General features: G+C 67.0%; 110 protein-coding genes, 1 tRNA gene and 1 pseudogene (1 of these 112 running past the window's edge). 70 read left to right on the top strand and 42 right to left on the bottom strand.

Annotated elements, in window-relative coordinates:
• Window positions 1-967 carry the 3' portion of an AAA family ATPase gene (locus ACF8NF_RS20925; RefSeq protein ID WP_026062349.1) on the top strand. 65 nt of this gene lie to the left of the window's left edge, so only the last 967 of its 1,032 coding nucleotides appear in the window; its start codon lies off the left edge, out of view; it ends in the stop codon at window positions 965-967.
• An 86-nt stretch (window positions 968-1,053) separates the two neighbouring features.
• Here ACF8NF_RS20925 and ACF8NF_RS20920 read toward each other — a convergent pair whose 3' ends face one another.
• Together ACF8NF_RS20920 and ACF8NF_RS20915 are read right to left on the bottom strand one after the other, a co-directional pair.
• Complete coding sequence (locus ACF8NF_RS20920; RefSeq protein WP_392451210.1) at window positions 1,054-3,129, bottom strand: pyridoxamine 5'-phosphate oxidase family protein; 2,076 nt, start codon at window positions 3,127-3,129, stop codon at window positions 1,054-1,056.
• Between the two features lie 46 nt (window positions 3,130-3,175).
• Window positions 3,176-3,787, bottom strand: coding sequence for a glutathione S-transferase family protein (locus tag ACF8NF_RS20915; RefSeq protein WP_338496382.1), 612 nt, complete (start codon window positions 3,785-3,787; stop codon window positions 3,176-3,178).
• 211 nt (window positions 3,788-3,998) lie between these two features.
• Between ACF8NF_RS20915 and ACF8NF_RS20910 the strand changes: the two genes are divergently transcribed.
• Window positions 3,999-4,898 carry a LysR family transcriptional regulator gene (locus ACF8NF_RS20910; protein WP_312839898.1) on the top strand — a complete coding sequence of 300 codons (900 nt, stop codon included), beginning with the start codon at window positions 3,999-4,001 and terminating at the stop codon, window positions 4,896-4,898.
• A gap of 16 nt (window positions 4,899-4,914) precedes the next feature.
• On the opposite strand, the gene ACF8NF_RS20905 is transcribed toward ACF8NF_RS20910, so the two are convergent.
• Window positions 4,915-5,256: a hypothetical protein gene (locus tag ACF8NF_RS20905; protein WP_244386105.1), complete on the bottom strand. Its 342-nt coding sequence runs from the start codon at window positions 5,254-5,256 to the stop codon at window positions 4,915-4,917.
• 32 nt (window positions 5,257-5,288) lie between these two features.
• Here ACF8NF_RS20905 and ACF8NF_RS20900 point away from each other — a divergent pair, with 32 nt between their 5' ends.
• The 3 genes from ACF8NF_RS20900 to ACF8NF_RS20890 all read left to right on the top strand — a co-directional run bounded on the left by ACF8NF_RS20900 (window position 5,289) and on the right by ACF8NF_RS20890 (window position 9,690).
• Entirely contained in the window at window positions 5,289-6,623 is a 1,335-nt protein-coding gene (locus ACF8NF_RS20900; protein WP_392451209.1) for a sigma-70 family RNA polymerase sigma factor, read from the top strand.
• 186 nt (window positions 6,624-6,809) lie between these two features.
• Entirely contained in the window at window positions 6,810-9,143 is a 2,334-nt protein-coding gene (locus ACF8NF_RS20895) for a TonB-dependent siderophore receptor (RefSeq protein ID WP_392451208.1), read from the top strand.
• 43 nt (window positions 9,144-9,186) lie between these two features.
• Window positions 9,187-9,690: an NAD(P)H-dependent oxidoreductase gene (locus ACF8NF_RS20890; protein WP_209800625.1), complete on the top strand. Its 504-nt coding sequence runs from the start codon at window positions 9,187-9,189 to the stop codon at window positions 9,688-9,690.
• 58 nt (window positions 9,691-9,748) lie between these two features.
• On the opposite strand, the gene ACF8NF_RS20885 is transcribed toward ACF8NF_RS20890, so the two are convergent.
• The 4 genes from ACF8NF_RS20885 to ACF8NF_RS20870 form a co-directional block, all read right to left on the bottom strand.
• On the bottom strand, window positions 9,749-11,053 hold the full coding sequence (locus ACF8NF_RS20885; protein ID WP_392451207.1) for a hypothetical protein: 1,305 nt from the start codon (window positions 11,051-11,053) through the stop codon (window positions 9,749-9,751).
• Between the two features lie 44 nt (window positions 11,054-11,097).
• Window positions 11,098-11,565, bottom strand: a complete 468-nt coding sequence (locus tag ACF8NF_RS20880) for a hypothetical protein (RefSeq protein ID WP_154834498.1) — start codon at window positions 11,563-11,565, stop codon at window positions 11,098-11,100.
• A gap of 3 nt (window positions 11,566-11,568) precedes the next feature.
• On the bottom strand, window positions 11,569-12,177 hold the full coding sequence (locus ACF8NF_RS20875) for a peptidoglycan recognition family protein (protein ID WP_013802750.1): 609 nt from the start codon (window positions 12,175-12,177) through the stop codon (window positions 11,569-11,571).
• 211 nt (window positions 12,178-12,388) lie between these two features.
• A complete protein-coding gene (locus tag ACF8NF_RS20870; RefSeq protein WP_392451206.1) occupies window positions 12,389-13,336 on the bottom strand; it encodes a DMT family transporter in 948 nt (315 codons plus the stop codon).
• Window positions 13,337-13,481: 145 nt separating this feature from the next.
• Between ACF8NF_RS20870 and ACF8NF_RS20865 the strand changes: the two genes are divergently transcribed.
• A complete protein-coding gene (locus ACF8NF_RS20865) occupies window positions 13,482-14,423 on the top strand; it encodes a LysR family transcriptional regulator (RefSeq protein WP_392451217.1) in 942 nt (313 codons plus the stop codon).
• Here the strand turns inward: ACF8NF_RS20865 and ACF8NF_RS20860 are convergent.
• From ACF8NF_RS20860 to ACF8NF_RS20850, 3 genes are read right to left on the bottom strand one after another with little or no spacing between them, the layout of a single operon-like run.
• Entirely contained in the window at window positions 14,420-15,985 is a 1,566-nt protein-coding gene (locus tag ACF8NF_RS20860) for a PhnE/PtxC family ABC transporter permease (protein ID WP_392451205.1), read from the bottom strand. The genes ACF8NF_RS20865 and ACF8NF_RS20860 overlap by 4 nt on opposite strands.
• Window positions 15,976-16,800, bottom strand: a complete 825-nt coding sequence (locus ACF8NF_RS20855; protein WP_392451204.1) for a phosphonate ABC transporter ATP-binding protein — start codon at window positions 16,798-16,800, stop codon at window positions 15,976-15,978. Before ACF8NF_RS20855 ends, ACF8NF_RS20860 begins: the two co-directional genes overlap by 10 nt.
• Window positions 16,801-16,819: 19 nt before the next feature.
• Entirely contained in the window at window positions 16,820-17,704 is an 885-nt protein-coding gene (locus ACF8NF_RS20850; protein WP_313281392.1) for a putative selenate ABC transporter substrate-binding protein, read from the bottom strand.
• A gap of 587 nt (window positions 17,705-18,291) precedes the next feature.
• Between ACF8NF_RS20850 and lldP the strand changes: the two genes are divergently transcribed.
• From lldP to dld, 4 genes are all read left to right on the top strand, one after another.
• Complete coding sequence (lldP, locus tag ACF8NF_RS20845) at window positions 18,292-19,974, top strand: L-lactate permease (protein ID WP_070080356.1); 1,683 nt, start codon at window positions 18,292-18,294, stop codon at window positions 19,972-19,974.
• Window positions 19,975-20,159: 185 nt separating this feature from the next.
• Complete coding sequence (gene lldR, locus ACF8NF_RS20840; RefSeq protein ID WP_016446781.1) at window positions 20,160-20,966, top strand: transcriptional regulator LldR; 807 nt, start codon at window positions 20,160-20,162, stop codon at window positions 20,964-20,966.
• A 10-nt stretch (window positions 20,967-20,976) separates the two neighbouring features.
• Window positions 20,977-22,116, top strand: coding sequence for an FMN-dependent L-lactate dehydrogenase LldD (lldD, locus tag ACF8NF_RS20835; RefSeq protein WP_016446782.1), 1,140 nt, complete (start codon window positions 20,977-20,979; stop codon window positions 22,114-22,116).
• Window positions 22,113-23,882, top strand: coding sequence for a D-lactate dehydrogenase (gene dld, locus ACF8NF_RS20830; RefSeq protein ID WP_392413031.1), 1,770 nt, complete (start codon window positions 22,113-22,115; stop codon window positions 23,880-23,882). The genes lldD and dld overlap by 4 nt, the downstream gene beginning before the upstream one ends.
• A gap of 41 nt (window positions 23,883-23,923) precedes the next feature.
• On the opposite strand, the gene ACF8NF_RS20825 is transcribed toward dld, so the two are convergent.
• The 4 genes from ACF8NF_RS20825 to ACF8NF_RS20810 all read right to left on the bottom strand — a co-directional run bounded on the left by ACF8NF_RS20825 (window position 23,924) and on the right by ACF8NF_RS20810 (window position 30,952).
• Complete coding sequence (locus ACF8NF_RS20825) at window positions 23,924-25,432, bottom strand: aldehyde dehydrogenase family protein (protein WP_209801933.1); 1,509 nt, start codon at window positions 25,430-25,432, stop codon at window positions 23,924-23,926.
• Between the two features lie 43 nt (window positions 25,433-25,475).
• Entirely contained in the window at window positions 25,476-26,357 is an 882-nt protein-coding gene (locus ACF8NF_RS20820; RefSeq protein ID WP_392451203.1) for a transporter, read from the bottom strand.
• A gap of 118 nt (window positions 26,358-26,475) precedes the next feature.
• Window positions 26,476-28,599, bottom strand: a complete 2,124-nt coding sequence (locus ACF8NF_RS20815) for a PQQ-dependent dehydrogenase, methanol/ethanol family (protein ID WP_047218256.1) — start codon at window positions 28,597-28,599, stop codon at window positions 26,476-26,478.
• A 142-nt stretch (window positions 28,600-28,741) separates the two neighbouring features.
• On the bottom strand, window positions 28,742-30,952 hold the full coding sequence (locus ACF8NF_RS20810; RefSeq protein ID WP_392451202.1) for a TonB-dependent receptor domain-containing protein: 2,211 nt from the start codon (window positions 30,950-30,952) through the stop codon (window positions 28,742-28,744).
• Window positions 30,953-31,077: 125 nt separating this feature from the next.
• Here ACF8NF_RS20810 and ACF8NF_RS20805 point away from each other — a divergent pair, with 125 nt between their 5' ends.
• Window positions 31,078-32,244: a helix-turn-helix domain-containing protein gene (locus tag ACF8NF_RS20805; protein WP_392451201.1), complete on the top strand. Its 1,167-nt coding sequence runs from the start codon at window positions 31,078-31,080 to the stop codon at window positions 32,242-32,244.
• A 10-nt stretch (window positions 32,245-32,254) separates the two neighbouring features.
• Here the strand turns inward: ACF8NF_RS20805 and ACF8NF_RS20800 are convergent, their stop codons facing one another.
• Entirely contained in the window at window positions 32,255-33,172 is a 918-nt protein-coding gene (locus ACF8NF_RS20800) for a LysR substrate-binding domain-containing protein (RefSeq protein WP_392451200.1), read from the bottom strand.
• 105 nt (window positions 33,173-33,277) lie between these two features.
• Here ACF8NF_RS20800 and eno point away from each other — a divergent pair, with 105 nt between their 5' ends.
• Entirely contained in the window at window positions 33,278-34,612 is a 1,335-nt protein-coding gene (gene eno, locus ACF8NF_RS20795) for a phosphopyruvate hydratase (protein ID WP_392451199.1), read from the top strand.
• Here the strand turns inward: eno and ACF8NF_RS20790 are convergent.
• The gene (locus tag ACF8NF_RS20790; protein ID WP_392451198.1) at window positions 34,558-35,526 is read right to left on the bottom strand and encodes a class I SAM-dependent methyltransferase; all 969 of its coding nucleotides are present in this window, start codon (window positions 35,524-35,526) and stop codon (window positions 34,558-34,560) included. The two genes, eno and ACF8NF_RS20790, sit on opposite strands and share 55 nt — an antisense overlap.
• 156 nt (window positions 35,527-35,682) lie before the next feature.
• Window positions 35,683-35,997: a hypothetical protein gene (locus ACF8NF_RS20785; protein ID WP_016446792.1), complete on the bottom strand. Its 315-nt coding sequence runs from the start codon at window positions 35,995-35,997 to the stop codon at window positions 35,683-35,685.
• Window positions 35,998-36,159: 162 nt separating this feature from the next.
• Between ACF8NF_RS20785 and ACF8NF_RS20780 the strand changes: the two genes are divergently transcribed.
• The 5 genes from ACF8NF_RS20780 to ACF8NF_RS20760 all read left to right on the top strand — a co-directional run bounded on the left by ACF8NF_RS20780 (window position 36,160) and on the right by ACF8NF_RS20760 (window position 40,398).
• Window positions 36,160-36,879 (top strand): methylated-DNA--[protein]-cysteine S-methyltransferase, encoded by a 720-nt coding sequence (locus tag ACF8NF_RS20780; protein ID WP_392451197.1) that lies wholly within the window; start codon window positions 36,160-36,162, stop codon window positions 36,877-36,879.
• 137 nt (window positions 36,880-37,016) lie between these two features.
• A complete protein-coding gene (locus ACF8NF_RS20775) occupies window positions 37,017-37,808 on the top strand; it encodes an SDR family oxidoreductase (protein WP_016452876.1) in 792 nt (263 codons plus the stop codon).
• A 117-nt stretch (window positions 37,809-37,925) separates the two neighbouring features.
• A complete protein-coding gene (locus ACF8NF_RS20770; RefSeq protein WP_016446794.1) occupies window positions 37,926-38,348 on the top strand; it encodes a PaaI family thioesterase in 423 nt (140 codons plus the stop codon).
• Window positions 38,349-38,446: 98 nt separating this feature from the next.
• Window positions 38,447-39,463, top strand: coding sequence for an NADP-dependent oxidoreductase (locus ACF8NF_RS20765; protein WP_207442709.1), 1,017 nt, complete (start codon window positions 38,447-38,449; stop codon window positions 39,461-39,463).
• A gap of 29 nt (window positions 39,464-39,492) precedes the next feature.
• Window positions 39,493-40,398, top strand: coding sequence for an SDR family oxidoreductase (locus ACF8NF_RS20760; RefSeq protein WP_017407325.1), 906 nt, complete (start codon window positions 39,493-39,495; stop codon window positions 40,396-40,398).
• 3 nt (window positions 40,399-40,401) lie between these two features.
• On the opposite strand, the gene ACF8NF_RS20755 is transcribed toward ACF8NF_RS20760, so the two are convergent.
• Window positions 40,402-41,100, bottom strand: a complete 699-nt coding sequence (locus ACF8NF_RS20755; RefSeq protein ID WP_016446796.1) for a DUF1566 domain-containing protein — start codon at window positions 41,098-41,100, stop codon at window positions 40,402-40,404.
• A 183-nt stretch (window positions 41,101-41,283) separates the two neighbouring features.
• On the opposite strand from ACF8NF_RS20755, the gene ACF8NF_RS20750 reads away from it, so the two are divergent.
• From ACF8NF_RS20750 to ACF8NF_RS20725, 6 genes are all read left to right on the top strand, one after another.
• Complete coding sequence (locus ACF8NF_RS20750) at window positions 41,284-42,525, top strand: multidrug effflux MFS transporter (RefSeq protein WP_392451196.1); 1,242 nt, start codon at window positions 41,284-41,286, stop codon at window positions 42,523-42,525.
• Window positions 42,522-43,949 carry an MFS transporter gene (locus tag ACF8NF_RS20745; protein ID WP_392451194.1) on the top strand — a complete coding sequence of 476 codons (1,428 nt, stop codon included), beginning with the start codon at window positions 42,522-42,524 and terminating at the stop codon, window positions 43,947-43,949. Before ACF8NF_RS20750 ends, ACF8NF_RS20745 begins: the two co-directional genes overlap by 4 nt.
• Before the next feature lie 166 nt (window positions 43,950-44,115).
• Complete coding sequence (locus tag ACF8NF_RS20740; RefSeq protein WP_392451193.1) at window positions 44,116-45,495, top strand: efflux RND transporter periplasmic adaptor subunit; 1,380 nt, start codon at window positions 44,116-44,118, stop codon at window positions 45,493-45,495.
• 18 nt (window positions 45,496-45,513) lie between these two features.
• Window positions 45,514-48,702 (top strand): efflux RND transporter permease subunit, encoded by a 3,189-nt coding sequence (locus ACF8NF_RS20735; RefSeq protein ID WP_017407320.1) that lies wholly within the window; start codon window positions 45,514-45,516, stop codon window positions 48,700-48,702.
• 8 nt (window positions 48,703-48,710) lie between these two features.
• Window positions 48,711-50,168 (top strand): efflux transporter outer membrane subunit, encoded by a 1,458-nt coding sequence (locus ACF8NF_RS20730; RefSeq protein ID WP_017407319.1) that lies wholly within the window; start codon window positions 48,711-48,713, stop codon window positions 50,166-50,168.
• A 49-nt stretch (window positions 50,169-50,217) separates the two neighbouring features.
• Complete coding sequence (locus tag ACF8NF_RS20725) at window positions 50,218-50,547, top strand: antibiotic biosynthesis monooxygenase (protein WP_016446802.1); 330 nt, start codon at window positions 50,218-50,220, stop codon at window positions 50,545-50,547.
• On the opposite strand, the gene ACF8NF_RS20720 is transcribed toward ACF8NF_RS20725, so the two are convergent.
• A complete protein-coding gene (locus ACF8NF_RS20720) occupies window positions 50,532-51,614 on the bottom strand; it encodes a DUF72 domain-containing protein (protein WP_392451192.1) in 1,083 nt (360 codons plus the stop codon). The two genes, ACF8NF_RS20725 and ACF8NF_RS20720, sit on opposite strands and share 16 nt — an antisense overlap.
• Window positions 51,615-51,819: 205 nt before the next feature.
• Between ACF8NF_RS20720 and ACF8NF_RS20715 the strand changes: the two genes are divergently transcribed.
• Window positions 51,820-54,171 (top strand): Tex family protein, encoded by a 2,352-nt coding sequence (locus ACF8NF_RS20715; RefSeq protein ID WP_392451191.1) that lies wholly within the window; start codon window positions 51,820-51,822, stop codon window positions 54,169-54,171.
• Between the two features lie 28 nt (window positions 54,172-54,199).
• A complete protein-coding gene (locus ACF8NF_RS20710) occupies window positions 54,200-55,039 on the top strand; it encodes an HDOD domain-containing protein (RefSeq protein ID WP_016446805.1) in 840 nt (279 codons plus the stop codon).
• 15 nt (window positions 55,040-55,054) lie between these two features.
• Here ACF8NF_RS20710 and ACF8NF_RS20705 read toward each other — a convergent pair whose 3' ends face one another.
• The 4 genes from ACF8NF_RS20705 to ACF8NF_RS20690 form a co-directional block, all read right to left on the bottom strand.
• Entirely contained in the window at window positions 55,055-56,284 is a 1,230-nt protein-coding gene (locus tag ACF8NF_RS20705; RefSeq protein ID WP_212646254.1) for an SEL1-like repeat protein, read from the bottom strand.
• A 39-nt stretch (window positions 56,285-56,323) separates the two neighbouring features.
• Complete coding sequence (locus tag ACF8NF_RS20700) at window positions 56,324-57,961, bottom strand: DUF4384 domain-containing protein (protein ID WP_043790348.1); 1,638 nt, start codon at window positions 57,959-57,961, stop codon at window positions 56,324-56,326.
• A gap of 235 nt (window positions 57,962-58,196) precedes the next feature.
• Window positions 58,197-58,520 carry a hypothetical protein gene (locus tag ACF8NF_RS20695; RefSeq protein WP_227472563.1) on the bottom strand — a complete coding sequence of 108 codons (324 nt, stop codon included), beginning with the start codon at window positions 58,518-58,520 and terminating at the stop codon, window positions 58,197-58,199.
• 197 nt (window positions 58,521-58,717) lie between these two features.
• Window positions 58,718-59,215: a hypothetical protein gene (locus tag ACF8NF_RS20690; protein WP_047475133.1), complete on the bottom strand. Its 498-nt coding sequence runs from the start codon at window positions 59,213-59,215 to the stop codon at window positions 58,718-58,720.
• Window positions 59,216-59,889: 674 nt separating this feature from the next.
• Between ACF8NF_RS20690 and ACF8NF_RS20685 the strand changes: the two genes are divergently transcribed.
• From ACF8NF_RS20685 to ACF8NF_RS20675, 3 genes are all read left to right on the top strand, one after another.
• Entirely contained in the window at window positions 59,890-60,669 is a 780-nt protein-coding gene (locus ACF8NF_RS20685; RefSeq protein WP_016446810.1) for a response regulator transcription factor, read from the top strand.
• A 60-nt stretch (window positions 60,670-60,729) separates the two neighbouring features.
• Window positions 60,730-61,599, top strand: a complete 870-nt coding sequence (locus ACF8NF_RS20680; protein ID WP_223275273.1) for a sensor histidine kinase — start codon at window positions 60,730-60,732, stop codon at window positions 61,597-61,599.
• A 150-nt stretch (window positions 61,600-61,749) separates the two neighbouring features.
• Window positions 61,750-64,323 carry an AI-2E family transporter gene (locus tag ACF8NF_RS20675; RefSeq protein WP_392451190.1) on the top strand — a complete coding sequence of 858 codons (2,574 nt, stop codon included), beginning with the start codon at window positions 61,750-61,752 and terminating at the stop codon, window positions 64,321-64,323.
• 25 nt (window positions 64,324-64,348) lie between these two features.
• On the opposite strand, the gene ACF8NF_RS20670 is transcribed toward ACF8NF_RS20675, so the two are convergent.
• Window positions 64,349-65,485: an iron-containing alcohol dehydrogenase gene (locus tag ACF8NF_RS20670; protein WP_392451188.1), complete on the bottom strand. Its 1,137-nt coding sequence runs from the start codon at window positions 65,483-65,485 to the stop codon at window positions 64,349-64,351.
• Window positions 65,486-65,757: 272 nt separating this feature from the next.
• Between ACF8NF_RS20670 and ACF8NF_RS20665 the strand changes: the two genes are divergently transcribed.
• Window positions 65,758-66,762: an alpha/beta hydrolase fold domain-containing protein gene (locus ACF8NF_RS20665; RefSeq protein WP_392451187.1), complete on the top strand. Its 1,005-nt coding sequence runs from the start codon at window positions 65,758-65,760 to the stop codon at window positions 66,760-66,762.
• Between the two features lie 46 nt (window positions 66,763-66,808).
• A complete protein-coding gene (locus ACF8NF_RS20660; RefSeq protein WP_013802704.1) occupies window positions 66,809-67,672 on the top strand; it encodes a YbgC/FadM family acyl-CoA thioesterase in 864 nt (287 codons plus the stop codon).
• A gap of 35 nt (window positions 67,673-67,707) precedes the next feature.
• Here ACF8NF_RS20660 and ACF8NF_RS20655 read toward each other — a convergent pair whose 3' ends face one another.
• Window positions 67,708-68,655: a folate-binding protein YgfZ gene (locus tag ACF8NF_RS20655; RefSeq protein ID WP_046238574.1), complete on the bottom strand. Its 948-nt coding sequence runs from the start codon at window positions 68,653-68,655 to the stop codon at window positions 67,708-67,710.
• Between the two features lie 46 nt (window positions 68,656-68,701).
• Here ACF8NF_RS20655 and mltG point away from each other — a divergent pair, with 46 nt between their 5' ends.
• The 6 genes from mltG (at window position 68,702) to ACF8NF_RS20625 (ending at window position 73,618) form a co-directional block, all read left to right on the top strand.
• Window positions 68,702-69,703 carry an endolytic transglycosylase MltG gene (gene mltG / locus ACF8NF_RS20650; RefSeq protein ID WP_016446816.1) on the top strand — a complete coding sequence of 334 codons (1,002 nt, stop codon included), beginning with the start codon at window positions 68,702-68,704 and terminating at the stop codon, window positions 69,701-69,703.
• A 69-nt stretch (window positions 69,704-69,772) separates the two neighbouring features.
• Entirely contained in the window at window positions 69,773-70,459 is a 687-nt protein-coding gene (tmk, locus tag ACF8NF_RS20645; protein ID WP_016446817.1) for a dTMP kinase, read from the top strand.
• Window positions 70,456-71,505, top strand: coding sequence for a DNA polymerase III subunit delta' (locus ACF8NF_RS20640; protein WP_016446818.1), 1,050 nt, complete (start codon window positions 70,456-70,458; stop codon window positions 71,503-71,505). The genes tmk and ACF8NF_RS20640 overlap by 4 nt, the downstream gene beginning before the upstream one ends.
• Window positions 71,506-71,633: 128 nt before the next feature.
• On the top strand, window positions 71,634-71,993 hold the full coding sequence (locus ACF8NF_RS20635; protein ID WP_016446819.1) for a PilZ domain-containing protein: 360 nt from the start codon (window positions 71,634-71,636) through the stop codon (window positions 71,991-71,993).
• A gap of 96 nt (window positions 71,994-72,089) precedes the next feature.
• Window positions 72,090-72,896, top strand: coding sequence for a TatD family hydrolase (locus tag ACF8NF_RS20630; RefSeq protein WP_016446820.1), 807 nt, complete (start codon window positions 72,090-72,092; stop codon window positions 72,894-72,896).
• Entirely contained in the window at window positions 72,893-73,618 is a 726-nt protein-coding gene (locus ACF8NF_RS20625) for an ankyrin repeat domain-containing protein (protein ID WP_016446821.1), read from the top strand. Before ACF8NF_RS20630 ends, ACF8NF_RS20625 begins: the two co-directional genes overlap by 4 nt.
• A 55-nt stretch (window positions 73,619-73,673) precedes the next feature.
• Here ACF8NF_RS20625 and msbA read toward each other — a convergent pair whose 3' ends face one another.
• Window positions 73,674-75,491 (bottom strand): lipid A export permease/ATP-binding protein MsbA, encoded by a 1,818-nt coding sequence (gene msbA / locus ACF8NF_RS20620; RefSeq protein WP_392451186.1) that lies wholly within the window; start codon window positions 75,489-75,491, stop codon window positions 73,674-73,676.
• 189 nt (window positions 75,492-75,680) lie between these two features.
• Between msbA and tolB the strand changes: the two genes are divergently transcribed.
• From tolB to ACF8NF_RS20595, 5 genes are all read left to right on the top strand, one after another.
• Window positions 75,681-77,000: a Tol-Pal system beta propeller repeat protein TolB gene (gene tolB, locus ACF8NF_RS20615; protein WP_016446823.1), complete on the top strand. Its 1,320-nt coding sequence runs from the start codon at window positions 75,681-75,683 to the stop codon at window positions 76,998-77,000.
• 78 nt (window positions 77,001-77,078) lie between these two features.
• The gene (gene pal / locus ACF8NF_RS20610) at window positions 77,079-77,621 is read left to right on the top strand and encodes a peptidoglycan-associated lipoprotein Pal (RefSeq protein ID WP_016446824.1); all 543 of its coding nucleotides are present in this window, start codon (window positions 77,079-77,081) and stop codon (window positions 77,619-77,621) included.
• Window positions 77,621-78,403 carry a tol-pal system protein YbgF gene (gene ybgF, locus ACF8NF_RS20605; RefSeq protein WP_017405548.1) on the top strand — a complete coding sequence of 261 codons (783 nt, stop codon included), beginning with the start codon at window positions 77,621-77,623 and terminating at the stop codon, window positions 78,401-78,403. The genes pal and ybgF overlap by 1 nt, the downstream gene beginning before the upstream one ends.
• Complete coding sequence (locus ACF8NF_RS20600; protein ID WP_046238572.1) at window positions 78,403-79,230, top strand: ThiF family adenylyltransferase; 828 nt, start codon at window positions 78,403-78,405, stop codon at window positions 79,228-79,230. The genes ybgF and ACF8NF_RS20600 overlap by 1 nt, the downstream gene beginning before the upstream one ends.
• Window positions 79,231-79,298: 68 nt before the next feature.
• Window positions 79,299-79,374, top strand: a tRNA-Lys gene (locus ACF8NF_RS20595).
• Between the two features lie 25 nt (window positions 79,375-79,399).
• Here the strand turns inward: ACF8NF_RS20595 and ACF8NF_RS20590 are convergent.
• From ACF8NF_RS20590 to ACF8NF_RS20530, 13 genes are all read right to left on the bottom strand, one after another.
• The gene (locus ACF8NF_RS20590) at window positions 79,400-80,458 is read right to left on the bottom strand and encodes a site-specific integrase (protein WP_313281427.1); all 1,059 of its coding nucleotides are present in this window, start codon (window positions 80,456-80,458) and stop codon (window positions 79,400-79,402) included.
• Window positions 80,459-80,650: 192 nt separating this feature from the next.
• Entirely contained in the window at window positions 80,651-81,598 is a 948-nt protein-coding gene (locus ACF8NF_RS20585; RefSeq protein WP_392451185.1) for a phage Gp37/Gp68 family protein, read from the bottom strand.
• A 59-nt stretch (window positions 81,599-81,657) separates the two neighbouring features.
• Window positions 81,658-81,897 carry a hypothetical protein gene (locus ACF8NF_RS20580; RefSeq protein WP_392451184.1) on the bottom strand — a complete coding sequence of 80 codons (240 nt, stop codon included), beginning with the start codon at window positions 81,895-81,897 and terminating at the stop codon, window positions 81,658-81,660.
• Window positions 81,894-82,181 (bottom strand): ogr/Delta-like zinc finger family protein, encoded by a 288-nt coding sequence (locus ACF8NF_RS20575; RefSeq protein WP_197943228.1) that lies wholly within the window; start codon window positions 82,179-82,181, stop codon window positions 81,894-81,896. The genes ACF8NF_RS20580 and ACF8NF_RS20575 overlap by 4 nt, the downstream gene beginning before the upstream one ends.
• On the bottom strand, window positions 82,172-82,495 hold the full coding sequence (locus ACF8NF_RS20570; protein ID WP_392451183.1) for a hypothetical protein: 324 nt from the start codon (window positions 82,493-82,495) through the stop codon (window positions 82,172-82,174). Before ACF8NF_RS20570 ends, ACF8NF_RS20575 begins: the two co-directional genes overlap by 10 nt.
• Before the next feature lie 440 nt (window positions 82,496-82,935).
• Window positions 82,936-84,150: an XRE family transcriptional regulator gene (locus tag ACF8NF_RS20565; protein ID WP_392451182.1), complete on the bottom strand. Its 1,215-nt coding sequence runs from the start codon at window positions 84,148-84,150 to the stop codon at window positions 82,936-82,938.
• Window positions 84,134-84,802: a hypothetical protein gene (locus tag ACF8NF_RS20560; protein WP_392451180.1), complete on the bottom strand. Its 669-nt coding sequence runs from the start codon at window positions 84,800-84,802 to the stop codon at window positions 84,134-84,136. The genes ACF8NF_RS20565 and ACF8NF_RS20560 overlap by 17 nt, the downstream gene beginning before the upstream one ends.
• 170 nt (window positions 84,803-84,972) lie before the next feature.
• Window positions 84,973-85,254 carry an H-NS family nucleoid-associated regulatory protein gene (locus ACF8NF_RS20555; protein ID WP_392451179.1) on the bottom strand — a complete coding sequence of 94 codons (282 nt, stop codon included), beginning with the start codon at window positions 85,252-85,254 and terminating at the stop codon, window positions 84,973-84,975.
• Window positions 85,255-85,421: 167 nt separating this feature from the next.
• Complete coding sequence (locus ACF8NF_RS20550) at window positions 85,422-86,540, bottom strand: hypothetical protein (RefSeq protein ID WP_392451178.1); 1,119 nt, start codon at window positions 86,538-86,540, stop codon at window positions 85,422-85,424.
• Entirely contained in the window at window positions 86,537-87,298 is a 762-nt protein-coding gene (locus tag ACF8NF_RS20545; protein ID WP_392451177.1) for an ERF family protein, read from the bottom strand. Before ACF8NF_RS20545 ends, ACF8NF_RS20550 begins: the two co-directional genes overlap by 4 nt.
• Before the next feature lie 85 nt (window positions 87,299-87,383).
• Window positions 87,384-87,542 carry a hypothetical protein gene (locus ACF8NF_RS20540; RefSeq protein WP_016452848.1) on the bottom strand — a complete coding sequence of 53 codons (159 nt, stop codon included), beginning with the start codon at window positions 87,540-87,542 and terminating at the stop codon, window positions 87,384-87,386.
• Window positions 87,539-87,748, bottom strand: coding sequence for a hypothetical protein (locus ACF8NF_RS20535; protein WP_392451176.1), 210 nt, complete (start codon window positions 87,746-87,748; stop codon window positions 87,539-87,541). The genes ACF8NF_RS20540 and ACF8NF_RS20535 overlap by 4 nt, the downstream gene beginning before the upstream one ends.
• Window positions 87,749-87,761: 13 nt before the next feature.
• The gene (locus ACF8NF_RS20530; protein ID WP_392451175.1) at window positions 87,762-88,103 is read right to left on the bottom strand and encodes a hypothetical protein; all 342 of its coding nucleotides are present in this window, start codon (window positions 88,101-88,103) and stop codon (window positions 87,762-87,764) included.
• A gap of 932 nt (window positions 88,104-89,035) precedes the next feature.
• Here ACF8NF_RS20530 and ACF8NF_RS20525 point away from each other — a divergent pair.
• A pseudogene (locus tag ACF8NF_RS20525) lies at window positions 89,036-89,221 on the top strand (helix-turn-helix transcriptional regulator); the annotation flags it as partial.
• Between the two features lie 88 nt (window positions 89,222-89,309).
• Here ACF8NF_RS20525 and ACF8NF_RS20520 read toward each other — a convergent pair.
• Window positions 89,310-89,807, bottom strand: coding sequence for a helix-turn-helix domain-containing protein (locus ACF8NF_RS20520; protein ID WP_392451218.1), 498 nt, complete (start codon window positions 89,805-89,807; stop codon window positions 89,310-89,312).
• Window positions 89,808-89,890: 83 nt separating this feature from the next.
• Here ACF8NF_RS20520 and ACF8NF_RS20515 point away from each other — a divergent pair, with 83 nt between their 5' ends.
• The 11 genes from ACF8NF_RS20515 to ACF8NF_RS20465 all read left to right on the top strand — a co-directional run bounded on the left by ACF8NF_RS20515 (window position 89,891) and on the right by ACF8NF_RS20465 (window position 95,696).
• Window positions 89,891-90,139 carry a helix-turn-helix domain-containing protein gene (locus ACF8NF_RS20515; RefSeq protein WP_392451174.1) on the top strand — a complete coding sequence of 83 codons (249 nt, stop codon included), beginning with the start codon at window positions 89,891-89,893 and terminating at the stop codon, window positions 90,137-90,139.
• A 103-nt stretch (window positions 90,140-90,242) separates the two neighbouring features.
• Window positions 90,243-90,503, top strand: a complete 261-nt coding sequence (locus ACF8NF_RS20510; protein WP_392451173.1) for a hypothetical protein — start codon at window positions 90,243-90,245, stop codon at window positions 90,501-90,503.
• The gene (locus ACF8NF_RS20505) at window positions 90,481-91,413 is read left to right on the top strand and encodes a DUF1376 domain-containing protein (protein WP_392451172.1); all 933 of its coding nucleotides are present in this window, start codon (window positions 90,481-90,483) and stop codon (window positions 91,411-91,413) included. Before ACF8NF_RS20510 ends, ACF8NF_RS20505 begins: the two co-directional genes overlap by 23 nt.
• Before the next feature lie 3 nt (window positions 91,414-91,416).
• Window positions 91,417-91,956 (top strand): hypothetical protein, encoded by a 540-nt coding sequence (locus ACF8NF_RS20500; protein ID WP_392451171.1) that lies wholly within the window; start codon window positions 91,417-91,419, stop codon window positions 91,954-91,956.
• Window positions 91,953-92,156, top strand: coding sequence for a hypothetical protein (locus tag ACF8NF_RS20495; RefSeq protein ID WP_392451170.1), 204 nt, complete (start codon window positions 91,953-91,955; stop codon window positions 92,154-92,156). Before ACF8NF_RS20500 ends, ACF8NF_RS20495 begins: the two co-directional genes overlap by 4 nt.
• Window positions 92,153-92,863 (top strand): hypothetical protein, encoded by a 711-nt coding sequence (locus ACF8NF_RS20490; RefSeq protein ID WP_392451169.1) that lies wholly within the window; start codon window positions 92,153-92,155, stop codon window positions 92,861-92,863. The genes ACF8NF_RS20495 and ACF8NF_RS20490 overlap by 4 nt, the downstream gene beginning before the upstream one ends.
• Complete coding sequence (locus ACF8NF_RS20485) at window positions 92,860-93,306, top strand: hypothetical protein (RefSeq protein WP_392451168.1); 447 nt, start codon at window positions 92,860-92,862, stop codon at window positions 93,304-93,306. Before ACF8NF_RS20490 ends, ACF8NF_RS20485 begins: the two co-directional genes overlap by 4 nt.
• On the top strand, window positions 93,299-93,799 hold the full coding sequence (locus ACF8NF_RS20480) for a recombination protein NinB (protein WP_392451167.1): 501 nt from the start codon (window positions 93,299-93,301) through the stop codon (window positions 93,797-93,799). Before ACF8NF_RS20485 ends, ACF8NF_RS20480 begins: the two co-directional genes overlap by 8 nt.
• Window positions 93,799-94,365 carry a nuclease domain-containing protein gene (locus ACF8NF_RS20475; RefSeq protein ID WP_392451166.1) on the top strand — a complete coding sequence of 189 codons (567 nt, stop codon included), beginning with the start codon at window positions 93,799-93,801 and terminating at the stop codon, window positions 94,363-94,365. The genes ACF8NF_RS20480 and ACF8NF_RS20475 overlap by 1 nt, the downstream gene beginning before the upstream one ends.
• 83 nt (window positions 94,366-94,448) lie before the next feature.
• On the top strand, window positions 94,449-94,754 hold the full coding sequence (locus tag ACF8NF_RS20470) for a hypothetical protein (RefSeq protein ID WP_199135433.1): 306 nt from the start codon (window positions 94,449-94,451) through the stop codon (window positions 94,752-94,754).
• A 597-nt stretch (window positions 94,755-95,351) separates the two neighbouring features.
• Window positions 95,352-95,696: an IPTL-CTERM sorting domain-containing protein gene (locus ACF8NF_RS20465; RefSeq protein ID WP_227472676.1), complete on the top strand. Its 345-nt coding sequence runs from the start codon at window positions 95,352-95,354 to the stop codon at window positions 95,694-95,696.
• A gap of 5 nt (window positions 95,697-95,701) precedes the next feature.
• On the opposite strand, the gene ACF8NF_RS20460 is transcribed toward ACF8NF_RS20465, so the two are convergent.
• Complete coding sequence (locus ACF8NF_RS20460; protein WP_212646226.1) at window positions 95,702-96,043, bottom strand: hypothetical protein; 342 nt, start codon at window positions 96,041-96,043, stop codon at window positions 95,702-95,704.
• 1,092 nt (window positions 96,044-97,135) lie between these two features.
• Between ACF8NF_RS20460 and ACF8NF_RS20455 the strand changes: the two genes are divergently transcribed.
• The 8 genes from ACF8NF_RS20455 (at window position 97,136) to ACF8NF_RS20420 (ending at window position 103,315) form a co-directional block, all read left to right on the top strand.
• Window positions 97,136-97,804: a hypothetical protein gene (locus ACF8NF_RS20455; protein WP_267178334.1), complete on the top strand. Its 669-nt coding sequence runs from the start codon at window positions 97,136-97,138 to the stop codon at window positions 97,802-97,804.
• Window positions 97,801-99,144 (top strand): PBSX family phage terminase large subunit, encoded by a 1,344-nt coding sequence (locus ACF8NF_RS20450; protein ID WP_392451165.1) that lies wholly within the window; start codon window positions 97,801-97,803, stop codon window positions 99,142-99,144. The genes ACF8NF_RS20455 and ACF8NF_RS20450 overlap by 4 nt, the downstream gene beginning before the upstream one ends.
• 84 nt (window positions 99,145-99,228) lie before the next feature.
• Window positions 99,229-99,597: a hypothetical protein gene (locus ACF8NF_RS20445; RefSeq protein WP_241150365.1), complete on the top strand. Its 369-nt coding sequence runs from the start codon at window positions 99,229-99,231 to the stop codon at window positions 99,595-99,597.
• Window positions 99,584-101,479, top strand: coding sequence for a hypothetical protein (locus ACF8NF_RS20440; RefSeq protein ID WP_392451164.1), 1,896 nt, complete (start codon window positions 99,584-99,586; stop codon window positions 101,477-101,479). Before ACF8NF_RS20445 ends, ACF8NF_RS20440 begins: the two co-directional genes overlap by 14 nt.
• Window positions 101,480-101,503: 24 nt before the next feature.
• The gene (locus ACF8NF_RS20435) at window positions 101,504-101,944 is read left to right on the top strand and encodes a hypothetical protein (RefSeq protein ID WP_392451163.1); all 441 of its coding nucleotides are present in this window, start codon (window positions 101,504-101,506) and stop codon (window positions 101,942-101,944) included.
• Window positions 101,941-102,267, top strand: coding sequence for a hypothetical protein (locus tag ACF8NF_RS20430; protein ID WP_051940719.1), 327 nt, complete (start codon window positions 101,941-101,943; stop codon window positions 102,265-102,267). The genes ACF8NF_RS20435 and ACF8NF_RS20430 overlap by 4 nt, the downstream gene beginning before the upstream one ends.
• On the top strand, window positions 102,264-102,842 hold the full coding sequence (locus ACF8NF_RS20425; protein WP_392451162.1) for a glycoside hydrolase family protein: 579 nt from the start codon (window positions 102,264-102,266) through the stop codon (window positions 102,840-102,842). The genes ACF8NF_RS20430 and ACF8NF_RS20425 overlap by 4 nt, the downstream gene beginning before the upstream one ends.
• Window positions 102,839-103,315 carry a hypothetical protein gene (locus tag ACF8NF_RS20420; protein ID WP_392451161.1) on the top strand — a complete coding sequence of 159 codons (477 nt, stop codon included), beginning with the start codon at window positions 102,839-102,841 and terminating at the stop codon, window positions 103,313-103,315. Before ACF8NF_RS20425 ends, ACF8NF_RS20420 begins: the two co-directional genes overlap by 4 nt.
• 48 nt (window positions 103,316-103,363) lie before the next feature.
• Here the strand turns inward: ACF8NF_RS20420 and ACF8NF_RS20415 are convergent, their stop codons facing one another.
• Window positions 103,364-104,071 (bottom strand): hypothetical protein, encoded by a 708-nt coding sequence (locus tag ACF8NF_RS20415; RefSeq protein WP_392451160.1) that lies wholly within the window; start codon window positions 104,069-104,071, stop codon window positions 103,364-103,366.
• Between the two features lie 183 nt (window positions 104,072-104,254).
• Here ACF8NF_RS20415 and ACF8NF_RS20410 point away from each other — a divergent pair, with 183 nt between their 5' ends.
• The 9 genes from ACF8NF_RS20410 to ACF8NF_RS20370 form a co-directional block, all read left to right on the top strand.
• Window positions 104,255-105,232: a hypothetical protein gene (locus ACF8NF_RS20410; RefSeq protein WP_392451159.1), complete on the top strand. Its 978-nt coding sequence runs from the start codon at window positions 104,255-104,257 to the stop codon at window positions 105,230-105,232.
• An 8-nt stretch (window positions 105,233-105,240) separates the two neighbouring features.
• Complete coding sequence (locus tag ACF8NF_RS20405) at window positions 105,241-105,447, top strand: hypothetical protein (RefSeq protein WP_392451158.1); 207 nt, start codon at window positions 105,241-105,243, stop codon at window positions 105,445-105,447.
• A gap of 58 nt (window positions 105,448-105,505) precedes the next feature.
• Complete coding sequence (locus ACF8NF_RS20400) at window positions 105,506-106,621, top strand: N4-gp56 family major capsid protein (protein WP_209803153.1); 1,116 nt, start codon at window positions 105,506-105,508, stop codon at window positions 106,619-106,621.
• Window positions 106,622-106,650: 29 nt separating this feature from the next.
• Entirely contained in the window at window positions 106,651-107,100 is a 450-nt protein-coding gene (locus ACF8NF_RS20395) for a hypothetical protein (RefSeq protein ID WP_126313070.1), read from the top strand.
• Window positions 107,101-107,180: 80 nt separating this feature from the next.
• The gene (locus tag ACF8NF_RS20390) at window positions 107,181-107,564 is read left to right on the top strand and encodes a hypothetical protein (protein ID WP_392451156.1); all 384 of its coding nucleotides are present in this window, start codon (window positions 107,181-107,183) and stop codon (window positions 107,562-107,564) included.
• 28 nt (window positions 107,565-107,592) lie between these two features.
• Entirely contained in the window at window positions 107,593-108,189 is a 597-nt protein-coding gene (locus ACF8NF_RS20385) for a hypothetical protein (RefSeq protein ID WP_392451155.1), read from the top strand.
• Window positions 108,180-108,812, top strand: a complete 633-nt coding sequence (locus tag ACF8NF_RS20380) for a DUF6682 family protein (protein ID WP_392451154.1) — start codon at window positions 108,180-108,182, stop codon at window positions 108,810-108,812. The genes ACF8NF_RS20385 and ACF8NF_RS20380 overlap by 10 nt, the downstream gene beginning before the upstream one ends.
• Window positions 108,813-108,903: 91 nt before the next feature.
• The gene (locus ACF8NF_RS20375; protein ID WP_272206426.1) at window positions 108,904-109,320 is read left to right on the top strand and encodes a hypothetical protein; all 417 of its coding nucleotides are present in this window, start codon (window positions 108,904-108,906) and stop codon (window positions 109,318-109,320) included.
• A 3-nt stretch (window positions 109,321-109,323) separates the two neighbouring features.
• Window positions 109,324-110,165 (top strand): hypothetical protein (locus ACF8NF_RS20370; protein WP_392451153.1); only part of this gene is annotated, 842 nt, incomplete at its 3' end.

Genomic DNA, 110,165 nt, shown 5'->3' with positions numbered 1-110,165 from the left:
CCCGGAACGCAGTGCTGCCGCATGGGAGTTGGCGTACCGGGACTTGGACAAAGCACTGTCTGCCGGCTCGCCCGCGACCAAGCTCTATGTGGTGGTGGGGGTGCAAGCTGCAGGCAAGAGCAGCTGGATTCAACAGAACGCCGCAGCGTTGGGCGGTGATGCGGTGTTCTTTGATGCCGCCCTTCCGAAGACGGTGCATCGTGAGCGTGCCATTCAGATCGCCAGATCACATGGGGTGCCCGTAGTCTGTATTTGGCTCAAAGCCGATTTGCAGACGTCCTTGCAGAGAAACGCGCAGCGGCGGGCCGATCACCAAGTGCCGGAGCAGGCCATTCGCAGCGTGTTTGCCATGTTCGAGCCGCCGAGTGAGCAGGAAGGGTTCGCGGTAGTCCATATCGACGACACCGCGCCGGCCCCCGGGAGCTCCATCCAGCCCATGGGGCCGCGCCAGTTCCCGTCCCTTCAGGATCTCGACCAGCAGGTGATTGTGGGCTGGCGAGCTTGCGAGATGGCGTTGGCCGTAGGCGGCCGCTGGGATATGGATGAATCAGGTCGGCAGCACTGGGTACCTGGCGAAGCAGTCTGGAGCCATCCGCAGGTGCCCTATCTCCAGTTCATCGAGATTTGGCTCCAACTGATGGAAGGACGTGTCTGGTCAATGCTTTCCCGTATCGACGATGGCAGCGGGTTTCACGGCCTGTACCTTGTGACTCCAGAGGCGTCTGAGTCGGGTCCCGGCGTGCCTGCATCCATTGGTTACCGTGACCGACTGCTGGCTGAGTTGCCCTTGGGTCTTGTGCGGATAAAAGACATGCGCCGGGATGCAGATGGCTTTGTCGTGGAGATGTGCATGCACATCGGCCAGAAAGTGGTTCGGTTCCTGTCAGGGGAGGTCTATGAGCGGGGTCAGGGCCTGTTTGAAGTCATAGAGCTTGATGAATCGATACTCGTCCAGATAGAAAGCTAGATGCAGCGAGGCATTGGGCAGCAATCGCTGATGTGCCTTTTGCCGTCGGCATGTCCTGATGTGGAAAGCGCGCAGAGACAGGCCCCTCACAACCCCAGATGCAAAGCCTCCCCCGGCCCCTGCGCAGGCACGGCGCAGCAGATCAGGGCCTCGCCCGCTGGCACGGCGAAGGAAGGTGGCGAGGCATAGGTCACCCCGCCCTGCAGCACACGCGTGCGGCAGTCGCCGCAGCTGCCGCTCCGGCAGCCGAAGGCGGGTTCCAGCCCACGGGCCTCGGCCACTTCGAGCAGGTTGCCGTCGCCGGGCTTCCAGCGCGCTTCCTTGGCCGAGTCGGCAAAGATGATGCGGACAGGCTGCGTGGCGGGTGCCGGCAGTTCGGCGGCGGGGGCTGCACCGGCCATGGATCGCTTCAGGGCCGAGGGACCGAAGGCTTCTGCGTGGATGCGCTCGTCGGGCACATTGCGTTCGCGCAGGCCGTCATAGGTGGCCTGCATGAAGGCGTCCGGGCCGCAGAGGTAGAAGTCGTAATCGTCCCAGGGCAGGGTGGCTTTCAACAGGGCCATGTCGATGTGGCCCTCATGGTCGTAGTCGCGGCCGGCCTTTGCCGTGCCGGGCTGGCTGAGCGTGCGCACCCAGTGCACCTCGGCATTGCCGGCCTTCACCAGTTCGGCGATCTCCGTGTCAAAGGCCCGTTCGCTGCGCGTGCGAGCCGCCTGGAACAGCCAGGTGGGCCGCAGGCTGCGGGTGCGCCGGCCTTCGTGGACGATGTGGCGCAGCATGGCCAGCAAGGGCGTGATGCCTATGCCCGCGGCCAGCAGCACGGCGGGGCGGCGCAGGGCCGCATCGGCGGTGAAGCTGCCAGCGGGCGGGCGGGCCTCGACCAGATCACCGGGCTTCAGGCCATGCAGATGGCTGGATGCGCGGCCTTGCCTCTTGACGCTGATGCGCAAGCGCCCGTCCGAAGGCGCCAGCGACAGCGTATAGGTGCACTGCAGATGGCTGCCGTCTGCCAGCGTGAGGCGCAGCGGCAGGTGCTGGCCGGCCAGGGGGGCCACCGTGGCCATGCCATCGGCCGGCTCCAGGTAGAGCGAGCGGATGGTGGAACTCTCATCCACGGCCTGCGCCACCCGGAACGGTCGCCACTGCCGCCCCAGCCGCGCGGCGGCCAGGCGCTGGCTGGCATCGGCCCAGCTTCCGGTCATCTGCAGGTGGGGCGACCAGCCGTCGGCCGCCATGCTCCAGCGCAGCGGCAGGGCGTCGGGCCGGCGCACGATGCGGCGGGGCTTGAAGGTCCACAGGCGCTCGGCGCCCTCGAAGGCGGCGATTTCCGGGGAGTCAAGGATGACGCTGGCCTCGCCCGTCATCTGCAGCATTTCCCCGGTTTCGGAGTCGATGAACAGCAGGCCCGCCTTGGGATTGACCAGGAAGTTGCCCAGGGTCATGAAGAACAGGTTGCCCGAGAAGTCGGGGATGGTCAGCGTTCCATCGGCGTCGATCCGCACAAAGCCCGGCTTGCCGCCACGGTGGGAGACATCGACCTGGCGCAGGCCATCCTCCCCATCAACGTAGGACGCCACGTAGAACGTATCCGCCTGCGTAATCAGGGCCTGTGCGCGCGGGTCCAGCGATGCCAGTTCGACCGCCGGCACCTGCGTAGGCTCCCCGGCAGGCCGGACAAACCGGACGCTGCGGTTCTGGATATAGCGCGGGCAGTTGCCGAAGCTCTGGACCACGCCGATGTCGAAGGCGCCCGCCCCATCAACGCCCGCCTTGCGCCGCACCGTGCCGTTGAGTCGGTTGCGCCGGCGCGTCATGGGGTCCATGCCCAGCAGGCCCACGGCATGGCCGTCGCCCAGGCCCGGCTCGGCCGGGTCGGCCGCATCGCGGCCCGCCGCCACATGCAGGGTCGATGGATCGGGAGAGTGCAGGAAGCCCGGCTCGCCGGCCCGTACCGTGGCCCAGGCGTCGCCTTGCGCATCCACGCTGCCCAGCACCACGAAATGCAGCAGCGGGTAGAACTCGCGGTGCTGGTCCAGCAGGAAGGGGCGCAGGAACTTGCGGCCCGGCATGTCCATGCGGCCCACGACGCCAACGCTTTGCTGGATCGCCAGTTCGCCCGCATGCCAGGGCGAGGCGGGGTTTTGCAGGGGTTGCGGGTGCATGGTGCGCTCCTTTGCCGGGGTTTCAGGTGAGGTGTGGCTCAGGCACTCAGGCCCGCAGGCCGGCCGGTGTCTGGGCGAATGCCACGAAGCCCGGCAGCGCCTCGATGCGGCCCAGCCAGGCGCGCACTTCGCGGTAGGGTTGCAGGTCCACATTGCCCTCGGGCGCGCTGGCGATGTAGCTGTACAGGGCCACGTCGGCAATCGTGGGCGTGGCGCCGGTGAGGAAGGGGCGGGTGGTCAATTGCGCCTCGATCTTGCCGAGGATGGCGTGGGCGCGGGCTATCACTTCCTCGGCCTGGAAGGGGGCCTTGAACACCGTGACCAGCCGGGCCGCCGCCGGGCCGAAGGCAATGGGGCCGGCGGCGATGCTCAGCCATTTCTGGATCTCGGCCTCGGACTGTGCGCCCAGAGGCATCCAGTCCTGGCGGTCCAGCTTGCGCGCCAGGTAGACCAGGATGGCGTTGGAGTCGGCAATCACCGTGCCGTTGTCGTCCAGCACCGGCACCTGGCCCAGCGGGTTCAGCGCCAGGAATTCGGGCTTCTTCTGCGCGCCGTTGGCCAGGTCCACATGGACCAGCTCATGCTCCACGCCCAGCAGGCCGAGGAAGAGGCGGGCGCGATGGGCGTGGCCGGACAGGGGAAAGTGGTAGAGCTTCATTGCGGTTCCTTGGGGTTGGTGAAGGCGCCGGTTGTCGGCGCCACGGGACGTATCCTCCTTCTCCGCCCGCATCTTTAGAATCCCTGGCGGCGGCAAGTCACTCTTGCGGGAACGCGAACAAAGCGCCGGCGCAAACCTGGGCAAACCTGGGCAGTCCTGCGCGGGCCGCTCGCAGCCGGGCAGATACACGACACAGACAAGGCAGGCACAGATGGATCGCTTCCAGTCCATGACGGCATTTCTCGCAGTGGTGGACACGGGCGGCTTCGCCTCGGCTGCACGTCGGCTCAAGGTCTCGCCTTCGGTGGTGACGCGCGCGGTTTCCGACCTGGAGGAGCGCCTGGGCGTGCGCTTGCTCACGCGCACCACACGCTTCGTGCGCGTGACCGAGGCCGGCACGGCCTACGCCGACAGCTGCCGCCGCATCCTGGCCGAGCTGGAAGAGGCCGACGAGCATGCCGCCAGCGCCCATGCCGCACCGCGCGGCCGGCTCACGCTCACGGCGCCGGTCAACTTCGGGCGCATGCACGTGCTGCCCGTGGTGCACGACTACCTGGGCCGGTTTCCCGAGGTGGACGTCAACTGCTGGTTTGTGGACCGCGTGGTCAGCCTGGTGGACGAGGGCGTGGACGTGGCCGTGCGCATCGGCGATCTGCCCGACTCCTCGCTGCAGGCGATCCGCGTGGGCAGCGTGCGGCAGGTGCTATGCGCCTCGCCCGCATACCTGACCAGCCACGGCGTGCCCCAGCGGCCCGAGGAGCTAGCGCAGCACACCACCATCACCGCATCAGGCCTCACCTCCACGCCAGAATGGCGGTTTCTCGAAGGCGACCGTGCCCTGGCCGTGCGCCTGCAGCCGCGCCTCATGTCCATGACCAACGAGGCTGCGGCAGACTGCGCCCTGGCCGGGCAAGGCATCACGCGCCTGCCGCTCTACCAGATCGCCAAACCCGTGCAGGACGGCGCACTGCGCCTGGTGCTGGAGCCCTTCGAGCGGCCGCCGCTACCGATTCATGTGGTGCACCGGGAAGGGCGCCATGCCGCGCACCGCGTGCGGGCGTTCATCGATATGGCGGTGGATGCGCTGCGGGTGGCGGCGTTGAAGTGGTAGCGGGGCCGAGACTTCGCTACCGCACGGCCGTGGCCTCGACCCAGACCGTCTGCCCCGGATGGTGTTCCTCAATGGTGGACACGGCATCGTCGATCAAAACGCGGTCCTCCAGCGAGTAGGCAAAGCGGCTGAGGTTGGGCCATTGTCGGGCGGCGTAGTCGGCCTCGGAAATCGCATCGCTGCCGCACCAGACGGAGTCGTTTTCGGTGGCGGCGCGAAGTGCCTGTGCCAAGCCGGTAGACGTGATCGCCAGGAAGATCATGGGCATGTGGTCCGGATGTTGACGGTTGGACAGTTTGCCTTCGATGGCCAGTCCGCCGAGCCAGCCTGGATCAAACAAAATTAGAATGATAGTCATTCTCGTTATCGATTCATCACCTCCCCCCGGCTATGCCCACCCCTTCCGCTTCCTGGACCGCTGCGCGCTGGCACCAGCTTTTCTGTGCCTGCCAGCAGCAACTGGTGTCCTATCTGGCCGGCAAGACCGGTAGCCGTGATGAGGCGCAGGAACTGGCCCAGGAAACCTGGCTGCGCCTGGCCGATGCGCCGCCGCAGCTGCCCGATGGCAGCTCGCCCACGCTCGAAGCCGCGCGGGCCTACCTGTTTGCCACGGCCAAGCATCTGGCGATAGACAGGCTGCGCCAGCGCGGTGCGCAGCAGCGCTGCATGGACGACTGGGCGCAATTGCAGCCCGAGGCCGAAGGCGATGTGGCCGACCGAGCCATGTACCGGCAGGCACTGGCTGTGGTGGAGCGCACGATTGCAGACCTGCCCGAGCGCATGCAGGCCGCCTTGCTGGCCCACCGCCTGCATGGCGAGCGGCAGGCCGACATCGCCCGGCGCCTGCAGGTCTCCCTGAACACCGTGGAGCGTGACCTGATGCAGGCCGATGCCTGCCTGGAAGCCGCCTTGCTGCGCTGGCGCGGCGGGGTGGAGGCGGGCTTGCAGGCCTCTTCCAGAAAGCGGCGGCGGCGTGCCCTGGGCGCGCTGCTGGGCGTGGCCGGCATGGCCTGCGCGGCCTGGCCCGCCTGGCAGATGTGGAGCCGCCGCGTGCTGTGGCAAGGTGAACTGGCCAGCGCCACGGGCGTGCAGCGCAGCCTGGAGCTGCCCGATGGCAGCGTGCTGCGCGTGGACGCCGCCAGCCGCGTGGCGCTGGCCTACCGTGCTGACCTGCGACAGGCACGGCTGCAGGAAGGCGCCGCCTTCTTTGCCGTGGCCCGCGATGCGGCACGGCCCTTTGTGGTGGAGGCCGGCCCCTTGCGCGTGACCGTGCTGGGAACGCGCTTTGGTGTGGAACTGGAGCCCGATGCGGTGCGCGTGCAGGTGGAGTCGGGCCAGGTGCGGGTGGAGCATGCGGCCACCGGGCGCAGCCAGTTGCTGCAGGACAGCCAGTCGCTGCGCATTCCCCTGGACGGCGGGGCAGGAGATACCGACGGCGCTGCCTGGCAGCCGCAGCTCCAGCAACGGCCCGCGGCCTGGCGCGAGGGCGAGCTGGTCTTCGAGCAGGAACCGCTGGGCCGCGTCGTCCACCGGCTGGGCCGCTACACGCGGCGCCGCCTGGTGGTGGAGGAGGGCGCGGCGCAACTGGCCATCAGCGGCCATGTGCGCATTGCCCAGACCGAGCGCTGGCTGCGCGGGCTGCCGCAGTTCGCCCCGGTGCAGGTCAGCGTGCTGGACGACGGCGGCCTGCGGATTGCGCGGCGCGGCGGGCGCGCGGAGTCGTGAAGTTTTTTTCAGGGTTTTTGGGAGTGACTCGTATTTGCATATGAAAGGCCGGGCGCCCTGCCTGTGCCGGCGATTCGCAATGAGCCTGTCTTCCAGAAAGTCCTTATGTCCGCTCCCAAGTCCTCCCGATTCCGATTCCGCCTCCGCCTCCGCCGCACAGCGGTTTTTCATGCATGTGCAGGCCTGGTGCTGGGCCTGCAACTGCAGTTGGCCGCCGCGCAATCGGTGTCCTTCGACGTGCCGGCCCAGCCGCTGGCCCAGGCGCTGAGCCAGTTTGCGCGCCAGGCGGGGCTGCAGCTCACCTACTCCTCCGAACTGGTGCAGGGCCGGCAGGCCCCGGCGCTCAACGGCAGCCACGATGTGCGCCAGGGCCTGGCGGCATTGCTGCAGGGCAGCGGCCTGCAGGGCCGCATCGAGGGCGGCACGCTGACGCTGCTTCCCGCTGCGGCCAACGCGCCTGAGAATGCACACCGCCTGTCCGAGATCACCGTGACGGCCGGTGACCAGTATGTGAGCCTGCTGCCCGCACCCTACGCCGGCGGGCAGGTGGCCAAGGGCGTGCGCCTGGGCGTGCTGGGCAATACCGGCAACATGCAGGCGCCGTTCAGCACCACCAGCTACACGTCCGAGGCCGTGCGCAACCAGCAGGCCGGCACCATTGCCGAGGCGGTGAACCGCGACCCTTCCGTGCGCTACACCGTGCTGCCGGGCGGCAACGTGGACAACCTGTACATCCGGGGTTTTCCGATCTGGGAGGGCAACTCGGGCGAGATCGCCTTTGACGGCATCTACGGCATTGCCCCCAACTACCGCGTGCGCACCGAGTACGTGGACCGCATCGAGGTGGTCAAGGGGCCAGGCGCGCTGCTGTTCGGCATGTCGCCCAACGGCTCGGTGGGCGGCGTGATCAACATCGCTCCCAAGCGCGCCAATGAAGATGTGGCGCGGCTGACCACGGGCTGGACTTCGGACAGCCTCTGGCGTGCCCATGCCGACGTGGGCCGGCGCTTTGGCGACGAGGCGCAGTACGGCATCCGCGTGAATGCCAGCAAGTACGGCGGCGATACGTCCATGGACCATCAAAGCACCGACGGCCATGTGCTGGCCGTGGCGCTGGACTACGAGGTGGAGCGCTTCCGTGCCACGCTGGACCTGCTCTCTCAGGACGAGCGCATCGACGGCGTGGGCCGGCCCATCATGCCCACGGGGCTCTCCTCCATGCCTGCTGCGCCCGACGGCACACTCAACGTGACCCAGCCCTGGGAATGGTCCAGGAACCGCGAGCGCGCCGTGCTGCTGCGCACCGAGCTGGACCTCACGCAGCAGCTCACGCTGTTCGCCAACATCGGCCAGTCGCGCGCCAATGTGGACCGCATCTATGACTCCGCCCCGCGCCTGACCAGTGCTGCGGGTGCCACCAGCATCACGCCCACCTATGCGGTGTTCGACGTGGACCGCAGCACCATCGACGCAGGCCTGCGCTCGCGCTTTGCGCTGGCCGGTGTCAAGCATTCGGTCACGCTGCAGCTGGCCAGCTACCGCGAGGATTTCCACCGTGCGCTGCAGGCGGGCTCGGCGGTGGCGTCCAACATCTATGCGCCTGTTGCCCATGCGCCGCAAAGCATTGCGCGGCCTTCGGCCATTCCGCGCATTCATGACAACCGCAACACCAGCCTGGCCCTGGTGGACACGCTCTCGCTGCTGCAGGACAGGCTGCAACTGTCGCTGGGCCTGCGCCACCAGGCCATCAAGTCCACCAACTACAACGTGCTCACGGGCGGCGCCGCCAATGTCTACGACGAGAGCGTGACCACGCCCGCCGTGGGCGTGGTCTGGCGCCAGGCGCCCAACTGGAGCCTCTACGCCAACTACATCGAAGGCCTGAGCAAGGGCGACATTGCGCCGCCCGCAGCCAGCAACTACGGCGAGGTGTTGCGCCCCTACAAGAGCCGCCAGTACGAAGTGGGCAGCAAGTACGACTTCGGCAGCTTCATGGCCACGGCCGCCCTGTTCAGCATTGAAAAACCCAGCGGTGGCCTGGACCAGGGCGTCTACAAGACCAACGGCGAGCAGCGCAACCTGGGCATGGAGCTGTATGCCTACGGCGAGGCCGCGCGCGGCCTGCGCCTGCTCGGTGGCGTGACCTGGCTCAAGCCCGAGATCACGCGCTCGGCCACGCCTGCGCTGGTGGGCAACCGGCCCATCGGCACTTCGCGCCTGCTGGCCAACCTGGGCGTGGAATGGGATGTGCCCGCCGCGGAAGGCTTGACCCTGGTCGGCGACCTTGCCTACACCGGCGCCCAGTTCGTGGACCAGGCCAACCGCCTGCGCATCCCGGGTTGGACACGCACCGACCTGGGCCTGCGCTACGCCGCCCGCATCGCAGGCCGCAAGACCACGCTGCGCGCCACGGTGCAGAACGTGGCCGACCGCAAGGCCTGGGCCGGTGTCACGTCCTGGGGCGCTGTCTCGCCGATGATTCCGCGCACCTTCGTGGTGTCGGCATCGATGGATTTCTGAGGTCGGCGCGGTGGCTGGGCGGGCCGCGCTCTATGCTTGAGGCATGAACGCAAGCAAGACCCTGCTGATCGTCTACCACTCCATGACCGGCGGCACCCGCCAGATGGCCGAGGCCGCGCGCGACGGCGCAGCGGCCGAAGGCCAGGGCGTGCAGGTGCGCCTGCTGCACGCCTGCGAGGCCGGCCCGGACGATGTGCTGTCCGCTGACGGCTACCTCTTCGCCACCCCGGAAAACCTGGCCGCCATCAGCGGACAGCTCAAGGACTTCTTCGACCGCAGCTACTACGCGGCGCTGGACCGCATCAACGGCCGGCCCTATGCCAGCCTCATCTGCGCCGGCAGCGACGGCCAGAATGCGGCCCGCCAGATCGCCCGCATCGCCACCGGCTGGCGCCTCAAGCCCGTGGCCGAGCCCCTGATCATCTGCACCCACGCCCAGACCACCGAAGCCATCCTGGCGCCCAAGCGGATTGCCGCAGCTGAGCTGGAACAGTGCCGGGCGCTGGGGGAAGCGATGGGGGCCGGGCTGGCGCTGGGGGTGTTTTGAGGGTTGCCAGCATCTTGGGTGCCCTACATTTCTTGGTGGCCCGGTCGCCCGGTGTGGCTCAGCCGAACAGGCGCGACCAGAATCCGCCTTTTCCACCCACCTGCTGCCGGGCTCCCTGCATGTGGGCGCGTATGCCGAGCAATTGGGCATCGTCCGGATCGTGGCGCAGGGCGATCTCGACCAGTTCAGGCTGAAGGTGCGAGGCCTTGAGCTGGCCCAGGGCCCTGAGGGCGGTGACCTTGTGCGCATGAACGAAGCTCATGCTGCGAACTTCCCATAGCGCTTGCTGTTGCTGCGGCGAAAGCTGCGCATAGCGGCGCTCGGCTTCGGCCACGATGTCGAGGACGTCCTGGTGGTGGCTGGTCTCGTTGAGATAGGCGCATGCGGTCTGCGCGCAGTCCAGATACAGGCCGGTATCAAGCGCGTAGTCCTCCATCAGCAGCAGGGACAGGTCGGTGGCTTGCTTGCGGTTCCCCAGTTGCCGATAGGCATGGCGCAGGTTTTCCAGCAGGGCCCGGAAACAGGTCTGCTGCAGCCCGGCTTCGAGGACGGCGGCCGCCTGCTCGTACTGTTCCTGCGCGTTGTACAGCACGCCCAGGTTGTTGCAGCACATGGCATAGGTGTGGATGTCCAGCGCGGCGGGCGCGGCCTCCCGGCCGTTTGCCGGCGTGCCGGCGCTGGCGAAGCGCTCCAGACAGCGTTCGTAGAGTGTGGTCTGCAGGCGTTCGATTTCCTGCAGGGCTGCTGCATCCGTGTCGGGGCGCTTCCACTTGCCCACGGTCACGCCGGCCGTGTAGTAGTCGGGTGCCGCCGGGCTATCAGCCAACTCGGGATAGGAAAAGATGCTGCGCCAGGGCACGGCATGCTCCATCTCGAAAATGCGGGCTTGCAAGTCCGCCTGGGGCTGCAAGGCATGAGACTTGCGGTAGGCGGCCAGCGCGGGCTCGGGTTCGTCCAGCCAATAGTGGGCACTGCCCAAATAGCGGTGTCCATAGGCATTGCCTGGTGACATTGCCAGTGCGCGCTGCGCCCATTCGCCGACCTGGCGCAATGCCGCACTGCGGTCCTCGGTGAATTGGTCACTGGAATCGAGATACACCAGGCACAGCATCAGCCATGACCATTCGCTACCCTGGCCTGATTCGGCAGTGGCCCGAATGCTGGCCAAGAGGCTGGCAATCGCTTCATTGTCCAGATGGCTGAAAACCGTGGTGCCAGACCATAGCGCATGCATTCGCGCGTGGTCGCCCTGGCTGAGGGCATGCATTCCTTGGGAAATCAGTCGTTCCATGGTCTGTTGGGAATATTGTGGGAGGCGCCATCGTATCCGCTGTGTTTGACAGGAGGATGGGGCACCACTCAATGGGAGCGATAAGACGCCCGTGCAGACAATGTCTGAACAACAGGTCAAAGCCCCGTCAACTGCGGCAATGCCTTCTCGCAGGCCTTGCGGCACAGGTAGCGCAGGTCCTGTTCACCATCTTCACTGCGCAGGTAGCCGGCGCCGGCGGCGTTGATGTTCCATTCATAGACCTTGCCCGAGCGCAGCAGCCGTCCGCTGAAACTGCAGGGCAGGATGATGGATTCCTCGTGGAAGCTGCCAGCCGAGACTTGCTTTGCCGTCGCGAAATAGCGGGCCACGTCGGCGGCGTCCAGGCTGACTTTCTCGCATCCCATGGTCTCGCCCGTGCCTACGGAACGGGTGACCGGGCCGATGACGGAAATGGGTGCCGCCTTGGCCGCGTGTTTGTGCGTGGGCGTGGCTGTGGATGTAGATGAGGCCTGCAACGGCGCATGCAGGCACAGCATCACGGCAGCCCAGGCGGCAATGCGCAGGCTGCGAGAGGGATTGTTGAAAAGCTGGCTGGATGGCATGGCTCAGGCTCCCGTGAAGATGTAGCGCAGCAATTGGGCGCCTTCGGTCGCTTCCTTGCGGGCAATGGCGCCGTGGGAGTAGACATCGGACAGAAGCTTGAGCTTGTAGTGGTCCACCAATTGCTGGGTCAGCCATTTGGTCTGGAACAGCTGCGATTGGGTGGGCGCCTCGTAGTCCTTGGTCGACGGCAGGAAACGGCCCACCACCTCGATGCCCACGGAGTCGCTGTTGGCTGGATAACGCAACGGATAGGCCTTTGTGTTCTCGTGCGATGACACATTCTTGGCCCGCTTGCTGAAGCTCAGGCCCTTTTGGTGCAGCAGGGCATTGATGTTCTTGAGTTCCGTGGGATCGCAGGTGCTCTCGTTGACGCAGCGCGGCTGAAGAATTCCCACATGCCAGCAGATCTTTTCCAGACTGGCGGTTTGGTAGATCTTCCCGTCCTTCTCGATCAGAAAGTGCGCCCCCGTCTTCTGGCCGCTCTTGTAGGCATTGAGCACGCTGGCGGCCGTGGACGAGTCTGTGCGGTGCAGCACGATGGAGGTGACGGACAGCAAGGCGCCGTGCTCTATGGACGGATAGGTCTTGACTTCGACGCTTTTGTCTACCATCAATCCTTTTTCGATAGTGGCCAATTATTTCTCCCTCTGTATTCCGGCTGAATGAATGCGAATGGCGGAAAGCCGGGAGAGCATACGGGCGGAAAGGGGAAAAATAATTCGAAATGTACTGTGCGCCTCTTTATTGGAAATATCTTGAAACAATTGGATGGAGTTCATGAAGGATGTATGAATTCCAGAAATCCCCGGAATTCACAGGGGCTCAATGGCGACGCAATGCAATGCCTGCGCGATGGCCCACGACTGCGACTAGGATGCAGCCCATCCCGACCCACTGCGCCGCCGACGGAACAGCGCCAAACCAGGCCAGGTCCACCAGCAAGGCCATGGCGGGGTAGACGAAGGACAGTGCCGCAATGGCGGGCGCCGGCAGCCGCTGGAATGCGGCATACATCACCGTGTACATGAAGGCCGTATGGACCAGTCCCAGGGTCAGCACCATGGAGGCGGCGCGCGCTGACAGCAATTGAGGGCTGGTTGCGGCGATATGGGTGAGCAGGGGCAGGGCCCACAGGCTCAGCACCAGTCCGCCCGCAAGCATCTGCAGCATGGCGATCTGGGCCGAGGGCATGTGGCCCAGGCGGCGCGTGGCGACCGTGGTGCCTGCGTAGAGAGCGGCGGCCAGCAGGGCCAGGGCCACGCCGATCCACGCGCCTGTTCCAGCATGCGATGCATCCATGCCGTCCAGCCCGACCAGGCCGCTGCTCAGTGCCACGCCCAGCAGGGCCAGCAGCAGCCAGGGCAGCTTGCGGCGTTCGACGGGCTCGCCCTGCAGCGCCGACAGAGCCAGCAACATGAAAGGCTGCACGTGATAGACCACGGTGGCCACGGCGATGGAGCTGTAGTGGTAGGCGCTGAAAAGGGCGACCCAGTTCAATACCAGGGCGATGCCGCCCCCGGCCAGCCACAGCCATTCCCGGCCTTGGGGTTTGACCCAGTCGCGCCGCCAGGCCAGCCACAGGCCCAGGCCCAGTGCGCCCAGCACGCACCGGGCGAATACGACCAGCAGCGGCGGCAGCGCGCTTTCCACGACGAGCAGGCCGATGGTGCCCGACAGCGCCATGGCCAGCAGCATGCGCCAGGTGCCGCCCTGGCTGGTTCGGGGCCGTGCGGTTGAGGTTGCAGAGGTGAGGCTGGGCCTGTGGGACATGGTGTCGATTCCTGGGCGCGCTTCGGTATGGAGCGCATGGCCGTATCTTGCGGACCTTGCAATCAATCAACAATCCATGAGTCATTCAAATTAATATTGCCTGCCATGCAACAAAAACCGGAGTAGCGCCTTGCCCGATACCGCCATGCCCCTGGATGAAATGCTGGTCTTCGCCCGTGTGGTGGAGCACCAGAGCTTTGCGGGCGCGGCCCGGCAGCTGGGGCTGACGACTTCGGCCGTGAGCCGCAGCGTGGGGCGGCTGGAGGCGCATTTCGGGCTGCGGCTGCTGCAGCGCACCACGCGCTCGCTGTCGCTGACCGAGGCGGGGGCCGAGATCCACCAGGCCTGCCTTCGGCTCGTGGCGGATGCCCAGGCCGTGCAGGCGCTGGCCGGCCAGTTGCGCCAGCAGCCGCGCGGGCTGCTGAAGATCAGCGCGCCGGCCGTGCTGGGCGATCTCTGGCTGTCGCCACTGCTGCCGGGCTTTTGCGCGCGCTGGCCCGAGGTACAGGTGCAGGTGGACATGACGGACCGCATGGTGGACCTGGTGGCCGAGGGGCTGGACCTGGGCCTGCGCATCAGCGTGCCGGGCCAGATCGCGCCGGGGCTGGTGGCGCGGCCGCTCAAGACCATCCGCTATGTGCTGGTGGCCACGCCCGGCTATCTGGCGCAGCATGCGCAGATCACGGAGCCCGGGCAACTGCTGGCGCATCCCTTCATCAGCCTGGGCTACGGCCAGTTCCAGAACGAGGTCGAATTGCGTCCGCAGCGCGCTGGGCACCAGCCGGCCGCGCCCGCTACGCGTCTGCTGGTGAATACGCCCATCACCATTGCCAGCAGCCTGGGCATCATCCAGGCGCTGCAGCAGGGGCAGGGCATCGGCGTGGTAGCGGACTTTGCGGCGCAGGCGGCGCTGCAGGCCGGGCAGCTGGCGCCCGTGCTGCCGGGCTGGGCGCTGTGCGGCAAGTACGCGCCGCGCGTGGTGCATGCGGTCTATGCGCCCACGCGCCATGTGCCGCTGAAGCTGCGGGCGCTGATCGACTACCTGGTCGAGGTGGAGGGTGAGGGCGCCGCGGCCCCCACCACCTAACCCATGCGCCTTCGCAGCGCCGCGCTGGCCCAGTCCACGGCCACGGACAGTGCCAGCATGGCGATGATGACGGTGCTGGCCTGGGCGTAGTGGAACAGCGACAGCTCGAAGTACAGCAGCTGCCCCAGCCCGCCCGCGCCCACGAAGCCCAGGATGGCGGCCATGCGGATGTTCATCTCCCAGCGGTACAGCGTGTAGGCCAGCAACTGCGGCGCGGCGCCGGGCAGCGTCGCGTAGAGGAATGCCATGGTGCGGCCGCTGCCGGACAGGCGCAGCGCTTGGGTGGGGGCGGCGGGCTGGTTCTGCAGGGCCTCGGCATACAGGCGCCCCAGCACGCCGGCCGTGTGCAGCGCCAGCGCCAGCGCGCCTGCGAACGGGCCCAGGCCCACGGCCAGGGCTGTGATGGTGGCCCAGACCAGCTCGGGCACGGAGCGCAGCACGTTGAGCACCAGGCTCCAGGGAGCGCGCCAGCGCGGCAGCGCCAGCAGCAGGCCCAGCACGGCCGCCAGCAGGGTGCCGACCACGGAGATGGCCAGCGTCTCCCACACGCCCACGGCCACCTTGCGCAGCCATTCGGCGCTGGTGTCGGGCGGGAAGAAGCTGATGACGAATTCCAGCATGGACCGGCCCGCCGCGCCGGTGAACAGCGAGGGCAGGTCCATCTCCAGCATGGCAAAGCTGGCGGCCACGCCCAGCGCCAGGGCGGCGCAGGCGAGGGCGCTGCGCCAGCCCCAGGCGCTGGCACGCGCGGCGGGTGGCGTGTCCAGCGCGCGGCGCAGGCCGCGCGAGAGCAGGTCGGCACCCCAGACCAGCAGCATGAAGGTCAGCAAGATGGTGGAGGCCTCGCCGCCGTTGAGCATCTTCATGGCCTGGTCCATGAGCTGGCCCAGGCCGCCCGCGCCCACAAAGCCCATGACCACCGAGGCGCGTATGGCGCACTCCCAGCGGTAGACGGTGTACGAGGTCAGTTCGCGCGCGGCCTGGGGCAGCAGGCCGTAGAGCATGGCCAGCGGCCGGCGCGCGCCGGCCTGCGCCAGGGCACGCGCGGGTGCGGGGTCGGCCGATTCCAGGATTTCCGCATAGACCTTGGCCAGCATGCCGCCATAGGTCAGGCCCAGGGCCAGCACGCCAGCGGCCGGCCCCAGGCCGAAGACGCGCACGAAGACCAGGGCCCAGACCAGCTCGGGCACGCCGCGCAGGATGGTGAGCAGGCCGCGCGTGACGGGATTGAGCGCCCGCCGCTCGCGCGCGGCGCCCGTGACCAAGTAGGCCAGCGGCACGGCCAGCACAAACGCCAGGGCCATGCCGGCCGTGGCAATGGCCAGGGTCTCCAGCGTGGCGCGGCCCAGGTAGCCCAGGAAGTCGCGCCCGGTCTCGGGCGGCAGAAACGTGGCCAGAAAGCGGCCGATGACCTGCAGGTTGCCGGGATCGAACAGCGCGCCCAGGCTGAAGCCCGCGCCCTGGAACAGCGGCCACAGCACGACGGCGGCCAGCACCAGGGCGCCGAGGCGGCGGGGCGCGGCGGGGTCACGCAGCGCGTGCAGATCGGAGCTCAACGGCATGCGGATGCGGACAGCGGTGCGGCAAAGGCGGCGGGCGCGGGTGTCCACGCGGGGCGGGAGGGATCATCACCAGCATGCTCGGACCCATACAGCGCACGCAGGTGTTCCTGCGTGACTTCAGCCGCCGGCAGGTCGAAGGCGATGGCGCCATCGCGGATGCCCACGATGCGCGCAAAGCAGGCCAGCGCCAGGTCCACGGCATGCAGGCTGGCCACCAGGGTGGCGCCGCGCGCGGCGGCTTCGTGCACCAGCAGTTGCACGGTGGACAGGGCCAGGGCCGGGTCCAGCGCGGCCACGGGCTCGTCGGCCAGGATCAGCTCGGCCTGCTGGTAGAGCACGCGGGCAATGCCCACGCGCTGCAGCTGCCCGCCAGAGAGCTGGTCGCAGCGCGCGAACAGCTTGTCTGCCAGCTGCACGCGGGCCAGGGCCTCGCGCGCGCCAGCGGTGTCCTGTGGGTACAGCAGCGAAGCCAGCGCCTTCCACGCCGGCCACCGGCCCAGGCGCCCGGCCAGCACCGCCGTGACCACGCGCTGGCGCGGCGGTACGGGCGGCGCCTGGTGCACCGTGCCGATGCGCGCGCGCAGCAGCCGGGGTGCGCCCGCGCTGGACGCAGGCACCTCGTCGCCCAGCACGCTGCGCCGGCCCTGGCTGGGCGCCAGCGCCGTGCCGATGACGGACAGCAGCGTGGTCTTGCCCGCTCCCGAGGGGCCGATCAGCGCAATGGCTTCGCCCTGGCGTGCGGCCAGCGTCACGCCGCGCAGCGCAATGCCGCCGCCGGCGTGGGTCAGGCCCACGCCTTCCAGTTCAAAGCTCATGGATTGCGCCTGCTGCGGCTTACTTGAGCAGGCCGGCCGACTTGGCGGCGGCCTCGATGCCTTCGTAGTTCGAGGCCTGGGTGGGCACGAAGCGCGCGGCGCGCTGCAGCTCCAGGATGGCCTTGTGCTCTGGCTTGGCCGGGTCCAGCGCCAGGAAGGCGTCGGTCAGCTTCTTGACCAGGGCCGGGTCCAGGTCGCCGCGCACGGTCCAGTTGTAGTCGAAGTAGGGCGGCGTGGTGGCGAACACGCGCACCTTGCTGGTATCGACCTTCTTGCTCTCCACCAGCTTGTCCCAGACCGATGCGTTGAGCACGCCGGCCTCGGCCTTGCCTGCAGCCACGAAGGCCACGGTGGCGTCATGCGCGCCGGAGAAGGCCACGGTCTTGAAGTCCTTTTCGGGGTTGATGCCGTCCTGCTGCAGGAAAAAGCGCGGCATCAGGCTGCCCGAGGTGGACGAGGGCGCGCCAAAGGCAAAGCTCTTGCCCTTGAGGTCGGCCAGGGTCTTGATGGCGGGGTTGGCCGTGATGAACTTGGAGGTGAACCTGGCGTCTTCCTCGCGCTGCACGATGGGGATGGCCGTGCCGTTGGTGCGGATCTTGGCCTGCACGAAGGTGAAGCCGCCCAGCCAGGCCAGGTCCAGCTTGCGCGTGGCCAGCGACTCGACCACGGCGGCGTAGTCGGTCACGGGCGTGAACACCACCTTCATGCCGGTCTGTGCCGAGAGGTACTTGCCCAGCGGCTCGAACTTGCGCTGCAGCTCGGTGGGAGCTTCATCCGGGATGGCCGAGACGCGCAGCACGGCGGGTTCGGCGGCCAGCGCAGGCAGGCTGGACAGGGTGGAGGCGGCCAGCACGCAGGCAGCCGCCTGGCGCAGCGCCGAGCGGCGCGCAGGAATGTGGTTCATGGATGGGCTCCGTTCAATCAGCCACCGCCGTCCGGATACACGGCGGTTTAATAAGGCGCCCGGGGTTGACCCGGGCGCCGAAGGTACAAGGGCGGTACACCGACCGCTGAGGCTGCATTGTAGGGAGCGGGCTTTTCCGTTGGGGAGCGTCAGGCTTGAGCGGCGGACCTGCCGGCACAGCGCGGCCGCCGATCTTTTTCCCGCGTGCGCCGCGTTTGTGCACCGCCTGGGACCTTGCTTGGCCGGGGACTTGAACATGCGTTGCACCAAAATATCCATTATTGGTATGACCAATAAATGTCCTGGTGCGTTATCTGCACTATTTTAGGTGTTTACCCTGTTCATCTGCCCACTTGAAAGCTCTGAGAATCGCACCACTTCGCGCAATGGTCTGAATTTTGGCTTAATTGGTTGGACCAATTTGCCAATGGCCCACAAGGCGCCAGCGCGGGGAACACTCCCAGACATCGTTGCAGCCAGCCAGCAGACATCCAGTGCGGATCGCACCGCATGCCAACGCTGCAACGAGGGGGAGTGGCCGACAAGGGGCGCTTACCGCGCCCTCCCCATCATCTAGAGACACGGTCATGCAAACCATCTGGCAGCAGAACTACGATCCCGCCGGGAACATCTGGATCTCGGCGCTGATCGCGCTGATTCCCATCATCTTTTTCTTCCTGGCGCTGACCAGGTTCCGTCTCAAGGGCTACCAGGCTGGCACCGTCACCGTGGCGCTGGCGCTGGGCGTGGCGCTGCTGTTCTACAAGATGCCCGTGAGCGCGGCACTGGCCTCGGCCGTGTACGGCTTTTTCTACGGCCTGTGGCCCATCGCCTGGATCATCGTGGCGGCCGTGTTCCTCTACAAGATCTCGGTCAAGACGGGGCAGTTCGACGTGATCCGCTCGTCCATCCTGTCGGTCACGCCCGACCAGCGGCTGCAGCTCATCCTGGTGGGCTTTTGCTTCGGCGCCTTCCTGGAGGGCGCGGCCGGCTTCGGCGCGCCCGTGGCCATCACGGCCGCGCTGCTGGTGGGCCTGGGCTTCAAGCCGCTGTACGCGGCCGGGCTGTGCCTGATCGCCAACACGGCGCCCGTGGCCTTCGGCGCCATGGGCATTCCCATCATCGTGGCAGGGCAGGTCTCGGGCGTGGATGCCTTCGCCATCGGCCAGATGGCCGGCCGCCAGCTGCCCTTCATGACCGTGCTCGTGCTGTTCTGGCTGATGGCCATCATGGACGGCTGGCGCGGCGTCAAGGAAACCTGGCCTGCGGTGCTGGTGGGCGGCGGCTCGTTTGCCCTGGTGCAGTTCCTCACGGCCAACTACATCGGCCCGGAGCTGCCGGACATCACTTCGGCCATCGTCTCGCTGGTGGCGCTGACGCTGTTCCTCAAGGTCTGGCAGCCCAAGCGCATCTTCCGGTTCGACACGGAAGGCGAGGGCGGCAAGGCTGCGGCAGTTGCAGCACCGGCCATCACCTCCGGTGCACCGCTGACAGCAGGCGCCATCATCAAGGCCTGGTCGCCCTTCATCATCCTCACGGCCATGGTGACGATCTGGAGCATCAAGCCCTTCAAGGCGCTGTTCGCCGCAGGCGGCCCGCTGGCCTCCACCGTCATCAACATCCCCGTGCCCTTCCTGCACAACCTGGTGGAGAAGACGCCGCCCGTCGTGGCCGCCGCTGCGCCCTACGGCGCGGTCTACACCTTCAACTGGCTGCTGGCCACCGGCACGGCCATCCTGATCGCGGCGCTGATCACCATCACCTTCACGCGCCTGTCGCCGGCCAAGGCCGTGGCCACGCTGGGCGAGACCTTCAGGGAACTGGCCGTGCCGATCTACTCCATCGGCATGGTGCTGGCCTTCGCCTTCGTGGCCAACTACTCGGGCCTGTCGGCCACGCTGGCCCTGGCGCTGGCACACACGGGCCAGGCGTTCACGTTCTTCTCGCCCTTCCTGGGCTGGATCGGCGTGTTCCTCACGGGCTCGGACACTTCGGCCAACGCGCTGTTCGCCGCGCTGCAGGCCACCACGGCGCAGCAGCTGGGCCTGCCCCAGGTGCTCACGGTGGCGGCCAACACCACGGGCGGCGTGACGGGCAAGATGATCTCGCCCCAGTCCATCGCCATTGCCTGCGCAGCCGTGGGCCTGGCAGGGCGCGAGTCGGACCTGTTCCGCTTCACGGTCAAGCACAGCCTGATGTTCGCCGTGATCATCGGGGTGATCACGACGCTGCAAGCCTATGTGTTTACGTGGATGATCCCGGGGTATTGACATGAAACACCCCCTGAGTCGCTGCGCGCCTTCCCCCTCTCTACCCGCTTCGCGGGGGAGGGGGACGACACCCTCGCGGCGGGGCGGCCCTTGCTCGGTGTCCCTGGCTTGGGCAGTGCGGGTTTCATGCGATGAGGCTGGCGCATAGCGCCGTGAATCACTGAAAACCAATTCTGAGAATCCCCATGCGCGTTGCCGATCAAGTTGTCGAGAAATTGCTTGCCCTGGTGCAGGCCAGCGGAGTGCAGCCCGGACAGCGGCTGCCCGCGGAGCGGCAACTGGCGGCCGAGCTGGGTGTCTCGCGCACCTCGGTGCGCGAGGCCATACAGAAACTCACCAGCCAGGGCGTGCTGGTGGCGCGGCGCGGCGATGGCACCTATCTGCAGGAGCCGGCGCCGGCTGCCGAGCCTGCGGACTGGCTCAAGGACGCCATGCGGCCGCTGGCCGGCCTGATGGAGTCCGACTCCCACTACCGCTATGACGTGCTTGAAACCCGCCATGCGCTGGAGACCAGCACGGCCTGGCTGGCCGCCCAGCGCGCCACGCCGCAGGACAAGGACCATATCCAGCGCTGCTTCGAGGTGATGATCCAGCACCAGCAAAGCGGCCACGCCGAGCTGGCGGCGCGCGCCGACGCGCAGTTCCACCTGGCCATTGCCGAGGCTTCGCACAACCTGGTGCTGGTGCAGGTCATGCACAGCCTGTTCACCGTGGTGCTGTCCACGGTGGAACGCAACCGCCACGACATGTTCCGCCTGAGCGCGCCCCAGACCCTGCAGGAGCTGACCGTGCAGCACCAGAGCCTCATGCAGGCCATCCTGGACGGCGACCCGCAGCGCGCCCGCGAATGCATCGGCGAGCACCTGGAGCATGTGCGCACCACCATCCAGCGCCTGGACGAGGACCGCGCGCGGCGCGAGCGCTCCATGCGGCTGCCTCTGGACGCCGCGCCTGCGCTGCTGCCCACTTCAGACCTGATACGAAAGACATGAGACACCCATCATGATCATCTCCTCTACCTCCGACTACCGTGCGGCGGCGCAAAAGCGCCTGCCGCCTTTCCTGTTCCACTACATCGACGGCGGCGCCTATGCCGAGCAGACGCTGCGCCGCAATGTCGAGGACATGGCCGCCGTGGCGCTGCGCCAGCGCGTGCTCAAGGACATGAGCCGGCTGGACACCAGCATCGAGCTGTTCGGCGAGAAGCTGTCCATTCCCGTGGCGCTGTCGCCCGTGGGCCTGACGGGCATGTACCGCCGCCGCGGCGAAGTGCAGGCCGCGCGCGCGGCCGACGCCCATGGCATTCCGTTCACCATGTCCACGGTCTCGGTCTGCCCCATCGAAGAGGTGGCGCCCAGGATCAAGCGCCCCATGTGGTTCCAGCTCTATGTGCTCAAGGACCGGGGCTTCATGCAGAACGCGCTGGAGCGTGCCCAGGCGGCCGGCTGCTCCACCCTGGTCTTCACCGTGGACATGCCCGTGCCCGGCGCGCGCTACCGCGATGCGCATTCGGGCATGAGCGGCCCGAATGCCGCCATGCGCCGCTACTGGCAGTCGGTCACGCATCCGGCCTGGTCCATGGACGTGGGCCTGCTGGGCCGCCCGCATGACCTGGGCAACATCTCGGCCTACCGGGGCAGCCCCACGGGCCTGGCCGACTACATCGGCTGGCTGGGCGCCAACTTCGATCCCTCCATTTCCTGGAAGGACCTCGAATGGATACGCGCCTTCTGGAAGGGGCCCATGGTCATCAAGGGCATCCTGGACCCCGAGGACGCCAAGGACGCGGTGCGCTTTGGCGCCGACGGCATCATCGTCTCCAACCATGGCGGCCGCCAGCTCGACGGCGTGCTGTCCTCGGCCCGCGCGCTGCCGGCCATTGCCGATGCGGTCAAGGGCCAGATCAAGATCCTGGCCGACTCCGGCATCCGCAACGGCCTGGACGTGGTGCGCGCCATCGCCCTGGGCGCCGACTGCGCCATGATCGGCCGCGCTTTCATCTACGCGCTGGCCGCTGCCGGCGAGGCCGGCGTCAAGCACCTGCTGGAGCTGCTGGAAAAGGAGATGCGCGTGGCCATGACGCTGACCAGCGTCAGCAAGGTGGCAGACATCACCGGTGACCTGCTGGTGCGCGAAGCATGAGCGCGCCGTCCATCTCCGCCATGCCCCAGGTGTCCCGCGAAACCCTGCTGCAGCAGCTGCGCCAGGCCGTGGGCGCGGCCCATGTGCTCACCGACGACCAGGCCACGCGCCGCTTCCGCAAAGGCCACCGCACGGGCGAGGGCCCGGTGCTGGCCGTAGTGCGGCCCGCGACGCTGCTGGAGCAGTGGAAGGTGGTGCAGGCCGCCGTGGCGGCCGGGCGCATCGTCATCATGCAGGCCGCCAACACGGGCCTGACGGGCGGCTCCACGCCCGACGGCGCGGACTATGACCGCGAGATCGTGCTCATCAACACCTTGCGCATCACCGGCGTGCAGGTCATCGGGGGCGGCGCCCAGGTGGTCTGCCTGCCCGGCGCCACGCTGGACCGGCTGGAGCAGGCGCTGGCGCCGCTGGGGCGCGAGCCGCATTCGGTGATCGGCTCGTCGTGCATCGGCGCCTCGGTGCTGGGCGGCATCTGCAACAACTCGGGCGGCGCCCTGGTGCGGCGCGGCCCGGCCTATACCGAACTGGCGCTGTACGCGCGCGTGTGCGGCGACGGCTCGCTGGAACTCGTCAACCACCTGGGCATCGCCCTGGGCCGCACGCCCGAGGAAATCCTCACGCGGCTGCAAAACGGCGACTACACCGAGTCCGACATCGCCCACGATGCGCAGCGCGCCGCCTCCGACCCGCGCTATGCCGATGCCGTGCGCGCCGTGGACGAGGACACGCCCGCGCGCTTCAATGCCGACCCCTCGCGCCTGTTCGAGGCCTCGGGCTCGGCCGGCAAGCTGTGCCTGTTCGCCGTGCGGCTGGACACCTTCCCCAAGGAGCCCAGCACCGTCTTCTATATAGGCAGCAATGCGCCCGACGACCTCACGGCCGTGCGCCGCGAGCTGCTGACCGCGCTGCCGCGCCTGCCGATCGCCGGCGAGTACATCCACCGCACGGCCTACGACATCGGCGAGAAATACGGCAAGGACACCTTCCTGCTGATCGACCGCTTCGGCACGGCCAGGGTGCCGGCCGCCTTCGCCCTCAAGAGCCGCATGGACGGCTTCTTCGAACGCTTCGGCCTGCGCGGCGTCACCGACCGCGTGATCCAGGCGCTGACCAACCTGCTGCCCAGCCACCTGCCCGCGCGCATGCGCCAGTGGCGCGACCGCTATGAGCACCACCTGCTGGTGCGCGTGTCCAACGACACGGCCGAGGCCACGCGTGAATTCCTCACGCGGCACTTCAGCGGCAGCACCACGGGCGGCTGGTTCGAGTGCGATGCCGACGAGGGGCGCAAGGCCTTCCTGCACCGCTTCGCCATCGCGGGCGCGGCCATCCGCTACCGCGAGGTGCACCGCGCCCAGGTGGAGGACATCGTGGCGCTGGACGTCGCCCTGCGCCGCAACGACCGTGAATGGGTGGAGCAACTGCCCGCCGAGGTCGAGCGCGACATGGTCCACAAGCTCTACTACGGCCACTTCTTCTGCCATGTCTTCCACCAGGACTACATCGTCAAGAAGGGCGTGGACCCGCTGGCCATGGAGCACCGCATGTGGGAACTGCTGGACGCGCGCCGCGCCGAGTACCCGGCCGAACACAACGTGGGCCACTTGTACGTGGCCAAGCCCGCGCTGGCAGGCTTCTACCGTGAGCTGGACCCCACCAACACCTTCAACCCCGGAATAGGCCACACCTCGCGCAAGCTGGGCTGGGAGGAGTGTTGCGACCGGCCGGGGGGATGGCCCAAGGGGTATTCGGAAACGCCGTAGAGCAGGAGCAGGCGGGCCCGGGGGCAGCCCGCCGCACCCCCTCACAGATTGATGAACACCGACTTGGTCTCCAGGTAGGCATCCAGCGCGGTGCGGCCCATGTCGCGGCCCATGCCGGACTGCTTGTAGCCGCCGAAGGGCATGCCCGGGTCCAGGGTGCTGTGGCAGTTGACCCAGACCGTGCCGGACTGGATCTTGGGGATCAGCCGGTGGACCTTGGACAGGTTGTTGGACCAGATGCTGGCGCCCAGGCCATAGGGCGTGTCGTTGGCCCAGGCGGCGACTTCGTCGAGGTCGTCATAGGGCATGGCCACGAGCACGGGGCCGAAGATTTCCTCGCGGGCCACGCGGTGGTCGTGCTGCACGCCGGTCATCACCGTGGGCTGCACGAAGTAGCCGCGCTGGCCTGAGCGGGCGCCGCCCGTCACCACCTCGGCGCCCTGGCTGCGGCCTATGTCGATGTAGCTGCAGACACGCTCCATCTGCTCCTGCGAGACCAGCGGGCCCATCTGCGCGCGGGGGTCCAGGCCATGGCCCAGGGTGAGCCGGGCGGCCTGGTCGGCCACGTCGGCCACCACGCGGTCGAACATGCTCTTGTGCACGTACAGGCGCGAGCCCGCGCAGCAGACCTGGCCGTGGTTGAAGAAGATGGCATTGGCAGCACCTGCCGCCGCCGTGGCGGGGTCGCAGTCATCCAGCACGATGACGGGGGACTTGCCGCCCAGCTCCAGCGTGATGCGCGTCATGTTGTCCATGCAGGCATGGCCGATGAGCTTGCCCACCTCGGTCGAGCCGGTGAAGCTGACCTTGTTGACCAGCGGGTGCGAGACCAGGGGCGCGCCCGTGCCGGGGCCGTCGCCCGTGACCACGTTGAACACGCCGGGCGGAAAGCCCGCTTCCTGGATCAGCTCGGCCAGCATCAGCGCGGTCAGCGGCGTCTGCTCGGCGGGCTTGAGCACCAGGGTGCAGCCTGCGGCCAGCGCGGGCGCCAGCTTCCAGCTGGCCATGAGCAGGGGGAAGTTCCAGGGCACGACGGCGGCGACCACGCCCACGGGCTCGCGCCGGGTGTAGGTGAACATCTGGGCCTCGGGCGCGAAGGGCACGGAGTGCTCGTGCGTCATGCCCTCGATCTTGGTGGCCCAGCCGGCCATGTAGCGGATGGAGTCGATGGCCATGGCGATGTCCACGGCGCGCGCAATGGCGGCGGACTTGCCGTTGTCCAGCGATTCGACCTCGGCCAGGGCCTGGGCATGGGTCTCCATGAGGTCGGCCAGGCGCAGCATCAGGCGCTCGCGCTCCACGGGGCGCATGCGGCCCCAGGGGCCCAGGTGCAGCGCGCGGTGCGCGGCGCGCACGGCCAGGTCCACGTCCGCCGGGCCGGCGCTGGCGACTTCGGCGATCACGGCTTCGGTGGCCGGGTTGACGGTGGACAGGCGCTGGCCGGTCCGGGCCGCCACCCATTGGCCGTCGATGAAGAGGTCATGCGTGCCCCGGTTGAGGAAGGCGCTGGCGCGCTCGGTGATCTGGTGCTGGATGTCGCTGAGGTTCATGGTGTGCTCCTTGGGGGTGAACGGGAGAAAGGGGGGTGTGGGATCAGAAAACCTGCAGCAGGCGCAGGTTGATGCGGGCGTTCTCCTTGAAGCCCTGGCGCACATGCAGATCGCGGCCCACGGTGGCCAGCAGCTGCGTCTTGGGCGCGACAAAGACCGCGCCGCCGAAAGAGACCTTGGTGGTGGACTGGCGGTCGCCTTGCGCCACGCCGTTGATCTGGGTCTCGCCGCCCGTCAGGTGCGACAGGCCCAGGCGCAGGTCCGAGGTCTCCGACAGGTGGTAGCGCAGCAGGCCCTGGAACTGGAACTGCGCCTTTTGCTTGAGCGTGGCGCTGTGGGCGCCGAAGTCGTCGTTCTTGCCGAAGACGGTGACATCGGCCGCCAGGTCCATGGTCACGCGCTTGCCCAGCGGCTTGATCCAGCCGGCCTGCAGCGCGGCCTTCCAGCGGTTCTCGCCCAGGCTCAGCGGGTCGTTGCGGTTGTACTGGCCCGTGGGCAGCCAGACAAAGGGGGTGATGCCGAAGTGCTCCTTGTCGCCGGGCTTGGTCAGCCACAGGGTGGCGGCCAGCATCAGGTCGCCCACGCCGGTGTTGCTGCCCATGGCCGCGATATCGCGCGAGGCCGACAGGCGCCCGAAGGGCAGCAGGAACTGCGGGTCGATCACGTAGTCGCCCAGCTTCATGAAGTGCACGCCGCGCGCTATGCCGATGTCCGAGGTCAGCCTCGGCCGTATCGGCGCCTGGTCGCCATTGGCATAGAGGCGGTCGCGCGTGGCGTGCTGGTAATAGACCATGCCCAGCGTGGTGCCTCGCGGCAGGGCGGTGTAGTCGCCCGCGTCGATATCGACGGCGTGGGCATTGAAGGTGGCGCATGCGGCCATGGCTGCCAGGGCCAGGGATGCGCGGGTGAAGGGCTTGGATGGCATGGCGAAGAGTCCGGTCCGGTGTTTTCAGGCAAAGCCCTGCCCAGGCCTGCTGCAGGACAGCAGGGCCGGGGAGGGGAATGGGAGGTTGGGGGAGGGGGAGGAGGGCGGCTTGCGCTGGCTACTTGGGCCGCACCGCGTCAGCCGTGCCCTGGATGAAGGCCTTGATCTTTTCCACGTCTTCCATGCTCAGCTTGCCCGTGAAGTCCGGCATGCCGCGCGACATGGCCGGACCCTTGAAGATGAACTTGTCCAGGTGCTCGATATAGGCCGGGTCCAGGTAGCCCAGGTTGGGCAGGTTGCCGCCGCGGTCCACGCCGGGCACGCCGTGGCAGAAGGCGCAGTTGCTGACATACAGGGCCGTGCCCTCGGCCACCAGGCTCTTGTCGTAGGGCACGCCCTGCAGCAGCTTGCCCTGCTGGTAGGCGACGAAGGCAGGCGCCTCGGCCTTGCCGTCCAGCGCGAAGGTGTAGACCGTGCCCGGGCCCTTGCGCTCGGTGTGGCGCGCGGCCAGGCCGTAGACGCCGCCCCAGCCCACGGCGATGGAGACGTACTGGCGGCCATCGACCTCATAGGTGATGGGTGCGGCCACCACGCCCGTGCCCGTGGGCTTTTCCCAGAGCTTCTTGCCGTTGCGCGCGTCATAGGCCACGAAGCGGCCGTCGGCCGTGCCCTGGAACACCAGGTTGCCCGCCGTGGCCAGCGTGCCGCCGTTCCAGGGCGAGGCATGCTCCACGCGCCAGCGCTCCTTCTGTGCCACCGGGTCCCAGGCGATCAGGCGGCCGAAGGGCGTGCTCTTGGGCGGCTCCATGTTGACCAGCGTGGCCGTATTCCAGCCGATATTGCTGTGCGGCTCGGGCAGGGAGCCGCCGTTGAACTTCCAGTTCTTGTTGTCCTGCAGGGTCAGAGGCACATGCTGGGCCGGCAGGTAGGCCAGGCCCGTGTCGGGGCTGTAGGACATGGAATGCCAGTTGTGGGCGCCGAAGGGGCTGGGAATCACGTCGCGCGCGCGGTCGCCGCTGCGCGCAATCGGTGTCTCGATGGGGCGGCCCTTGGCGTCGTAGCCGCTGGCCCAGTTCACGTCGACGAAGTTCTTGGCCGAGATGAACTGGCCGTTGGTGCGGTCGATGACGAAGAAGAAGCCGTTCTTGGGCGCATGCAGGATGACCTTGCGCGGCTTGCCGCCGATCTTGATGTCGGCCAGCACCATGGGCTGGGTGGAGGTGAAGTCCCAGCTGTCGCCCGGCGTCTCCTGGTAATGCCAGACGTACTCGCCCGTATCGGGGTTCAGCGCCACGATGCTGGCCAGGTACAGGTTGTCGCCACCGGCCGGGCTGCGCTTGGCTTGCGCCCAGGGCGAGCCGTTGCCCGTGCCGATGTACATGAGGTTGAGCTCGGGGTCATAGGCCATGGTGTCCCAGGCCGTGCCGCCGCCACCGGCCTCCCACCACTTGCCGGCCGGGTCCCAGGTCTTGGCGGCGCGGGCCATGGCCTCGTTCTCGAAGGGCTTGGACGGATCGCCGGGCACGGTGAACCAGCGCCACTGCTGGGCACCGGTCTCGGCGTCATAGGCCGTGACATAGCCGCGCACGCCGTACTCGGCGCCGCCGTTGCCGATCAGCACCTTGCCCTTGATGACGCGTGGCGCGCCCGTGATGGTGTACGAGAAGGCGCGGTCGATGATGGTGTCCTGCTCCCAGACCTTCTGGCCCGTGGCCGCGTCCAGCGCCACCAGGCGGCCATCGAAGGCGCCCACATACACCTTGCCCTTGTAGACCGCCACGCCCCGGTTGACCACGTCGCAGCAGCCCTTGAAGCCGTTGGCACGGTCCACGCCGGGGTCGTAGCTCCACAGGCGCTTGCCGGTGCGCACGTCCACCGCATGCACCACGCTCCAGCTGGCCGTGACGTACATGATTCCATCGACCACCACGGGCGTGGACTCCACGCCGCGCGTGGATTCCAGGTCATACGACCAGACCAGGCCCAGCCGCTTCACATTGGCCGTGTCCAGCTGCCTGAGTTTGGAAAAGCGCGTCTCGCTGTAGTCCATGCCGTAGCTGGGCCAGTCCTTGGAGCTGCGCGCGTTGTCGCGGATGCTCTGCGAGTCGATGCGCGAGGTGACGGCGCGTATGTGCTCGGGCGAGCCTTTGCTTGGCAAGCCGGCCTGTGCCAGCGTGGCACCGGGAAGGGCCAGCGCCAGGCCGGCGGCCAGCAGCGTGGAGGAAAGCACGTGGGTCTTCATGTTGTCTCGTCTCCTGTGTGGTTTGTTTTTGCGTGCATGGCGCTGGGGGCAAGGGCACCATGTGGGAGACGATAAAAAAAGCGGCCTTCGGTCACAACATTCGGACTTTCCCGGGGGCGGATGTGTACCGCCGTGGAACAGCTCAGAACGTCCGGCTGACCGTCACCCCGGCCGACAGCCCGCGTCCGGCACCCGGCTCGAAGTACCGCTGGTTGCCCTCGTTGACGATGACCGACCCTGCAAAGCGCCGGTCGAACAGGTTGTCCAGCCGCACAAAGGTCTGGGCGCTCCACTGCTGCCATTGCCGTGACCAGCGCAGGCTGGAGCCCCAGACGGTGTAGCCGGCCGCGCGGTCGGTGTTGCGGTCGTTCACGGCCACGGGGCCGCTGTGCAGCATGTCCACGGTCCAGGTCCATTGCGGCGACAGCTGCCAGGCCAGCTCGCTCCACAGGCGGCGCGGCGCGGTGCCGGCCAGGCGTGCGCCGGCATCCACCGGGGCGGTGGGCGTGGTGCAGGGCGTGGCCTCGCAGGTCAGGAAGCTGTCGCGGTAGCGGGCTTGCAGCAGGGTCAGGGCGGTGCTGGCCGTGAGCGATCCCCATTGGGCGTTGCCCGAGAATTCCAGCCCCCGGCGCAGCGTGCGGCCTGCGTTCTGGTAGGTGGCGCGCCCTCCCGTGTTGGACAGTACGGTGAGTTCGCGCTGGGTATGGGTCTCGAACAGCGTGAGGTTCCAGCCCGCGTTGCCGTGGCGCCCGCGCAGGCCGACCTCGACGGTGTTGTGGGCGCTGGCGGCCAGGCCGGTGTTCAGGCCGCTGTTCATGCCATTTTGGCCACCGGGCCGGTAGGCCACTTCGTTGAGCGTGGGCGTTTCCATGCCCCGGCCCACCGATGCGTGGGCCACCAGCTCCGGCAGCAGGTTCACGCGCAGGCCCAGCGAGGGCAGCCAGCCGCGCCAGGCCATGCTGCCGCTGTCGTCGCCATTGCCGGCTGTGATGTAGTGGTCGTCGGAGCGGTAGCGCACGCGCGCCTGGCGCAGGCCGGCGCTCAGGCCCAGGCTCTGCGTGCTCCACTCGGCCTGCAGGTAGGGGTCGGCGGAGCGCGCCTGGTTGCGTTCGTCGCGGCGCAGCCGGCCCTGCACGCCGAGCTGGCTGCCGATGAAGTTCTCGTAGCCGCGCCGGGTCTCGCCCTGCCAGTCGTAGGCCAGGCCCGCCGACCAGTCCAGCCGGCCGCCGGCCACGTCCTCATGGGTGCTGCGCCAGCGCAGGTTCATGCCCGCGTAGTCGCGGTCCAGGTCGATCACGCCGCCTGAATGCGAGGGCGGCGCCTGCGTGGCCACGGGAATGGACTGGTACTGCAGCACGGAGCGCGTGCCCGCATAGGCCATGAGTTCCAGGCGCTGGCCCGCGCCGAACTGGTGCTGCCAGGCGGCGCCCAGCTGGCGCTGGCGCACGCTTTTGCGCGTATTGAAGCGCAGCGCGCTGGCCGTGGTCTGGCCGGGGTCGGCCTCGAACTCGGCGCGCGTCAGGCCCAGCGGGTCCTGGGCGCTGGCGCGCTGCTCCTGGTACTGCAGCAGCCATTGGTCATCTCCTTGCTGGCGCGACAGTTTCATGTGGGCCGTACTGCGGTCTGCGGCCGATTGGGGGCGCATGCCGTCGGTGGCGAAGCGCTCGATGTGGATGGCATAGCGCCATGGGGCGGAGCCGCCATCCGCCTGGTCCGGCTTTCCGCCCCCGATCGTGCCGCGCAGCTGGGTGGACAGGCGCCACAGCCCGTCCGGCCCCATGGCCATGCCGCTGCGCCACAGGCCCGGTTCCTCGCCATCTTCGGTGTACAGCAGCAGCGCACCGCCTGCGCTGTTGCCGTAGAGCACGGCGGCCGGGCCGCGCACCACGTCCAGGCGCGCGGCGTTGCCCAGCGTGAAGTTGGCGGCCTGGCCCTGGCCGTCGGGCGCGCCGGCCGGGATGCCGTCCACGTACAGGCGCAGCCCGCGCACGCCAAAGGTGGAGCGCGCACCGAAGCCGCGCACCGAGATCTGCAGGTCCTGGGCGAAGTTCTGGCGGTTCAGCACCACCAGGCCCGGCACGCGCGCCAGGCTTTCGGACAGGTTGACCTGCATCTGCCCCTCGCGCAGCACCGTGCCGTCCACGCTGTCGATGGCGGCCGTTGCGCGCCACAGGTCGGGGCCGGCGCCGGGCTGGCTGGCCGTGATGACCACGGGGGCGAGCAGGGCCTCGCTGGAGTCCTGCGCTGCGTTTGCCGCCTGGGCGGGCAGGGCGTGCAGCGTGCAGGCCAGTGCGGCGCCCAGGGTGGGCAGGGCGGGCCGGGGGTGTCTTGTGCTGTGGGGGGAGCGTGTCATTGCGGGCGGGCCTGTGGCGATGCCCGAGGTTACCGAGCCCGGCAAGCCGTTCCAACACGGGTGATTTCCCTAGTGCTGTCCTGTGCCGTGGCGGAACAACAATCGCGGCAGTTTTGATGTCCGTCATGCAACAGCCGCCTCCCGCCCCACTGCCCTCCAACCCCTTCTATGCCTCGCGCCAGGACCGGGTGGCGCTGGCGCGCGAGCGCTATTTCGAGCGCGGCGAGCGCCCCTCGGGCCTGGTGTCCGAGCCCGTGCTGCAGTCCTGGACACGCTGCCTGGGCGCCAGCCGCAGCCCCGACGAGAAGATCAGCTTCGACCCGGTCAGCAAGATCCGCACGGCCACCTTGCTGACGCACAACCGCGCGCTGATCGAGGCGGCGCGCGACCCCATCGCCGAACTAGAGACCGTGATCGCGGGCAGCCAGGCGCGCGCCATGCTGACCTGCAGCGAGGGCGTGGTGCTGATCGCCTCGCGCCCCACGCCGGGTGACGGCCCGCTGCTGCTGACGGCCGCACGCGTGGGCGTGAATATCGCCGAGGATGCCGTGGGCACGGGCGCACCCGGCGTGGCCGTGCGCACGGGCGAGGTCTGCCATGTGCGTGGCGGCGAGCATTTCTTTCGCTGCCTGGCCTCGCTGCACTGCGCGGCCGCGCCCGTGCGCGATGCCAGCGGGCGCACCGTGGCCATGCTGGACCTGAGCAGCGAGGCGGGCCCCTTTCGCTTCGACGCAGGCGCCATGGCCCACATGTACGCCACCTGCATCGAGAACCGGCTGCTGGTGGGCGCCGCCCGCATGCACCTGCTGCTGCGCTTCCAGTCCAGCCGCAGCATGTTCGGCACGCCGCTGGAAGGGCTGGCCGCCGTGGATGGCGAAGGCATGGTGCGCTGGTTCAACGGCGTGGGCGCCCAGTTGTTCGACTGCCCGCGCCGGCCCGCCGAGGGGCTGGCGGCAGAGGAAGTCTTCGGCCTGGGCCTGAACCAGTTGCTGGAGCTGGCCCACCACGGCCAGGCGCGCCCGCAGATGCTGCCCACGGGGCTGACGCTGTGGATGGAGGCGAGGCTGGATGAGGCATCTTCCCAGGTCGAGGAGGTGCTGCCGGCCATCGAGGCCCTGCCACCGCCCGCCGAGGCGCCGTCCGAGGCACCGTCTTCCCTGGGCGAGGCCAGCCGCGAGCTGATCGAGCAGGCCCTGGCCCGCTGCCAGGGCAATATCTCGCAGGCCGCCCGCATGCTGGGCGTCTCGCGCGGGCTGCTGTACCGGCGCCTGCGCGAGTGGGGCAGGGCTTAGGCCGTCTGGCCTATGCCGGCACGGCGGCCAGTGCGCTGCGCATCCATTCGATGAAGACCCCCGCCTGGGCCGGCAGCGTGCGCCCTGCGGCGGGCACGGCGCGCAGGCCGCCCTCGAAGGGTACGAAGCCATGGGGCGCCACCAGCAGCCCCTCCTGGAGCTCGCGTGCGATCAGCCGCTGCTCCACCAGGGCAACGCCCAGTCCCGACAGTGCCGCCTCTATGCACAGGTGGGTGTGGGGGAACGCCAGCGTCTCGCCCAGGGCCACGGGCTGGCCCGTCAGGGCTTCCCACTGGTTCCATGCGCTGGCCGTGTACTCATGTGCAATGCGCGCGCGATTGGCGGGCCGGCGCCGGGCATAGGCCGGCGTGCAGACGGCGCCGAAGTGCACGGGCGCCAGTTCGATGGCGCGGCGGCGGTCGGCCTCGGCGTAGGTGGACAGGTCCCAGGCAATGATCAGGTCGGCGCCCTCGTGGCGCATCTCGCGCGCCGAGGTCATGGACAGGCGGATGCGGATATGCGGGTGGCTGCGGTAGAACACCGCCAGCTGCGGCACCAGCCAGCGCATGGCAAAGGTGGCGCTGCAGGCCACATGCAGCCCCGGCGCCTGGGCGTCGCGCGCCAGCTGGGCATAGGCGGCCTCCAACTGGTCGAAGGCCGTGCGCACCGAGGCATGGAAGGAGGCGCCGGCCTCGGTCAGGCGCAAACCCGTGCCTTCTTTCTCGAACAGCGCCGCGCCCGCGTGCTCCTGCAGCAGGCGCAGGTGGCGGCTGATGGCACCGTGGCTGCGGCACAGTTCCTCGGCCGCGCGGGTCACCGAGCCGGTGCGGGCAATGGCCTCGAAGGCGCGCAGGGCGGCCAGCGGCGGCAGTTGTCTCATGGCAATCAATTCGTCAGAAAAGCTGACGCATGGGCAGAAAAACTGCATTGTCCCGCATCGTCGTGATTTCTAGCATGGGTGCCTGTGCATTGGAGTTTTGCAGGCTTGCCAGCTCCTTTGCACAGTTCAATTTCTTGACGAAAAGGAGTTTCCATGCAGATCACCGATATCGCGGCCCATGAGGCGCTGGACAGCCGGGGCCATCCCACCGTGGAGGTCGAGGTCGAACTGGAGGACGGCGCACGCGGCCTGGCCCTGGTGCCCTCGGGCGCCTCCACGGGGCGGCATGAGGCGCTGGAGCGGCGCGACGGCGATGCCTCGCGCCACCTGGGCAAGGGCGTGCTGGGGGCGGTGCAGGCCGTCAACACCGAGCTGCGCGATCTGCTGCGCGGCATGCAGGCAGACGCCCAGGGCCGCATCGACACGGCCATGATGGCGCTGGACGGCACGCCCGGCAAAAGCCGGCTGGGCGCCAACGCGCTGCTGGGCGTGTCGCTGGCCGTGGCGCGCGCGGCGGCGGCCAGCCAGCGCATGCCGCTGTGGCGGCACATGGGCGGTGCCCAGGCGCGCGTGCTGCCCGTGCCCATGATCAATGTCATCAACGGTGGCGCCCATGCCGACAATCCGCTGGACTTTCAGGAGTTCATGCTGCTGCCGGTGGGGGCGGACAGCTTCGGTGAGGCGCTGCGCATGGGCGCCGAGGTCTTCCACACGCTGCGCCATGCGCTCAAGGCCGCAGGCCACAGCGTCAACGTGGGCGACGAGGGCGGCTTTGCGCCCGCCCTGCGCAGCGCGCCCGAGGCGCTGGACCACCTGATGGCCGCCATCGAGCGCGCCGGCCTGCGCCCCGGCAGGGACATCGCCCTGGCCCTGGACCCTGCGGCCAGTGAATTCCATGGCGAGGACGGCTACCGCTACGCGGGCGAGGGCCTGGTGCGCAGCCGCCAGCAGCAGGTGGACTACCTGGCGCAACTGGTGGAGCACTACCCCATCGTCTCCATCGAGGACGGCATGGCCGAGGACGATATCGAGGGCTGGCAGGCCCTGGGCCGGCGCCTGGGCGGACGCTGCCAGCTGGTGGGCGACGATGTGTTCTGCACGAACCCCGGCCTGTTCGAGGGCGGCATTGCCCGGGGCGTGGGCAACGCCATCCTCGTCAAGATCAACCAGATCGGCACGCTGACCGAAACCTGGGACGTGCTGCGCCTGGCGCATGGCGCGGGCTATGGCGTGGTGATGTCGCACCGCTCGGGCGAGACCGAGGACACCAGCATTGCCGACCTGGCCGTGGCGGCCCAGTGCGCCATGATCAAGACCGGCTCGCTGTCGCGCGCCGACCGCACGGCCAAGTACAACCGGCTGCTGCGCATCGAGCGCGAACTGGGCCCGGCCGCCGTCTATGCGGGGCGCCGTGCGCTCAAGGGCCGGGCGGGTCAGGAAGCCGTGTCGGCCGCTGCGGGTGTTGCGGGGGTTGCGGGCGCCCTGTAGACCAGCACCTTGAGGCTGCGCTCGGCGTCGATGTCGGCGAAGGTGGCCGGATTGGCCAGGCGCTCGACGAACTCCAGCTCGGGCGCCACTTCCTGCATCTGCGATGTCAGGAACTGCGTGCCCATCTCGGGCGCGTTCAGGCACAGCAGCACATGGCCGCCGGGGCGCAGCAGGTCGGGCAGGCGGCGCATCAGGCGGGCATAGTCCTTGGTGGCGATGAAGCTGCCCTTCTGGTAGCTGGGCGGGTCCACCACGATCAGGTGGTACGGCCCGCCGCGCGTGATCTTGCCCCAGCTGCTGAAGATGTCGTGGGCCAGGAAGCTGGCGCCCGACAGATCGTTGAGCCGGTGGTTCTGCTGCCCGGTGGCCAGCGCGCCCTGGGCCATGTCCATGTTCATCACATGGCGCGCGCCGGCCTGCAGGGCCACCACCGAAAAGGCGCAGGTGTAGGCGAACAGGTTGAGCACCTTGATGCCATGGCGGTGCTCGGGATGGTTGGCCACATGCGCGTGCACCCAGCGCCGGCCTTCGGCCATGTCCAGGAACAGGCCGTGGTTCTGGCCGCGCAGCACCTGCACGCGGTAGCGCGTGCCGGCCTCGGTGACGATGTGCGGGTCTGGCACTTCGCCGGCCATGAGCCGGGTTTCGGCGGGCGCGGCGGGCTGGCGCAGCTGGTAGACCCAGTTCAGGGGCTGGCCCGGTGCCAGTTCGCTCCAGCGCAGTGACAGCGCCGTGCCGATGGCGGCCAGGGCGTCTTCGTCCAGCGGCTGGAAGCTGGTGAGCACCAGCACGGGCGGAAAGGCATCGAGCACCAGATGCTCGCAGCCCGGGTACAGGCCGCCACGGCCGTGGAAGATGCGTTGGGCGTCGGAGGGCAGGGCCATCCGGGCGATGGCGTCGAGCAGGGCTTGCATGGGAAAGGCTGGGTCTGGCAGGGGCGCCGGGCATGCCCGGTGGAACCGCTTGGAACCAGGCAGGGGCCGACGAAAAGGTCTGCCAGTGTATGCAGTTTGGGGCCCAGCCCAGGCAAACCCGGGCTCAGGCCCCATTCAGCGGTGCTGCGGGCAGGCTCAATGCCGCCAGCCGCGGCGCACCTCGAAGAAGCTGCACTCGCCATCGCCCAGGCCCTGCATGCCGGCCTCGGTGGCGGCGCGGGCGGCTTTCATCCAGCGGGTGAAGGCGAGCTTGGCGTCTTCGCTGATTTCCTCTGGAGGCATGTCCTCCAGCCCCTGTACGAGCGACAGGGTTTCGCTGACCTGCTCGGCACTGCCGAGCTGGCGTTCCAGCACGCGGGCATAGCGTGCCTCGGCCTTGTTGCGTTCCTGCTCGGGCAGGTTGGGGTAGTCACACAAGGTGACGGTGAAGGCGGCTTCTTGCATGTCCATGGTTCATGAGATGAGGATGATGACTGGCGAAATATACAGTAATAACTGGCTGCACATCCAGTACTTATCCAGTGTTTTTTACAGTGTTGTGCCGGTGGGGTCGCTGCGGGCAGCGGCGGCAGCCATGCGGCCACAATCGCCTGCAAGGAGAAAACCACCGCCATGACGAACGAATCGACCACGGGCAGCCCGGCCTGGGACCCCGAAGCCACGGGCCATGCGCTGTTTGCCACGCGCTTGGGGCCCTGCGGCGTGGCCTGGGGCGAATGCGGCCTTGCGGCCTTTCAGTTGCCCGAGGTGGACGGCCCGGCTGCCACGCGCACGCGCATGCTGCGCGGCGTGCAATCGCGCAGGCCCGGCAGCTATGCGGCAGCGGTGCGCGCCGAGGACCTGCCGGCCAGCGTGGCGCAGGCCATCGCCGGCGTGCAGGTGCTCATGGCGGGCCATGGCGAATGGACCGTGGAGCCTTCCGCGCCCAGCGCGCAGCCGTTGCGTGACGGCCCGGTGCTGCCCGACCTGCGGGCACGGCGCATGCTGCCCGCAGGCCAGGCATTGCCGGATCTGGCCGAGCTGGCGCTGGACTGGCACGGTGTGTCGGAATTTCACCGCCGCGTCTACGAGCTGACGCGTGCCATCGCTCCCGGCCATACGCGCACCTATGGCGAGATCGCGCGCGCGTTGGGCGAGGTGGGCCTGTCGCGCGCCGTGGGACAGGCGCTGGGCCTCAACCCCTTCGCGCCCGTGATTCCCTGCCACCGCGTGCTGGCCGCCGGCGCCCAGCCGGGCGGTTTTTCGGGCGGCGCAGGTGCGCTGACCAAGCTGCGCATGCTGGAGATCGAGGGTGCGGCCTGGGGCGGCACGCGCTCGCTGTTCGGGGATTGACGGGCCGGACACGCATGTGACATGCGGCACGGCGGGGCGGCTTGCACAATCGCCGCTGCAGGCCGTCCCGGCAGGGGAGGGCCGCCCTCCATTCCACCCATGACCGGCACACAAGACCCGGACCAGGAGACAGACGAATGACTCGCAATGTGCAGCAACTTTTCGACCTCACCGGCAAGACCGCCCTGGTGACCGGCGGCTCGCGCGGCCTGGGCCTGCAGATGGCCCATGCGCTGGGCGAGGCGGGCGCCAGGATCATGCTGAGTTCGCGCAAGGCCGCCGACCTGGAGGAAGCCGCTGCCGAGCTGCAGGCCGCAGGCATCGACGCCCGCTGGATCGCCGCCGACTGCGCCAACGAGGCCGACATCGAGCGCCTGGCCGCCGAGACCCTGGAGCGCCTGGGCCAGGTGGACATCCTCATCAACAACGCGGGCGCCAGCTGGGGCGCGCCGGCCGAGGAGCACCCGGTGGCCGCCTGGGACAAGGTGATGAACCTCAACGTGCGCGGCTACTTCCTGCTGAGCCAGCAGATCGCGCGGCGCAGCATGATCCCGCGCAAGACCGGGCGCATCATCAACCTGGCCTCCATCGCAGGCCTGGGCGGCAACCCGCTGGGCATGAAGACCATTGCCTACAACACCTCCAAGGGAGCCGTCATCAACTTCACGCGCGCGCTGGCCGGCGAGTGGGGCGTGCATGGCATCACCGTCAACGCCATCTGCCCGGGCTTTTTCAAGACCAAGATGGCCAGCGTGCTGATCGAGACCCTGGGCGAGGACGAGATGAAATCCCATGCCCCGCTGCGCCGCCTGGGCGACGACGAGGACCTCAAGGGCCTGACCCTGCTGTACGCCAGCGACGCGGGCAAGCACATCACGGGCCAGTGGATGGCCGTGGACGGCGGCGTCAGCGCCCTGGTGGGCGGCTGAACGCGGTGGCGCTGCTGCCGAGGTGACAGTTTTTCCCGCAGATCGTGCCGCCGCGCGCCATGGTGCCTTCGGGCGCCCTTATGCTCGCCTGCATTGCGATCTGAACTGGAGAATTTCGTGCTGGATTTTGGCCACCCCATCCCCTTCGTCGACCACCTGGGTTTCACCCTGCACCGCATGGAGGACGGGGAGTCCGAACTGCGCTTCGAGGCGCGTCCCGAGCACCTGAACACCTTTGACGTGACCCACGGCGGCGCCACCATGACCCTGCTGGACGTGACCATGGCCGTGGCCGCACGCAGCCTGCAGCGCGACATGGGCTGCGTGACCATAGAGATGAAGACCAGCTTCATGCAGCCGGCGCGCGGCCCCCTGGTGGCCAAGGGCGTGGTGCTGCACCGCACGCGTTCCATGGCCTATACCGAGGCGCGCGTGTTCGATGCCTCGGGCCGGCTGTGCAGCCATGCGACCGGAACGTTCAAGTACATGCCGCGCGTGGCCAAGCCGGCCGCCGCCGAGACAACCCTCGCCACGGACTGATCCGCACGGCGAATTTGCCAGATACCCAATGCCACACGCCAGCCCCGGCAGCACCGGGAACTGGTTCCATTGTTTGTGATGCCACCGGAGGTTTTCCCATGCCCGTGAACCAGCAGATCCTGCTCGACAACCGCCCCGAGGGCGAAGCCGTGGAAAGCAATTTCCGCCTTGTCAGTACCGAGACCCCGGCGCTGGCCGAAGGCCAGGTGCTGGTGCGCCACCACTACCTGAGCCTGGACCCCTACATGCGCGGCCGCATGAATGACAGCAAGAGCTATGCCCAGCCGCAGCCGCTGGGCGAGGTCATGATCGGCGGCACCGTGGGCGAGGTGGTGGAAAGCCGCCATCCCAAGTTTGCCGTTGGCGACAAGGTCGTGGGCATGGGCGGCTGGCAGGAATACAGCGTGGTCGATGGCGATGCGCCCGGCATGCTGCGCAAGGTGGACACCACCCATGTGCCGCTGTCGCACTACCTGGGCGCCGTGGGCATGCCCGGCGTGACGGCCTGGTACGGCCTGGTCAAGATCATCGCCCCCAAGGCCGGCGAGACCGTGGTGGTCAGCGCCGCCACGGGCGCCGTGGGCAGCGCGTTCGCGGCCCTGGCCAAGGCACGCGGCTGCCGCGTGGTGGGCATTGCGGGCGGCCCCGAGAAGTGCCGCTACGCCACCGAGGAGCTGGGCTTCGACGCCTGCATCGACTACCGCGAGCACCCCGACACCAAGACCATGGCCAAGGCGCTCAAGGACGCCTGCCCGCAGGGCATCGACGGCTACTTCGAGAACGTGGGCGGCTACATCCTCGACGCCGTGCTGCTGCGCACCAACGCCTTTGCGCGCATCGCGCTGTGCGGAATGATCGCCGGCTACGACGGCACGCCGCTGCCCATGACCAATCCCGCGCTCATCCTGATCAACCGCATCCGCATCGAAGGCTTCATCGTCAGCGAGCACATGGAAGTCTGGCCCGAGGCGCTGCAGGAATTGGGCCGCCTGGTGGGCACCGGCAAGCTGCGCCCGCGCGAGAGCATTGCCGAAGGCATTGCCTCCGCACCTTCCGCTTTCCTGGGTCTGCTCAAGGGCAAGAACTTCGGAAAGCAACTCGTCAAATTGATCTGAACCACCACAAAAAACCAGGAGACAAGGGAATGATCAAGAACTTCAAGGGCAAGACGGCCGTGCTGACGGGCGCGGGCTCGGGCTTCGGCCTGGAGTGCGCGCGCATTGGCGCGAAGCTGGGCATGAACCTGGTGCTGGTCGATGTGCAGCAGGAGGCGCTGGACAAGGCTGCCGCCGAGTTCGAAGGGCAGGGCGTGCGCGTGCTGGCACGCCGCGTGGATGTGTCCGACGCTGCCCAGATGCAGGCCCTGGCCGACGAGGTGCGCCAGCAGTTCGGCGCGCCGCACTTCGTGTTCAACAACGCAGGCGTGGGCGCGGGCGGGCTGGTCTGGGAGAACACGCTGGAAGATTGGCAGTGGGTGCTGGGCGTCAACCTCTGGGGCGTGATCCACGGCGTGCGGCTGTTCACGCCCATGATGCTGGAGGCGGCCAAGGCCGATCCGTCCTTCGAGGGCCACATCGTCAACACGGCCAGCATGGCCGGGCTGCTGGCGCCTCCCAACATGGGCATCTACAACGTCAGCAAGCATGCCGTGGTCAGCCTGACCGAGACGCTGTACCAGGACCTGGCCCTGGTCTCCGACCAGATCAGCGCCAGCGTGCTGTGCCCCTTCTTCGTGCCTACGGGCATCAGCCACAGCGAGCGCAACCGGCCCAGCCATCTGGCCGCGCAGCCGCTGACGGCCAGCCAGAAGATAGGCCAGGCCATGAGCGAGAAGGCCGTGGGCTCGGGCAAGGTCACGGCCCCCGATGTGGCGCAGAAGGTCTTCGACGCCATTGCGGCCAACCAGTTCTACATCTACAGCCATCCGCAAGCCCTGGGTTCGGTCCAGACCCGCATGGAGGATGTGGTGCAGGGCCGCAACCCCACCGACCCGTTCGCGCACAAGCCCGAACTGGGCGCCAGCCTCAAGGCCTCGCTGCGCGCGGCCTGAGCGTCAGTCCTCTTCGTCCGGGTCCGGCCTGTGGGGGGCTGGCCTGGCGGGAGCCTCGGCCTTTTCATCGGGCGGCGCGGAGGGCAGGGGCCGCACCAGCCGCACCATGAGCTGGTTGCCGCGCCCCATGTCGGGCCGCGTCTCCAGGCTGTCGAGGTCAATCGCCCAGGCCTGCTGGGCCGACAGCTGCGTACCGGCGCTGCCCGAGATGTTGCTGTAGTTGTAGGGATTGACGGGCCGTGCGTTCACCGCTGCCGTGCCCGTCCAGTGCCAGCCGCGCGGCGCGCCCGGGAACAGCTCGGGCGACAGGCCTTGCGGCCGTATATCGCGCGAGATCAGCCGGCGCATCTCGTTGACGCGCGGCAGGCGCCAGCGCACGCCGTCCTGCTTGGCCCGCTCGGCGGCCAGGGCCTGCGCCTGCTTGTGCGTGAACAGCTCCGGCAGGCCCGCGCAGGTCTTGCCATTCCAGTGCATGCCTTCCACGCAGCGCGGCCACAGCAGGCGGGCGCGGCGGTCGATCACGTCGCGGCCGTCTTCGGACACTTCCAGCATGGCAGTGGCGCCGGCCTTGGCGTCACCGCGGGCCTGCGGCGGCGCCGCATGGGCCGGGCCCTGCATGCACGCGCCCAGCAGCAGGGCGGCAAGCAGGGGCCTTGGCAATGCGTTGAGGGTCGGCAGGAAGAGGGGCGTGGTTGAGTGCATGGGGTGTCTATGCTGCTGTGTTGGCAATCTCGTATCCGAGCGTAACAGGGTTGCGGCCCCGCAAACTTGTGCCACGGCAAGCCGCCAGCGCCGCACGCGCCGGCCTGCCTGCCCAGGAAATGTGAGCACCGCCCTGCAGCCCGCAGCGCTTGCCGCCACAATGGCGCGTCTATGTCTGCGTCTATGCCTTCTCCCTCTTCTTCTCCCGCTTCCCCTGATTCCCACACGCTGCGCCTGGTGCTGATCCTGGGCCTGCTCTCGGCCATCGGCCCGTTTGCCATCGACATGTACCTGCCCGCGCTGCCCCAGATCGGCAGCAGCCTGGGCGCCCAGGTGGGCGCGGTGCAGGCCAGCCTGACGGCCTTCTTCCTCTCGCTGGGCGTGGGGCAGCTGCTGTACGGGCCGGTCTCGGACATGGTGGGGCGCAAGCCGCCGCTGTACTTCGGCCTGGCCGTGTTCGCGCTGGCCAGCGTGGGCTGCGCCATGGCCACCAGCATCGAGACGCTGGTGGTGCTGCGCTTCATCCAGGGCCTGGGCGCGGCCGCCGGCATGGCCGTGCCGCGCGCCGTGGTGCGCGACCTGCACACCGGCCATGCGGCGGCCCGCATGATGTCGCTGCTGATGCTGGTGTTCAGCGTCTCTCCCATCCTGGCGCCGCTGGCCGGCAGCGGCGTGATCGCCGTGAGCAGCTGGCGCGGCGTGTTCTGGGCCGTGGCCGTGGCGGCCGTGATCGGCCTGGCGGCCGTGTTCATGGGCCTGAAGGAAACGCGCGGGGCCGCCGCGCGGCTGGACAGCAGCGTGGCCGGCGCACTGCGCGCCTATGGCGTGCTGCTGCGCGACTGGCATTACCTGGGCCTGGTCTTCATCGGCGGCTGCGCCATGGCGGGCTTTTTCGTCTACCTGGCTGGCTCGCCCTTTGTGCTGATCAACTACTACGGGCTCAGCTCCACCCAGTACAGCCTGGCCTTCGGGCTCAACGCCATCGCCTTCATCGGCGCGGCGCAGTTCACGGGCTGGCTGGGCCAGCGTTTCGGCCTGGTGCGCGTGGTCAAGGTGGCGGCCACCGGCTCGGGCCTGGTGATGCTGTCGCTGCTGTCGTACTACCTGCTGGGCGGTGAGCGGCTGGCCGTGCTGGTCGGCCTGTACTTCGTGGCCAGCGCGCTGATGGGGCTGGTGATTCCGACGACCTCGGTGCTGGCGCTGGAGGAGCACGGCGCCATCGCCGGCACGGCCTCGGCGCTGCTGGGCACGCTGCAGATGCTGTCGGGCGCGGCGGCCATGCAGATCGTGGGCCTGTTCTCCACGGGCAAGCCCCTGCCCATGGTGGTGGGCATGGCCACGGGCGCGCTGATCGGCGTGGCGCTGGCCTGGATCACGCTGGGCGGCGCACGTGCCCACCGCGTGGGTGCAAAGGGCCATTCATGAGCGTGGCTCCCGCAGCAGAGGCTGGTGGGCCTGTACCCGACGGACTTGCGTCCGGCCCCCGCGGCCAGGCCATGCTGGTCATCATCCTGGGGCTGACGCTGTCGGTGCTGGACAGCACCCTGGTCAATCTGGCACTGCCAGCCATGGCGCGCGAGCTGCAGGCCAGCTCGGCCCATACGCTGTGGGTGGTCAATTCCTACCAGCTTGCCAGCCTGGTGCTGCTGCTGCCGCTGGCGGCCCTGGGCGAACGCCTGGGCTACCGCCGCGTGTATCTGATGGGCATGCTGGTGTTCTCCCTGGCCTCGCTGGCAGCCATGCTGGCCACATCGCTGCCCACGCTGGTGGCTGCGCGGGCGCTGCAGGGCCTGGGCGCTGCGGGCGTGATGAGCGTCAACGCCGCCCTGGTGCGGCTGATCTATCCGCGTGCCTTGCTGGGCCGGGGCATGGCCGTCAATTCGCTGGTGGTGGCCACGGCATCCATGGCCGGGCCCTCGGTGGCGGCGGCCATTTTGTCGGTGGCCAGCTGGCCCTGGCTGTTTGCGGCCAACCTGCCGCTGGGCCTGTTCACGCTGTGGCTGGGACGCCGGGCGCTGCCGGCCAATGCGGTGCCGGCACACGCGGGCGCGCGGCTGTCGCCGCTGGATGTGCTGCTCAACATCCTCATGTTCAGCCTGATCTTCCTGGGCGGCGAGCAGCTGGGCATGCGCGCCGGCGGTGCCCAGTCGTCCCTGCCTTCGGGTTGGTGGCTGCTGGGCGCGGGCCTGCTGGTGGGGCTGTGGTATGTGCGCCGCCAGTGGCGCCTGCCTGCGCCGCTGCTGCCGGTGGACCTGCTGCGCATTCCGGTGTTCGCGCTGTCCATGTGCGGATCGGTGAGCGCCTTTTGCGCGCAGATGCTGGCCTACCTGGCCCTGCCTTTCCTGCTGCTGGAGTCGCACGGCATGTCGCCCATCGAGGCCGGGCTGCTGATCACGGCCTGGCCGCTGGCCACGGTGATGACGGCGCCCATTGCGGGCCGGCTCATCGGCCGCTATGCGGACGGGCTGCTGGGCGGCATCGGCATGGCCATGTTCGCCTGCGGCCTGTGGGCGCTGGCGGCCATGCCCGATGCGCCCTCGACCCTGGACATGGTCTGGCGCATGCTGCTGGCGGGCAGCGGCTTTGCGCTGTACCAGTCGCCCAACAACCACACCATCGTGACCTCGGCGCCGCTGGCGCGCAGCGGCGCGGCCGGCGGCATGCTGAGCTCGGCGCGGCTCACGGGGCAGACGCTGGGGGCCGTGGTGCTGGCCACCATCTTCACCGTCTCGGGCGGGCATGGCGGCCATGCCGAAATCGTGGCCCTGGCCGTGGCGGGCTGCTTTGCGGCCATGGCGGGCGTGTTCAGCATGCTGCGCGTGCGCACGGCGCCCGCCGCCAGGCACTGAACAGACCGGCAAATGGCATTGAACTTGCATGTGTCGGCGCGCTCCGACACCTGCATCATCCTGGATGGTCTTGCCGCGAGACTGCGGTGGCATGCCATCCACTTTACAAACAAGAAATATGGGCACTGCACAATCGTGCGATGCCCCCAACGACTTCGCTGTTCCTATGAATTTTGACGTGCCTCTTTCGCCGAGTACGCGCCTTGCGGCGCCTTCCGATTCCCAGCCCGGCGCAGGGCACGCACAACCTTCTGCCTCGCTTGCACGCAGCAAGCGCCCCGGTGCTGCCGTGCTGTGCGCGCTGGCACTGGCCGCCAGCCTGGCCGCCTGCTCCAGGCAGGATGCAGCGCCCGCCGCCGCAGCCAAGGCTGCGCCCGAGGTGGGCGTGGTCACGCTGCAAAAGCAGAGCCAGCAGCTGGAGGCCACGCTGCCGGGCCGCACACGCGCCTCGCTGACCGCCGAGGTGCGGCCCCAGGTCTCGGGCATCGTGCAAAAGCGCCTGTTCACCGAAGGCGCCCTGGTGCGCCAGGGCCAGCAGCTCTACCAGATCGACGCGGCCTCGCTGCGCGCCACCGAGGCCAGCGCCCAGGCGGCCCTGGCCAAGGCCGAGGCCAGCGCCCGCACGCTGGAGGCCACGTCGCGGCGCAATGCCGAGCTGGTCAAGATCGATGCCATCAGCCAGCAGGCGTTTGAAGAAAGCCAGGTCGCCGCAGCCCAGTCGCGCTCGGACGTGGCCGTGGCCAAGGCCAATCTGGAGACCGCGCGCATCAACCTCAAGTACAGCCGCATCGAGGCGCCCATCAGCGGGCGCATCAGCCTGTCCACGGTGACGCCGGGCGCGCTGGTGACGGCCAACCAGACGGAGGCGCTGACCTCCATCGTGCAGCTGGACCCCATGTATGTGGACTTCACCCAGTCCACCAGCGAGCTGCTGCAGCTCAAGCGCGACTGGGATGCCGGGCGCTTCCAGAAGGTGGAGGGCGACAAGGTCGCCGTGCGTATCCGCCTGGACGATGGCACGGAATACGGCCACCAGGGCAAGCTGCAGTTTGCAGGCGTGATCGTCAATGCCACCACGGGCAGCGTCACGCTGCGCGCCGTGGTGCCCAACCCGCAGGGCCTGCTCATGCCCGGCATGTATGTGCAGGCGCTGCTGCCCACGGGCCTGGCGCCCGAGGCGCTGCTGGTGCCCCAGCAGTCGGTGACGCGCGACCTGACCGGCAAGGCCAGCGTGCTGGTGGCCAAGGCCGACGACGTGATCGAGCGCAGGCCCGTGAACATCGACCGCGCCGTGGGCAATATGTGGCTGCTGCAGGACGGCCTGTCGGCCGGCGAGCGCGTGGTGGTCGATGGCTTCCAGCGCATCAAGCCCGGCGACAAGGTGCGTGCCGTGGAGGTGGACCTGCGCGCCAAGGCCCAGGCCCGCAAGGGCAAGCCCGCTGATGGCCCGGCAGCGGCGGCCGCGCCTGGCGCTGCCGACAAGGCTTCCGCGGCCGCTGAACCTGCTCCTGCACCCGCAGCGGCTCCGGCCCCTGCGGCCCGGTAAGCCGCAGGAACCCGTCACATGGCTCAGTTCTTCATCAACCGGCCCATCTTCGCGTGGGTCATCGCCATCGTCATCATGCTGGGCGGCGCGCTGTCCATCTTCACGCTGCCGCTGGAGCAATACCCCGACATCGCGCCGCCGCGCGTGACCATCGGCGCGCAGTACACGGGCGCCTCGGCCGAGACGGTCGAGAACTCGGTGACCCAGATCATCGAGCAGCAGCTCAAGGGCATCGACAACATGCTCTACATGAGCTCCACGTCCGACGCCTCGGGCCGCGCGCGCACCACGCTGACCTTTGCGCCGGGCACCAACATCGACGTGGCCCAGGTGCAGGTGCAAAACAAGCTGCAGTCCGCCGTGAACCGCCTGCCCGACGCCGTCAAGAGCCGGGGCGTGTTCGTGAACAAGGGCGGCCAGGACTTCCTGGTCACCTACAGCTTCTTCTCCAAGGACCCGGCCATGACCGCGGTCGACATCGGCGACTACCTCACCAGCAACCTGGTCGACGTGATCGGCCGGCTGGACGGCGTGGGCGATGTCAACGTCTTCGGCACCAACTATGCGATGCGCATCTGGATGGACCCGGCCAAGATGGAGAAGTACGCGCTGATGCCGTCGGACCTGGTCAATGCGCTGAACTCGCAGAACGCCCAGGTCTCGGCCGGCCAGCTGGGCGCGCTGCCCGCCGTCGCGGACCAGCAGCTGAACGCCACCATCACGGCGCGCACCAAGCTCAAGACGGTGGAGCAGTTCGAGGACATCGTCCTGAAGTCGTCCGTGGACGGCTCGGTGGTGCTCATGAAGGACGTGGCCCGCGTGGAGCTGGGCGCCGACAACCTGACCATCAAGGCCAAGCTCAACGGCCTGCCGGGCGCGGGCATGGGCATCGTGCTGGCCGATGGTGCCAACGCCATGAACGTGGCCGACACCATCGCCGCCAAGCTGGCCGAGCTCAAGCCCTTCTTTCCCAACGAGATCGACTACTTCGTCAGCTCGGACTCCACGCCCTTCGTGCGCGCCTCCATCAAGGAAGTGGTCAGCGCGCTGGGGGAGGCCATGATCCTCGTGGTCATCGTGATGTTCATCTTCCTGCAGAACTTCCGCGCCACGATGATCCCCGCCATCGCCGTGCCCGTGGTGCTGCTGGGCACCTTCGGCGTGCTGTCGCTGGCCGGGTACTCGATCAATACGCTGACCATGTTCGCCATGGTGCTGGCCATCGGCCTGCTGGTGGACGATGCCATCGTCGTGGTGGAGAACGTCGAGCGCGTGATGCACGAGACGGGCATGTCGCCCAAGCAGGCCACGCGCCAGTCCATGCGCGAGATCACGCCAGCCCTGGTGGGCATCGGCGTGACGCTGTCGGCCGTGTTCGTGCCCATGGCCTTCTTCGGCGGCTCCACGGGCGTGATCTACCGGCAGTTCTCCATCACCATCGTCGCGGCCATGGCGCTGTCGGTGTTCGTGGCGCTGACGCTCACGCCGGCGCTGTGCGCCACGCTGCTCAAGCCGCCCGCAGCGGGCGGGGCAGGGCATGACCGCCCGATCCGCAGCGGCATCCTGGGGGTGAACGACCGGTTCTTCCGCTGGTTCAACCACCATTTCGACGCCACGGCCGCGCGCTACCAGGGCACGGTGGCGTACTCGCTGCGCCGCGCCAAGCGCATGATGCTGATCTTCCTGGCCGTCTGCGGCGTGGTCTGGCTGCTGATGGCGCGCCTGCCCACGTCCTTCCTGCCCGACGAGGACCAGGGCTTTGTCTTCGTCAACATCAACCTGCCCTCGGGCGCGGCCGACACGCGGCTGCAGGGCGTGCTCGACGAGGTGCGCGACTACTTTGCCAGGCAGCCCGACGTGCTGAGCTTCTACCAGGTCTCTGGCCTGAACGGCGACCAGGCCTCGGCACGCGCCTTCGTGCGGCTGAAGACCTGGGAGGAGCGCCCGCTGCCGGGCCAGTCGGCCTCCGAGATCGCGCACCGGGCGACCCGGGAGCTGGCCTCCATCCGCGATGCGCGCGTGCTGGTCATGCTGCCGCCGGCCGTGCGCGGCCTGGGCTCCAGCTCGGGCTTCAACTTCATGATCAAGGACATGAACGGCCTGGGCCACCAGGCGCTGCTGCAGGCCAAGGAAAAATTCCTGACCGAGGCCCGCAAGCGCCCCGAGCTCACCAATCTGCGCATGACCAACCTGGAGGACGCCAGCGAGCTGCGCCTGGACATCGACGACCGCAAGGCCGCCGCGCTCGGCCTGTCGTACACCGACATCAACAGCGTGCTGTCCAGCGCCATGGGCGGCACCTATGTCAACGACTTCCTGAACAACGAGCGCGTCAAGCGCGTCTACATCCAGGGCGATGCGCCGCACCGCATGCTGCCCCAGGACATCGCCAAATGGACGGTGCGCAACGGCAAGGGCGAGATGGTGCCGTTCAGCGCCTTCTCCAGCAGCTATTGGGCCTACGGTTCGCCCCAGCTCATGCGCTACAACGGCAACCCGGCCTACGAAATGGAAGGCCGCGCCGCGCCGGGCGTCAGCTCGGGCACGGCCATGCAGATCGTCGAGGACATCCTGCGCACGCTGCCGGCCGGCATAGGCTACGAGTGGACGGGGGCCTCGCTGCAGGAGCGCCAGTCGGGCGCGCAGGCGCCGCTGCTGTACGCCATCTCCATCCTCTTCGTGTTCCTGTGCCTGGCGGCGCTGTACGAGAGCTGGACCGTGCCGCTGTCCGTGATGCTGGCCGTGCCGCTGGGCGTGGTGGGCGCGCTGGCCGCCACCTATACGCGCGGGCTGACCAATGACGTGTACTTCCAGGTGGGCCTGCTGACCACGGTGGGCCTGGCATCCAAGAACGCCATCCTGATCGTGGAATTTGCCGTGCAGCTGCAGGAGCAGGGCAAGAGCATCTTCGACGCCGTGGTCTCGGCCGTGCGCCTGCGCCTGCGGCCCATTTTGATGACCTCGCTGGCCTTCGGCTTCGGCGTCATTCCGCTGGCCATCGGCACGGGTGCCGGCGCGGGCGGGCGCAATGCCATCGGCACGGCCGTGCTCGGCGGCATGCTGGCCTCCACGGTGCTGGGCATCTTCCTGGTGCCGGTGTTCTTCCTGCTGATCCGCAGCTGGTTCAAGAGCCACTCGCGCACGGATGAAGAAAGCCCGCAGCAGGCAACCGACTCACCCCATACCACCAAGGAGAGCGCAGCATGAGGCGCCGAATGCACCGTTCCACCCTCGCCGCTGCGGCCGCGCTGGCGGCCCTGCTGTCCGGCTGCAATCTTGCGCCGCAGCACCGCACGCCGGACATGCCCGTGCCCGACACGGTGGGCAGCACCGCAGCCAATCCGGCACAGGCCGACGAGGCCAGCCTGCAGGCGGCCGCCGCGCTGGACTGGGTGCAGTCCCGGCAGCTGCGCGAGGTCATTGCGCTGGCCCTGGCCAACAACCGCGACCTGCGCGTGGCCGTGGAGAACATCGAGCGCGCGCGTGCCCAGTACGGCATCACGCGCGCCGACCTGCTGCCCAGCGTCAACGCCCAGGCCCAGGCCAGCCGTGCGCGCACGGCCGCCGGCATGACCAGCGCCACGCAGGCGGCATCGGTCAGCACCCAGTACACGGCCCAGCTGGGCTTTGCCAGCTACGAGATCGACCTCTGGGGCCGCGTGCGCAACCTCAGCGAGGCCGCGCTGCAGCAGTTCCTGCAAAGCGAGCAGAACCGGCGCAATGTGCAGATCGGCCTGGTGGCCGACGTGGCCAACGCCTGGCTCACGCTGGCCGCCGACCAGGCCCGCCTGCAGCTGGCACGCGACACCCTGGCCAGCCGCGAGAAGGCCTACGAACTGACGCGGCGCATGCATGAGATAGGTTCGACCTCGGGCCTGGTGCTGGCCCAGAACCAGACCACGGTGGACACGGCGCGCGGCGACGTGGCCAGCTTCACCTCCCAGGTGGAGCGTGACCGCAACGCCCTGCAGTTGCTGGTGGGCGGTCCGCTGCCCGACAGCCTGCTGCCCGGCGCCGCCACGCTGCGCGCCGGCGCCCAGCCTGCGGCGGCGCTGCAGCCCGTGCCTGCACCGCTGCCCTCCAGCGTGCTGCTGGTGCGCCCCGATATCCAGGCCGCCGAGAACAACCTGCGCGCCATGGAGGCCAACATCGGCGCCGCCCGCGCAGCCATGTTCCCCACCATCAGCCTCACGGCCAGCGTGGGATCGGGCAGCCGCGAGCTCGATGGCCTCTTTGGCGGCAGCAGCAGCACCTGGAGCTTCATCCCCCTGGTGCGCCTGCCCATCTTCGACGGTGGCCGCAACCGTGCGGGCGTGCAGGTGGCCGAGGCCAACCAGCGCATCGCCATCGCCCAGTACGAGAAGGCCGTGCAGACGGCCTTCCGCGAGACCGCCGACGTGCTGGCCGACCGCGCGCAGTGGGACGAGCGCCTGGCCGCCCAGACCAGCATGGTCGCGGCCACGCAGAAGGCCTTCGACCTGTCGGAGGCACGCTTCAAGGCCGGCGTGGACAACTACCTCACCGTGCTGGATGCGCAGCGCAGCCTCTACACGGCCCAGCAGACCCTGATCGGCCTGCGCCTGTCCGAGCAGCTCAACCGCGTCACGCTGTGGAAGGTGCTGGGCGGCGAGCAGGTGCAGGCGCCGTCCGCCTCTGAGCCGGCGAATTCCTGAGCGCGGGCGGTGTATTCTGCGGGCCCGCAGAACTTGCCGCCCGACCACGATGAGCCCCTTTGCCAACACCCCCGAGCCGCCTTACTACGCCGTCATCTTCTCGTCGCGCAGAACGCCGGACGACGATGATGGCTACGGCCTCATGGCCCAGCGCATGGTGGACCTGGCCGCGCAGCAGCAGGGTTTCCTGGGTGCGGAAAGCACGCGCGGCGAGGACGGTTTCGGCATCACCGTGTCCTACTGGTCCACGGCCGAATCCATCGCGCGCTGGAAGCAGGATGCCGAGCACCTGGTCGCCCAGCAACTGGGCAAGGACGCCTGGTACGAGCACTATGAATTGCGCGTGGCCCGCGTGGAGCGCGCCTACGGCAAGCGCTGAACCCGGGCCGCCTCCGCCTGGACCACGGCCTCGGCCAGCAGCGCGATGGAGCGCGGCGCGCAGCCCTCTGCATCGTTGCTCACCGTCACGAAGGCGGGCAGCCCGCGGCTGGTGATGCCATCGATGGTCTTGGCGAGGATGGCGCGCGTGTGCGCATCGGGCGTGCGGATCTCGTCGAAGGGGTCGTGCTTCTTTTGCGCATCGGGATAGCCGTAGGCACCGAACTCGCGGTTCAGGTTCCAGCGGCAGACCAGCGGGGTGGGCCACAGCCCGCGCAGAAAAACCAGTTGCTCCTCGATGGGGGGCATCTTGCCGTGCAGTCCCAGGCAGAAGGTGGCGCCACTGGCGTGCAGGGTGTCGGCCAACTGCGGCGTCAGCAGCTCCGGGTCGCGCACCTCCACCGCCACGATGATCTGCGCGCCCAGCGGATGGGCGGCCAGCGCCGCGCGCACCGCCTCCAGCATGGCCTGAAGCCGCGCCAGCAGTTCGGTGGGGCGGCTGAGCAGGCCCCAGGTCATCGGGCTGAGCTGGAACACCAGCACGCCCAGCCGCTCGCCCAGCCCTTCGAGCGTGGGCTCGACGAAGCTGGTGACGGCCAGATCGGGTTGAAGGAACACCGGGTTCAGCGACATGCCCTTGCCGTCCTCGTCACGCACCTGCGCGTCGGTAACCACGGATGGGCACTTGACCACGAAGCGGAAATCGGCCGGCACCTGGCCCGCGAAGGCCAGGTACTGGCTGGCCGTCAACGGCCTCCAGAAGCTGCGGTCCACGCAGACCGTTCGCATCAACGGATGCCGGCCATAGGCCTCCAGTCCCTTCTTGGCCAGCACGCTTTTGTCATAGGCGCCATCCCAGATCAAACCTTCCCAGCCCGGGTAGGACCAGGTGGAGACTCCCATGCGCAGGCCCTGCGCAAGCTGGTCCGCCAGCGCCTGCCATAGCAGGGCCTGGGGCGCCAGCTGCACGGCGCCGGCGGCCTTGCGCGGTGCCGGTGTGCGGCCGGCAGGCGCAGGCGGCGGGGTAGGGGCCGATGGTGGGGGAGAACCGAACAGATCGTCTTGCATTCGAAGCTGGTGATTGTGGCAGAGGGTGCCTGCCTGCCGCAGGGCCCCGGCAAAAGCAGGCAGTGGATTGATTTTGCAAGCCCTTGAATTCATTGGCCTGCAAGAAATGCTTGCATTTGCGGGTCGGCCGTGAGCGGCCCGGCCCGAATCGCGTGTGGCACACTTGGCCGCTTTTCCGGATTCCACGCCACGGGGCGCCTCTCGAATGCAAAAAATCATTGCCCAAATCGCCGCAGAACTGAATGTCAAGCCGCAGCAGGTGGGTGCCGCGGTCGAATTGCTTGATGGCGGAGCCACGGTTCCGTTCGTCGCGCGCTACCGCAAGGAAGTCACGGGCGGACTGGACGACGCTCAGCTGCGCCAGCTCGACGAACGCCTGGGCTACCTGCGCGAGCTGGAGGACCGCCGGGGCGCGGTGCTCAAGGCCATCGACGAGCAGGGCAAGCTGACCGACGCGCTGCGCCTGGCCATTGCCAATGCGCCCACCAAGCAGGAGCTGGAGGACATCTACCTGCCCTTCAAGCAAAAGCGCCGCACCAAGGGACAGATCGCCAAGGAATTCGGCATCGAGCCGCTGGCCGACAAGCTATTTGCCGACCCCACGCTGGACCCGCACAAGGAGGCCGAGGCCTTCTGCAAGCCGGCCACCACCCTGGACGACGGCAAGCCGGGCCCTGATTTCTCGACCACGTTGGCCGTGCTCGATGGTGTGCGCGACATCCTGTCCGAGCGCTGGGCCGAAGACCCGGCCCTGGTGCAGAAGCTGCGCGAATGGCTGTGGGAAGACGGCCTGCTGCGCTCCAAGAAGGTCGAATCCAAGAACGAGAACGACCCCGAGGTCGCCAAGTTCCGCGACTATTTCGAATACGACGAGCCCATCGGCCGCGTGCCTTCGCACCGCGCGCTGGCGGTGTTCCGCGGCCGCGCGCTGGAAATCCTCGAGGCCAAGCTGGTCCAGCCCGTGGAGCCCGAGCCCGGCCAGCCCAGCCTGGCCGAAGGCAAGATCGCCCTGCACCTGGGCTGGAGCCACGCCAAGCGCGCCAGCGACGACCTGATCCGCAAGTGCGTGGCCTGGACCTGGCGCGTCAAGCTCAGCCTGTCCACCGAGCGCGACCTGTTCTCGCGCCTGCGCGAAGACGCCGAGAAGGTGGCCATCAAGGTCTTTGGCGACAACCTGCGCGACCTGCTGCTGGCCGCCCCTGCGGGGCAGCGCGCCGTCATCGGCCTGGACCCGGGCATCCGCACGGGCGTCAAGGTGGCCGTGGTGGACAGCACGGGCAAGCTGGTGGACACCACCACCATCTACCCGCACGAGCCGCGCCGCGACTGGGACGGCTCCCTGGCCGTGCTGGCCCGCCTGGTCGAAAAGCACCAGATCAACCTGATCGCCATCGGCAACGGCACGGCCAGCCGCGAGACCGACAAGCTGGCCGCCGACCTGATCAAGATCGCCAGCAAGGCCGACCGCCAGATCGAGAAGGTCGTGGTCAGCGAGGCTGGCGCTTCTGTGTATTCCGCCAGCGAGTTCGCCTCGCAGGAAATGCCCGACGTGGACGTGAGCCTGCGCGGGGCCGCCAGCATTGCGCGCCGCCTGCAGGACCCGCTGGCCGAGCTGGTCAAGATCGACCCCAAGAGCATTGGCGTGGGCCAGTACCAGCACGACGTGAACCAGAGCGAGCTGGCGCGCCAGCTCGACGCCGTGGTCGAGGACTGCGTGAACTCCGTGGGCGTGGACCTGAACACGGCCTCGGCGCCGCTGCTGTCGCGCGTCTCGGGCCTGTCGGGCAGCGTGGCCAAGTCGGTGGTGCGCTGGCGCGATGCCAACGGCTCCTTCAGGAGCCGCAAGCAGCTGATGGACGTGGCCGGCCTGGGCGCCAAGACCTTCGAGCAGGCGGCGGGCTTTCTGCGCATCCGCGGCGGCGACAATCCGCTGGACATGACGGGCGTGCACCCGGAAACCTACCCGGTGGTCGAACGCATCATTGCCACCACGGGCAAGAGCGTGGACCAGCTCATGGGCCGCTCCGAAGTGCTCAAGGGCCTGAAGGCCGAGCAGTTCGTGAGCGAGCAGTTCGGTGCCATCACCGTCAAGGACATCCTGGGCGAGCTGGAAAAGCCCGGCCGCGATCCGCGTCCGGACTTCGTCGTGGCCCGTTTCAATGACGGGGTGGAGGACATCAAGGACCTCAAGGAAGGCATGACGCTGGAGGGCACGGTCAGCAACGTGGCCCAGTTCGGCGCCTTCGTGGACCTGGGCGTGCACCAGGACGGCCTGGTCCACGTCAGCCAGATGAGCCACAAGTTCGTCGAGGACGCGCGCGAGGTGGTCAAGACCGGCCAGATCGTCAAGGTCAAGGTGCTGGAGGTCGATGTGGTGCGCAAGCGCATCAGCCTGACCATGAAGCTGGATGCGGCACCGGCGCGGCGCGACGGCCCCCGTGACAACCGCTTCGAGAGCGCAGGCCGCGGCAGCCAGGGCGGGCCGCGCCGTGCGCCCGAGCCGGTGCAGCAATCGGCCATGGCCTCGGCCTTCGCCAAGCTGCAGACCCGCAAGTAGTCCCGCGCACGGCAAGGCAGGAAACGCGATGGCTGCGCATGCACTGGACCTGCAGACGCTGTTGGCACAGGCCCTGGCCCTGCCGGCGCAGCCGCGCATCGTGGCCTTGCTGCTGCGCGAGCTGGTGCCCGAGCAGCCCAGCCTGCGCCGGCTGAGCCAGCTCTTCGCAGCCGATCCTGCGCTGGCCGCCGGGCTGCTGGCCCAGGCCAACGGCCCGGTGTTCGGCATGGCGGGACGTGTCACCGGCATTCCCGAGGCGCTGGCCCTGCTGGCGCCCGCGCAGCTGCGCCAGATCGTGCGGGGCATACCGCTGGGCGTGGGCGCCCATGCCGTGCCGGGCATGGCCATGCCGGCCTTCTGGCGCTACAGCGTGGAAGCCGCCCGCGTGGCGCGAGCGCTGGCCGGCACCGTGCAGGCCAGCCCCACGGCGGCCTATGCCGCAGGGCTGATGCACGGCCTGGGGGAGCTGGCCATGCACATGATCGACCCCGGCCGCGCCGCCACCATCACCGAACTGGTCGGCCCGCTGGACCCGCGTCGCGCCGAGCTGGAAATGCGGCTGTGCGGCTACACATACAGCCATGTCAGTGCGGGCCTGGCCCGCCGCTGGAACCTTCCGCCGCTGCTGGCCGATGCGCTGCAGCACCTGTACGCGCCGCTGGCCCAGCCGGGCTTCGATCCGCTGGCCTGCGTGCTGCACATCGCTGCCTGGCGCGCCCGCTCGCGCGAGGCGCAGTGGGACGAGCGTGCCCTGGCCGTGAGCTTTCCCGGCGAAGTGGGCGTGGCCCTGGGCCTGGACATCGACATGGTCCTGCGCCAGGACCCGGTGGACTGGATGGCCGACACCGGCCTGGACGTGGTGCTGTAGCGCCTCGCTCCTGCCTCAGTGCCTGTGCCAGGGCGCCGGCACCATGTCGAACAGCGGCGTGGGATCGCGCCGGTAGGGCGCGGGGCTGACGGGCGCCATGGGCTGCATGGTCATGGGGTCTATGCGCGCCAGCTGCTGCATCCATCCGATGTCCACGCCGCCGCCCGGTGCGGGGCGCGAGTAGATCAGCTCCAGCATGCGACGCGATGCCACATGGCCGTGGGATGCGGCCTGCTGGTACAGGCGCAGCGCCTCGGTGTAGTTGGCCGGCACGCCGTCGCCGCGGTGGTAGCGCTGCGCCTGCTCCCATTGCTGCTGGGCCGTGACGGGCTGGCGCACCTGGATGTCCTGCTCGCTGGGCGCTCCACTCAGCTGCGGCGTGCGCTGCATGGCCTGCGGCCCCTGCGCTGCAGGCGTGGAGCTGCCCTGCGCCGACACCAGCTGGCCTGCGGGCCGCAGGCGCTCGCCCAGCATCTGTGCATTGGTCGCGGCGCTGGATGAGCGCGCCGCTGCCGCGCGGAACTGGCGCAGCGCTGCCTCGGGCTCGTCCTGTGCGAGCAGGGCCAGGCCCCATTCCAATTGGGCGCCGGGGCTGCCGGAGCGCGCTGCGCGCTGCAGCAGTTCCTGGTCGGGCGTGCCAGCCACGGCCAAGGCCTCGCCCACGGGTTCGGCCGTGGACAGCGGTGCCAGGCGCCGCGCCAGCAGCCATTCCAGGTACTGGGCGCGGGCCAGATCGGTCTTGGCCAGCTGGGCGATCCAGGGCCTTGCGGCCGGTGGGTCGGGCGGCTGGCCGCAGCCGTCCATGGCGCACCAGGCCAGTCCCGCACTGGCCAGCGGATGGCCGGCGCGCTGCGCGCGCTCGAACCATTGCCTGGCCTGCGGCCCGTCCTGCGCCATGGCAATGCCATGCAGTGCCAGCAGGCCCATCACCCATTGCGCCTCGCGCTGCGTGGCCAGGCTCACGCCCTTGCCTTCGGCGCGGCTGCGTAGCTGGGACAGGGCCCGTTGCTGGGCGGTGTCCGAGGTCGAGGTGATGTTGCTGGTGCCCGGCTGGGAACCGTACACGCTGGCCGTCGCCACCCGAATGGGCATGACCGGCGTGAAGCGGGCCGCCGCCTGCACATGCGGCAGTACGGCGGGAGCCAGACCTGGCAGCACCACCAGCAGTCCGGGCAGCACAAGCCTTGCGGTCAGGCGCAGCCCGATGCGCCGCCGTGGCGGGGATTCATGAGCGCTGGAGGGCATGGCAATTGCCTCTGTTTGGCTTGTGACGTGCACCGCTCATCAGCGCTTGGCCTGGGCCGGAACCACCTGCCAGAAGCGGGCCGAGCCGGTGTACTGGTCGGCGCCCAGAGAGTTGGCCATGTACTGATTGACATCCTCCAGGGAGCGCATGCCCGGGATGGCGATGAAGGCCTTGCCCTGGAGCAGCGTGGGTAGCTTGTCGGTCATGTTCTGCTCGGTGGCGAAGCAGGCCACGCCTTCCTTGCCGGGAGGCCCGGCGTTGATGACGTAGCCGGGGTTGGGACTCATCCAGTCTGGCAGGCGAACGGATTGGGCGGCGGTGATCCAGCCCGAGCGGTTCACATCGTTGGGCACCAGCCGGGTGACCTCTCCATCGGCACCGGCCATGAAGCACGACAGGTAGGAGGCGCGCGACACGGTGGTGGACAGGAACAGCTGCTCACCCGTCTCGAAAGAGGTGCGCGTGGGCGTGATGTTCTCCACCCACAGGTCCAGCTTGCGGTCGGGCGCGGGGGCGCCGTAGCGGTAGTCACCCGTGGCCACGGCCACGTTCTCGGAGGCGGTGGTGACCGGTGCCGCACTCTTGGTGTTCCAGCCGATGCGCGTCATGTGTCCATCGGCGCTGACGGCCACGAAGTCTCGCAGTGCGCGCTCGTAGGTGCTGAAGTCCACCACGCCATTGACCACCATGCCGCTGTCGGCCTGGAAGCGCCCTATGGCCTCGCGCCACTGCGGGTTGCCTGCGGTGAAGGCCGGTGCGTCGGGCGGCAGATAGCCCTTGCTGATCAGCGACTGGCGCACCAGCTCCTGGTGGATGCCGGCTTCGCCTTCCTCATACCAGTCGCGCAGCTGACGCTGGAAGTCGGGATGGGTCTGGTCCAGCGTCAGGCACTGCCAGTAGGGCAGGCGTGACCATTTGCCCAGCAGCTCGATCATGCCCAGCTCGACCAGGGTGCGCACGGCCGGGCCCGAGCCCTGGGCATAGTCGCGGCCCACGCTGAACTGCACGCCGTAGTTGCCGATACGGCCCGACAGGTCAAGGCCCTGGCTGCCGTTGCCGATGACGACTTCGTTGGCCGAATCCAGGCCCGGAATGATGGTGCGCGTGCGGAAGTCGCCCAGGTGCAGCTCCATGCCCAGCACGGCGCCGCTGCGGTTGGCGCTGTAGCCGGTTTCCAGGCGCGAGGCGCTGGTGCCTATGTCCACGTTGTTGCGCAGCACGTTCTGGTCCATGAAGGACACGGCGCCCGACACATACAGGGCCGGGCGCTGCAGCTGGATCTGGTTGTTGTTGAGCAAGATGGTGGTGAGGTTCTGCACCGTGTCCTGGCGGGCGATGTCCACCTCATAGTCCACGTAGCGGAAGGCGCTGCTGACGCGCGACATCTGGGACAGGGCGGTGACCACCATCTCCTTGGCGGCCACGGCCACGCGGCCCGAATAGTCGGGCAACTGCTTGCTGGTGATCAGCACCGTGGGCATGTGGCTGTTGCGGAACATCCTGTCCATGCACATCAGCGAATCGGAGAAGCTCGATATGGAGCGCACCGGCCGCACCACCGGGCGGTCGGCCGCATAGACTTTTTCCAGGTATTTGGAATCCTTGCGCGCATCCAGCGGCGCGCAACCCGACAGCAGCACGATGGATGCCGATACCGCGCAGGCCACCACCCGCATACAGCCCTGTCTGCCAGCCCATCGCTGGCGGAAAGTCCCTCGGTTGTCCGCATGTCCGCCGAATGCCGGCTGCAGCGCGGCATCGGGGCGGGGAAGTCCTGGCGTTGGAAGGCGTTTGCGCATGATGGACCTCTGCTGGAAAACGGCGAGCCAGGGCACTGGCGCCCAGGGGCACCGGCACCGGAAATGGGTTTTGGAAATGAAAGGCGGCCGGTTCGCGGGCCGCCTGGCCGCACTAGCGGCAGACGTTGATCAGGTCGCCCTTGAGGACCACGATCTGGTCCTTGGTCTGTGGCCCGTAGCGGTTGAACGCGCTGGCGTTGGTGTTGCTGGCCAGGTCCTGGGTGCAGGTGCGCTGCATGCCCGTGCTGCTCGTCGTAGTCGTGGTCACCACGTTCGCCTCGGTGGAGATGCCGGGAGCATTGGTCATGGACATGGCTTCGTAGCGCGCGATCTTGGCCTTGACGTTGATGGGGATGTCAGTGACGGTGTCCAGCCCCGACGATGTCTGCTGCTTGGCCGTGGGCAGTCTCAGATAGTCGACAGGCTTGCTGAGCACCACTGGATCTTCGCCGGGGGCTGCTGCATGAAGGGGGGGCGCTCCGAGTGCGAGCCAGGCCAGTAGGGCAGCCGAACAGAGATGGGCGGCGGTGTGCATGGTGGGCTCTCCTGGTGCGGTGAGCTGGCTATTCGCCGGGAAGGTGCTGCCGGAAGGCCTGGGGCCGTCCGGCAGTGTCCTTCGTCCGGCAGTCAGGCTCAGTGGTTGTTGTAGCAGGTCACGCAGCCGTTGTTGCTGGAGATGTTCTGTACTGCCATGGAACCGTTACCGGCATAGTTGACGATGCCCGAGTTCTTGGCAGCCACCACCTGGATCGAAGTGTTCTTGACTTCCACTTCGCCATAGTTGGAGGCCAGGTTGTTGACGGCCACTGCTGCGTAGCCATCGGCCTTGTTCAAGATGCCGCTGCCGGTGGCAGCGACGACCTGCAGAGAGCTGCCACTGCGGTCGATGGTGACGTTGCCTGCATTGCTGGCCAGGTTCTGGGAGGCCTTGCCACCGCCCGTTGCTACGTTGAGCACGCCGCTCCTGTTCAGCAGGGTGACCTGAACGCTGGGGCCGTTGATTTCGATCTGGGAACTGCTGCTGCCGCCGCCGCCGCCGCCACCACCGCCACCGCCACCGCCACCGCCCATGGGGCCAGCCATGGCTGCTGTTGCGATCAGGCTCAGGGAAAGAATTGCAAGCGATTTCATGATGGCTCCTTGATAAGGAATCGGACTACCAGGAAAAGGTGTGTAAGCACCCGTTTTTCAGACACTTTGCGGAGGTTTCCGGCCTTGTCTCCCTGGACCCCAGCTCGTTGTCTGGACTCCAATGTGCTTGGGGTGCCCCTGCCGTTCCATCTCTTGTACGGGGTAGCCGTGAGCGCTGATCCACGTGGCGGGTACTTACCCGTGCAAACCTTTGGCTGGCGGGCTGCATCGCGTTAAAGCAGCGGCATTGGGAGGTGAATGGAGTTGGGTAGTTTCAAGGTGTAACGACAGAAAATTTGCAGTTGCAGCTTCGCTTCAGGCCGTTGATCCGGCGGGCATGGGGCCATCCAGACAACCCGGTGTATCGAATTGCATACGCTCGGTGCAGGCGCAGGAGGAAGGCGTTGAACCGGGGGCTGTCATGAGGCTGGATCAAGGGGAGGATGGCGGGCATCGGGAAGGGCATGGCCTGCCAGGCCCGACAGGCCTGCCGGTCAGGTGATCAAGAAAGTACGGACCCGGCTTCTCACACAAATGTGTTAATTTGCAAGCTACGCAATCTTTCACAAACTTCGTCAAAGATTGTGGATATCGGTGGCGATTTCTCTTAATGTGAAAGGCGCGTATGTGATCGGTTGCGTCATATACATGACGTGACATTTGAGGAGAACAGCATGAATCCATCCGACGTTCCCGCCGATGCCCGTCCCCTGATCGCCGATTCCTCGCGCGCCCAGGCCATGCTGGGCACGGGCCTGAGTTCCGCCATGTGGCCAGACTATCTGGCCGGCCAGCCCGACAAGCCCGTGCGCGTGCTGCTGGTCGATGACGATGCCCACATCCGCATGGTCATTGCCCAGGAAATCATGAACGACCCGCGCACCCTGGTCGTGGCCCAGGCCGGAAGTGTCCGAGAGGGTCGAAAGGCCATTCGCCAGCACGAGTTCGACGTGATGCTGGTCGACCTGAACCTGGGCGATGGCGAGGGCTTCGAACTGCTGGACATGATGAAGACCGTGCGGCCCACGGCCGAGGCCGTCATCATCTCCGTGATGGAAAACGACGAGCAGGTGCTGCGCGCCTTCGAGCTGGGTGCCACGGGCTACCTCGTCAAGAACTCCTGGTTCGGCAACTACCCGCAGGCCGTGCTGCAGGTGGCCAATGGCGGCGCATCCGTCACTCCCAGCCTGGCGCGCAGGTTGCTGCAGCGCTTCGACAAGACCCAGGGCGCCGAGCCCAAGCGCCGCTCGCCCGACGAGGCGGACCGCCTGTCCACCCGCGAGCGCGAGGTGCTGCGCATGGTCGCCAGCGGCTACACCAGCGCCGAGATCGGCTCGCGCCTGATGATCAGCGCCATGACGGTCAACACGCACATCAAGAACATCTACCGCAAGCTGCAGGTGCGCACACGCGCCCAGGCGGTGCGCTTTGCATCGCTGCGCGGCTTGTTCTGATTGGCTGGCGCCGCAGGGGCCCGTGCGGCCCGCCCCACCGCCGCTTCCCACCGCATGGCCATGAAGGACTCCCTTCGCGCATTGGCAGTCTGCCTGGCACTGGGCCTGCTGCAGATGCTGGCGCTTTGCGCCTGGCTTTGGCAGCAGGGCGACCAGGCTCCGCTGTGGCTTCGCCTGTGCAGCCTGGCCCTGCTGGTCTTGACGGCCTTGCTGTGTGCGATGGGTGCCTCGCGCCTGCGCAGGCTGCTGCTGTGGCGGCGCAGGCGCAGCCCCCGGCCTTCGCGCGAGGTGCAGGCCGAGCGCCGGCGCATTGCCGCCGATCTGCACGACGGCGTGGGCGGCCTTCTGGTGAATGCCATGGCCTTGCTGGAGCCGAGCGAAACCCGGCAGCGCCAGGCGCAGGAGTTGCTGGAGCAGGCCTTGCTGGACCTGCGCCTGCTGGTGGACGCCATGGACGCCGTGGAGGACGCCTTGCCCGTGCGCCTGGCGCGCCTGCGCCACCGGCTGCAGCCCGTGCTGGACCGCCGTGGCATGCAGATCCGCTGGAGCGTGGCCGATCCGCAGTCCGAGCCGGGCCTGCCCGATCTGCCCGATCTTCCTCGAGGCCAGTCGTCCCAGCACCTGCTTGCCATCACCCAGGAGGCCGTGAGCAATGTGCTGCAGCACGCACAGGCCAGCACGCTGTGGCTGGTGCTGCAGCCCCTGGAGCCGGGTATTGCGCGGGCGAACGGCGCCCATCCCGGCGCGCGCCGCGAGCTGCGCTGGGAGTTGCGCGTGGAAGACGACGGCCGCGGCCTGCCGCCCCGTACACCCGATGAGGCGCAGGGCATGGGCCTGGCAGGCATGCACCGCCGTGCCCATGCCATAGGGGCTACGCTGGACCTGGCGCCGCGTGCTGGCGGCGGCACGGTGGTGCGTGTGCGCTGGTGAGCTGGCGCGCTGTGGCAGCGGCGGCGGCGGAGTTCCAGCGATTGCGGTGCCCGCTGACAGGGCCGGCCCGCAGCGCGCTGTGCAATCCCACGATGGGCGCAAGTGCGGCAGCATCCACGCATGTATCCAAGCCCTGATGCCTGTCCCCCCATGAATCCACATCCCGACCTCACACCAGCGCCTTCCAGAAAACCAGGCGCTGAGAACGCCGCAGCCGATGCGGCCGGCAACGCGGCCGCTGCCGACGCGGCTTTCGCACGCAGCGTGCGTTCGGCCCTGCCGGGCCTGGCACAGCTGGCCGACATGGTGCCTGCGCTGCGCCTGCTCACCGGCCTGCTGGTGGCCAGCATCATCATCGCGGGCCTGTATTTCGGGCAGGGACTGCTGATTCCGCTGGCCCTGGCGCTGCTGTTCGGCTTTTTGCTCGATCCTGCGGTCTCCCGGCTCAGGCGCTGGGGCCTGCCGCGCATGGCGGCGACGCTGCTGGTGGTGGTCATGGCGCTGGCAACGCTGGCCGGAATGGGTACCTATCTGGGCAGCCAGGTGCAGCAGCTCAGCGCCGACCTGCCCACCTACCAGAGCACCATCCGCGACAAGCTGCGCAGCCTGCGCAGGAATGCCAACATGCCCAGCGCCTGGGACGGCGCCCTGCGCACCTATGACACGGTGGAGCGTGAGATCTCCCGCGGCGCCACCACGCCCCGCGTGCAGAAGGTGGAGATCCAGTCGCCCGAGCAAAAGCCCACGGCGCGCATGCTGCAGTGGCTGGGCCGAGTGGCCGAGCCCGTGACCACGGCCGGCATCGTGCTGCTGTTCGTGATCCTCATCCTGCTGGACCGCGATGACCTGCGCGACCGGCTGCTGCGCCTGATGGGCGGCAACCTGCATGTGGCCACCGACGCGCTGGACGAGGCCTCGCAGCGCATAGGCAAGTACCTGCGCATGCAGTTCGTGGTCAACATCACCTATGGACTGCCCATGGCGGCGGGGCTGTGGTTCATCGGCGTGCCGGGCGCCATTCTCTGGGGGGTGCTGGCGGCCATCATGCGGTTCGTTCCCTATGTGGGCGCCATGATCTCTGCCGCCTTCCCGCTGGCGCTGGCCTTTGCGGTGGATCCGGGCTGGCAGATGCTGCTGATGACGCTGGGGCTGATCATGGCGCTGGAGCTGATCAGCAACAACCTCATCGAGCCCTGGCTGTATGGCAGCAGCACGGGCCTGTCCACGCTGTCCATCATTGCGGCCGCGACCTTCTGGACGGCGCTGTGGGGGCCGATAGGGCTGATCCTGTCCACGCCGCTCACGGTCTGCCTGCTGGTGCTGGGCCGCTACATACCGGCGCTGCAGTTCATGGAGGTGCTGCTGGGCAGCTCCCCCGTGCTGGGTCCGGCCCAGCGGCTGTACCAGCGCCTGCTGGCCGACGATGTGGAAGATGCGGTCACGCTGGCGCATGAACTGGTGGACGCAAGGCTGCCGGCGCGGGCCTCGGCGGACGAACGCTCGGCCGCAGTGGCCGGCTTCTATGACGAGGTGGCGATCCCCGCGCTGCGCCTGGCCACCCAGCAGCACCTGGAGTCGGCCACGGCCGAGCACCGGCTGCGCCTGTCCAGCGGCATGGATGCCTTGGTCGAGGAGCTGCGGGAAAGCCATCCCGCGCCCGCAGCCCTGTCCTCGCGGGCCCTGCGCATCCATTGCGTGGGCGCGCGCTGGGAGGTCGATGCCCTGGCAGCGGCCATGGTGGCGCACAGCGAGGCGCTGCGCGGCCACGTGGTCAGCTGCTCGGACTGGGCGCTGGCGGCCGATCCGCAATGGCGCCAGCTGGGGCAGGGCGAGGGCGGCGGCCTGCCGCAGGGCCATGCAGGCGCACAGGCCCTTGGCGAGGCGCAATTGCTGGTGCTCTCGGTCTTCAGCGCCCAGCCCCAGACCGTGGCGCGCCAGATCATGCGGCGGGTGCGCCGCCACTGGCCGCATCTGCGCGTGGTGCTGGCGCTGTGGAATGCGCCGGCCGTGGTGTCCGACCCCGAGTTCGCGCGCCGCTGCGGCGCCGCCGCCTGCGTGTCCAGCCTGCGCGAGCTGCAGTTGTGGGTGGACGCCTTGCGCCTGCCCGACGCGGCAGGCCAGGGCCTGGCCGCGCCCATTCCCGATGACGATGAGCAGCGCGTGCGCCAGCTGCGCGACAGCGGCGTGCTCGGGCCCGGCCTGCCGCCGCTGTACCACGAGGCAGCCCAGCAGGCCGCCAATGCCTTCGACGTGAAATGGGCCCAGGTCTCATGGGTCGATGCCGACCGCGTGCACACGCCCGGCAGCCTGCTGGTGGCGGACCAGGGCGACCCCGCATCGGCCGGGATGCCGCGCGGTCAGTCCATCTGCTCGTATGTGGTGCACGGCGGCGAGCCCCTGGTGGTGCACGACGCAGCGCGCGACCCCCGGTTTGCCGGCAACCCCGCACTGCAGGCCATGCGGCTGCGCTTTTACGCAGGCGTGCCGCTCAGGAACCGCCACGGCGCGGTGCTGGGCAGCTTCTGCATCATGGACGACGCACCGCGCGAGGTCTCGCCGGCAGATCTGGAGCTGCTGGCCGTCATGGCCGAGCAGCTGATGCAGACCGTGGAAGTGCGCCGCATGATGGAAAGCGGCGCAGTGCCGGCGCCGGCTCCCGCTCCCGCGTCTGTACCGGCGCCGCCACCGGCCCAGTCACCGGAGCAGTCACCGCCCGGCCACTGAGCCCGCTCACAGCGGCTACGGCGGCTCACAGCGAGGTGGCCAGCATCTGCTCGTAGTCGTCGGCGCTGGCCAGGCGCGGGTTGGTGCCGTGGCAATGGTCCTTGAGCGCCCCGCCGATCACGGCCGCGAACTGGGCGCGCTCCACGCCCATGGCGGCCAGGCCCGTGGGCAGGCCCAGGCGGGCGTTCATGTCGCGTATGGCTTCGGGAATGTCGCTGCCCGAGGCCAGACCCATGGCGTGGGCCATTCGCTGCAGGCGCTGTTCGGCGCGCACGCTCTCGGCCTCGGCATTGAAGCGCACCACGGCGGGCAGGAACATGGCGTTGAGCGTGCCGTGGTGCAGGCGCGGGTTCACGCCGCCCAGGCTGTGGCTGAGGCTGTGCACGCAGCCCAGGCCCTTCTGGAAGGCCATGGCGCCCTGCATGCTGGCGCTCATCAGCTGGCGGCGTGCCTCGGCGTCCTGGCCATTGCGGGTGGCGCGTTCTATGTGCGCCCAGCCGCGCGTGAGGCCGTCCAGCGCAATGCCGTCGGCAGGCGGATTGAAGGCGGCTGCCATGAAGGTTTCCATGCAGTGGGCGATGGCGTCCATGCCCGTGGCGGCCGTCAGCATGGCGGGCAGGCCGTAGGTCAGTTCCGGATCGCAGATGGCGGCGCGCGGCACCAGGTGCCAGCTGTGAAAGCCCAGCTTGCGGTGGTCGTCCACGATGATGATGGCGCCGCGCGCCACCTCGCTGCCCGTGCCGCTGGTGGTGGGCACGGCAATCAGCGGTGCCACGCGCTCGGTGATGCGCGGCGAGCCGCCCTCGATGGTGGCGTAGTGCGACAGCGGCCCTTCGTGCGTGGCCGCAATCGCCACGCCCTTGGCGCAGTCGATGGCGCTGCCGCCGCCCACGGCGATCAGGCCGTCGCAGCGCTGCTCCTGGTAGATTGCAGCGGCCGCACGCACGGCAGCCTCGGTGGGGTTGGAGGGCGTCTGGTCGAACACTGCGTGCGGCATGTCGCCCAGCCCATCCAGCGCCTTTTGCAGCACGCCGGCCGCCTTGACGCCCTGGTCGGTGACGGTCAGCGGCCGCGTGATGCCCACGCGCTCGCACTCCTGGCGCAACAGGCGCACGGCGCCGAAGTCAAACTGGATCTGGGTGACGTAGTTGATGAAAGCCATGGTCGGTGACTCGTTGCGGGCCGCTGCGGCCCGTGGTGGGGATCAGGGGGAGTGCGCCGAATCTAGACCGCGCGTGCTGCACTGCAAACAAAGCAAACCCTGAGAGGGCGCCTGCGCGGTCACGGGGGCGACAGCACGGGCGTGCACTGCCATCGCATGGCTGCCAGGGCCTTGTGCTCGCGGCACAATGCCTGCTGCGCGGCGCCTGCCGTGCCTTGCCGGCCGCGCCGCATTGCCTTGCCAGATGGCTCCGATCGAACCTGTCCCTGAACTTGCTCCTGAACGTGCCCCAGCCCGAATCCCGCCCCCACGCCACGCCGCTGCCGGCGTCCCTGACCCACCAGATGCGCGATGTGCTGCGCCGCATGGAGCGCGCCGCACGCACGCCCATGCACCAGCTGGGCGCCGAGGGTGCGCGCGCCGCCTATGAGGCGGGCGCCGGCGTGCTCGAAATTCCCAAGCCCGTCCTGCCGCGTGTCGAGGACCTGCAGATTCCCGCGCGCGATGGCGCCTTGCTGCCCGCTCGGCTCTATGCGCCTGAGGAGCGTGCTCAGGCACCGGCCTCTGGCCTGCCCGTGCTGTTGTACCTGCATGGCGGCGGCTTCACCGTGGGCAGCGTGGCCACGCACGACGTGCTGTGCCGCCAGTTGGCCCACCTCTCGGGCGCCATGGTGGTCTCGCTGGACTACCGGCGCGCGCCCGAGCACAAATTCCCCACGGCCCACAACGACGCCTGGGATGCGCTGCAATGGCTGGCTTCGCAGGGCGCCTTGCTGGGCGCCGACCCTGCACGCCTGGCCGTGGGCGGCGACAGCGCGGGCGGCACGTTGGCCGCAGCCTGCGCCATCCATGCCCGCGATGCAGGCCTGAAGCTGGCCCTGCAACTGCTGATCTACCCGGGCACGACGGCCCACCAGGACACTGACTCGCACCGCCGTTTCGCACACGGGCTGGTCATTGACGAGCCGGCCATCACCTGGTTCTTTGCCCAGTACCTCAACAGCCCTGCCGACCGCGAGGACTGGCGCTTCGCCCCGCTGCTGGCGCCTGACGTGGACGGCGTGGCCCCAGCCTGGATAGGCCTGGCCGAATGCGACCCGCTGGTGGACGAGGGCGTGGAATACGCCGACAAGCTGCGCATGTCGGGCGTGCCCGTGGATCTGGAGATCTACCGGGGCGTGACCCATGAATTCGTCAAGATGGGCCGCGCCATTGCCGAAGCGCGCCGTGCACATGCCGACATGGCGCGCGCCTTGGCCGACGCCTTCGCGGCCTGAGAGCCAGGGCACCCAAGACACCCAAGACAACAGGAGAGAAAAACCCATGCAACGCCAAGATTTCCGCACGCTGCAACGCATCGAAGTGCGCTGGTCCGAAGTGGACGCCCAGAAGATCGTCTTCAACGCCCACTACCTGATGTACGCCGACGTGGCCGTCACCGACTACTGGCGCCAGCTGGGCATGCCCTATGAGTCATCCTTCGCGGCCCTGGGCGGCGAGCTGTTCGTCAAGAAGGCCACCACCACCTACCACGCATCGGCCACGCTGGGCGACGTGCTGCATGTGGGCATACGCTGTGCCAGGCAGGGCAATACCTCGCTGTTGTTCGAGGCCGGCATCTTCCGGGGCATGGAACTGCTCAACACCGTGGAACTGGTCTATGTGTTCGCCGATGCCACCACGCGCCAGCCGCTGCCCGTGCCGCAGCAGCTGCGCGACGTGCTCACCGCCTATGAGGCCGGCCAGAGCGTGGTGCGCGTGGCATCGGGCAGCTGGAACGACCTGGGCCGCGACGCCGAGCGCCTGCGCTTGGCCGTGTTCGTGCACGAGCAGGGCGTGCCGCGCGAGATCGAGATAGACGAGTTCGACCCCGTGGCCCGCCACGCCGTGGTCTACAACGGCCTGGGCCAGCCCATTGCCACCGGCCGCCTGGTCAGCGACAGCCCCGGCGCGGGCAGGATCGGCCGCATGGCCGTGGACCGCAGCGTGCGCGGCGGCCGCTGGGGCCGCATCGTGCTGGACAGCCTGGTGGAGGCCTCCCGCCAGCGCGGCGACCGCGAAGTCGTGCTGCACGCGCAGCGCCATGCCGAGTCGTTCTACCTGCGCGCGGGCTTCACGCCCGAGGGCGAGCCCTATGAAGAGGCCGGCATTCCCCACATCACTATGAGGAAAGTGCTCACCGCCTGAGCTGCAGGCAGCTCAGGCGGTGCAAGGCCCAAATCTCAAATGTCCTCGCGCAGCGCGTAGGGCAGGGGCTTGAGTTGCAGCGCCACGGCCTGCGCGGCATCGGCGCGCTGGCCCTCGCCCAGGGCGGCGTGGGCCAGCAGGCGCTGCTCAGCCGAGTTGATCTGCATGGAGACAATGGCGTCCCAGCCCCCGCCGGGCGCCGGGGCGGCCTGGACCACGGTGCCGGTGGCCTGCTCCAGATCCTCGGGCGTGAAGACTTCCATGCCGGCTGCCAGCGGCTGCTGGGCATGGGCGATGTAGGCGCGGCGCTTGAGCGTGCCCCGGAACTGGCTGCGGGCCACCACCTCCTGGCCCGGGTAGCAGCCCTTCTTGAAATTCACGCCTTCCACCGATTCGTAGTTGAGCATCTGCGGCACGAAGGCATCGACCACGGGTGCCGACAGCGTGGCGATGCCGCTGGCGACTTCGCTCCAGAGCCAATCGGCCTCACTGAGTGCGGGGCCTTCGGGCAGGGGCGTGCCCACGGGCGCCACGCGCAGGGCGCGCGGCTGGCCGGCGGCCGGGTACAGGGCGATCAGGCTGGCAGCCCCGTCGTCCGCCTTGGTCCAGGGTGCGGCGCCCGCGCCCAGGGCCTGCACGGCGGAGTCGCCGGCCAGGCCGAGCAGGGTGAAGTCGGCCGTGGCATCGCTGAGCTTGCACTTGGCGCGCAGCACGAACATGGACAGGCGCTTGAGCGTGGGTGCCAGCAGGCTGCGGTCGCACAGCAGCAGGATCTCGTCCTTGCTGCGCTTGAAGCCGATGAAGCTGGCCAGCATGCGGCCCTTGGCCGTGCAGAACGCCGCCAGACGCGCATGCTGCAGATCGAGCAGCGCGAAGTCGTTGGTCAGCTGGCCATGCAGGAATGGGGCGGCGTCTTCGCCGAGGGCGCGTATCACGCCGAGATGGGAAACGGGGGCGATGCCGTTCAGTAAAGGCTGGGTCATGGCTGAATTATGATCAGCCGCTCTATTGCTTGCTTGGACCGAGGTTGTGCGCTTTATCTTTCGCGCTTTGATGATGCTGCTGGTGCTGGCAGCCGTGCTGGCCGGTGCCGGCTGGTGGTGGCTGAACCAGCCCCTGCCGCTGTCCCAGCCCACGCTGGAGCTGGAGGTCGAACCCGGCACCACGCCGCGCGGCGTCGCCCGCGAAGTGGTCAAGGCCGGGGTGCAGACCGATGCGCGGCTGCTGTACGCCTGGTTCCGCGTCTCGGGCCAGGACCGGCAGATCAAGGCCGGCAACTATGAACTGACCACGGGCCTGACCCCCTATGTGCTGCTGCAAAAGCTCGCGCGTGGCGAGGAATCGCTCAAGGCGCTGACCCTGGTCGAGGGCTGGAACTGGCGCCAGGTGCGCGCAGCCCTGGCCCGCGAGGAATTCCTGCGCCAGGAAAGCGCGGGCATGGACGATGCGGCCCTGATGCAGGCCCTGGGCCGTCCCGGGGTGGCGCCGGAGGGCCGCTTCTTCCCCGATACCTATACCTATGCCAAGGGCAGCTCCGACCTGGCCGTGCTGCGCCGGGCCCTGCATGCCATGGACCGGCGCCTGGCCGATGTCTGGGCGCTGCGCTCGGCCGACACGCCACTCAAGAGCCCCGACGAGGCCCTGACCCTGGCCAGCATCGTCGAGAAGGAAACCGGCCGCGCGGCCGACCGTGCCCAGATCGCAGGCGTGTTCACCAACCGCCTGCGCATCGGCATGCTGCTGCAGACCGATCCCACCGTGATCTACGGCCTGGGCGAGAAATTCGACGGCAACCTGCGCCGCCGCGACCTGCAGACCGACACGCCCTGGAACACCTACACCCGCGCGGGCCTGCCGCCCACGCCCATCGCCATGCCCGGCAAGGCCGCCCTCATGGCCGCCGTGCAGCCCAGCCAGACCAAGGCGCTGTATTTCGTGGCGCGCGGAGACGGCACCAGCCATTTCAGTGCCTCGCTGGACGAGCACAACCGCGCCGTCAACCGCTACCAGCGCGGCCAGCAAAAGCCCTGAGCAAAAGCCCTGAGATATTCCCCAGGGCTGCTGCGGTTCCCGCGGCGCTTGCGTATCCTCTCTTTCCATATGACCAATGCAACCCCCGCCGGCCTGTTCATCAGCTTCGAAGGCATCGATGGCGCCGGCAAGTCCTCGCACATCGCGTCGCTGGCCCAGGCTTTCCGTGACCAGGGCCGCACGGTGACGCTCACGCGCGAGCCCGGCGGCACGCCGCTGGCCGAAAAGCTGCGCGCGCTGATGCTGCACGACGCCATGGACCCGCTGACCGAGGCGCTGATCGCCTTTGCCGCGCGACGCGACCACCTGGTGCAGGTAATCGAGCCCGCGTTGGCGCGCGGCGAGGTCGTGCTCTGCGACCGCTTCACTGATGCCACCTTTGCCTACCAGGGCGCAGGCCGTGGCTTCGACCTGCAGCCGCTGGCCACGCTGGAGCGCATGGTGCAGACGGGCACCGCCCCCCAGCCCGATCTGCTGCGCGAGCCCCACCTGACGCTCTGGTTCGACCTGCCCGCCGAGGTGGCCGCCGAGCGCCTGGCCTCGGCCCGCGTGCCGGACCGCTTTGAGTCCGAACCCGGCAGCTTCTTCGCCCGCGTGGCCCAGGGCTATGCGTCGCGCGCTGCAGCAGCGCCCCAGCGCTTTGCCCGCATCGACTCCAACGCCAGCCGGCATGCGGTCTGGCAGCAGATCACGCAGGTCATGGTGCGCCGGGGCTGGCTGGCCATCATGGTCGGCGGCCAGGGAGGTGCGGCATGAACGAAGCCCTGCCACAGCCGGCCGAGACCGACACCTCCTGGATTGCCGAACAGCGCACACGCCTGCTCGCACAGCGCGGCCATGCCTGGCTGCTGCAGGGGCCTTCGGGCCTGGGGCAGTACGCGCTGTCGCTGTCACTGGTGCGTGCCTGGCTCTGCGAGTCGCCGTCGCCGCAGGGCGCCTGCGGCCACTGCGGCAGCTGCCATGCCATCGACGTGCGCGCCCATGCCGACCTGTGCGTGCTCATGCCCGAGGTGCAGATGATGGCGCTGGGCTGGCCCCTGCCCGAGAAGGCCCAGGCCGACATCGACGACAAGAAGCGCAAGCCCAGCAAGGAAATCCGTGTCGAGGCCATGCGCGACGCCGTGGAGTTCTGCCAGCGCACCAGTGCGCGCGGGCGCGGCAAGGCCGTGCTGGTCTATCCGGCCGAGCAGATGAATGCCATCACGGCCAATGCGCTGCTCAAGACGCTGGAGGAGCCGCCAGGCGATGCGCGTTTCGTGCTCGCCAGCGAGGCATCGCACCAGCTGCTGCCCACCATTCGCAGCCGCTGCCTGATTCACACCATGGCCTGGCCGGATCAGCAAGAGGCCCTTTCCTGGCTGGACACGCAGGGCGTGCCCCCTGAAGCGGCCGCCGTGGCGCTGCGCGCAGCAGGCGGGCGGCCCGGCGATGCACTGGCATTGGCGCAAAGCGGTGGCGGCAGCGACATGGCGTCGTGGTCACAGCTGCCGCGTGCGCTGGCCAAGGGCGATGTGGCGGCCCTGGCCGCCTACGCGCCGCCCCATGCCGTGGAGGCCTTGCAAAAGATCTGCCACGACCTGATGGCACTGGCCGCAGGCGCCGCGCCGCGCTACTTCACGCCAGCCGACCTGCCTTCGCGGCCGCTGGACATGGGCCTGCTGGCCGAATGGTCGCGAACCCTGGCCCAGGCCGCGCGCACGGCCGACCATCCCTTCAACGCAGGCCTCATGGCAGAAGCCCTGGCCGCAGAGGCGCGGCGCGTGCTCATGTCCGGCCAGCCTGCCCGCCAGCGCCGGGCATGAAGGGCGGGGCACGGGAGAACATGGCCAGGCGCTTTTCGCCACATGAAAGCCCGGCCTGTTAACCTACGGCCCTGGGCCCGGTGCCGATTGCGCCGGCCGCTCACCGAACCAATGTCTGCAAACCATCCATGAGCACCGCACCCTCCACACCCCGTCCCAGCGTGATGCAACTGGCGATCAAGGAAAAGGCCGCGCTGTACGCCGCCTACATTCCCATGTTCGCCGAAGGGGGCGTTTTCGTGCCCACGCAGCGTGAGTACCGTCTTGGCGATGATGTCTACGTGCTGCTGACCCTGCCCGACGAGCCCCAGCGCTATCCCGTGGCCGGTCGCGTGGCGTGGATCACGCCCGCACGCGCCTCGGGCAACCGCACGCAGGGCATAGGCATACAGTTTCCCAAGGACGAGAAATCCGCCGAGCTCAAGGCCAAGATCGAGAATATCCTGGGCGCGGCGCTGAGCTCGGACAAGGCCACGCAGACGGTCTGATGGCTGCACCTGTTTCAGGTGCACCTGCCTGCCACGCATGCCGACAGGGAGGACAGCTCCCGGGTCGGCATGGCTGTTTCTGAACCACGAGATTCCATGTTTACCGATTCCCACTGCCATCTGAACTTCCCCGAGCTGCAAAGCCGCCTGCCCGAGATCCGCGAGGCCATGGCGGCCGCGCGTGTCACCCGCGCGCTGTGCATCTGCACCACGATGGAGGAGTTCGGCGATGTGCACCAGCTGGCGTTGGACCACGACAACTTCTGGGCCACCGTGGGCGTGCACCCCGATACTGAACACATGACCGAGCCCAGCGTGGGCGACCTGGTGGAGCGCGCCGCGCTGGCGCGCGTGGTTGCCATCGGCGAGACGGGCCTGGACTACTACGGCATGGAAGACCGCAAGGGCGGCCGCACCATTGCCGACCTGGAATGGCAGCGCGAGCGCTTTCGCGTGCACATCCGCGCGGCGCGCCAGACGCAAAAGCCCCTGGTCATCCATACCCGCAGTGCCTCGGACGACACGCTGGCCATCCTGCGCGAAGAAGGCGAGGACGGCTCGGCAGGCCAGGCCGGCGGTGTCTTCCACTGCTTCACCGAGACCATGGAGGTCGCGCGCGCGGCGCTGGACCTGGGCTACTACATCTCGATGTCGGGCATCGTCACCTTCAAGAACGCCCAGCACCTGCGCGACGTGGCCGCCTTCGTGCCGGCCGACCGCCTGCTGATCGAGACCGACAGCCCTTATCTGGCGCCCGTTCCCTATCGCGGCAAGACCAACAATCCGTCGTATGTGCCGTACGTGGCCCAGCAGATTGCACAGGTGCGCGGCATTCCGGTCGAGGAGGTGGCCGCCCTGACCAGTGCCAACTTCGATCAGCTTTTCAAGGGGGTTGTCGCATGAGACTGAATGCTGCGGCCGTCGGCCGCGTGGACCGTCGCCGCTGGCTGGCCCGGGCCGGCCGCGCCCTGACGGCCGTGGCTGCAGCCGGTGCCGGGCTGGCGCACGCCAGCCAGTACGACGACTACGTGCGTGCCATCGTCAGCGACAACGAGCGCGCCATGGTCAACCTGATCTTTCGCGGCTTCGATCCCAACACGCGCGACACGCGCGGCCGCCCGGGCCTGGTTGCGGCCCTGCACCAGGGCTCCCTGGGCGTCTTCGACGTGCTGCTCAAGTCCCCAGGCATCAAGGTCAACGAAGCCTCGCAGCAGGGCGAAACGCCACTGATGATGGCCTGCATCAAGGGCCACCTGGACCTGGCCAAGGAACTCATACGCCGGGGCGCCGATGTCAACCGCCCCGGCTGGACACCGCTGCACTACGCCACCTCGGCCGACCTGCCCCAAACGCTGGACATCATCAAGCTGCTGCTGGACAAAAGCGCCTACATCGACGCCGAATCGCCCAACGGCACCACGCCGCTGATGCTGGCTGCCCAGTACAGCAGCGAAGCCGTGGTGGACCTGCTCATCGCCGAAGGCGCCGACGTCATCCTGCGCAACCAGCGCGGCTTCACCGCCGCCGACTTCGCCAGGCAGGTGGACCGCCAATACATGGTCGACAAACTCACCAAGGCCATCAAGGCCGAACGCAAGACCCAGCCCTCGCGCGGGAGCTGGTAGCCGCCAGCTGCAAGCCGCAAGCGAAAGCGGCATGGCCGCCCCCAATCCTGTCCGCTCAGGTGGCGTGGTTCCTGCTCAACCTGGCATACAGCCCGTCGCGCGCCAGCAGTTCGGCATGCGTGCCTTGCTCGGCGATGCGGCCGCGCTCCATCACCACCACACGGTCGGCATGCTCGATGGTGGACAGCCGGTGGGCGATGACCAGGGTCGTGCGGCCCTGCATCAGCCGTGTCAGCGCCTCCTGCACCAGGCGCTCGGATTCGTTGTCCAGTGCCGAGGTGGCCTCGTCCAGAATCAGGACCGGCGCATCCTTGTACAGCGCCCGCGCAATCGCCAGCCGCTGGCGCTGGCCGCCGGACAGCTGGCTGGCGTTGTGGCCCACCACCGTCTGCAGGCCCTGGGGCAGGCCGCGCACGTGCGAGCCCAGGTTGGCGGCGTCCAGCGCCGCCCACAGCAGTGCCTCGTCTTCCACGCCACCCAGCGCCACATTGGCGGCAATGGTGTCGTTGAACATCACCACATCCTGGCTGACCATGGCGAACTGCTGGCGCAGGGCGGCCAGATCCCATTCGGGTAGGGGGGTGCCGTCCAGCAGCAACTGCCCATCCGTGGGCTGCAGAAAGCGCGGCAGCAGGTTCACCAGCGTGGTCTTGCCGGCGCCGGACGGCCCCACCAGGGCCACCACCTCGCCGGGTCGCACGCGCAGATCCACATGGCTCAGGGCGGGCGCCTTGTCCTCGCCAAACTGCACGGACACGTCGCGCAGCTCGATCTCGCCACGCGCCTTGCCGGGCACCTGGGTGCCGCCGGTCTCGTCGCCCGAGCCCTCCAGCAGATGCAGGCCGCGCTCCAGCGCCGCCACGCCGCGCGTGATGGGGTTGGCCACATCGGCCAGGCGGCGAATGGGGGCAATCAGCATCAGCATGGCCGTGATGAAGGCCGCGAAGCTGCCCACCGTCACATCCTGCACATTGGCCGCGGCGGCGCCCGTGCCCCGGCTTTGCCACAGTGCGATGCAGATCACGGCCGACAGGGCAGCAGCGGCCAGCAGTTGGGTCAGCGGTGTCATCGCGGCAGAGGCGATGGTGGCCTTGATGGCCAGCTTGCGCAGTTGCCCGCTCAGGCCGCCAAAGCGCTTTTGCTGGCCCTGCTGCGCGCCATGCAGGCGCACCATGCGGTGGGCCAGCACGTTCTCCTCCACCACATAGGCCAGGGAGTCCGTGGCCTCCTGGCTGATCTTGGTGATGCGGTACAGGCGGCGCGACAGCGTCTTCATGATCCAGGCCACGCCCGGCACCACGGCGGCCACCACCAGCGTCAGCTGCCAGTTCAGATACAGCAGGTAGCCCAGCAGCGCCACCAGGGTGAAGCCATCGCGCGAGATGCCCAGCATGGCCTGCACCAGCAGGGTGGAGCCGGTCTGCACCTCATAGACCACGGTGTTGGACAGCGATGAGGCCGACTGGCGCGAGAACAAGGCCATGTCGGCCGCCAGCAGCCGCTCGAACAGGCGCCTGCGCAGCGCCAGCATGCCCTCGTTGGCAATGCGCGCCAGCGCGTACTGGCCCACGAACTGCGACAGGCCCCGCACCAGGAACACGCCGATGATGGCCAGCGGCACCGACCACAGGGGCAGCGTGCCGTCGGTGAAGCCGCTGTCCAGCAGCGGCTGCAGCAATGCCGGTATCAACGGCTCGGTGATCGCACCCACCAGCGTGGCGGCCACGGCCATCGTCCAGGCCAGGCGCTGACCACCAAAATAGGGGGACAGGCGCTTCAGGCGCTGCGACAGGGTCAGGGTGCTGGCGAGATCATGGGCCGCCGGTGCGGCGGACGGCGCAGGGGCCGGCGGCGGTGAGGATGGTGCGTGCATGAAGCGCGGATTTTACGGCGGGCTTGCCGGGGGCTGCCCCATGGGGAACCGATGCGGCTGGCGGGGATCGACAAAGCCTGGGCCGACAGACCCTACAGTGCACGTTCTTACATCGTGACGCATCCAGTGTGTGTAACATTCGCACCTGTGCAAGTACCGGGGTCTTCCCGTAGATATTGATGAATGCCAATGACTATTGACCGACTCCTTTCTCCTTCCTCCCTGGCGGCCGTGCCGCGCCCTTCGCGCCGAACCCTGCTGGCCGCTCTTGCCTCCACTCCTGCAATTCCCGCGCTGGCCCAGTTCCGCGTCGAAGTGACGGGCGTGGGCCTGACCCAGTTGCCCATCGCCATTGCAGCATTCAAGGGAGAAGGGCAGGCGCCACAGAAGATCTCGGCCATCATCCAGGCCGACCTGGAGCGCAGCGGTCAGTTCCGCGCCGTGGACACGGCCGGCGTGCAACTCGATGAAACCTCGCGTCCCGATGTCGCCATGTGGCGCCAGAAAAGCGCAGATTCCCTGGCCGTGGGCAGCATCACGCGCCTGGCCGATGGCCGCTACGACGTGCGCTTTCGCCTCTGGGACGTGGTCAAGGGCCAGGACCTGGGCGGCCAGGGCTTTGCCGTCACCACCGGCGACCTGCGCCTGGTGGCCCACCGCATCTCCGACTACATCTACGAGAAACTCACGGGCGAGAAAGGCGTGTTCTCCACACGCATCGCCTACGTGACCAAGGCAGGAAGCAACTACCGCCTGTGGGTGGCAGATGCCGATGGCGAGAACGCGCAGTCCGCCCTGTCCAGCCCGGAACCCATCATCTCGCCCGCCTGGTCGCCCACCGGCACCCAGCTGGCCTATGTTTCCTTCGAGTCGCGCAAGCCCGTGGTCTATGTGCACGATGTGGCCAGCGGCCGCCGTCGCCTGGTCGCCAACTTCCGGGGCTCCAACAGCGCGCCGGCCTGGGCTCCCGATGGCAACTCGCTGGCCGTCACGCTCAGCCGTGATGGTGGTTCGCAGCTGTACCTGATCAGCGCCCAGGGCGGCGAGCCCCGCCGCCTGATGCAAAGCAGCGGCATCGACACCGAGCCGAACTTCTCCAGCGATGGCCGCTCCATCTACTTCGTCAGCGACCGTGGCGGCGCCCCGCAGATCTACAAGGTGCCGGCTTCCGGCGGCAGCGCGGAGCGCGTCACCTTCACCGGCAACTACAACATCTCGCCCAGTGTCAGCCCCGATGGAAAGTGGCTTGCCTATATCTCGCGCGTGGGCGGCGGCTTCAAGCTCCACGTCATGGACCTGGGCACCGGCACCGTGAATGCCATCACCGACACCACGGCGGACGAAAGCCCCAGCTTCGCTCCCAACAGCCGCCTGATCGTCTACGCCACGCTGCAGCAGGGCCGCGAGTCCCTGATGACCACCACGCTGGACGGCAAGATCAAGGCGCGGCTGGCAGGGCAGGGCGGAGACATCCGCGAGCCCGACTGGGGTCCGTTCCAGCGCCAGTGATAGCCCGGCTTCCTCGATTTCTTTTCAGTCAACAAGTCAACTCAGCACGAAGTCCATCCGGACATACGGAGATTTTTCATGATCACCATCAAACGACTTTCCCTGGCACTTGCAGTCACCGCACTCATGGCAGGTTGCAGCTCGGGCGTCAAGCTCGACGAAACCCCGGTCACCGACGCGGGCGCCTCCAGCACGGGCCAGGGCAGCGGTGCCGGCACCGGCAGCACCTCGCAAAGCGGCATCTCGGGCGTGGACCTGACCGGCTCGGCTGCCGACAAGGCAGGTCCCCAGGGCGTCAGCCGCATCGTCTACTTCGACTTCGACAGCTACGTCGTCAAGGCCGACGCCCAGCCCCAGATCGAAGCCCATGCACGCTTCCTGAAGGCGTCTTCTGCACGCAAGGTCCAGATCGAAGGCCATACCGACGAGCGCGGCGGCCGCGAATACAACCTGGCCCTGGGCCAAAAGCGCGCCGAAGCCGTGCGCCGCTCGCTGGGCCTGCTGGGCGTGAGCGACGCGCAGATGGAAGCCGTGAGCTACGGCAAGGAAAAGCCTGCCTCCGAAGGCCATTCCGAAGACGCCTACGCGCAAAACCGCCGCGCTGAACTGTCCTACCGTTGATGAACATGCAGCGCTCCCCGATCCTGCATCGCACCGCGCTGCGCACGCTGCTGGCTGCCGGCCTGATGGCCGGCTACGCCGCCAGCGGCCATGCCGCGCTGTTCGGCGATGACGAGGCGCGCCGCGCCATCCTCGAAATGCGCCAGCGTGTCGACAGCATGCAGCAGTCGCAGCAGCGCATGACCGAGGAAAGCGCGCAAACGCGCCGTGGCCTGCTCGAGCTGCAGTCGCAGATCGAGCAGCTCAAGTCCGAGCAAGCCAAGCTGCGCGGCCAGAACGAGCAGCTGCTGCGCGATGTGGCCGAGCTGCAGCGCGGCCAGCGCGACATCGCCAAGGGCGTGGACGAGCGCCTGCGCCAGTTCGAGCCGGTCACGGTGACGGTGGACGGCCAGGAATTCGCGGCCGACCCGGCAGAGAAGCGCGACTTCGAAGCCGCGCTGGCGCAGTTCCGCGCAGGCAGCTTTGCCGAAGCCGGCACGGCATTCTCGTCCTTCCTGAACCAGTGGCCCAAGAGCGGCTACGTGCCCTCGGCACGCTTTTGGCTGGGCAACGCGCAGTACGCCAATCGCAACTACAAGGACGCGATCTCCAACTTCCGCGCGCTGCTGGCGGCAGCCCCCATGCATGGCCGGGCGCCGGAGGCGGCGCTGTCCATCGCCAACTGCCAGATCGAGATGAAGGACACCAAGGGCGCGCGCAAGACGCTGGAAGACCTGATCAAGGCCTATCCCAACGCCGAAGCCGCAGCCGCGGCCAAGAACCGTCTCGCCAGTCTCAAGTGATGAACGACACGGTCTCTTCATCCCTTCCGGGAGAAGACAAGACAGCGCCTGAAGCAGGCGCTGTTTTTTCTGATGCCGACCTGCAGCGCCGCTTCGGCGGCCTGGAGCGCCTGTATGGCGTGCCGGGCGCCGCGCGCATCCGCGCCGCACACGTCGTCGTGGTGGGCATCGGCGGCGTAGGTTCGTGGACCGCCGAGGCGCTGGCACGCAGCGGTGTGGGCGAGCTCACACTCATCGACATGGACCATGTCGCCGAGTCCAACATCAACCGCCAGATTCACGCGCTCTCCACCACCGTGGGCCAGGCCAAGATCGAAGCCATGCGCGAGCGCATTGCCCAGATCAACCCGGCCTGCCGCGTGCACTGCATCGACGACTTCGTGGATCCGGACAACTGGCTGCGCCTGCTGCCCCAGAACGCGGACGCCGTCATCGACGCCTGTGACCAGGTCAAGGCCAAGACTGCCATGGCCGCCCATGCGCGCGCCACGCGCCAGTGCTTCATTTCGGTCGGAGCGGCCGGCGGCAAGCGCTTGGCGCACAAGGTGGACATCGAAGACCTCAGCGCCACCACGCACGACCCTTTGCTGGCCCAACTGCGCTACCGCCTGCGCCGCGAGCATGGCGCACCCAAGGAAGGCAAGCGCATCGGCATCGCCTGCGTCTTTAGCCGCGAGGCCGTCGCCCCGCCCGATGCCTCTTGCGCCATCGAAGGCGACGGCACGCTCAACTGCCACGGCTACGGCTCGGTGGTAGCCGTCACCGCCACCTTCGGCCAGTGCGCCGCAGGCTGGGTCATCGATCAACTGAGCCGCATCAAGAATTGAGGCGTAAAATTTGGTGCTAGAATCTATGTCTTCGCTGAGCAGCATCTGATGCATGCAAGGCGTGGTTCGGGTCTTTAGCTCAGTCGGTAGAGCAGCGGACTTTTAATCCGTTGGTCGCGAGTTCGAATCTCGCAGGACCCACCAAATAAACACCAATGAAATCAAGCCCTTACGCCGCAAGCGTAGGGGCTTTTTTCTTGTCCTCGGGGGCCTGCTCTGACCAAAACATGACCGCGTTTGCGTACTGGGCCAGGTGCTCCGGCGCCAGGTGGGCATATTTCTTCACCATCTCCAGCGTCTTCCAGCCTCCCAGCTCCTTCAGGACGAACAAGGGCGTGCCGGATTGGACATGCCAGCTCGCCCAGGTATGCCGCAGGTCGTGGAAGCGGAAATTCTCGACACCGGCTGCGGCGAAGGCCCGGGCAAGAATTCGTGCATCGACCTGCTTCACAGGTGCCCCGGTAGGCCGCGTGAAGACGTTGACGCCTTTCGGGCGCGCGTTCAGCACGTCCAACGCTTCGCTGTTGAGCGGGACCACTCGCGCGGAACCTGATTTGGAGGCATCGGCGCTGACCCAGGCCATGGAGCGCTTGAGATCTACCTTGTCCCAGGTCAGCGTGAGGATCTCTGCGCTTCGCATGCCCGTGGCAAGGGCGAAGCGGCAGATGTCCCGCATCCAGTCCTGAGACAAGGCCATGATGAAGGTGCGGGCCTGCTGGCGGGTCAGGAACCGAATGCGAACCGCCGGCTCCCGGTAGTTGCTGAGAATGGGCGCGCGGCCAAGCCACTGCATCTTCTCGCACATGTTGAGCAGGGTCCGCAGGGTGGCGATGTACCGATTCTTGGTGCTCTGCGATGTGGGCCGCTGCACCGTGGAGCCGTGGCGCACGAAGTGCGTGGGCAGGTTGTCAAGGATGACGTCGCTTGTTAAAGAGCTGATTGGCCTGCCGCCGAAGACGGTGCGCCAATACGCGACGTGCCGAACCTTGGTGTCGTAGTCGCTCTGTCCAGCAGAGGCGCGGAGGAATTGAACGGCAGCTTCCTCGAAAAGCCGCTGCGGCTGCTCCCCCAGCTTGTCCTGCCGCCACATCTCCGCTTTCAGGCGGTCGTGGTACTCCTGAGCTGCCTTGCGCTCGGTCGTTTTAGAAGATCGTCTAACTCTTTCGCCGCTTGGCGTGCGTAGATCGATCCACCAGATTCCGGAAGTTTGATCTTTGCGGATGGGCATTCACTATCCTGGTTCCGCAACGATAGCCGGGTGACATTGTTGCGAGGTTTGTTGAGAGCAGCAAGGGCGGATGGCCAGATGCGCCATATGCGCGATCCGGGTAGGCGAAAGGCGATCTCATGCCGCCTTTCGAAGATGGTTCCGTAGGAAACCTGCAGTCGTTCGGCTGCCTGTTTTAGGGTGAGCGCGGTTTCACTCATGGGGCTTTCGCAAGGCTGTGTGCTGCAGAACAGGGAATTCGTCCCAGGTTTTGCCATCCAACTCGCGGCCGGCGGCTTTCTTGCCGATGCGCACGGCGCCATAGCCGTCGCCGAAGTCGTGGGTGTCCTGGCCAGCAGCTCGGGAGCGAAACTGAGGGCAGCCCTCCAGAGGGTGGAAGTGGAGGCCTGACAGGGCCGGCGCAAACTCTCCCCACTGCTTGAACAGGAACGGCGTGCCCACGGCTTCGCACTGGTCGCGCAGTTCACGGTGCCAGTTGGGATGCGTGGGCCGTGCGCCGGGGCCGCTCTCGCCGCCAGCGATCACCCAGTCCAGTTCCTCCAGCGCGTTGGTGCCGTCTGCAATATTGCTGGGGTTGGCGAAGAACCCTTCGAACGACACCGGCCCAAGCAGCGGCTCCATTGACAAAAAGCGCACGGACGCGGGGATGCGGAGCAGCTTGGGAATGTCGCGGTCGGCCTCGGCCTGGTTGACGACCGTGGCGCCCAGCCAAATGTTCGCGGGCGGGCCGTCGAGGAACATTTCGCCCAGCATGGCGCCCGCGTTCCCAATCCGCTTGGTGAGGAGGAGCCAGTCCAGGTCAGAGGTGTCCAGGATCAGGGCTGCCAGGTCGTCGCGCCATTCACGGCTGACTGCGTTGTCGAACACGTCTGCCAAGCTCGCGCAGAACACGCGCTGGCGGCGGCCGTGCTGGGCCTGGAATGCTTCGGCCTGGGCGTTCCAGCGGCGCGGCAAATGCCAATTGGACAGGCTGGTACGGCGGCGCGGCGCGCCCGGCCCCCAGTTGACGGCCTGGCCACCGCCGTAGCGGGCATTGCGCGTCTCGGCGTAGCAGTTATCGCAGCCGGGCCCGACGCGCTGACAACCCTCCCACGGGTTGAATGTGTGGTCAGTCCATTCGATCTTGCTGTCTTGTGACATGCGGTTCTCCAATGAAAACGCCCCGCTCGGCGGCGGGGCGTGGTTGATGTGGTGTTGGGTCAGTGGGGCAGGTCCGGGGCCTTGAGTCCCTGTAGCTCGATCTCCTGCAGCACGCTGGTGTGCTGCTCGGCAAAGGCCTGCCAGGCCGCTGCAGGGATGGTGATTCCCTGGCCCTCGTGCTCCGGCAGACTGGCGGCGTCTTTCACGCTCTGGATTGCAACCATGGCGCGGGAGAGCAAGCCGGCGGCGTAGATAGTTCCGGCCAGGTGGAACGCTTCCTCGACGTTCGACCTGCTCATGTCGCGGCTGCCTCGTGTCGGCGGCCGTCGAAATGGGACGAGGGCATGGTTTCGAGCTGCGTCTGCAGCAACTTCCTGTTGAGGTGGTCGCTGATCGCCAGAATGACCATGGGATTGGGGATTGCGCTGGGGCTGATCGTGCGGTTGATCTCTGTGACCGCCGAGAAGACGTGGCCGCAATAGAAGTTTTTGCACACGAAGATTGTTTCGCGGCTGGTGTTGGTGAGCTGCATGCTGGTGCGGGTGTAGGCCAGCTGTTCGCAGTGGGGGCACATCATGCGCATGTGGCTTGCTCCTTCACATTTTCGGTGGCAGTGAGGCTCAGGGCGACCTTGGTCAGTTCCAGGGCCATCTCGTCCATGGCCTGGCCGCCCAGCTGCAGCTCGGGATGCACGGCCAGGTATTCCCGGAAAGCGCTCGCAGCAGCACCAGGTGCTGCGGCTTGCTGGCTGGGCTCGGCGCGCAGGCGCTCGGCCAGCGCATCCAGCTGTTCGAAGGTGAAGGCCATGCCGCGAATCGCGCGCATTGGGCCGGGCGTGTGGAAGGTGGCGCCGCACTGCTGTGCCAGCAGCACCAGGGGTGTGTTGATCATCGTCATTGGAAGCTCCAGGTCAGGTAGGGATAGGTTCGACGCGGCGCGCGGGGGCGGGGTAGTACAGATGCCCACCGACGCGGCTGGGCAGCGTGAATGCATAGAAGCGGGTGGCCGGCAAGCCTGGGTGGGGCTTGAGTTCGGTGCCCTGGTAGCAGTTGAATGGAGGCGTGTAGGACTTTTGAGGTGCGGTCTTGGGCATGTGGATGCGGAAACGAAGCGGCCCGCACTAGGCGGGCCGGGGTAGGGTGTGGCAGGTAGAACAGCCTGCAGGGATGTGGCGGGCAGAGGTTGTGCGCCATTGGTGAGTTGCTGGCGGCCGGCAATTGCGGCGTCGTGGACGGGGCCTCAAGGAAGTCATCCCTTTCTCAGTGGGTGACGTTTTATTCAAGACGAAAAAAAGCCCGCAATGTGCGGGCTTTAATGAATTTTCTGGTAAATAAAAATCAGCGTCTGAAGTCGGTAATTGATACTATCCTTGCGGATTCTCCGCTAGCCGTCTTATGTGTAGATTGTGCGGCCGCTTTGTCATGCCTTAACTTTGCAAGCTCCACAACCTGTGGTGGACTGGAAAAATAGCCTTCTCGCAAACCGCAAAGTTGCTCGACATCGCGTTCAGATAGACCCGAATATCTCGGCAGAGCTTCTGCTGATATAACACCAGAGTTTATCAAAAGCTCGACTGCGCGGCGTAAAAGGCGTGGTCTTTCAGGTTCCCATTTTTCATCAAATGGTTCGGCCTTGGCTCCCCATCGCGCAGAGCGTCGCTTAAATAAATTGTGCTTCTCTTCGTTGCTTAGCATGCCTATATAGTAAAGGCGCATTAGCATTGCGCCCACGGAGGCGCCCCAGCGTTGTTTCAATATTAGAAGATTGTCAAGATTAACAGGGAGTCGGACATCGTCTGCAAAAGTTTCTGCTGGAAGTAATAGGGCTCCTGCGAAGCGATGAGCCTGTTTTTCCATTAAATTATATCGATCTCGGTCATTTTCATGCTGAATGTGCTTGTGCAGTATCAGGTGGCCGATTTCATGTGCTAGATCGAATCGGCTGCGAAAACCATTTGCTTTGTCAGCAGATAGATAGACAATTGGGCGTCCAAGGATTTGACTCCAGCAAGAAAGCCCTTCTATAGCTGCAACATCAATTTCCTCGCGTATTACTAGAATGCCAGCGCCTTCCGCTGCTAAAACTAGATCTTGAATTGGTGTGCGTCCCAGCTGCCAACGTTGCCGGCACTCTTCAGCTGCGGCTTCGATGTCTTCATCACGAATTTCTTCTGGAGCCGAAAATTCTCTTTCTGGAATATTCAGCTGGGGATAGTCTAAATATTCAGAAAAGAGAGAGGCAATGTCTTGCGCCCATTCTGTTCGCATCTCCAATTTTGCTCGTGCAGCCTTTAAGGCTACTGCATCACTGCGATACAAAGGAGGTGTGACGCGAGGTAGTGTAGGACGCGTAAGCCATTCGGCTTCGACGTTTAGGGTAATAGCAAGACGATCAAACGTGTCTGGCTCAGGAAATTGGTCACCTTTACACCATTTTGTGACAGTAGGTGCAGATACGCCAACTAAGCTGGCTAGCTGGCTTTTAGTTAGGCCACGAGCAACCAACGCCTGTTCAAGACGTGCTGGCTGAAGATCGTTAATTCCCTTGGTCATTTCCTGTTTGTTTCTTGGGCTGTGCCTTAAGTGTGGGCACCGCGTTGTCTGGCTGGACGACGCTTGCTGGCAGGTCGTACAACGCAAGAAGTTCTTTAAGGGGTTTGCGGTAAAGCCAAGATTCCATGTTCGGTGCTGGTATCGCAATCATGACCTGAGTCAACTGTGCAATTTCGGCCCCAGCATTCCACCCGTCCATAACGCCGAGTACGAAAATCGTACCCTCGGTGATAGGCTTGGCACCCTCAAACATATCTCCCTGCACAAAAGTTCGTTCAATTTCAGTGTTTATTTGCGCGAGTATTTGACGAGTCTTGCTGGTTTTGAGTCGCACCCACTTATGCCCGGGTACATTGAGTCGTGCAATATTGAATTTCCCGATCCGGCCTGTGACGAGCCTGGAGCCGCAGAGAGGAGTAGGGCTTGCACCATGAGCAGCCAGTGCGTCGCGAAAAGCCTCATTCACAAAGAAGTGTCTGTTGTGTCCAGCGCCAGAGGTGCGGTGTCCCTTGTCGAACAGGTTCGCGTGTTGGATGCACTTCTGGTCACCGGATCGATAGGCATCATCAAGCGCCATGAGGGCGTCACGAGGAATGTTCTGGATGATCAGCTGCTCCAGCTCTTGGGGGTCTCGGGGCGGCGGGTTAGTCATTGCTCATACTCACTTGTCGGGTTTGTATGGCGAGAATTTTAGTCAAAAAACTTTCGTGTGAGAGTCCTTTCGGTGTTTTTTCTATAATACTGTATAAAAATACAGTGGTCAAGACCGAGGCAGCAAATTTCTTGACGATCAGCTTTTTTGCCTCAGGCGAAGCTGACTCTTTAGACGAGGAAGGTCGAGCGATCCTTGCCCACGATCCAGTTCGGCGGCTTGCCCCGGCCGGTCCAGGTCGCGCCAGTCTCGGGGTCACGGAACTTGGGCGCGCCCACCGAGCCCTTCGCCTTGGAGCCGGAGGCGGGGAACACGTCTTGTTCGGTCAGCTGATAATGATGAATTAGGTCACGAGCCTGAGCTACCGCGCCTGCCTTCTCCGTCTTCATCACTTCAGCGATGCGTGCATCCAGCTCGGCCTTTTGCTGCAGCAGGGTCTTGTAGTCGTTCATCTTGTTTTCTCCGGTTGATTAGGAAAGTTGAAGCCCACCAGGGTGGGCATTGTTGAGAAACATTTATCAGTTGGCAAATGCGGCAGCCAGAAGGAAGGTGCCGGCAAAGCCAGTGCTGCCGGCCAGCAGGCTCATGCCCGCGAGGCCAAGGAAAACGCTGCGAAGGCTCATGGCTGAGCTTGGAAGCTATCGCGCACGTCGGCGATATGGGCGATCAGGCCATCGCAGAACGCCGCGAAACTGGTGGCAGGCATGTGCACGGCGCCCCGGTCCTTGACGGTCTGGACGCCCACCGCGTTGGCGGTCGTGGCGCTGATCTCGAAAATGCCCAGGCGCGCGTTGATCTGGCCCAGCTTCAAGGTCTGGCCGCTGGCCACCAACTCCTGCAGTTGCTGCTGGTCCAGCGCTGCCGGCTGGGTTGCGGCCGGTGGTTCGGGCTGCGGCTTAGGGATGGGCGCAATCTCCACCTCGACATGCAGATCAGGCTGCGTGGCCAGGTCGAAGCCGATCAGCTCGGGCTGCGGCTGTGCCACTTCGCGGGCAGCAGGCGCTGGCTCAGGGTGCGTGGCCGCGAATTCCGCGATGCACTGCGCGTAGTACGCCCGGGCCAGTTCCAGCTTCACGTCCATCTGCGCCTCCAGGGCGCGGTCGCGCTCGATGGCCCAGGTGGTCAGGCGCATGTGCTCGGGGATGTGCTCGACCAGGTGCAGCTGCTGCGGCTCGTACTGGCCCAGCAGTTCCTCGGGCGTGTTGACCATGGCGTAGTTGACCTCCCAGCGGTCCACGTCCCACAGGCGCATGTAGCCGCGCATCTGCCATGCATACAGCGAGTCCTCGCAGTCGCGCACGAATGCGGGGAAGGTTTGCAGACTCCACGAGCATTTCAGGTCGTGGCCGCAGCGGCGCACCTGGTCCACGGTGTCGGCTTCACCCGTGATCTGTCCGTCGGTGCGCCGCTCGGTGTTCTTGGCCAAGGTCAGCCCGCGCACGCGGTTCAACAGGGCCAGGCCTTCGGCTTCGACGGCAAGGCCCTTGTCCGTGTATTTGCTGGACACCTCGAAGTCCACGCCCCACAGCTCCTGTCGCACCAGTTCCCGGATGTAGGTCTTGGCGGTCTCGCTGAGCGTGCCCAGCTTGAGCCGTTCCAGCACGGCCTTCTCTTCGTCCGTGCGCTTCTTCTTCGCCTGGATGGCTTCCACCTCGGGCGTGATGAGCGCGGGATCGATGCTCACCGGCGCGGTCATCAGCTTGCCGATGCTGCTGCAGCGGAACAGGAACTCCCTCATGCTGCACTCCTCGTGGCTTCGTTGAACGCCATGAGGCCGGCACGATCACGGGAGAGGGCAGCGCGTCCCTTGCGGCAGCCTGCTTCGAACTCGGCAGTGCCCCGCACACTCTTGATGTAGTCCACCCAGCCCTGGGCATGCTCTGTGAGCGGGGCAGCAGCGCCGCCCTGGCCGTTGTCATCCTCGCCGGCCTCGGCCACGCCCGTGATCTGCTTGAGCGTGTGCCGCTGCAGGTAGGTCGTGGTGGAAATGATGGCCTGGATGGCGTTCTTGCCGCCTGTCTCGTCGGGCTGGGCCGTCAGTTGGACAGTCTCGGCATGGCCCAGGCGGTGCCGCAGCGTGCAGACCACGGTGATGTCGCGGCCGACCTGGTGCGTCTTCCACGACCAGGCGAAGCCATGAACGGAAAGCTCGGGGCCCACGGCCTGCACAACGTCGTCCAACTCGGCATGTTTGTAGCTGGTCCTGCCGCCCTTGCTGGGAAAGTCCACCAGCTTGCGCTTCACGATGCGGATGTTCTTGGCCTTGAATGCGGCCAGGGCTTCGTTGTAGGCCTTCTCGGCCTCGTGGCGATCGTTGCGCTCCAGCAGATCCATCATCTTCTCGATCTGCTCCAGGCCTGCGCCGCGTTCCTGCAGCGTCAGCATGAAGTTGGCCGCGAGTGATGTGGGAAGGGCGGTGGGAGCGGGGGCGGCCGTGGAATCTGCCGCCGGCACCAGTTCAAGGGCATCGGCCTCTTTCTTGGAAACAGCGTTCATGGGAACCTCGCAGGTTGTGGAAAAAGAAACGCCCGCAGCAGCGGGCGATGGTCGGCGCCGGCGTGGCGCTTGGTGGATGGGGCGGTCATTCCGGGTCTTCCGGATCGCCGCGCATTTCGCGGACGGCGGACAGGTAGCGGCGCCCGCCGGCAGGCCAGGCGCGGTCCAGTTTTTCCCCGGCCTCTTCAAGCAATTCGAGCAGCATGGGCACCTTCTCGGCGTCGGTGAGTTCGGAGAGCTTCATGGCTTTTCGCGGTGGCATTCCACTTGCCTCTCGTCCAGCCATTCCGCATGCATGCCGGGGCACGCCAGCGCGCTGACGGTGGCGGGCGGCGCCTTGCCGGGCTCATCGTCCAGCGTTGCCTGCAGGCACAGCAGGCTGATGCCCAGCAACATGGCAAGCAGCCATGCCAGCGGCGGCGGATTCGGGATTTCGTCACGTTGGTGCATGGTGGCTCCTCGATCAGTGGCGATTTCGTTGAAGGTCCGCGATGTCTTTGCGGGCACGTTGGCGGGCATAGGACCGCAGCCACTCGTCCATGGAGTTGCCCATGACGGCCAGCTGCGGGTGTTCGGGGTTCAGGCTCTGGCCCATGCGCTCGCTGGCGGTGGCGATCTGCTGGGCCAGCTCGTACTGCGCGGCCTGCAGGGCCTCCTGCACGAACTCGGCCACGAATGGCGGGCCGTAGTACTCGCGGACGTAGGTGTCCAGCTCGGCGTCTTCTGCCTCGGCGCGATCAGCGCGCGCCGCGTTCTCGGCTTCGGCCACTGAGGCCCAGCAGATAGAGGGGAGTCGTGCATTCATTTGGGCCTCCAGAAATGAAAAAGGGCCCGCGTGTGCGGGCCCTTGTGGGTGGATCGATGGAGTCGGGTCAGAACCCACTCCAAAGGTTGAGATTGCCGGATGGCTCCAACTCCATCGCGGCGGCGTCCTCGGAAAGGGCGCTAGCGTGATGGAGCTGGCCCAAAGAGTGAATTAGGGTAAAAGACTGCCAAAGTTCCTCTCTCTAAATAGCTTGGTATGCGATTTGTTTTTAGCACTCTCGTCGTGGTCGGGTTTTTAGTCTTCATCTACTACATCGTCAGATCGATGGCTTCAAGGTACAGAGACGATCGAGGCGAGTACTTCATCAAGGCTATGTTCGTCTTCATCCTGATTTCGGCGTTAGGGGTAGTTGGTGAATGGCTAGGTGTCCCTGCTTAGCCCGTGTTGCCTCTTTGTCGCGCAATGGGGAAAAATCGCTCGCGATGGCCGGATGCGCTCCGGTGAGCGTTGGTCTGGGCTTTTCTTTTCTTGGCATCCCAGTGCATGCCTCAAGCCGTATTTTTCCAATCCCCCCAGCTCAGGGTTCTGCGGGGCCTGTCCCAGTCTCCCGGCAGCTCTTACCTGCGTGAGCAGAGGCTGGTTCAGTGAGGCAGTGCGCCGACGACCTTTTCTATCCCGCTGCCGCCCGCGGTGCCTGTGTTTACCCAGCCGTGCGGCTGCATGAGCGCGGGCGGCATGTTCGTGGCGCCCGTCAACGACAAGATTGCCGTTGACGAATGGATAATAGCAGTGCTTTTTTATCTGTGCAATAGCAGTGCTTGTAATTTTTCCCTGGTCAGAGCAAAAAATGCCTTTCTGCAAGCCTGGCTTGCGTCTGCCGCAACGCACAGTTGCGCAAGCCTGGCTTGCATTTGCAAAAGTGCGACTATTGGTGAATACTGTATGTGTGTACAGTTTTTCGCGAGAACGCGATGACGCCAATACGAAAAAAAGCACTGGGCGATCGGCTGCGTGCCGCCCGTCGCCGCTGCGCGCTCTCGCAGGATGAAGTGGCAGACCTGTTGGGTGTTAAGAGGCAGACAGTCTCCGCATGGGAGACAGGGGTGACTGTGCCTACGGCATTCCAGGTGGCGGACTTGGCTGCAGCGTACTGCGCCTCCGCTCATCAATTGCTATTCGGAGCGCACTTCCAACGTGTCGATGTAAAGGCGCTTTTGCCGGGTCCTGGGAGTCAGGACGGACAGGCTATTCCGAGTGCGCCGCTACGCGTCGATGAGCAGTCATCGACTTCAGACCCGGTGCGGTTGGGGACTGCCGCTCCGCCTCTGCCTGGTGGTGGCGGAGTTGCGCCTCAGCGTCAGCCAGTAACTTGGCTTGGGTCGATTTGGGGACGCTCCGGTACACCATGACGAGCTGCATTTCGTCTTTGGACAATTGGGTGAAGTTCAGCGGCTGACTGCCGCCACCGGCAACCTCTCCCAGCGCGGCAGCTTCTGCAGCTAGCCTGGGGCTGAAGTCTGCAATCTCGCACCCCAATCCTTTCGCGAAGCCTCGCGCCGCCTTCAGGCTGATCGCGGCCTTGCCATTGAGGAAGTGCCCAACGGCTGCTTGGCTGCCTATGTCATAGGTCTGCCCGAACTCTGCTTGGGACACGCGCTCCTTGCGCTCAACCCACAGGCTCTTGAGCTTCCGCGACTCCTCGCGGTGCTCATCAGTCAGGGTTCTGCGGATCTCTTCACTCATAAATAGCGAGGCTAGTAAAAGTACTGGCAAAAAGCAAAAAGCAGTGCTATTGACAAAATTAAAAGCACTGCTAGTATTTGCGGATGCACAACCTTAGACGCATCCGAAAACACCTCGGAATCACCCAGAAGGCCTTGGGTGACGGCATCGGCTGTACCCAAGGCAACGTCTACCACTACGAACGAGGCCAGACGCTGTTGCCTGAGATGGCGGGGCGACTGATCGCTTACGCCGCGCGCGATTTCGGTTTGACCCTCACCTATGACCACATCTACGGCAACGTTGAACTGCCGATGGTCCCGGCTCAAGCGAGGAGCATTCCGCGTGATTGAGTGCATAGATAAACCTGGAAAAGGAGCGGGGCCACTACGTCGCGCCGTCCGCGATTTGGTCGCTTTCGCACGCGGCGCGGGCCGCACCAGCTGCTCCGACACCATGGAGCTGCGTCAGCAGTGCGATGCCAACACCCTGCGCGTGCTGGACGCGCTGGCCAGGGCCAAGGGCATGGAGCGCCCGGCCTACATCGAGGCGCTGTTGGAAGAGCATGCGAAAGAAGCGTTGCATGAAGCAAGTCTGATCGTGCGTCAGCTGCGGGGCAATCCGCTGCTGGTGGAAGCGCTTGGAGCCCCGCTGGAGACCTTTGGTCTGACTGCGGCCGAGGAAGAGGTGGGGAATGCCCGAGCAACAGCTTCCTGAACCCCTCGTATCCGCTGACTGCGACTTGAGCGACTTCCCGTACATGGAGCTGGATGTTCGGCGCCTGCGCGACTCGCGTTTTGCATCGACGCCCAACGGTGATGCGTTCCGCGCTGGCGTGCTGCTGTGGTGCGCGGCCTGGCACCAGATTCCCGCTGCCTCGCTGCCCGATGACGACGTAGAGCTGGCCAACCTGGCCGGCTACGGCCGCATGCCTATCAGCGTGCGCGAATGGAAGAAGGTGCGGGTCGAGGCCCTGTCTGGCTTCGTGAAGTGCAGCGATGGCCGTCTGTACCACCCCGTGATCGCTGAGAAGGCCGTGGCTGCGGGCGCGGCGAAGCGGCGGCACGCCTACGGAAAGTTCCTGGACCGCCTGCGGAAAGAGAACAAGGCGCGGGAGAAATCCGGCAAGCCCCTGTTCGGAATTCCAACGCCGGAGCAGTGGAATTCCGGCGCCTACCCCCACGGAATTCCACCGGAGCCCCAAGCGATTTCCGCCGGAAATCGCCCGGAAAACGGTGCGACTTCCGGCCAAGTTCCAGCGGAAAACGCTCTTAGAGGGAACAGAGAGGGAGAGGGAGAGGGAACTCTTTATTCCGTAGCTAACGCTACGGGCGGCACCGCCGCCAAGCCGCCGGGCGAGATGACGAAGGACGAGCTGTGGCGTGCGGGCAAGTCACTGCTGGCTCAGGCAGGCCTGCCGCCGGCTCAGTGCGGCTCGTTCGTGGGAAAGCTGGTCAAGGACTACGGCGACCAGATCGTGGTCGATGCCGTGCGTGCTGCGGTCGTGGCGCGGCCGGCGGACCCCGTGGAGTACCTGAAGGCGACTTGCATGCGGGAGAAGGGCGAGCGCGCCACCCGGGGCAACAACAAGCACAGCGCCGCCTATGCGGCCATCGTGGGGGACTGAGCAATGCAAAAAATTTCTGCGCTGGCACCGGCAGCGCTGCGCGATGGTGCGCGAGAGCCGGCGGACCAGGCCGCCGCGAACCCGGCCGTGAAGAACCTGTTCCTCGTGATGCAGGGCTGCTACGGGTCGTTGTTCCTGAGCAAGTTCGCCACGGGCGTGCTGGACGACCAAGGCCGTGACCTGGGCGTGCGCGCCGCAATGCGGGTCTGGCGCACAACGCTGGCCAAGTACTCGCCGGACGTGATCGAGTCCGCTGTCGCACGCCTGACGGCAGAGCACCCGGACTATCCGCCGCACCTGCCGCAGTTTGAGGCCATGTGCAGGGCTGCCACGCCGCGCAGGACGCACGCAGAGGAGCAGGGTTGGCTGGCACTGCCGGCGCCCAACGCGGCGCCTGTGCACGTCCAGATCGAGCCGCAGGGCGATGGCAAGGACTGGGCCCGCCGCATCGTGGCGCGCGTGCAGGCCGGCGACCAGACGCTGACGCGCACGGCCATCCGCGCCGCAATGCAGGCCCTGGGCATGGAGGGCTGGCCGCGATGACCCTGCTGCAGCTGCTCAAGACCGGCGCCGTGCTGCGCTACCGGCCCGGGTTCCGCTTCTACGCGGTCCAGCGCGGCCGTGAGATCCCCGTCAACCAGGTGGAGGCCGAGGCAGCCGTGCGCGTCGGCCGCGTCCGCCCCGAAAGCACCGGCCCTGATGGGTTCGGCGTCTACCACTTCGCTCTCAGGAACACCCAATGACCCGCAGGTTTGAATTCGACCGCGACCAGGTGCTGGCCACTATTGAGGCCGGCCCGGTGCAGTACGCCGCCCTGGCCGGCACCATGTCCGATCCGGCCCGCGCCCAGTTGCGCGCCATCATCGATGAGCTGATGGGGCAGGGCCTCATCCGCCTGATCCAACTGGATCGGTTCCCGCACTACGTGGTCACCGATTGGGTGATGCCCGACGAGCTGCGCCTGCAGCTGATCGAGGGCAAGTGCAAGCGCACCGTGGACGGGTGCCTGGTCTGGACTGGCTATATCGACCCGCGCCGCGGCCCCATGGTGCGCTTTGGCCCGGACGGGCCGGTCACATCCGCACGCCGCGTGGTCTGGGCGATCAAGCGCGGCCCGCTGGGCCTGCAGCAGACCGTGCGCGCTGGTTGTGACGATCCCGCATGCGTGGCCTACGAGCACATGAAGCTGGGAACGCGCGCGGACAAGTCGCGTGGGCGCAGCCTCACGCCGCTGACAAAGCTGCGCATTGCCCGCGCCCAACAAGCCGCGCGGGGCAAGCTGGACATCGAAAAAGTGCGAGCCATCCGCGCGAGCAATGAACCAGAGGCAGTCCTGGCGGACCGCTACGGCGTCTCCAAGCCCACCATCGGGCAGATCCGCAGGAACGAGACATGGCGTGAGGAGGGTGGCATGTTCACCGCGCTGATCCCAGGGAGGGCGCGGGCATGAGCGTGATCCTTGGAATGGACCCTGGAGCCAATACGGGCGTGGCCGTGTTCGTGGACGGCCAGCTGGTGGAGCTGCTGACGATTCCGCCGCACCACATCGAGCGCACGCTGGCCGCACGCATGCCGTCGCGCGTGGTCTTCGAAGACAGCCGGCTGCAGTCGCATACCTGGACGCGCGGCAAGACCGGCGCCGCCAGCGCCAAGATGGCGCGCAATGTGGGGCAGGTGGACGCGCGCTGTGCGGACATCACGGCGCACTGCGCAGATCTGGGCATCCCTGCCCACGGCGTCAGCCCGGCAGGGAAGGGCGGCAAGCTGGATGCGAAGCGCTTCGCCGCGATCACGGGCTGGACGGGCCCGAGCAACGAGCACAGCCGCGATGCGGCCATGGTGGCCTGGCCATTCCGCCGCGCTGCGGATCTTCGGGGAGTGCGCCATGGCTGAGATTGCCCTGCACGCTCACTGGGACGGCCCCGAGCAGGCCCGGGCCAACTTCCTGCAGCGCGTGGCGCCCTGGTGCATGCAGCAGTGGGAGGCTGGCCGCAGGCTGGAGGTGTTCGTGCGTCTGCACGAGGACGCCAAGACCGACAGGCAGCGCGTTTTCTATCACGACTTCGTGCTGGCCGAGATCGCGCGCCAGGTGGTCATCGACGGCCGCCGGCACTCGAAGGCCACCTGGAAGGAGCACTTCCGCGCCGAGTACCTGGGCAGCCGTGCGGTGACGCACCATGACCCGATCAGCGGCGCCACGACCACCACGCAGGAGCGCATCAGCACGGAAAGCCTGAACGTGCGCGAGTACGCGGACTTGATTGACCGGGTGATGGCTCACGCCATCGATGACTTGAAGGTCGAGTTCCCGGCCACGTTTGAGGAGTGGGAGCGCGAGCAGACCCACCCGGACACGGGCGAGGTGATTGGCGGGGTGTCTCCCTGATGCGCCGCACTGCCTTCAAGTCCGGCGGGGCAGGGTTCCGCCTGCGGGCCGCTCCTGCGTCCCATGCTGCCCACGAGCTGGCGCGCGAGCAGCGCCTGGAGGCCCGTGCTGCCCGCGCCATGGCCGAGGCCCGGCCGCGCGCTGCCACTGTGGCGCTCATCGATCAGCACCAGGTCGTGCCCGCGCCGAAGACGGTGGCCCAGCGCAACCCGCGCCTGCGTGCCCTGGCCAAGGGTCAGCAGTGCCTGCTGCTGGTACCGGGGATCTGCACGAAGGACACCACCACCGTGGTCTGCTGCCACAGCAATCTGTCCATCCACGGGAAGGGGGAGCGCAGGAAGGCAGACGACCACTACAGCGTCTGGGGCTGTGCCGCGTGCCATTCCTGGCTTGACCAGGGGCCTGCGCCTGCCGCGCGCAAGGAAGCCGCGTTCATGGCCGCGCATCTGCGCCAGGTCCTGGCATGGCGCGCGCTGGCCTACGCCCCGAACATAGATGCCCGCGACCGCGCCGCTGTGCTGTGGGCGCTGGGCCTGCTCAACGCCACGCCGATTCTGGATTTTTGAAAGAGGACCATCTTGGAAACCAAGGCCGCGAAGATGAACCGCGACGACACGCGAAAACAAGAAGGTGGCCCCGCTTGAGCTGCATGGACTGGATGGCTGGCCAGCTGGAGGGCTGGCACGAGGAGGGGGCACGGCACAACAACCCGCGTCCTGCGGGCGTCATCCGCCCGGGCAGTGGCACCGACGTGCTGCTGCGGTTTCTACGCCAGGCCCCCGGGCGCTGGTTTTTCCATGCCGAGCTGGTCCTGGCCCTGGGCCGCAGCAAGGGGGAGATCGATTGGGCGCTGCAGTACTTGGTGCGCGAGTGCCAAGTGGAAAGCCGGCTCACGGAGCTGCCGGCGCGCAAGCCAGTGCATCGCTACAGACTGAGAGAAGGATCGACAACATGACCACGACAACGGGAAGGCCAGCCCCAGGCGGGCGACATCTACGCATACAGAGAGCACGCATTTGGGTAGCACACTAATAGTTAATAGTTTTCGATAAATGAAATGAGGCTATCAATTGTTAATTTTTGTTAACTAAATGCTATTTTGTATCTGATGATCCTGCGGTGGGGCCTGCACCAAGGAGGTTGCGTGCCCGCTTGAAAACTTAGGGGCATAACGCCCCGTCGCGGAGATCATCAAATGGTAGGACTGGGTAAGCGTAGCTTTGCTTCGCTGGTTCTGAGCGCAGCGGTGTGTGGATCGGCATGGGGGCAGATGGTCGTGCCGCAGGGGAGCAGTATTGATCTTGCTGGAGGCTCTTTTCAGCTTCCTTGCACGGCGGTCATCATGCAGGGCGAGTTGACTTTGGGTACGGGGAGTTTTGACACCGGCTCGTTCGCTTTCGACTCAGGGGCTACGGTCACTGGGACAGGGGGGCAACTGAACGTCAGCGGGGACCTTACGAGCACCGTCCCTCTGAATTTGGGAGCCAGCAGCGTGGTCCTGTCGGACAGCTGTGCGCCCGGTTCTGTTCTTCAACTGAGTGGAAACCTCATCGTGAAAGATCTCACGCTGATCAGCACCACAGCCACCCCGCCCACCATCGTCTTGCCGGCGGGTACCAACCTGACGGTTCTTGGAACGCTGACTCTCGGCACTCCTGGTCGGCCGGTCGTGCTGACTTCGTCTGGCCCTGGCACTGCCGTCGTCACGATGGGGCCTGGCGCCACGTTGTCGAATCCCAGCGGTAGCGCCGTACCTGGAAATGTGCAGATCGGGGCACCGGTGGTGACTTCTCCGGCAAGCATCCCCACGCTCAGTACCTATGGGCTGATGTTGATGAGCTTGATGCTTGGTGGTCTGGCCCTGGCTCGCCAACGTCGTAGCCGTACAACACTCTGAGCTGTTCATTCTCTCTCTTCATCCTGGGCTCGTAGGTCTGGCGCAGGGTGCCCAAGTGCTTTTATCTCAACGGCAGCTGAACTATGTCCCGTAAAGAAATCAACGTACCTTCTCGCCTGATTTTTGCTTTGTGCCTGAGCGCTGGCTTCCTCGCGCCTGTCGCGCACGCTGCTGATGTCAGCATCACCATGCCTCCAGGCGGAAATTTCATTATCAAAAATTCGGCAGGGGCCGAGCGTCTGCGTGTACAGAACACAGGTGAAGTCGTGGTTCCGGCTTTGCCGGCCGATACAGCCACTGGCAGCCAGCTGCTGTGTGTCGATGGCGTGACGGGACAACTGGTGCATTGCGCTCCAGGCATTGGCGCAGGAGCCACGGGTGCGACGGGGGCAACAGGACCCACTGGCGCCACAGGGGCTATCGGTCCCGTGGGTCCTACAGGCGCAGGGGCGACGGGAGCCACGGGCTCGACAGGTGTTACTGGAGCGACAGGCGTAACGGGGCCGACAGGCGCCACGGGCGTGACGGGAGCCACGGGTCAGACGGGCGCTACTGGTGAGACAGGAGCGACAGGCCCAACAGGTGCGACGGGCGCCACGGGTGCCACCGGCCCCACGGGCAATACCGGTGCCGTAGGTCCGCAGGGTCCTCAGGGCTTGCAGGGTATACAAGGCGTCCAGGGTGTACCCGGCACCACAGGAGCTTCGGGCAATGTGGGTGCGACGGGTCCCCAGGGTATTCAAGGCGAGACCGGTGCCACGGGCGCGACAGGGCCTGCTGGTCCTGCCGGCGGTGGCGTGACTTTGGTTGACGCCAACAATGTGACCCTGGGTAAGGTGGTGAGCGCGGCGCGAAACAGCATCACCCTAGTGACCAGCACCGGCCACCTGATGGTGATGTCGTGGGATGGGACGCTTCCCAACTCCCAGATTTACTATAAGGGCACGGGCCCAGGCAACTGTTCTGGTGAAGCGTACTTGAATTCTGGTAGTCCCTCGACGGCAAGTTCCATCTACGCCAAGACGGTTGTATGGTCGCTTTCGCTGAGTTCATTCATGGTGACGTCGGCGACACCTCAGTCCAACGGAACGGTAGTGTCCGTTCTTCCGACAGGTATCACAGGGTTCGACAATTCGAGTTGCGGAACCTCTACGGGAGGGCAGTACGGCTGGCTGCTGCAGCCCGTCGCGGCATCTCAGATTGGCCTACCCTCGCCGATCGTTGCTCCCTTGAGGTTGGAGTAGGCGCAGTAACTAGTCTGTGATGGAAGCAGGGCCCGCAAATGCGGGCCTTGTTTTATGTCACGTGTCATCAGGACTCCGCGCCAGGATCGGCACAGGGCTCGTATTCAGCGCAGTACGCCTGTATGCCCTGCGACAGAGCTGCTTCCTCAGGGTTGCTTTGCGGAGTGCCGTCCCAAGCCTGCCAGCTTCGGGCGGATGAGCAAGGAACACAAGCAGTCCCCCCAGTGGGAGCGCATCGAGCTGGACTACAGGGCCGGCATCAAGAGCCTGAGGCAGATCGCAGCAGAGCAGGGCATCAGCGAGGGGGCGATCCGCAAGCGGGCCAAGCGTGATGACTGGAGCCGGGACCTGTCGGAGCGCATTCAGGAGAAGGCAGAGCAGCTGGTACGCAAGGAGGCGGTACGCAGCGAGGTACGCGCGGAGCGTACTGCGTCGGAGCGTGAGGTGGTGGACGCGAATGCGCAGGCTGTGGCCACGATCCGGCTGGCGCACAGGCGGGACATCCAGCGGGCGCGCAAGATCACCAATGCGCTGCTGGATGAGCTGGAGCAGATGGCGGATGCGGACACGGTGGCCTATCTGCAGGAGCTGGGCGAGATGCTGCGCGCGCCCGACGACAACGGCATGGACAAGCTGAACGACCTGTACCAGAAGGTCATCAGCCTGCCGGAGCGCTCCAAGACCATGAAGGTGCTGGCCGAGAGCCTGCGCATCGTGGTGGACATGGAGCGCCAGGCCTTCGGCATGAACGACAAGGACGCGGGCAAGGGGCCGAACGGCGGCGGCAACGTGGGCCACTTCGAGCTGCACTTCGTGGATGCGCCGGCGCGCGAGCACGATCCGCGAGACGAGGAAGGCGCATGAACCTGCTGTCCGACAGCATGCAGGCCGCGCACCCGGCTGATGAGGAGCCGGACTTTGCCGAGGACTACGAGGTAGACCGCTCGCGCGTTCGTGTCGAGTTCCCCTCGAAGCTGCGCGGCCTGTTCCAGCCCAAGCGCTTCAAGGTCATGTACGGCGGGCGCGGCGGGGCCAAGTCCTGGTCTGTGGCCATGGCCCTGCTGGTGATGGGCAGCAATCGCCCGCTGCGCATCCTGTGCGCGCGCGAGATCCAGAAGTCCATGCGGGATTCGGTGCACCGCCTGCTGTCCGACCAGATTGCGACGCTGGGCCTGGGCGGCTTCTACGAGGTGCTGGACACGGAGATCCGCGGGGCCAACGGCACGCTGATCCTGTTCGCGGGCCTGCAGAGCCACACGGTGGACTCGATTAAGTCCTATGAGGCCATCGACATCGTGTGGGTGGAAGAGGCCCAGAGCGTCAGCGCGCGCAGCTGGGAGGTCCTGGTGCCGACCCTCCGCCGGCCTGGCTCGGAAATCTGGCTCACGCTGAACCCGGACCTGGCCACGGACGCCACCTATGCCCGGTTCATCGAGGCCGCCGACAGCGACACCTGGCTTTGCGAAATCAACTGGCGGGACAACCCCTGGTTCCCCGAGGTGCTGGAGAAAGAACGCCGCCGGCACTTCAAGCGCGACCCGGACACCTACTGGAACATCTGGGAGGGCCGCCCCAAGCGCACCCTGGCCGGCGCGATCTACGCGAAGGAGGTGGAGCGCCTGTACAACGACGACCGCGTGTGCCTGGTGCCCTACAACCCCAAGCTGCCCGTGCACACGGTCTGGGACTTGGGCTGGGCCGACAACATGGCCATCGCCTTCGTGCAGCGCACGGCCATGGATTTCCGCGTCATCAACTTCATGCAGGACAACCAGAAGACGCTGGAGTGGTACGTGGAGCAGATGGAGAAGCTGCCGTACCGCTGGGGCACGGACTTCCTGCCGCACGACGGCGCCCACGGCGACTTCAAGACCGGGCAGACGGCCCAGCAGATCCTGGAGGACATGGGCCGCGAGGTCGAGGTGCTGGAGCGCGCGGGCCTGGAGTCGGGCATCCGCCTGGCGCGCGGCATCTTCTCCTCGGCCTACATCGATGCCCAGCGCTGCGCCAAGCTGCTGGACTGCCTGAGCCGGTACAAGCGCCAGATCGACCCGCGCACGGGCGAGCCGGGGCCGCCGCTGCACGATGACGCCAGCCACGGCGCAGACGTGTGGCGCTACATCAACATGGCCCTGCCGCTGATGGACAACGACACTGCGGGCGCTGTGCCTCTCAGGCGACGCGCGGGCGGCATGGCACGCTGATCCCGTACCAAGCCTGCCACTTTCGCGGGCATGCCTGCATGTATCGACCTGCGCAAAGCGCACCTTCACCGCCAGCATGGGGACTTGCTGGCCGTCTACACCTGGATCAATGCCGAGCGCGCACTGGTCCTGATCCCGGCCTACCGCCCCAAAGCCCCGTGGTACGTGGTGATGGAGAGCGCGGCCTATCTCTACGATGACCCCGCCTATCTGGCCCGCGCCTGCGTCAAGGCCTGCGAGGTGCTGGGCATCGAGCCCAACCGGCCGAACTGGGTGCGCGTGGCCACCATCGTCAACGAGGGCCTGCCCGACTTGGTGAGCATGCCCAGCGAGCCCACATGGCAGCGCCCAGGCCAGGAGTTCGGCACCCTGGTGGTCAAGTCCGACGGCAAGGAGATCGCGGCCGAGGCCCTGACCATCCCGGACCTGGGGGCCGAATATGTCCCAGCTTGAGGCCCGCTTCAACCGCCGCGCGGGCGTGGGCGAGCGCATCCTGAACGATTTGCCGCTGGAGTTCGACGCCGACGAGGAGGCGCCGCCACACCCTCTGGACCAGCCCGAGGCCCGCAAGACGCTGCGCAAGCTCCTGAGCTGGTACTACCGTGAGCGCGAGATCCAGGCCGAGAACCGCCTGCAGATGTCCATCGACGCCGACTACTACGACGGCGACCAGTGGGACCCGGCCGACGCTGCCACGCTGGAGGAGCGCGGCCAGGTGCCCCTGGTGTTCAACGAGGTCGCCGTGATGTGCGACTGGCTCATTGGCACGGAGCGCCGCGCGCGCGTGGACTGGAGCGTGCTGCCGCGCGCCGAGGACGACGTGCAGCTGGCCGACGTGAAGACCAAGGTGCTCAAGTACGTCAGCGACGTGAACCGCACCACGTTCAACCGCTCGCGCGCCTTCGAGGACACCGTGAAGGTGGGCGTGGGCTGGGTGGACTCCGGCGTGCGCAACGACCCCACCAAGGACATCATCTACGACAAGTACGAGGACTGGCGCAATGTGCTCTGGGACTCGATGGCCATGGAGCCGGACCTGAGCGATGCGCGCTACCTGTTCCGCACGCGCTGGGTGGACGAGGACGTGGCCATCACCATGTACCCGCAGCGCCGCGACGTGCTGGAGCGGGCCGTGCTGCGCGAGGAGGAGTTCAGCGCCCAGCAGTGGGCCGAGGACGAATTCTTCTTCCAGGGCCATACCAGCGAGCGCCATGTCAGCGGCACCAGCGGCAGCTACCTGGCCGGCGGACGCGGCAACATCGACAGCGAGGCGCGGCGCCGCGTGCGCCTGATCGAGTGCCAGTTCCGCATGCCGGCGTCCGTGCAGGTGGTGACCAGCGGCCCCTTCAAGGGCTCGTTCGTGGAGCCCTGGGACCATGCGCTGCGCGCCGTGGTTGGTGCGCACGGCGGCTCCATCGTGGAGCGTGTCGCCATGCGCATGCACGTCGCGGTCTTCACCGAGGGCCATCTGCTGGCCCTGGGCCCAACGCCCATGCGCCACAACAGTTTCAGCCTGACGCCCATCTGGTGCTACCGGCGCGGCCGGGATCGCATGCCCTACGGGGTGGTGCGCCGCGTGCGCGATCTGCAGATGGATCTGAACAAACGGGCCAGCAAGGCGCTGTTCCTGCTGTCCACGAACCAGATCTTTGCGGAGAAGGGCGCCTTCGATGACATCAACGAAGCGCGCGAGGAGGTCAACCAGCCGGACGGCGTGGTGATCTACAAGGCTGGCAAGAAGTTCGAAGTCCACCGCGACAGCGAGATGGCCGCCGGCCAGGTGCAGATGATGACGCTGGACGGCCAGGCCATCCAGAAGTCCGCAGGCATCAGCGACGAGAACCTGGGCCGGCGCACCAACGCCGTCAGCGGCCGCGCGATCGAGGCCCGCCAACTGCAGGGCTCGGTCGTGACCACGCAGCCCTTCGACAACCTGCGCTTCGCTGTGCAGATCCAGGGAGAGAAGCTGCTGAGCCTGGTGGAGCAGTGGTACACGGAGGAGAAGGTCATTCGCCTCTCGGGCCACAAGGGCCGGCTGGACTGGGTGAAGGTCAACCAGCCCGAGGTCCAGCCAGACGGGAGCGTGCGCTACCTGAACGACATCACGTCCAGCATGGCCGACTTCGTGGTGTCCGAGCAGGACTATTCGGGCACGCTGCGCCAGGTCATGTTCGAGAGCCTGAACCAGCTGGCGGGCCGTCTGCCGCCCGAGGTGGCCATCCGCATCATGACGCTGGCCATGGAGTATTCGGACCTGCCGAACAACGACCTGGTGGCCGACGAACTGCGCAAGCTCACCGGCGAGCGCGACCCCAACAAGCCCCTCACGCTCTAGGAGCAGCAGCAGGTCCAGCAGCAGATGCAGGCCCAGGCCGAGGCCCTGCAGATGCAGCAAGAGAGCGCGCGCCAAGCGCTGGCCGAGCAGCAGGCCAAGGTCCGGGAAATCAACGCCCGCGCCGAGAAGCTGGAAGCAGAGGCCGAGCAGCTGCGCGCCGCCGGCGGCAACCCGGCGCTGGCCCAGCAGATGGAGGGCGTGGCCGCCACCGTGCGCCGCGATGCCGACATGGAGCTGGAGGAGACGCGCCGCAAGCTGGCCAAGGCTCAGGCCGACCTGGCCAACAAGACGCTGCAGATCAAAGGCGACCAGGACGTGCGCCTGCAGGTGGCCCACATCGAGGCCGATTCGCGCGAGCGCGTGGCCCAGATCCAGGCCGCCAGCCGCGAACGGCTCGATGCCGTGGACGCCCAACTGAACCGCTTTCCCCCCACCCCCGACAGCCAGCCGGCCGCCGAACAATGAACATCGACACCCTCAAGGAAGTGCTCGGCCTGGCCAACGGCCTGACTGCAGAGCACAAGAACGACCTGATCCTGGCCGGCGTGAAGTCCGCGCCTGCCGTGGGCGCCAGCGCGGGCGCCGTCGCCACCCAGCAGACGGAGGCCACGCTCCTGGGCCTCACGGGCAATGCTTGGGTGATCGTGGCCACGCTGATCCTCATCGCCCTGCAGGTGGCGCATCTTGCCTGGAAGTGGCGCCGCGACTACCGCATGGACCAGGAGCACCAGACGGACCGCGCGCGCATCGTGCGCATGGCGGGCGGCCGCGAAGGAGACGAGCAATGACCGGCCGTGTGCCTGCTGCAGGCCTGCGCGTGGGTGCGGCCATCCTGGCCGGCTGGATGCTTGCCGAGGGCTTCAGTTCCAGCCCCATCATCCCGGTGCGCGGCGATGTGCCCACCATTGGCCATGGCGCAACACGCTACGAGGACGGCACGCACGTGACCATGGCAGATCCGCCGATCACAAGAGAGAGGGCGCGCGACCTGGCTGCCAACCTGCTGGACCAGGAGTACGGCGCCTGCGTGCGGGCCTCGCTGGGCGACACGCTGGTGCACCCGGACGAGTTCGCCCAGGCGGTGGACTTCGCGGGTCAGTACGGCTGCGCGGCGTGGCGCGGCTCCTCGATGCTGACGCGCACGCGGGCTGGCGACTATGCCGGCGCTTGCCAGGCCTACCTGGCCTATCGCTTCATGACCAGTGCCCAGCCCCTGCAGGGCTACAGCGCCTACCAGTGGGGCGCGGGCGGGCAGCCCACCCGGTGGCGCTTCGACTGCTCGGCGCCCGGCAACAAGGTTTGCCGTGGTGTCTGGACTCGCCAGCAGGCGCGGCACGCCGCGTGCATGGACGCGCAGCAATGAGCGTTCGCGCCATCACTCATTTGGCCGCCGCCGGCCTGGCCGCGTTCTTGGCTTGGAGCTACCAGGGCGCGCGGCTGGGCGCCGACCTGGCCGAGGCCCGCGCCGCAGCCGTGGGCGAAAAGTTGGCAGTCAGCACAGCACAGCGCGCGGCCGACGCCCGCGTGCGCCAAGCCGAGAAGGCCATCAACACCAACTACCAGGAGGCGCTGAATGCTGCCCGAACCCGCGAGGCGCTGCTGCGCCGTGATCTTGACCAGTTGCGCGCTGTCTCTGACGGCCTGCGCGAGCAATCCGCAGATGCCGCCCGCCGACTTGCCAGCGCTCCCCCTGCTGCCGTCCTTGAGTACGCCACTGCCCTCGGAGTCTTATTTGAAGACTGCCGCGCAGCGTATGGAGACATGGCGGCAAAGGCTGCAGGGCACGCAGCTGATGTCCAAACCCTGAGCGCAACTTGGCCCGCATATGGTAATTAATTTGCTTTTTATATTTATAATAGCAAGGTGATTATTGAAAAATTGAATCTAATCCGATATTCCTAATTTTATGAAGTGCTTGTTTAATGACTGGCATAACAAGTGATAATCATGCATACTCTCCGATAAAGTGCTTAAGTTTTCATTGCCTATGTGAGCTGTTATTAAAATATCCATTGCGATAAAATGGTTGCAATCATCGATTTTTGTTAAATCTGATACTAAAGATGCATCCAGGAAACGTATTTGATCAAGAAGCTTTCTTATTTGCCTTCTATTGCTCTCTTTGTAGTAGTGAAAATACTGCATCCAACTTGCGTGTTCGCCAGTGTTGGGTGAAATAACTATTGGTGCTTCTCCATAGGGATGTAACTTGCTTAGTGCATTCTCTAGATGCTGTGCATTTAGATTGTTGGTATCCAGAATTATTCCGCTGTATTGCGATATGGTATTTATTTGTGCTGCGCTGTCTGTGACTATTTTGGTAGCGTGACTAGTTATATAAGGTTTTAGTATTTCATTGTCTGATTTCTCTTTGATGTGAACAACAAACAAATAAAAAATGTAGCTTGCAACTATAGATGCTAATATACCCTCGAAAATCACTCCGATGTCGTAGGCGCCAGGAAATAGCTGAGGAAATCTATTTAATATTAATATCTTAAAGCCAATTAAAGACAAAGCAGAGATAGTTAGTGTATTTGCCTCTTTGGATGCAGTTTTTATAAGTCTTTTGATTTGAGTGATATTATTCATTTTATAAAGCTTTAAATGGATTTATTTTCATTTGTGGTGAATAAAGATTTCCGTCAGCCACTACGATGGGCTATCAATGTGCGAAACAATCGTTGTCAGCTGTATAACAGCAAGCCCGGCTTTTAGCAAAGCCGTACCAAGCCTGCCACCCTGCCGTGATCCGAACCACGAAAGGACGCACACATGAGCTTGAACGACGACCACCTGCGCCTCCTGTCCGACGCCGAGCGCGAGGCCATGGAAGCCGACGAAAACGACTACGACCCCGAGGAAGACAACGTTGCAGCGCTGGCTGCTCTGGGGCGCGGCCCCCTCGATGCGCAAAAGGAAGAAGAGGGCGACGACGACGCGGCTGACGCGGGCAAGGGCAAGCCCGAGCCCAGCTCGCCCATCGAGCCCACTGAAACCACCGCTGCGCCCGCTGCAGCGCCTGCAGCCGCTCTTGCTGCAGCGCCCGCAGAACCCACTGATGCCACGCAGCCCACCAACGCACCGGCACCGAATCCGCAGACTGCGCAGCAGGCCGGCGGCTACCGTGCAGAGCTGCCTGCCGACTATGACGCCCAGGTGAAGGCCAACAAGGACGCCGTGGCCGCCGCTCGCGCCAAGTTCAACGAGGGCGAGCTGGAGCAGGCCGAGCTGGACGCGGAGCTGGACCGCCTGCAGGACGAGCGCGACCTGCTGCGCGACATGAAGACGCGCGCCACGGTGTCGGCCGAGATGCAGCAGCAGTCCACCCACCAGGCCTGGACCGCCACCATCAACGGCTTCTTCGAGGAAGCGGCCCAGAGCGCAGAGCTGGGCATCGTGGACTACCGCAAGGACGCGGCCAAGCAGGCGGATCTGGACGCCATGGTGCGCGCGCTGGGCGCGGCGCCCGGCAATGAGCACAAGCCCATGCGCTGGTTCCTGGAAGAGGGGCACCGCCGCGTGGTGGCTCTGCATGGTATTGCCACGACCAAGAAGCCGGCGGACGTGCGACGCAAGCCTGACGCCTCGGCGGTGGTCACCAATCTGGCCGACGTACCCGGCGGCGCGGGCGATGCCGACCCCGTGAGCGACGAGTTCGCCGAACTGGACAAGCTCACCGGCCTGGACTACGAGCGCGCGCTGGGCCGCCTGTCTGAAGACAAGCGCGCGCAGTACCTGCGTTCGCTGTGAAGGAGCCCATGGCACAGACAACTGCATCGCCGCCCGACATGCGCCGCATCTTCATGGAGCTGCGCACGGGCGATGTGCTGGAGGTGGGCGGTGTGCGCATCCAGCTGGAATACAAGAAGGGGCAGGCCGCACGCATGGTGATCGCGGCGGCGCCGGATACCTGCGTTCGCAAGATCGCAGCGGCCTCGCGGCCCGTACCAAGCCTGCCAACCTGAACACCGAACTTTTTCAACCGGGGCGCTGGAGTGCTCGCTACCACAATAGGAGCAATCCATGGGTAAGACCGTTGTGGGCGTGAACAGCCCGCGTGCCGTCAAGCGCTTTTCTGGCGACTTGGCTCTCGATGTGTCCCAGGCCTCGTACTTCGGCAAGCGCTTCGCGGCCGTGGGCCAGGGCGCCAAGACGCCAATCCAACTGCTGACGGATCTGGAATCCGAGGCGGGTGACCTGGTCAGCTATGACCTGCTGGCCGAGTTGCGCATGGCGCCCGTCGAGGGCGACGATGTGCTGGAGGGCAAGGAAGAAGGGCAGCGTTTCTACACCGATGAGCTGTACATCGACCAGGCGCGTGGCGGCGTCAACACGGGCGGCCGCATGTCGCGCAAGCGCACGCTGCACGATCTGCGCATGCGCGCCAAGCAGCAGCAGGCCAACTGGTGGGGCCGCTTCCAGGACGAACTGACTTTCACCTACCTGTCTGGCTCGCGCGGCATCAATGCCAACTTCATCCTGCCGCTGGGCTACCAGGGCCGAGCCAAGAACCCGCTGACGGCGCCTACGCCCAACCAGCACCTGTTCGGCGGCGATGCCACGGCGGTGGCCAACCTGGATGCCACCGACAAGATGTCGCTGGCGGTGGTGGACCGTGCCCGCGTTCGCGCGGACAGCCAGGGTGGCGGCGCCACCAACATCCCCGTCATGCAGCCCTGCGTGGTCGATGGCGAGGAAGTGTTCGTCATGGTCATGCACACCTTCCAGGAAGACGACCTGCGCAAGGAAACCGGCACGGGCGGCTGGCTGGAACTGCAAAAGGCGGCGGCCGCTGCTGTGGGCTTCAAGTCGCCGCTGTTCAAGAGCGCGCTGGGCATGTACCGCAACGTGGTGCTGCACTCGCACCGCAACGTGATCCGCCACAACACCCATGGCGCCACGGGCGACCTGGAAACGGCGCGCGCGCTGTTCATGGGTGCGCAGGCCGGCGTAATGGCCTTCGGCTCGCCGGGCACGGGCATGCGCTACGGCTGGCATGAGGAAACCCGCGACAACGGCAACCAGGTCGTGATCACCACGTCGTCCATCTTCGGCGTCAAGAAGTCGGTCTTCGAGATCGAGGGCGAGAAGCAGGACCACGGCGTCTACGGCATCGACACGGCCGCTGCGTCGCGCTGACCCAACCCAACGAATCAGAGGAGTCAGACATGGCTTTCAAGCAACTCAGTGCCGTGGCCGCAGGCCACCAGGCCCCCATCACCCCCGGCGGCTCCGAGCTGGTGCGCTCGCGCTTCGGCCAGCCCCTGGCCGTGGCCGACCACGCAGTCGGCGCCCGTGGCGTCATCGGCATCCTGCCCGCCGGCACTCTGCCCGTGTCCCTGTTCATCCGCGTGCCTGCCGCCTTGGGCGCGGGCTTCAAGGCCTCCATCGGCCTGGCGGATGCGGCCGGCGACATCAGCGCTGCGGCCGACGACGGCGGCGGCGCCTGGGTCACGGACAACGACGCAGGCGCGGCCGGCGGCTATGTGCACCTGGTGCCCGCAGCCTTTGCCAAGCTGGTGCCCAAGGACGAAGACCGCCGCATCGTCCTCAAGGTCACAGGCGCGGGCACGGCCGCAGGCCTCTTCGCCCTGGACCTGATCTACACGAACGCCTGACAGCGTGTGCGCGCCCCGCAAGGGGCTTTTCCCCGGTGGCATCCGCTGCCGGGGCTTTTTGAACCCCGGAGAACCAAACCATGAAGCTGTTCACTTCGCTGCCCGCACGCAAGGACGGAACCCTGATCGTGCGCCTCAAGGGCGCCACCTATGTTTTCGAGGGCAAGCCGCTGGCCTGCGAGGTCGAGAACGAGGCCCATGCCGAGCACCTGCGCGCCGGCAACTTCCAGACCGAAGAGGACTTCGAGGCCGAGCAGAAATTCCTGCGCATGTCTGCCGAGCGCGAAGCCCGCCGCGCAGCCCAGGACGGCAAGGCCCCGTCCTCGCGCGGCACCTTCTCGCCCGGCGTGGGCCCGGACGATGAGGACGACCTGGATGGCGGCACCGGCATGCCCCAGGAATCCGACTCTGCGCCCACCGGCCGCGTGCGCCGCGCTGCCCGCTCCTCCAACGTGACCGGCTGATCGCACCATGGCCAGCTGGGAGAACTGGATGCCGGAGCTGGTCCTGGCTGCCCCCAAGGCGCCGGTCCCGCTCATCCACCTGGCGCTGAACCGCGCCGCGCGCACCTTCCTCAAGGCCACACGCGCCTGGCAGGAATGGTTGGAGCCCACGGACGTGACCGGCGAGGCCTTCGCCGAATACACCTTCGAGCTGCCCCAGGGCGCGGAGCTGCTGCGCCTGGAGCGCGCCACGCTGGCCGGGCGCCCGCTGGAGGTGGCCAAGGCTCGCGACCTGCCGGCCGATCCCTGGCAGCAAGAGCTGCGCGGCAAGCTCTACCTGGTCACGACGAACCTGCGCGAATTCACAGTACGCACGGGCAGCGCGGGCCGGCTGCAGGTCTACGCCTCGCTGATGCCGTCCCTGCGCGGCAACAGCGTGCCCGACGAGGTGGCCTCGCTCTACCATGAGGCCATCCGCGAGGGTGCCAAGGCCGAACTGCTGGCCACCGAGGGCACGGACTACTACAAGCCCGACCAGGCCGGCGTGGCCCTGGCGTTCTTCCAGCGCGCCGTGGATGACGCCACGGCCGACGTGTGGCGCTCCAACACCAGCCGCGGCTCGCGGGGGAGGGCATCATGGCTTTGACCGTGGCCCAGCTGCTGGACGACGCGGCGCGCGACCTGCAGGACAAGGGGCACATCCGCTGGACCCGCGCGGATCTGCTGGACTGGTTCAACGCGGCGCAGCGCGCCTTTGCCGAGCAGCGGCCCGACCAGATGGCCCAGCCGCGCGACCTGGTGCTGGCCGACGGGTGGCGGCAGGAGCTGCCGGCCGGCGTGCTCACGCTGATCGACATCACGAACAACGCCAACGCCACGCAGCGGCGCATCACCAAGACCGACCTGTGGGTGCTGGACGCCGTGGCCGGCGCCTGGCGCTCAGGCTCGCCGGGCCGCGAGGTGCAGCACTACATGCACGACCTGGGCACGCCGCAGGAATTCCTGGTCTATCCGCCCGTGGCCGCCGGCACCAAGGTGCGCGCCATGGTGGGTGTCGCGGCTGTGGACCTGGCCGACGAGAGCGGAACGCCCAGCGTGCCCGAGCGCTGGATGGACGCCCTGCGGCACTTCGTGCTGTTCCGTGCCTGGTCCATCGACGCCGAGTTCGGCGGCAACGCGACCATCGCGGCGGCGCACCGTTCCCTCTACAACGAGGCGCTGGGCATTCAGGCCCAGGCAGCAGCAACGACGGCCGTGGCGCAGAAGTAAGCGCAAGAAATCCCCGGTGGTGACCAAGCCTGCCTATACTGCGGGCAATTTCCACTGGGGCGCTGGAGTGCTCGGAACCATAGGAGCCGATATGGCTGGTTTCTCGACCTCCCTCGCCAACGCGATCATCAGCGCCACGCTGCGCAAGCAGGCCTTCCCGGCCATCCGCAACACCTTCTTCGCCCTGTTCACGGCGGACCCCACCGACGCCTTCACCGCCGGCACCGAGGTGGCAGCACCCTGGTACCAGCGCGTGCCCACGGGCGCCTTTGCCGCGCCCAACAACGGCGCCACCTACAACGCTGTGCGTGCGGAGTTTCCGCCCGTCACGGGCGCCCAGGTCACGGTCACGCACATCGGAATCATGGAAGGTGACTCGGCCACCGATGGAACGGCCACGCTCATGTATTCCGAGCCGCTGCCCAACCCGCGCACGCTGCAGATCAACGACGTGTTCCTGGTGGACAGCCAGGCCCTTACAGGCGACTTCACGCTGCAGCTGCTGTAAGCCATGAACCGGGGTGCACTCAATGGCTTCGCGCTGAACGGGCGGGCCTCCGATCCCGTGGTGAGCATCCGCGTGGACGCCAAGGGCTATGCCCGTGTGCGTGCCGGCGGGAGAGTGCTCGCCTATGCCGTTGTCCACTCGGCTCCGGCCGCTGCGCTCACCGGCCCGCTGGGCCGCGTGCATGCCAAGCTCTCGGCCGATTCCGTGGCGCGCGCAGCTGTCGAGGGCGTGCTGGGCCGGGTCCATGTGCGCAGCCTGCTGGCAGCCACGGGCCGCGCCATCGTCAAGGTCACGCTGCCGCCCGTGCGCGGGCGAGTGGCAGCTCAGGCCCGTGCCAGCGCCACGGTCACGGCCCATGTGCAGGCCCGCATTGGGGTGGGCGCGACTGCGCGTGCCAGCTTCAAGCCCCAGGCGCGTTTGCTGCGCCGTGGCCCTTTGCAATCCACGCCCACCGCCCGTGGCACAGCCGATGGCCGCATCTACGTGCGCCGCTGGCTGCGTTCGCCTGTGGACGGCAAGAGCCAAGCCTTTGTTATCACGCAGGGGCGGGTCGAGGCGCGTCTGGCCGCGCTGGTCCAGGCCAAGGCTGCGATCACGGCCCGTGGGCAGCGCCTGGTGCGCGCGCCGCTGCAGGCCCAGGGCGTGGCCTTCATCGAGATTGATCCCGCCGTGCACAAGCGCCTGCCCTTCGATGAGCAGGCGCCCGAATCCCGCACCTTCCTCGTGCCCGCAGGAATGACCACCTTCTACGTCACAGACCAGGGGCAAAGCATGTTCCGCACTTCCCCCATGCAGCCTGCAGACACGCAGGACTACGACATCGAGTTCGCCGACTGGTTTCCGCC

This window comes from Delftia sp. WSY_22 (assembly GCF_043104185.1).
In the GTDB taxonomy this organism is placed as follows: domain Bacteria; phylum Pseudomonadota; class Gammaproteobacteria; order Burkholderiales; family Burkholderiaceae_C; genus Comamonas; species Comamonas tsuruhatensis.
This window is presented reverse-complemented; position numbering and strand designations above follow the sequence as displayed.

Bases quoted from the DNA above. Each gene is read 5' to 3' on its own strand.
- ACF8NF_RS20920 (WP_392451210.1), bottom strand. From the start codon at position 3,129: ATGCACCCGCAACCCCTGCAAAACCCCGCCTCGCCCTGGCATGCGGGC.
- ACF8NF_RS20915 (WP_338496382.1), bottom strand. From the start codon at position 3,787: ATGAAGCTCTACCACTTTCCCCTGTCCGGCCACGCCCATCGCGCCCGC.
- ACF8NF_RS20910 (WP_312839898.1), top strand. From the start codon at position 3,999: ATGGATCGCTTCCAGTCCATGACGGCATTTCTCGCAGTGGTGGACACG.
- ACF8NF_RS20905 (WP_244386105.1), bottom strand. From the start codon at position 5,256: ATGACTATCATTCTAATTTTGTTTGATCCAGGCTGGCTCGGCGGACTG.
- ACF8NF_RS20900 (WP_392451209.1), top strand. From the start codon at position 5,289: ATGCCCACCCCTTCCGCTTCCTGGACCGCTGCGCGCTGGCACCAGCTT.
- ACF8NF_RS20890 (WP_209800625.1), top strand. From the start codon at position 9,187: ATGAACGCAAGCAAGACCCTGCTGATCGTCTACCACTCCATGACCGGC.
- ACF8NF_RS20880 (WP_154834498.1), bottom strand. From the start codon at position 11,565: ATGCCATCCAGCCAGCTTTTCAACAATCCCTCTCGCAGCCTGCGCATT.
- ACF8NF_RS20875 (WP_013802750.1), bottom strand. From the start codon at position 12,177: ATGGTAGACAAAAGCGTCGAAGTCAAGACCTATCCGTCCATAGAGCAC.
- ACF8NF_RS20870 (WP_392451206.1), bottom strand. From the start codon at position 13,336: ATGTCCCACAGGCCCAGCCTCACCTCTGCAACCTCAACCGCACGGCCC.
- ACF8NF_RS20865 (WP_392451217.1), top strand. From the start codon at position 13,482: ATGCCCCTGGATGAAATGCTGGTCTTCGCCCGTGTGGTGGAGCACCAG.
- ACF8NF_RS20860 (WP_392451205.1), bottom strand. From the start codon at position 15,985: ATGCCGTTGAGCTCCGATCTGCACGCGCTGCGTGACCCCGCCGCGCCC.
- ACF8NF_RS20855 (WP_392451204.1), bottom strand. From the start codon at position 16,800: ATGAGCTTTGAACTGGAAGGCGTGGGCCTGACCCACGCCGGCGGCGGC.
- ACF8NF_RS20850 (WP_313281392.1), bottom strand. From the start codon at position 17,704: ATGAACCACATTCCTGCGCGCCGCTCGGCGCTGCGCCAGGCGGCTGCC.
- lldP (WP_070080356.1), top strand. From the start codon at position 18,292: ATGCAAACCATCTGGCAGCAGAACTACGATCCCGCCGGGAACATCTGG.
- lldR (WP_016446781.1), top strand. From the start codon at position 20,160: ATGCGCGTTGCCGATCAAGTTGTCGAGAAATTGCTTGCCCTGGTGCAG.
- lldD (WP_016446782.1), top strand. From the start codon at position 20,977: ATGATCATCTCCTCTACCTCCGACTACCGTGCGGCGGCGCAAAAGCGC.
- dld (WP_392413031.1), top strand. From the start codon at position 22,113: ATGAGCGCGCCGTCCATCTCCGCCATGCCCCAGGTGTCCCGCGAAACC.
- ACF8NF_RS20825 (WP_209801933.1), bottom strand. From the start codon at position 25,432: ATGAACCTCAGCGACATCCAGCACCAGATCACCGAGCGCGCCAGCGCC.
- ACF8NF_RS20820 (WP_392451203.1), bottom strand. From the start codon at position 26,357: ATGCCATCCAAGCCCTTCACCCGCGCATCCCTGGCCCTGGCAGCCATG.
- ACF8NF_RS20815 (WP_047218256.1), bottom strand. From the start codon at position 28,599: ATGAAGACCCACGTGCTTTCCTCCACGCTGCTGGCCGCCGGCCTGGCG.
- ACF8NF_RS20810 (WP_392451202.1), bottom strand. From the start codon at position 30,952: ATGACACGCTCCCCCCACAGCACAAGACACCCCCGGCCCGCCCTGCCC.
- ACF8NF_RS20805 (WP_392451201.1), top strand. From the start codon at position 31,078: ATGCAACAGCCGCCTCCCGCCCCACTGCCCTCCAACCCCTTCTATGCC.
- ACF8NF_RS20800 (WP_392451200.1), bottom strand. From the start codon at position 33,172: ATGCAGTTTTTCTGCCCATGCGTCAGCTTTTCTGACGAATTGATTGCC.
- eno (WP_392451199.1), top strand. From the start codon at position 33,278: ATGCAGATCACCGATATCGCGGCCCATGAGGCGCTGGACAGCCGGGGC.
- ACF8NF_RS20790 (WP_392451198.1), bottom strand. From the start codon at position 35,526: ATGCAAGCCCTGCTCGACGCCATCGCCCGGATGGCCCTGCCCTCCGAC.
- ACF8NF_RS20785 (WP_016446792.1), bottom strand. From the start codon at position 35,997: ATGGACATGCAAGAAGCCGCCTTCACCGTCACCTTGTGTGACTACCCC.
- ACF8NF_RS20780 (WP_392451197.1), top strand. From the start codon at position 36,160: ATGACGAACGAATCGACCACGGGCAGCCCGGCCTGGGACCCCGAAGCC.
- ACF8NF_RS20775 (WP_016452876.1), top strand. From the start codon at position 37,017: ATGACTCGCAATGTGCAGCAACTTTTCGACCTCACCGGCAAGACCGCC.
- ACF8NF_RS20765 (WP_207442709.1), top strand. From the start codon at position 38,447: ATGCCCGTGAACCAGCAGATCCTGCTCGACAACCGCCCCGAGGGCGAA.
- ACF8NF_RS20760 (WP_017407325.1), top strand. From the start codon at position 39,493: ATGATCAAGAACTTCAAGGGCAAGACGGCCGTGCTGACGGGCGCGGGC.
- ACF8NF_RS20755 (WP_016446796.1), bottom strand. From the start codon at position 41,100: ATGCACTCAACCACGCCCCTCTTCCTGCCGACCCTCAACGCATTGCCA.
- ACF8NF_RS20750 (WP_392451196.1), top strand. From the start codon at position 41,284: ATGCCTTCTCCCTCTTCTTCTCCCGCTTCCCCTGATTCCCACACGCTG.
- ACF8NF_RS20745 (WP_392451194.1), top strand. From the start codon at position 42,522: ATGAGCGTGGCTCCCGCAGCAGAGGCTGGTGGGCCTGTACCCGACGGA.
- ACF8NF_RS20740 (WP_392451193.1), top strand. From the start codon at position 44,116: ATGAATTTTGACGTGCCTCTTTCGCCGAGTACGCGCCTTGCGGCGCCT.
- ACF8NF_RS20735 (WP_017407320.1), top strand. From the start codon at position 45,514: ATGGCTCAGTTCTTCATCAACCGGCCCATCTTCGCGTGGGTCATCGCC.
- ACF8NF_RS20730 (WP_017407319.1), top strand. From the start codon at position 48,711: ATGCACCGTTCCACCCTCGCCGCTGCGGCCGCGCTGGCGGCCCTGCTG.
- ACF8NF_RS20725 (WP_016446802.1), top strand. From the start codon at position 50,218: ATGAGCCCCTTTGCCAACACCCCCGAGCCGCCTTACTACGCCGTCATC.
- ACF8NF_RS20720 (WP_392451192.1), bottom strand. From the start codon at position 51,614: ATGCAAGACGATCTGTTCGGTTCTCCCCCACCATCGGCCCCTACCCCG.
- ACF8NF_RS20715 (WP_392451191.1), top strand. From the start codon at position 51,820: ATGCAAAAAATCATTGCCCAAATCGCCGCAGAACTGAATGTCAAGCCG.
- ACF8NF_RS20710 (WP_016446805.1), top strand. From the start codon at position 54,200: ATGGCTGCGCATGCACTGGACCTGCAGACGCTGTTGGCACAGGCCCTG.
- ACF8NF_RS20705 (WP_212646254.1), bottom strand. From the start codon at position 56,284: ATGCCCTCCAGCGCTCATGAATCCCCGCCACGGCGGCGCATCGGGCTG.
- ACF8NF_RS20700 (WP_043790348.1), bottom strand. From the start codon at position 57,961: ATGCGGGTGGTGGCCTGCGCGGTATCGGCATCCATCGTGCTGCTGTCG.
- ACF8NF_RS20690 (WP_047475133.1), bottom strand. From the start codon at position 59,215: ATGAAATCGCTTGCAATTCTTTCCCTGAGCCTGATCGCAACAGCAGCC.
- ACF8NF_RS20685 (WP_016446810.1), top strand. From the start codon at position 59,890: ATGAATCCATCCGACGTTCCCGCCGATGCCCGTCCCCTGATCGCCGAT.
- ACF8NF_RS20680 (WP_223275273.1), top strand. From the start codon at position 60,730: ATGAAGGACTCCCTTCGCGCATTGGCAGTCTGCCTGGCACTGGGCCTG.
- ACF8NF_RS20675 (WP_392451190.1), top strand. From the start codon at position 61,750: ATGAATCCACATCCCGACCTCACACCAGCGCCTTCCAGAAAACCAGGC.
- ACF8NF_RS20670 (WP_392451188.1), bottom strand. From the start codon at position 65,485: ATGGCTTTCATCAACTACGTCACCCAGATCCAGTTTGACTTCGGCGCC.
- ACF8NF_RS20660 (WP_013802704.1), top strand. From the start codon at position 66,809: ATGCAACGCCAAGATTTCCGCACGCTGCAACGCATCGAAGTGCGCTGG.
- ACF8NF_RS20655 (WP_046238574.1), bottom strand. From the start codon at position 68,655: ATGACCCAGCCTTTACTGAACGGCATCGCCCCCGTTTCCCATCTCGGC.
- tmk (WP_016446817.1), top strand. From the start codon at position 69,773: ATGACCAATGCAACCCCCGCCGGCCTGTTCATCAGCTTCGAAGGCATC.
- ACF8NF_RS20640 (WP_016446818.1), top strand. From the start codon at position 70,456: ATGAACGAAGCCCTGCCACAGCCGGCCGAGACCGACACCTCCTGGATT.
- ACF8NF_RS20635 (WP_016446819.1), top strand. From the start codon at position 71,634: ATGAGCACCGCACCCTCCACACCCCGTCCCAGCGTGATGCAACTGGCG.
- ACF8NF_RS20630 (WP_016446820.1), top strand. From the start codon at position 72,090: ATGTTTACCGATTCCCACTGCCATCTGAACTTCCCCGAGCTGCAAAGC.
- ACF8NF_RS20625 (WP_016446821.1), top strand. From the start codon at position 72,893: ATGAGACTGAATGCTGCGGCCGTCGGCCGCGTGGACCGTCGCCGCTGG.
- msbA (WP_392451186.1), bottom strand. From the start codon at position 75,491: ATGCACGCACCATCCTCACCGCCGCCGGCCCCTGCGCCGTCCGCCGCA.
- tolB (WP_016446823.1), top strand. From the start codon at position 75,681: ATGACTATTGACCGACTCCTTTCTCCTTCCTCCCTGGCGGCCGTGCCG.
- pal (WP_016446824.1), top strand. From the start codon at position 77,079: ATGATCACCATCAAACGACTTTCCCTGGCACTTGCAGTCACCGCACTC.
- ybgF (WP_017405548.1), top strand. From the start codon at position 77,621: ATGAACATGCAGCGCTCCCCGATCCTGCATCGCACCGCGCTGCGCACG.
- ACF8NF_RS20600 (WP_046238572.1), top strand. From the start codon at position 78,403: ATGAACGACACGGTCTCTTCATCCCTTCCGGGAGAAGACAAGACAGCG.
- ACF8NF_RS20590 (WP_313281427.1), bottom strand. From the start codon at position 80,458: ATGCCCATCCGCAAAGATCAAACTTCCGGAATCTGGTGGATCGATCTA.
- ACF8NF_RS20585 (WP_392451185.1), bottom strand. From the start codon at position 81,598: ATGTCACAAGACAGCAAGATCGAATGGACTGACCACACATTCAACCCG.
- ACF8NF_RS20580 (WP_392451184.1), bottom strand. From the start codon at position 81,897: ATGAGCAGGTCGAACGTCGAGGAAGCGTTCCACCTGGCCGGAACTATC.
- ACF8NF_RS20575 (WP_197943228.1), bottom strand. From the start codon at position 82,181: ATGCGCATGATGTGCCCCCACTGCGAACAGCTGGCCTACACCCGCACC.
- ACF8NF_RS20570 (WP_392451183.1), bottom strand. From the start codon at position 82,495: ATGACGATGATCAACACACCCCTGGTGCTGCTGGCACAGCAGTGCGGC.
- ACF8NF_RS20565 (WP_392451182.1), bottom strand. From the start codon at position 84,150: ATGACCAAGGGAATTAACGATCTTCAGCCAGCACGTCTTGAACAGGCG.
- ACF8NF_RS20560 (WP_392451180.1), bottom strand. From the start codon at position 84,802: ATGACTAACCCGCCGCCCCGAGACCCCCAAGAGCTGGAGCAGCTGATC.
- ACF8NF_RS20555 (WP_392451179.1), bottom strand. From the start codon at position 85,254: ATGAACGACTACAAGACCCTGCTGCAGCAAAAGGCCGAGCTGGATGCA.
- ACF8NF_RS20550 (WP_392451178.1), bottom strand. From the start codon at position 86,540: ATGAGGGAGTTCCTGTTCCGCTGCAGCAGCATCGGCAAGCTGATGACC.
- ACF8NF_RS20545 (WP_392451177.1), bottom strand. From the start codon at position 87,298: ATGAACGCTGTTTCCAAGAAAGAGGCCGATGCCCTTGAACTGGTGCCG.
- ACF8NF_RS20540 (WP_016452848.1), bottom strand. From the start codon at position 87,542: ATGAAGCTCTCCGAACTCACCGACGCCGAGAAGGTGCCCATGCTGCTC.
- ACF8NF_RS20535 (WP_392451176.1), bottom strand. From the start codon at position 87,748: ATGCACCAACGTGACGAAATCCCGAATCCGCCGCCGCTGGCATGGCTG.
- ACF8NF_RS20530 (WP_392451175.1), bottom strand. From the start codon at position 88,103: ATGAATGCACGACTCCCCTCTATCTGCTGGGCCTCAGTGGCCGAAGCC.
- ACF8NF_RS20520 (WP_392451218.1), bottom strand. From the start codon at position 89,807: ATGAGTGAAGAGATCCGCAGAACCCTGACTGATGAGCACCGCGAGGAG.
- ACF8NF_RS20515 (WP_392451174.1), top strand. From the start codon at position 89,891: ATGCACAACCTTAGACGCATCCGAAAACACCTCGGAATCACCCAGAAG.
- ACF8NF_RS20510 (WP_392451173.1), top strand. From the start codon at position 90,243: ATGGAGCTGCGTCAGCAGTGCGATGCCAACACCCTGCGCGTGCTGGAC.
- ACF8NF_RS20505 (WP_392451172.1), top strand. From the start codon at position 90,481: ATGCCCGAGCAACAGCTTCCTGAACCCCTCGTATCCGCTGACTGCGAC.
- ACF8NF_RS20500 (WP_392451171.1), top strand. From the start codon at position 91,417: ATGCAAAAAATTTCTGCGCTGGCACCGGCAGCGCTGCGCGATGGTGCG.
- ACF8NF_RS20495 (WP_392451170.1), top strand. From the start codon at position 91,953: ATGACCCTGCTGCAGCTGCTCAAGACCGGCGCCGTGCTGCGCTACCGG.
- ACF8NF_RS20490 (WP_392451169.1), top strand. From the start codon at position 92,153: ATGACCCGCAGGTTTGAATTCGACCGCGACCAGGTGCTGGCCACTATT.
- ACF8NF_RS20485 (WP_392451168.1), top strand. From the start codon at position 92,860: ATGAGCGTGATCCTTGGAATGGACCCTGGAGCCAATACGGGCGTGGCC.
- ACF8NF_RS20480 (WP_392451167.1), top strand. From the start codon at position 93,299: ATGGCTGAGATTGCCCTGCACGCTCACTGGGACGGCCCCGAGCAGGCC.
- ACF8NF_RS20475 (WP_392451166.1), top strand. From the start codon at position 93,799: ATGCGCCGCACTGCCTTCAAGTCCGGCGGGGCAGGGTTCCGCCTGCGG.
- ACF8NF_RS20470 (WP_199135433.1), top strand. From the start codon at position 94,449: ATGGACTGGATGGCTGGCCAGCTGGAGGGCTGGCACGAGGAGGGGGCA.
- ACF8NF_RS20460 (WP_212646226.1), bottom strand. From the start codon at position 96,043: ATGCACCAGTTGTCCCGTCACGCCATCGACACACAGCAGCTGGCTGCC.
- ACF8NF_RS20455 (WP_267178334.1), top strand. From the start codon at position 97,136: ATGAGCAAGGAACACAAGCAGTCCCCCCAGTGGGAGCGCATCGAGCTG.
- ACF8NF_RS20450 (WP_392451165.1), top strand. From the start codon at position 97,801: ATGAACCTGCTGTCCGACAGCATGCAGGCCGCGCACCCGGCTGATGAG.
- ACF8NF_RS20440 (WP_392451164.1), top strand. From the start codon at position 99,584: ATGTCCCAGCTTGAGGCCCGCTTCAACCGCCGCGCGGGCGTGGGCGAG.
- ACF8NF_RS20435 (WP_392451163.1), top strand. From the start codon at position 101,504: ATGCAGGCCCAGGCCGAGGCCCTGCAGATGCAGCAAGAGAGCGCGCGC.
- ACF8NF_RS20430 (WP_051940719.1), top strand. From the start codon at position 101,941: ATGAACATCGACACCCTCAAGGAAGTGCTCGGCCTGGCCAACGGCCTG.
- ACF8NF_RS20425 (WP_392451162.1), top strand. From the start codon at position 102,264: ATGACCGGCCGTGTGCCTGCTGCAGGCCTGCGCGTGGGTGCGGCCATC.
- ACF8NF_RS20420 (WP_392451161.1), top strand. From the start codon at position 102,839: ATGAGCGTTCGCGCCATCACTCATTTGGCCGCCGCCGGCCTGGCCGCG.
- ACF8NF_RS20415 (WP_392451160.1), bottom strand. From the start codon at position 104,071: ATGAATAATATCACTCAAATCAAAAGACTTATAAAAACTGCATCCAAA.
- ACF8NF_RS20410 (WP_392451159.1), top strand. From the start codon at position 104,255: ATGAGCTTGAACGACGACCACCTGCGCCTCCTGTCCGACGCCGAGCGC.
- ACF8NF_RS20405 (WP_392451158.1), top strand. From the start codon at position 105,241: ATGGCACAGACAACTGCATCGCCGCCCGACATGCGCCGCATCTTCATG.
- ACF8NF_RS20400 (WP_209803153.1), top strand. From the start codon at position 105,506: ATGGGTAAGACCGTTGTGGGCGTGAACAGCCCGCGTGCCGTCAAGCGC.
- ACF8NF_RS20395 (WP_126313070.1), top strand. From the start codon at position 106,651: ATGGCTTTCAAGCAACTCAGTGCCGTGGCCGCAGGCCACCAGGCCCCC.
- ACF8NF_RS20390 (WP_392451156.1), top strand. From the start codon at position 107,181: ATGAAGCTGTTCACTTCGCTGCCCGCACGCAAGGACGGAACCCTGATC.
- ACF8NF_RS20385 (WP_392451155.1), top strand. From the start codon at position 107,593: ATGCCGGAGCTGGTCCTGGCTGCCCCCAAGGCGCCGGTCCCGCTCATC.
- ACF8NF_RS20380 (WP_392451154.1), top strand. From the start codon at position 108,180: ATGGCTTTGACCGTGGCCCAGCTGCTGGACGACGCGGCGCGCGACCTG.
- ACF8NF_RS20375 (WP_272206426.1), top strand. From the start codon at position 108,904: ATGGCTGGTTTCTCGACCTCCCTCGCCAACGCGATCATCAGCGCCACG.